At 30.4% G+C, this 115,343-nt stretch carries 88 protein-coding genes, 5 tRNA genes, 9 rRNA genes and 1 pseudogene (2 of these 103 cut by a window edge); 91 read left to right on the top strand and 12 right to left on the bottom strand.

The annotated features are described in order from the left end of the window. The 17 genes from CP523_RS06840 to CP523_RS06770 all read left to right on the top strand — a co-directional run. A 16S ribosomal RNA gene (locus CP523_RS06840) occupies window positions 1-122 on the top strand (it extends 1,393 nt beyond the left edge of the window). Window positions 123-426: 304 nt separating this feature from the next. Continuing rightward, window positions 427-3,330: ribosomal RNA gene (locus CP523_RS06835) — 23S ribosomal RNA — on the top strand. 202 nt (window positions 3,331-3,532) lie between these two features. After that, window positions 3,533-3,649, top strand: a 5S ribosomal RNA gene (gene rrf, locus CP523_RS06830). Together the 16S, 23S and 5S rRNA genes form the textbook arrangement of a ribosomal RNA operon. 375 nt (window positions 3,650-4,024) lie before the next feature. Next, window positions 4,025-6,046, top strand: a complete 2,022-nt coding sequence (glgB, locus tag CP523_RS16225) for a 1,4-alpha-glucan branching protein GlgB (RefSeq protein WP_066678988.1) — start codon at window positions 4,025-4,027, stop codon at window positions 6,044-6,046. Then, on the top strand, window positions 6,047-7,483 hold the full coding sequence (gene glgA / locus CP523_RS16220; RefSeq protein ID WP_205687137.1) for a glycogen synthase GlgA: 1,437 nt from the start codon (window positions 6,047-6,049) through the stop codon (window positions 7,481-7,483). A 25-nt stretch (window positions 7,484-7,508) separates the two neighbouring features. Then, window positions 7,509-9,944 carry a glycogen/starch/alpha-glucan phosphorylase gene (locus CP523_RS06820; protein ID WP_120140727.1) on the top strand — a complete coding sequence of 812 codons (2,436 nt, stop codon included), beginning with the start codon at window positions 7,509-7,511 and terminating at the stop codon, window positions 9,942-9,944. Window positions 9,945-9,959: 15 nt separating this feature from the next. Further along, the gene (locus CP523_RS06815) at window positions 9,960-11,786 is read left to right on the top strand and encodes a glycoside hydrolase family 13 protein (protein WP_120140726.1); all 1,827 of its coding nucleotides are present in this window, start codon (window positions 9,960-9,962) and stop codon (window positions 11,784-11,786) included. 83 nt (window positions 11,787-11,869) lie between these two features. After that, window positions 11,870-13,069, top strand: a complete 1,200-nt coding sequence (locus tag CP523_RS06810; protein ID WP_066678995.1) for a glucose-1-phosphate adenylyltransferase — start codon at window positions 11,870-11,872, stop codon at window positions 13,067-13,069. Window positions 13,070-13,118: 49 nt separating this feature from the next. Next, a complete protein-coding gene (gene glgD, locus CP523_RS06805) occupies window positions 13,119-14,225 on the top strand; it encodes a glucose-1-phosphate adenylyltransferase subunit GlgD (protein WP_120140725.1) in 1,107 nt (368 codons plus the stop codon). 525 nt (window positions 14,226-14,750) lie between these two features. Beyond that, window positions 14,751-16,265: ribosomal RNA gene (locus tag CP523_RS06800) — 16S ribosomal RNA — on the top strand. 304 nt (window positions 16,266-16,569) lie between these two features. Next, window positions 16,570-19,473: ribosomal RNA gene (locus tag CP523_RS06795) — 23S ribosomal RNA — on the top strand. A gap of 147 nt (window positions 19,474-19,620) precedes the next feature. Next, a 5S ribosomal RNA gene (rrf, locus tag CP523_RS06790) occupies window positions 19,621-19,737 on the top strand. 7 nt (window positions 19,738-19,744) lie between these two features. Beyond that, a tRNA-Ile gene (locus tag CP523_RS06785) sits at window positions 19,745-19,821 on the top strand. 5 nt (window positions 19,822-19,826) lie between these two features. Further along, window positions 19,827-19,902: transfer RNA gene (locus tag CP523_RS06780), tRNA-Ala, on the top strand. Window positions 19,903-20,143: 241 nt separating this feature from the next. Next, window positions 20,144-20,296 carry a hypothetical protein gene (locus tag CP523_RS15965; protein WP_162925966.1) on the top strand — a complete coding sequence of 51 codons (153 nt, stop codon included), beginning with the start codon at window positions 20,144-20,146 and terminating at the stop codon, window positions 20,294-20,296. A 156-nt stretch (window positions 20,297-20,452) separates the two neighbouring features. Further along, window positions 20,453-20,896 carry a hypothetical protein gene (locus tag CP523_RS06775; RefSeq protein ID WP_120140724.1) on the top strand — a complete coding sequence of 148 codons (444 nt, stop codon included), beginning with the start codon at window positions 20,453-20,455 and terminating at the stop codon, window positions 20,894-20,896. Window positions 20,897-20,975: 79 nt separating this feature from the next. Next, window positions 20,976-21,422, top strand: coding sequence for a VanZ family protein (locus CP523_RS06770; RefSeq protein ID WP_066679144.1), 447 nt, complete (start codon window positions 20,976-20,978; stop codon window positions 21,420-21,422). Window positions 21,423-21,531: 109 nt separating this feature from the next. Here the strand turns inward: CP523_RS06770 and cls are convergent, their stop codons facing one another. After that, the gene (gene cls, locus CP523_RS06765; RefSeq protein ID WP_391489249.1) at window positions 21,532-22,974 is read right to left on the bottom strand and encodes a cardiolipin synthase; all 1,443 of its coding nucleotides are present in this window, start codon (window positions 22,972-22,974) and stop codon (window positions 21,532-21,534) included. A gap of 306 nt (window positions 22,975-23,280) precedes the next feature. Here cls and CP523_RS06760 point away from each other — a divergent pair, with 306 nt between their 5' ends. From CP523_RS06760 to CP523_RS06725, 8 genes and pseudogenes are all read left to right on the top strand, one after another. Continuing rightward, window positions 23,281-24,828, top strand: a complete 1,548-nt coding sequence (locus CP523_RS06760) for an AbgT family transporter (protein ID WP_066679142.1) — start codon at window positions 23,281-23,283, stop codon at window positions 24,826-24,828. 246 nt (window positions 24,829-25,074) lie between these two features. Continuing rightward, window positions 25,075-26,514, top strand: a complete 1,440-nt coding sequence (locus tag CP523_RS06755; protein ID WP_066679140.1) for a glycosyltransferase family 39 protein — start codon at window positions 25,075-25,077, stop codon at window positions 26,512-26,514. Window positions 26,515-27,080: 566 nt separating this feature from the next. Further along, window positions 27,081-27,446: a GtrA family protein gene (locus CP523_RS06750; RefSeq protein WP_066679138.1), complete on the top strand. Its 366-nt coding sequence runs from the start codon at window positions 27,081-27,083 to the stop codon at window positions 27,444-27,446. Between the two features lie 320 nt (window positions 27,447-27,766). After that, the gene (locus tag CP523_RS06745; protein WP_066679136.1) at window positions 27,767-28,702 is read left to right on the top strand and encodes a glycosyltransferase family 2 protein; all 936 of its coding nucleotides are present in this window, start codon (window positions 27,767-27,769) and stop codon (window positions 28,700-28,702) included. Window positions 28,703-28,853: 151 nt separating this feature from the next. Next, window positions 28,854-30,929, top strand: coding sequence for an elongation factor G (gene fusA / locus CP523_RS06740; RefSeq protein WP_120141055.1), 2,076 nt, complete (start codon window positions 28,854-28,856; stop codon window positions 30,927-30,929). A gap of 92 nt (window positions 30,930-31,021) precedes the next feature. Continuing rightward, on the top strand, window positions 31,022-31,258 hold the full coding sequence (locus CP523_RS06735) for a hypothetical protein (protein WP_066679205.1): 237 nt from the start codon (window positions 31,022-31,024) through the stop codon (window positions 31,256-31,258). 147 nt (window positions 31,259-31,405) lie between these two features. After that, window positions 31,406-31,870: pseudogene (locus CP523_RS06730) on the top strand (nicotinamide-nucleotide amidohydrolase family protein); the annotation flags it as partial. Between the two features lie 189 nt (window positions 31,871-32,059). After that, window positions 32,060-32,995, top strand: a complete 936-nt coding sequence (locus CP523_RS06725; protein WP_066679211.1) for a CPBP family intramembrane glutamic endopeptidase — start codon at window positions 32,060-32,062, stop codon at window positions 32,993-32,995. Between the two features lie 79 nt (window positions 32,996-33,074). Here the strand turns inward: CP523_RS06725 and CP523_RS06720 are convergent, their stop codons facing one another. Beyond that, on the bottom strand, window positions 33,075-33,503 hold the full coding sequence (locus tag CP523_RS06720; RefSeq protein WP_066679212.1) for a hypothetical protein: 429 nt from the start codon (window positions 33,501-33,503) through the stop codon (window positions 33,075-33,077). A gap of 133 nt (window positions 33,504-33,636) precedes the next feature. On the opposite strand from CP523_RS06720, the gene CP523_RS06715 reads away from it, so the two are divergent. The 3 genes from CP523_RS06715 (at window position 33,637) to CP523_RS06705 (ending at window position 34,547) form a co-directional block, all read left to right on the top strand. After that, window positions 33,637-33,846 (top strand): hypothetical protein, encoded by a 210-nt coding sequence (locus CP523_RS06715; protein ID WP_066679214.1) that lies wholly within the window; start codon window positions 33,637-33,639, stop codon window positions 33,844-33,846. A gap of 99 nt (window positions 33,847-33,945) precedes the next feature. Further along, a tRNA-Phe gene (locus tag CP523_RS06710) sits at window positions 33,946-34,021 on the top strand. A gap of 316 nt (window positions 34,022-34,337) precedes the next feature. After that, window positions 34,338-34,547: a hypothetical protein gene (locus CP523_RS06705; protein ID WP_066679218.1), complete on the top strand. Its 210-nt coding sequence runs from the start codon at window positions 34,338-34,340 to the stop codon at window positions 34,545-34,547. 95 nt (window positions 34,548-34,642) lie between these two features. Here CP523_RS06705 and CP523_RS06700 read toward each other — a convergent pair whose 3' ends face one another. Then, on the bottom strand, window positions 34,643-35,320 hold the full coding sequence (locus tag CP523_RS06700) for a uracil-DNA glycosylase (protein ID WP_120140723.1): 678 nt from the start codon (window positions 35,318-35,320) through the stop codon (window positions 34,643-34,645). Between the two features lie 534 nt (window positions 35,321-35,854). On the opposite strand from CP523_RS06700, the gene CP523_RS06695 reads away from it, so the two are divergent. From CP523_RS06695 to CP523_RS06660, 8 genes are all read left to right on the top strand, one after another. Further along, window positions 35,855-37,369: ribosomal RNA gene (locus tag CP523_RS06695) — 16S ribosomal RNA — on the top strand. A gap of 304 nt (window positions 37,370-37,673) precedes the next feature. Continuing rightward, window positions 37,674-40,577, top strand: a 23S ribosomal RNA gene (locus CP523_RS06690). Window positions 40,578-40,779: 202 nt separating this feature from the next. Continuing rightward, window positions 40,780-40,896, top strand: a 5S ribosomal RNA gene (gene rrf, locus CP523_RS06685). 6 nt (window positions 40,897-40,902) lie between these two features. Further along, window positions 40,903-40,978, top strand: a tRNA-Phe gene (locus CP523_RS06680). A 139-nt stretch (window positions 40,979-41,117) separates the two neighbouring features. Continuing rightward, window positions 41,118-42,347: an IS91 family transposase gene (locus tag CP523_RS06675; RefSeq protein ID WP_120140379.1), complete on the top strand. Its 1,230-nt coding sequence runs from the start codon at window positions 41,118-41,120 to the stop codon at window positions 42,345-42,347. Between the two features lie 14 nt (window positions 42,348-42,361). After that, entirely contained in the window at window positions 42,362-42,553 is a 192-nt protein-coding gene (locus tag CP523_RS06670) for a hypothetical protein (RefSeq protein WP_066677279.1), read from the top strand. 207 nt (window positions 42,554-42,760) lie between these two features. Further along, window positions 42,761-43,990, top strand: coding sequence for an IS91 family transposase (locus CP523_RS06665; protein ID WP_120140379.1), 1,230 nt, complete (start codon window positions 42,761-42,763; stop codon window positions 43,988-43,990). Window positions 43,991-44,004: 14 nt separating this feature from the next. Next, the gene (locus CP523_RS06660; RefSeq protein WP_066677279.1) at window positions 44,005-44,196 is read left to right on the top strand and encodes a hypothetical protein; all 192 of its coding nucleotides are present in this window, start codon (window positions 44,005-44,007) and stop codon (window positions 44,194-44,196) included. A gap of 286 nt (window positions 44,197-44,482) precedes the next feature. On the opposite strand, the gene bcp is transcribed toward CP523_RS06660, so the two are convergent. Next, on the bottom strand, window positions 44,483-44,941 hold the full coding sequence (bcp, locus tag CP523_RS06655) for a thioredoxin-dependent thiol peroxidase (protein ID WP_120140722.1): 459 nt from the start codon (window positions 44,939-44,941) through the stop codon (window positions 44,483-44,485). Between the two features lie 167 nt (window positions 44,942-45,108). On the opposite strand from bcp, the gene CP523_RS06650 reads away from it, so the two are divergent. Together CP523_RS06650 and CP523_RS06645 are read left to right on the top strand one after the other, a co-directional pair. Continuing rightward, window positions 45,109-45,855 carry a peptidylprolyl isomerase gene (locus CP523_RS06650; protein WP_120140721.1) on the top strand — a complete coding sequence of 249 codons (747 nt, stop codon included), beginning with the start codon at window positions 45,109-45,111 and terminating at the stop codon, window positions 45,853-45,855. A 166-nt stretch (window positions 45,856-46,021) separates the two neighbouring features. After that, on the top strand, window positions 46,022-47,260 hold the full coding sequence (locus CP523_RS06645) for an IS256 family transposase (RefSeq protein WP_120140720.1): 1,239 nt from the start codon (window positions 46,022-46,024) through the stop codon (window positions 47,258-47,260). Window positions 47,261-47,469: 209 nt separating this feature from the next. Here the strand turns inward: CP523_RS06645 and CP523_RS06640 are convergent, their stop codons facing one another. Next, window positions 47,470-48,111, bottom strand: coding sequence for an HAD family hydrolase (locus tag CP523_RS06640; RefSeq protein WP_066677489.1), 642 nt, complete (start codon window positions 48,109-48,111; stop codon window positions 47,470-47,472). Window positions 48,112-48,242: 131 nt separating this feature from the next. Next, window positions 48,243-49,592: a [Fe-Fe] hydrogenase large subunit C-terminal domain-containing protein gene (locus CP523_RS06635; protein WP_120140719.1), complete on the bottom strand. Its 1,350-nt coding sequence runs from the start codon at window positions 49,590-49,592 to the stop codon at window positions 48,243-48,245. Window positions 49,593-49,705: 113 nt separating this feature from the next. Between CP523_RS06635 and CP523_RS16475 the strand changes: the two genes are divergently transcribed. After that, window positions 49,706-49,834: a hypothetical protein gene (locus CP523_RS16475; protein ID WP_265586018.1), complete on the top strand. Its 129-nt coding sequence runs from the start codon at window positions 49,706-49,708 to the stop codon at window positions 49,832-49,834. A 214-nt stretch (window positions 49,835-50,048) separates the two neighbouring features. On the opposite strand, the gene CP523_RS06630 is transcribed toward CP523_RS16475, so the two are convergent. Then, window positions 50,049-50,124: transfer RNA gene (locus CP523_RS06630), tRNA-Pro, on the bottom strand. Between the two features lie 132 nt (window positions 50,125-50,256). Here CP523_RS06630 and CP523_RS06625 point away from each other — a divergent pair. From CP523_RS06625 to rsmI, 4 genes are all read left to right on the top strand, one after another. Next, window positions 50,257-50,562: a hypothetical protein gene (locus tag CP523_RS06625; protein ID WP_066677483.1), complete on the top strand. Its 306-nt coding sequence runs from the start codon at window positions 50,257-50,259 to the stop codon at window positions 50,560-50,562. Between the two features lie 376 nt (window positions 50,563-50,938). Further along, window positions 50,939-52,195: a C40 family peptidase gene (locus CP523_RS06620; RefSeq protein ID WP_120140718.1), complete on the top strand. Its 1,257-nt coding sequence runs from the start codon at window positions 50,939-50,941 to the stop codon at window positions 52,193-52,195. 122 nt (window positions 52,196-52,317) lie between these two features. Next, a complete protein-coding gene (locus CP523_RS06615) occupies window positions 52,318-53,067 on the top strand; it encodes a tRNA1(Val) (adenine(37)-N6)-methyltransferase (protein WP_066677479.1) in 750 nt (249 codons plus the stop codon). A 2-nt stretch (window positions 53,068-53,069) separates the two neighbouring features. Further along, on the top strand, window positions 53,070-53,915 hold the full coding sequence (gene rsmI / locus CP523_RS06610; protein ID WP_066677475.1) for a 16S rRNA (cytidine(1402)-2'-O)-methyltransferase: 846 nt from the start codon (window positions 53,070-53,072) through the stop codon (window positions 53,913-53,915). Window positions 53,916-53,996: 81 nt separating this feature from the next. On the opposite strand, the gene CP523_RS06605 is transcribed toward rsmI, so the two are convergent. Beyond that, window positions 53,997-54,236 (bottom strand): AbrB/MazE/SpoVT family DNA-binding domain-containing protein, encoded by a 240-nt coding sequence (locus CP523_RS06605; RefSeq protein ID WP_066677473.1) that lies wholly within the window; start codon window positions 54,234-54,236, stop codon window positions 53,997-53,999. A gap of 530 nt (window positions 54,237-54,766) precedes the next feature. Between CP523_RS06605 and CP523_RS06600 the strand changes: the two genes are divergently transcribed. Both CP523_RS06600 and CP523_RS06595 read left to right on the top strand, forming a co-directional pair. Next, window positions 54,767-55,357, top strand: coding sequence for a DUF1836 domain-containing protein (locus tag CP523_RS06600; RefSeq protein ID WP_066677471.1), 591 nt, complete (start codon window positions 54,767-54,769; stop codon window positions 55,355-55,357). A gap of 270 nt (window positions 55,358-55,627) precedes the next feature. Next, a complete protein-coding gene (locus CP523_RS06595; RefSeq protein WP_066677469.1) occupies window positions 55,628-57,922 on the top strand; it encodes an ATP-dependent DNA helicase in 2,295 nt (764 codons plus the stop codon). A gap of 54 nt (window positions 57,923-57,976) precedes the next feature. On the opposite strand, the gene CP523_RS06590 is transcribed toward CP523_RS06595, so the two are convergent. After that, window positions 57,977-58,855, bottom strand: a complete 879-nt coding sequence (locus tag CP523_RS06590; protein WP_120140717.1) for an aldose 1-epimerase family protein — start codon at window positions 58,853-58,855, stop codon at window positions 57,977-57,979. A gap of 236 nt (window positions 58,856-59,091) precedes the next feature. Between CP523_RS06590 and CP523_RS06585 the strand changes: the two genes are divergently transcribed. Beyond that, a complete protein-coding gene (locus tag CP523_RS06585) occupies window positions 59,092-59,943 on the top strand; it encodes a YihY/virulence factor BrkB family protein (RefSeq protein WP_066677467.1) in 852 nt (283 codons plus the stop codon). Window positions 59,944-60,027: 84 nt separating this feature from the next. On the opposite strand, the gene galE is transcribed toward CP523_RS06585, so the two are convergent. After that, the gene (galE, locus tag CP523_RS06580; protein ID WP_066677466.1) at window positions 60,028-61,014 is read right to left on the bottom strand and encodes a UDP-glucose 4-epimerase GalE; all 987 of its coding nucleotides are present in this window, start codon (window positions 61,012-61,014) and stop codon (window positions 60,028-60,030) included. Window positions 61,015-61,130: 116 nt separating this feature from the next. Here galE and CP523_RS06575 point away from each other — a divergent pair, with 116 nt between their 5' ends. Continuing rightward, window positions 61,131-61,490 carry a single-stranded DNA-binding protein gene (locus CP523_RS06575; RefSeq protein WP_066677465.1) on the top strand — a complete coding sequence of 120 codons (360 nt, stop codon included), beginning with the start codon at window positions 61,131-61,133 and terminating at the stop codon, window positions 61,488-61,490. A gap of 128 nt (window positions 61,491-61,618) precedes the next feature. Here CP523_RS06575 and CP523_RS06570 read toward each other — a convergent pair whose 3' ends face one another. Continuing rightward, window positions 61,619-64,261, bottom strand: a complete 2,643-nt coding sequence (locus CP523_RS06570) for an FAD-dependent oxidoreductase (RefSeq protein WP_120140716.1) — start codon at window positions 64,259-64,261, stop codon at window positions 61,619-61,621. Window positions 64,262-64,632: 371 nt separating this feature from the next. Between CP523_RS06570 and CP523_RS06565 the strand changes: the two genes are divergently transcribed. The 32 genes from CP523_RS06565 (at window position 64,633) to CP523_RS06410 (ending at window position 99,782) form a co-directional block, all read left to right on the top strand. Beyond that, window positions 64,633-64,950, top strand: a complete 318-nt coding sequence (locus CP523_RS06565) for a DUF6514 family protein (RefSeq protein ID WP_066677461.1) — start codon at window positions 64,633-64,635, stop codon at window positions 64,948-64,950. Between the two features lie 110 nt (window positions 64,951-65,060). Further along, window positions 65,061-65,432, top strand: a complete 372-nt coding sequence (gene acpS, locus CP523_RS06560; protein WP_066677459.1) for a holo-ACP synthase — start codon at window positions 65,061-65,063, stop codon at window positions 65,430-65,432. After that, window positions 65,433-66,935, top strand: coding sequence for an NAD(P)H-hydrate dehydratase (locus CP523_RS06555; RefSeq protein WP_120140715.1), 1,503 nt, complete (start codon window positions 65,433-65,435; stop codon window positions 66,933-66,935). A gap of 70 nt (window positions 66,936-67,005) precedes the next feature. After that, a complete protein-coding gene (locus CP523_RS06550) occupies window positions 67,006-67,614 on the top strand; it encodes a germination lipoprotein GerS-related protein (RefSeq protein ID WP_120140714.1) in 609 nt (202 codons plus the stop codon). Window positions 67,615-67,944: 330 nt separating this feature from the next. Then, window positions 67,945-68,187, top strand: coding sequence for a hypothetical protein (locus CP523_RS06545; protein WP_066677453.1), 243 nt, complete (start codon window positions 67,945-67,947; stop codon window positions 68,185-68,187). Window positions 68,188-68,196: 9 nt separating this feature from the next. Next, window positions 68,197-68,550, top strand: coding sequence for a type II toxin-antitoxin system PemK/MazF family toxin (locus tag CP523_RS06540; protein ID WP_066677451.1), 354 nt, complete (start codon window positions 68,197-68,199; stop codon window positions 68,548-68,550). A 447-nt stretch (window positions 68,551-68,997) separates the two neighbouring features. Continuing rightward, the gene (locus CP523_RS06535; RefSeq protein ID WP_066677450.1) at window positions 68,998-69,822 is read left to right on the top strand and encodes a transketolase; all 825 of its coding nucleotides are present in this window, start codon (window positions 68,998-69,000) and stop codon (window positions 69,820-69,822) included. Next, window positions 69,822-70,775: a transketolase family protein gene (locus CP523_RS06530; RefSeq protein ID WP_066677449.1), complete on the top strand. Its 954-nt coding sequence runs from the start codon at window positions 69,822-69,824 to the stop codon at window positions 70,773-70,775. The genes CP523_RS06535 and CP523_RS06530 overlap by 1 nt, the downstream gene beginning before the upstream one ends. 223 nt (window positions 70,776-70,998) lie before the next feature. Continuing rightward, window positions 70,999-71,841 carry a YitT family protein gene (locus CP523_RS06525; RefSeq protein WP_066677447.1) on the top strand — a complete coding sequence of 281 codons (843 nt, stop codon included), beginning with the start codon at window positions 70,999-71,001 and terminating at the stop codon, window positions 71,839-71,841. A 30-nt stretch (window positions 71,842-71,871) separates the two neighbouring features. Beyond that, complete coding sequence (locus CP523_RS06520) at window positions 71,872-72,708, top strand: YitT family protein (RefSeq protein ID WP_066677445.1); 837 nt, start codon at window positions 71,872-71,874, stop codon at window positions 72,706-72,708. Between the two features lie 154 nt (window positions 72,709-72,862). Beyond that, window positions 72,863-73,549: a cell division ATP-binding protein FtsE gene (gene ftsE / locus CP523_RS06515; protein ID WP_066677444.1), complete on the top strand. Its 687-nt coding sequence runs from the start codon at window positions 72,863-72,865 to the stop codon at window positions 73,547-73,549. After that, the gene (ftsX, locus tag CP523_RS06510; protein ID WP_066677442.1) at window positions 73,539-74,429 is read left to right on the top strand and encodes a permease-like cell division protein FtsX; all 891 of its coding nucleotides are present in this window, start codon (window positions 73,539-73,541) and stop codon (window positions 74,427-74,429) included. The genes ftsE and ftsX overlap by 11 nt, the downstream gene beginning before the upstream one ends. A 76-nt stretch (window positions 74,430-74,505) precedes the next feature. Further along, entirely contained in the window at window positions 74,506-75,765 is a 1,260-nt protein-coding gene (locus CP523_RS06505; RefSeq protein ID WP_066677440.1) for a S41 family peptidase, read from the top strand. A gap of 10 nt (window positions 75,766-75,775) precedes the next feature. Further along, window positions 75,776-77,047, top strand: a complete 1,272-nt coding sequence (locus CP523_RS06500) for a PDZ domain-containing protein (protein ID WP_066677439.1) — start codon at window positions 75,776-75,778, stop codon at window positions 77,045-77,047. 125 nt (window positions 77,048-77,172) lie between these two features. After that, complete coding sequence (gene uvrB / locus CP523_RS06495) at window positions 77,173-79,140, top strand: excinuclease ABC subunit UvrB (protein ID WP_066677438.1); 1,968 nt, start codon at window positions 77,173-77,175, stop codon at window positions 79,138-79,140. Between the two features lie 138 nt (window positions 79,141-79,278). After that, entirely contained in the window at window positions 79,279-80,034 is a 756-nt protein-coding gene (locus CP523_RS06490; RefSeq protein WP_066677436.1) for a hypothetical protein, read from the top strand. A 165-nt stretch (window positions 80,035-80,199) separates the two neighbouring features. Further along, window positions 80,200-81,267, top strand: coding sequence for an AEC family transporter (locus CP523_RS06485; RefSeq protein ID WP_066677434.1), 1,068 nt, complete (start codon window positions 80,200-80,202; stop codon window positions 81,265-81,267). Between the two features lie 15 nt (window positions 81,268-81,282). After that, the gene (locus tag CP523_RS06480) at window positions 81,283-82,281 is read left to right on the top strand and encodes a 2-hydroxyacid dehydrogenase (RefSeq protein WP_066677431.1); all 999 of its coding nucleotides are present in this window, start codon (window positions 81,283-81,285) and stop codon (window positions 82,279-82,281) included. A 103-nt stretch (window positions 82,282-82,384) separates the two neighbouring features. Continuing rightward, the gene (locus CP523_RS06475; protein WP_066677427.1) at window positions 82,385-83,962 is read left to right on the top strand and encodes an ATP-binding protein; all 1,578 of its coding nucleotides are present in this window, start codon (window positions 82,385-82,387) and stop codon (window positions 83,960-83,962) included. Further along, window positions 83,940-84,614, top strand: a complete 675-nt coding sequence (locus CP523_RS06470; RefSeq protein WP_066677426.1) for a response regulator — start codon at window positions 83,940-83,942, stop codon at window positions 84,612-84,614. Before CP523_RS06475 ends, CP523_RS06470 begins: the two co-directional genes overlap by 23 nt. Before the next feature lie 37 nt (window positions 84,615-84,651). Next, window positions 84,652-84,828, top strand: a complete 177-nt coding sequence (locus CP523_RS06465; protein WP_120140713.1) for a hypothetical protein — start codon at window positions 84,652-84,654, stop codon at window positions 84,826-84,828. A 240-nt stretch (window positions 84,829-85,068) separates the two neighbouring features. Next, window positions 85,069-87,894: an excinuclease ABC subunit UvrA gene (gene uvrA, locus CP523_RS06460; RefSeq protein WP_066677425.1), complete on the top strand. Its 2,826-nt coding sequence runs from the start codon at window positions 85,069-85,071 to the stop codon at window positions 87,892-87,894. Between the two features lie 76 nt (window positions 87,895-87,970). Then, window positions 87,971-88,423, top strand: a complete 453-nt coding sequence (locus CP523_RS06455; RefSeq protein WP_066677424.1) for an FHA domain-containing protein — start codon at window positions 87,971-87,973, stop codon at window positions 88,421-88,423. A gap of 10 nt (window positions 88,424-88,433) precedes the next feature. Beyond that, window positions 88,434-89,657 carry an FtsW/RodA/SpoVE family cell cycle protein gene (locus CP523_RS06450; protein ID WP_066677421.1) on the top strand — a complete coding sequence of 408 codons (1,224 nt, stop codon included), beginning with the start codon at window positions 88,434-88,436 and terminating at the stop codon, window positions 89,655-89,657. Window positions 89,658-89,660: 3 nt separating this feature from the next. Then, window positions 89,661-91,136, top strand: coding sequence for a peptidoglycan D,D-transpeptidase FtsI family protein (locus CP523_RS06445; RefSeq protein WP_120140712.1), 1,476 nt, complete (start codon window positions 89,661-89,663; stop codon window positions 91,134-91,136). Window positions 91,137-91,301: 165 nt separating this feature from the next. Continuing rightward, the gene (locus tag CP523_RS06440) at window positions 91,302-91,847 is read left to right on the top strand and encodes a dTDP-4-dehydrorhamnose 3,5-epimerase family protein (RefSeq protein ID WP_066677418.1); all 546 of its coding nucleotides are present in this window, start codon (window positions 91,302-91,304) and stop codon (window positions 91,845-91,847) included. Between the two features lie 129 nt (window positions 91,848-91,976). Beyond that, the gene (gene uvrC, locus CP523_RS06435; RefSeq protein WP_066677416.1) at window positions 91,977-93,836 is read left to right on the top strand and encodes an excinuclease ABC subunit UvrC; all 1,860 of its coding nucleotides are present in this window, start codon (window positions 91,977-91,979) and stop codon (window positions 93,834-93,836) included. Between the two features lie 107 nt (window positions 93,837-93,943). Continuing rightward, on the top strand, window positions 93,944-94,858 hold the full coding sequence (gene murB / locus CP523_RS06430; RefSeq protein WP_066677414.1) for a UDP-N-acetylmuramate dehydrogenase: 915 nt from the start codon (window positions 93,944-93,946) through the stop codon (window positions 94,856-94,858). Between the two features lie 284 nt (window positions 94,859-95,142). After that, the gene (gene hisC, locus CP523_RS06425) at window positions 95,143-96,249 is read left to right on the top strand and encodes a histidinol-phosphate transaminase (RefSeq protein ID WP_066677796.1); all 1,107 of its coding nucleotides are present in this window, start codon (window positions 95,143-95,145) and stop codon (window positions 96,247-96,249) included. Between the two features lie 44 nt (window positions 96,250-96,293). After that, a complete protein-coding gene (gene rapZ, locus CP523_RS06420) occupies window positions 96,294-97,178 on the top strand; it encodes an RNase adapter RapZ (RefSeq protein ID WP_066677794.1) in 885 nt (294 codons plus the stop codon). Further along, window positions 97,175-98,524 (top strand): gluconeogenesis factor YvcK family protein, encoded by a 1,350-nt coding sequence (locus CP523_RS06415; protein WP_066677792.1) that lies wholly within the window; start codon window positions 97,175-97,177, stop codon window positions 98,522-98,524. The genes rapZ and CP523_RS06415 overlap by 4 nt, the downstream gene beginning before the upstream one ends. A gap of 364 nt (window positions 98,525-98,888) precedes the next feature. Continuing rightward, on the top strand, window positions 98,889-99,782 hold the full coding sequence (locus tag CP523_RS06410; RefSeq protein WP_066677791.1) for a hypothetical protein: 894 nt from the start codon (window positions 98,889-98,891) through the stop codon (window positions 99,780-99,782). A gap of 290 nt (window positions 99,783-100,072) precedes the next feature. Here the strand turns inward: CP523_RS06410 and CP523_RS06405 are convergent, their stop codons facing one another. Next, on the bottom strand, window positions 100,073-100,699 hold the full coding sequence (locus CP523_RS06405) for a VanZ family protein (protein ID WP_066677789.1): 627 nt from the start codon (window positions 100,697-100,699) through the stop codon (window positions 100,073-100,075). Window positions 100,700-101,241: 542 nt separating this feature from the next. Here CP523_RS06405 and CP523_RS06400 point away from each other — a divergent pair. From CP523_RS06400 to rlmD, 12 genes are all read left to right on the top strand, one after another. Beyond that, window positions 101,242-101,961, top strand: coding sequence for a LytR/AlgR family response regulator transcription factor (locus tag CP523_RS06400; protein WP_162925965.1), 720 nt, complete (start codon window positions 101,242-101,244; stop codon window positions 101,959-101,961). A gap of 205 nt (window positions 101,962-102,166) precedes the next feature. Further along, complete coding sequence (locus tag CP523_RS06395) at window positions 102,167-102,889, top strand: sensor histidine kinase (RefSeq protein WP_162925964.1); 723 nt, start codon at window positions 102,167-102,169, stop codon at window positions 102,887-102,889. 127 nt (window positions 102,890-103,016) lie between these two features. Then, window positions 103,017-103,439, top strand: a complete 423-nt coding sequence (locus tag CP523_RS06390) for a hypothetical protein (RefSeq protein ID WP_066677784.1) — start codon at window positions 103,017-103,019, stop codon at window positions 103,437-103,439. 100 nt (window positions 103,440-103,539) lie between these two features. Then, window positions 103,540-104,694 (top strand): efflux RND transporter periplasmic adaptor subunit, encoded by a 1,155-nt coding sequence (locus CP523_RS06385; RefSeq protein WP_120140710.1) that lies wholly within the window; start codon window positions 103,540-103,542, stop codon window positions 104,692-104,694. Between the two features lie 2 nt (window positions 104,695-104,696). Beyond that, a complete protein-coding gene (locus tag CP523_RS06380) occupies window positions 104,697-105,371 on the top strand; it encodes an ABC transporter ATP-binding protein (protein ID WP_120140709.1) in 675 nt (224 codons plus the stop codon). Continuing rightward, the gene (locus CP523_RS06375; RefSeq protein WP_066677778.1) at window positions 105,371-106,579 is read left to right on the top strand and encodes an ABC transporter permease; all 1,209 of its coding nucleotides are present in this window, start codon (window positions 105,371-105,373) and stop codon (window positions 106,577-106,579) included. The genes CP523_RS06380 and CP523_RS06375 overlap by 1 nt, the downstream gene beginning before the upstream one ends. 183 nt (window positions 106,580-106,762) lie before the next feature. Continuing rightward, on the top strand, window positions 106,763-107,713 hold the full coding sequence (gene whiA / locus CP523_RS06370; protein ID WP_066677776.1) for a DNA-binding protein WhiA: 951 nt from the start codon (window positions 106,763-106,765) through the stop codon (window positions 107,711-107,713). Between the two features lie 20 nt (window positions 107,714-107,733). Then, window positions 107,734-111,294 (top strand): DNA polymerase III subunit alpha, encoded by a 3,561-nt coding sequence (locus CP523_RS06365; RefSeq protein ID WP_066677774.1) that lies wholly within the window; start codon window positions 107,734-107,736, stop codon window positions 111,292-111,294. A gap of 454 nt (window positions 111,295-111,748) precedes the next feature. Beyond that, window positions 111,749-112,708, top strand: coding sequence for a 6-phosphofructokinase (gene pfkA, locus CP523_RS06360; protein ID WP_066677772.1), 960 nt, complete (start codon window positions 111,749-111,751; stop codon window positions 112,706-112,708). 101 nt (window positions 112,709-112,809) lie between these two features. Beyond that, complete coding sequence (gene pyk / locus CP523_RS06355) at window positions 112,810-114,228, top strand: pyruvate kinase (protein ID WP_066677770.1); 1,419 nt, start codon at window positions 112,810-112,812, stop codon at window positions 114,226-114,228. Window positions 114,229-114,791: 563 nt separating this feature from the next. Then, window positions 114,792-115,154: a DUF1540 domain-containing protein gene (locus CP523_RS06350; protein ID WP_066677768.1), complete on the top strand. Its 363-nt coding sequence runs from the start codon at window positions 114,792-114,794 to the stop codon at window positions 115,152-115,154. 163 nt (window positions 115,155-115,317) lie between these two features. After that, window positions 115,318-115,343: the 5' end (the start) of a 23S rRNA (uracil(1939)-C(5))-methyltransferase RlmD gene (rlmD, locus tag CP523_RS06345; protein ID WP_066677798.1), read on the top strand. The gene runs 1,336 nt beyond the window's last position; the window shows 26 of its 1,362 coding nt (coding positions 1-26); it begins with the start codon at window positions 115,318-115,320; its stop codon lies beyond the right edge, outside the window.

The following is a 115,343-nucleotide window of genomic DNA, read 5'->3' as shown; positions in this document are numbered from 1 at the left end:
TGGCAATACCCAAAGTTCGTGAGCTAACCGCAAGGAGGCAGCGACCTAAGGTAGGGTCAGCGATTGGGGTGAAGTCGTAACAAGGTAGCCGTAGGAGAACCTGCGGCTGGATCACCTCCTTTCTATGGAGAAATCTAGTTAACAAGATGATTAACTAGTAATAACTCAAAAGATATGGTATCTTAACTTCTGTTCAATTTTGAAGGACCAAAAGCCTTCAAAATTTTTGTTCTTTGAAAATTGCACATGAATTAAAAACAACTTAAGTGAGAATCTAAAATTATAATTTAGTTATTCGAACTTACTCCTGAAAGCGTATGTGAACAGGAGTTTCAGATTAACGAAAGTTAATTGAGAAGTGACAACAAGCCAAGAATAATATTCTTTGTGAAAGTAAATTAACTCTTTGTAAAAGAGAACCGTATAGGTCAAGCTACAAAGGGCGCATGGTGAATGCCTTGGCATCAGGAGCCGATGAAGGACGTGATAAGCTGCGAAAAGCTTCGGGTAGGCGCACATAGCCAGTGATCCGGAGATCTCCGAATGAGGAAACTCACATGGGAAACCCCATGTATCCTGTAATGAATAAATAGTTGCAGGAAGGTAAACCCAGGGAACTGAAACATCTAAGTACCTGGAGGAAGAGAAAGAAAAATCGATTTTCTAAGTAGCGGCGAGCGAAAGGGAAAGAGCCCAAACCAGAGATTTATCTCTGGGGTTGCGGACAGAACATAAAATAAACTAATTTGTAACCGAAAATAACTGGAAAGTTAGGCCATAGAGTGTAATAGCCACGTAGGTAAAACAAAAAGGTTTAGAGTTCTGATCCAGAGTACCACGAGACACGTGAAACCTTGTGGGAAGCAGGGAGGACCACCTCCCAAGGCTAAATACTACCTGATGACCGATAGTGAAGCAGTACCGTGAGGGAAAGGTGAAAAGAACCCCGGGAGGGGAGTGAAATAGAACCTGAAACCGTGTGCCTACAACCGGTCAGAGCACCATATGAGTGTGATGACGTGCTTTTTGTAGAACGAGCCAACGAGTTACGGTATGTAGCAAGGTTAAGTACTTAAGGTACGGAGCCGAAGGGAAACCGAGTCTTAATAGGGCGAGTAGTTGCATGCCGTAGACCCGAAACCGGGTGACCTATCCATGGCCAGGTTGAAGCGGGGGTAAAACCCCGTGGAGGACCGAACCACGTTGCTGTTGAAAAAGCATGGGATGAGCTGTGGATAGCGGAGAAATTCCAATCGAACTCGGAGATAGCTGGTTCTCCTCGAAATAGCTTTAGGGCTAGCGTCGGATATGAGTAATGGAGGTAGAGCACTGAATGGGCTAGGGGGCGTATCGCTTACCGAACCTTATCAAACTCCGAATGCCATATACTATTAGTCCGGCAGTCAGACTACGAATGATAAGATCCGTGGTCAAAAGGGAAAAAGCCCAGATCGTCAGCTAAGGTCCCAAAGTGTAAGTTAAGTGGAAAAGGATGTGGGATTTCTAAGACAACTAGGATGTTGGCTTAGAAGCAGCCACTCATTGAAAGAGTGCGTAATAGCTCACTAGTCGAGAGATCCTGCGCCGAAAATGTCCGGGGCTCAAACTTACCACCGAAGCTACGGGCTCATCGTAAGATGAGCGGTAGAGGAGCGTCGTAATCGGGCTGAAGTCGTACCGTAAGGAGCGGTGGACTGATTACGAGTGAGAATGTTGGCATTAGTAGCGAGATGTGAGTGAGAATCTCACAGGTCGAAAATCTAAGGTTTCCTGGGGAAGGCTCGTCCGCCCAGGGTTAGTCGGGACCTAAGCCGAGGCCGATAGGCGTAGGCGATGGACAATCGGTTGATATTCCGATACCACTACAATCGTTATTATCGATGGTGTGACGGAGAAGGATAGGATGTGCTAGCGATTGGAAATGCTAGTCTAAGCGTTTAGGGAGTTGAAATAGGCAAATCCGTTTCAACAATCCTGAGGCGTGATGGGGAAGGCCATTAGGCTGAAGTATCTGATTCCATGCTTCCAAGAAAAGCATCTAGAGAGAGAAGTAGTGCCCGTACCGCAAACCGACACAGGTAGATGAGGAGAGAATCCTAAGACCAGCGGAAGAATTGCAGTTAAGGAACTAGGCAAATTGACCCCGTAAGTTAGCGAGAAGGGGTGCCTACGAGAGTAGGCCGCAGAGAATAGGCCCAAGCAACTGTTTAGCAAAAACACAGGTCTCTGCTAAAGCGCAAGCTGATGTATAGGGGCTGACGCCTGCCCGGTGCTGGAAGGTTAAGGGGAACACTTAGCGCAAGCGAAGGTGTGAACTTAAGCCCCAGTAAACGGCGGCCGTAACTATAACGGTCCTAAGGTAGCGAAATTCCTTGTCAGGTAAGTTCTGACCCGCACGAATGGCGTAATGACTTGGGCACTGTCTCAACTGCAAATCCGGCGAAGTTGTAGTGCGAGTGAAGATGCTCGCTACCCGCGATTGGACGGAAAGACCCCGTAGAGCTTTACTGTAGCTTAGCATTGAATTCCGATATTGTCTGTACAGGATAGGTGGGAGACTTGGAAACTAGGGCGTCAGCCTTGGTGGAGTCAACCTTGGGATACCACCCTGACAGTATTGGGGTTCTAACCGGACGCCATGAATCTGGTGACGGGACATTGTTAGGTGGGCAGTTTGACTGGGGCGGTCGCCTCCTAAAAAGTAACGGAGGCGCCCAAAGGTTCCCTCAGAACGGTCGGAAATCGTTCGAAGAGTGCAAAGGCAGAAGGGAGCCTGACTGCGACACCCACAAGTGGAGCAGGGACGAAAGTCGGGCTTAGTGATCCGGTGGTACCTCGTGGGAGGGCCATCGCTCAACGGATAAAAGCTACCTCGGGGATAACAGGCTGATCTCCCCCAAGAGTCCACATCGACGGGGAGGTTTGGCACCTCGATGTCGGCTCGTCGCATCCTGGGGCTGTAGTAGGTCCCAAGGGTTGGGCTGTTCGCCCATTAAAGCGGCACGCGAGCTGGGTTCAGAACGTCGTGAGACAGTTCGGTCCCTATCCGTCGCGGGCGTAGGAAATTTGAGAGGAGCTGTCCTTAGTACGAGAGGACCGGGATGGACTGACCTCTGGTGCACCAGTTGTTCCGCCAGGAGCATGGCTGGGTAGCTAAGTCGGGAAGGGATAAACGCTGAAAGCATCTAAGCGTGAAGCCCCCCTCAAGATGAGATTTCCCATAGCATAAGCTAGTAAGACCCCTTGAAGAACACAAGGTTGATAGGTCAGAGGTGTAAGTGTGGTAACATATTTAGCTGACTGATACTAATAGGTCGAGGGCTTGACCAAAACAATAAGATGAAACTCAGCAGAGCTGAGTGAATTCGAGAAACGAAATCAAAGATTTTGGCTCTCATTCATGTGCAATTTTCAGAGAACATTCTCTGAAAAAGTAAAGTAAGAACTAAACTGAGATTTAATTGTTGAAAAGGAAACTCAGCACAGCTGAGTAGGTTTGATATATAAATCAAAGATTTAGGATCTCACATCATCTGGTGATGATGGCGTAGAGGAAACACTCCTTCCCATTCCGAACAGGAAAGTTAAGCTCTACAGCGTCGATGGTACTGCATGGGAGACTGTGTGGGAGAGTAGAACGTTGCCAGGTTAGTAAATAAGAGTCTTAATAGACTCTTATTTTTTTGTTTTTAAGATGGTTTTGATTTGAACCATCTTATTTTTTTGTAGAAAAATTTAAAAGTATATTTTACTAAATTTAACTAAAAAGTATTAATTTATATAAAAAAGAAAAAATAAGGTTTTAAAAGGAAAATTGTTTGAATATTTTTTAAATTATAAAAATATTATGGTTTTATAATTAATTTGTTAAAAGTGCTCTTAAAAAAATGAATACTAATGAATGCTGTAGAGTTAAATAAAAAAATGAGGATAATTGTATTTCAAAAGAAATGGGAAAAGAAAGTTAACTATGATATAATTTCAAATATATGTAAATCGATTATGGGGATAAGGAGGGGGATATATGGTAGCTATAAAAGAAAAAAAAGTAGTAGTTAAAAAGGGAGAAATATATGAAGAAGATAATTATTTATTTCATGAAGGTAAAAACTATAATAGTTACAGATTTATGGGAGCTCATTGTATTGTAGAGAATAGAAAGAGAGGAATAAGATTTACTACATGGGCACCAAATGCGAGTTCCATATATGTTGTTGGAGATTTTAATGATTTCAAACCAACAGATGAGTACAAGCTTAAAAGAGTTACAGGTAAAGGGTTGTGGAGTATTTTTATTCAAGGATTAAAACCTGGATGTAGATATAAGTATTATATAGTTAACAAATGGGGAACTAAAGGAGTTTATAAAGCTGATCCATATGCTTGTTTATCTGAATTAAGACCTAATACGGCATCTATAGTTAAAGAAGATATAAAATTTAAGTGGAATGATAGAAAGTGGATTAATAAAAGAAAAAAGAATAATGTATATGAAAATCCTTTAAATATATACGAAGTTCATCTAGGCTCTTGGAAAACTAGAGATGGTAAATTTTTAAGTTATGATGAATTAGCTATTGAACTACCTAAATATTTAGTTGAAATGGGATATACTCATGTGGAAATAATGCCCTTAGTAGAGCATCCTTTGGATGCATCTTGGGGATATCAAGGAGTAGGATACTATTCTCCAACTAGTAGATATGGTACACCTGAAGGATTAAAAAATTTAATTAATGAATTACACAAAAATGATATTGGAGTTATATTAGATTGGGTACCAAGTCATTTCTGTAAAGATGAGCATGGATTATATATGTTTGATGGAGGCCCAACTTATGAGTACGAAGAAGGATGGAAAGCCGATAACAAAGGGTGGGGAACTTTTAATTTTGATTTAGGTAAACCAGAGGTTAAAAGTTTTTTAATATCTAATGCATTGTATTGGATAAAGGAATTTCATGTAGATGGGCTTAGAGTAGATGCTGTATCAAATATAATATATTTAGACTATGGAAGAAACGAAGGTGAATGGATACCTAATAAATATGGTGATAATGGTTGTCTAGAAGGAATGGAATTTTTAAAAGAATTAAATACTGTGGTTTTTTCTGAATGTGGAAATATGCTTATGATTGCTGAAGAATCAACCTCTTGGCCTAATGTGACAAAGCCAGTTCATGAAGGAGGACTTGGTTTTAATTTTAAATGGAATATGGGATGGATGAATGATTCATTAGAATATGTTGAATTAGATCCTATATATAGAAAGCATCATCATAATAAATTAAATTTCTCTATGATGTACAACTACTCAGAAAATTTTATATTACCTATATCCCATGATGAAGTAGTTCATGGTAAAAAATCTTTAGTTGATAAGATGTGGGGAGATTATTGGAATAAGTTTTCTGGTTTAAGGTTATTTACCTCATATATGATTGGACACCCAGGAAAGAAACTTTTATTTATGGGGTCAGAGTTTGGTCAATTTATTGAATGGAGAGAATATGAGGAGTTAGAATGGAAGTTAATTGATGAGTTTGAAATGCATAAAAAGACCCAAGGATATTTTAAAGAATTAAATAAGTTTTATAAAAATAACAAAGCTTTATGGGAACTTGATTATGATACAAATGGATTTCAATGGATAGATGCAGATAATGATGATCAAAGTATTATAACTTTTATTAGAAAAGGTAAGGAAGATAAGGATACATTAATATTTATATGTAACTTTACTCCTGTAGTTTATTATGATTTTGAAGTTGGAGTACCATATTTAGGAGAGTATAAAGAATTATTTAATACAGATAATGCTGAGTATGGTGGTTCTGGGCAAGTTATTGATGATATTTTAGTAGCGCAGGAGATTGAAAGTCATAGTCAACCATATTCAATAAAGACTAAAATTCCACCAATGGCTACATTAGTATTAGGAGTTAAGGAATTTAATAAAGTCAATAGTAGTAATAAACATAATAGTAGAAATGTTATTAGGAAAAATAAGAAAGAACAAAAGGTAGAAAAGGGAGAGAAAATTTAAATGAAGGTATTGATGGTTGCATCAGAGGCACATCCATTTATAAAAACAGGTGGATTAGGAGATGTTATGGGGGCTTTACCACAAGCATTGAGTAAATTAGACGTAGATATACGTGTTGTAATTCCCCAATATAGAGACATAAATAAAAATTTTAAAAAAAAATTTAAATTTATAAAATGGTTTATGGTTCCTGTAAGTTGGAGAAATCAGTATTGTGGAATATTTGAATATAAATATAGAGGTGTAATTTATTATTTTATAGATAATGAATACTATTTTAAAAGAAATGGATTATATGGATATTATGATGACGGAGAAAAATTTGCATTTTTTAATAGAGCTGTACTTAATTTTATGAAAGAAATAGATTGGAAGCCTGATTTAATACATTGCAATGATTGGCAGACAGGTATGATTCCAGTTCTTCATAAGGTAGAGTATATGAGAGATGATTTTTATAAAGATATAAAAACGGTATTTTCAGTTCATAATTTATTTTTTACAGGAACATTTAGTAAGGAAATTTTACCAGAGTTATTTGGATATGATTATGGATTATTTAACGATGGAAGCATAGAGTTTAATGGTGGAGTTAGTTTTTTAAAAGGAGCAATTAATTATTCAGATAAAATAACTACTGTAAGTAAAAGCTATGCAGAAGAAATAAAGACACCTGAATATGGAGAAGGACTGCATGGATTACTACAGTATAGAGGTGATTACCTACAAGGAATTGTTAATGGAATAGATTATGACGAGTATAACCCTTCTAAGGACAAGCTAATTTATAAAAATTATTCACTGAAAAATATTGAAGATAAGAAGTTTAATAAAAAGCATTTACAAGAACATTTAGGGTTACCTGTGAATAGTGAAGTGCCTATGATAGGGATGGTATCTAGACTAACACATCAAAAAGGCTGTGATTTAATAGTAAATATGCTAGAAGGTCTATTACAGGAAGATGTTCAAGTGGTGATTCTAGGAACGGGGGATTCATGCTACGAAAATAAGTTTAAAGAATTTGAAGCAAGATACCATAAAAAGATTAAGGCTAAGATGCTATTTGATAATTCATTAGCTCATAAAATATATGCTGCTTCAGATATGTTTTTAATGCCATCTTTATTTGAACCTTGTGGACTTGGGCAATTAATAGCTTTAAGATATGGAGCTATTCCTATTGTTAGAGAAACAGGAGGGCTTAAAGATACAATAAAACCGTACAATGAACATACTGATGAGGGAACAGGATTTGGTTTTAAAAATTATAATCATAGTGAATTATATAAAATAACAAAATATGCATTGAAAGTTTATAAAAATAGAAAAAGTTGGCAATTATTAATAATACAGGCTATGAATTCTAATAATAGTTGGAGTAAATCCGCAAAGGAATATAAGAAAATGTACAGTGAATTGATGGCCTGCGAATAATAGTTTATCTATTTTAGGAGGAATAATATTGTCAATTTCTAAGAAAAAAATAATAAGTGACTATAAAGAAAAATTTTTAGAGTTACATGGCAAAGAATTAAATGAGGGAACAAATATTCAGAAATATCAAGCTTTAGGAAGCTTGATAAGAGATTATATAGTAAAGGAATGGATTAATACAAATAAAAAATATTCAGACACAAAGTCAAAACAAGTTTATTATTTATCCATGGAGTTTTTACTCGGAAAATTATTAGGAGATTCATTGATGAATTTAGGAATAAGAGAAACTTGTAAGGAGGCTTTAAAAGAATTAAATATAGACTTAGAAATTTTAGAGGAAATAGAGCAAGATCAAGGTCTAGGAAATGGAGGGTTAGGAAGACTAGCAGCATGTTTTTTAGATTCAATGGCGTCGTTAGATATTCCAGGGCATGGTTGTGGAATAAGGTATAAATATGGTTTTTTTGAACAAAAAATAATTGATGGAAAGCAAGTAGAAGTTCCTGATAATTGGTTAAGTTCAGAAAATGTTTGGGAAATAAAGAAGCCAGATAAATCGGAAATTGTAAAGTTTGGTGGAGAAGTAAAAGTCGAAAATATAAATGGAAAATTGAACTTTATTCATGTAAATTATGAGCCAGTATTAGCTGTGCCTTATGATACACCTATAGTAGGATATGAAAATAATGTTGTAAATACTTTAAGGTTATGGAGTGCAGAACCTGTATCAAATGAATTCGATTTTTCTTCCTTTAGTAGAGGAGAATTTATTAAGGCTATGGAGTATAAAAATTCTGTGGAAGCAATTTCTTTAGTTTTATACCCAGAAGATTCTTTTTATGAAGGGAAGTTATTAAGATTAAAACAACAGTATTTTTTTGTATCAGCAGGAATTCAAAGTATAATAAGACATTTTAAGAAAAATGGTGGAAATATATTAGAATTAGATGAAAAAATAGCAATTCATATAAATGACACACATCCGACATTAGCAATTCCAGAACTTATGAGAATTTTATTAGATGAAGAAGGTTTATCTTGGGAAACTTCATGGAGAATAACAAAAAATATAGTTTCATATACAAATCATACTATATTATCAGAAGCATTAGAGAAATGGCCAGTAGACATGTTCAAATCATTACTTCCTAGAATATATATGATAGTTGAGGAAATTAATGAGAGATATTGCAATGAACTATGCAACAAGTATTCTGGACAATGGGATAAAATATCACGAATGTCTATTATAGGAGATAGCTATGTTAGAATGGCTAATTTAGCTATAGTAGGTAGCCATAGTGTAAATGGAGTAGCTAAGCTTCATACAGAGATATTAAAGAAAAAAGAAATGTCAGATTTCTATTATTTATATCCTAAAAAATTTAATAATAAAACTAATGGAATAACACATAGAAGATGGCTTTTAAAATCAAATCCAGAGTTAACTAAGCTTTTAAAGTCTACAATAGGATCAAGCTTTATTAAACACCCAACAGATTTAGAATTGTTTGAAAAGTATTTAGATGATTCAAATATTATAGACTCTTTAGCCCAAATAAAGGCTAATAATAAAAATAAATTAGCTAAAGAAATATATAAAACAAAAGGAATTATAGTAGATCTAAATTCTATTTTTGATGTTCATGTTAAAAGAATACATGCTTATAAAAGGCAAACGTTAAATTGTTTAAGAATAATGGATTTATATAGTTCAATTTTAGAAGATCCTAACCTGGATATAGTACCAAGAACCTTTATTTTTGCAGGTAAAGCAGCTCCAGGATATTATTTAGCCAAAAATACAATAGAGTTAATAAATTCAATTGCTGATAAAGTTAATAATGATTCTAGAGTAAAAGATAAGATTAAAGTGGTTATGATGGATAACTATAGAGTATCCTTAGCAGAAAAAATAATTCCAGCAACAGATTTAAGTGAGCAAATATCTACAACAACTAAGGAAGCATCAGGTACTTCTAATATGAAATTTATGATGAATGGAGCAGTTACAATAGCTACTTTAGATGGAGCCAATATAGAAATTAAAGATGAAGTAAAAAATGATAATATCGTAATATTTGGGTTAACAGCAGATGAGGTACTAAATTACTATAAAAATGGTGGTTACTCTTCATGGGATATTTATAACAATGATATTAGAATAAAAAAAGTAATGGATGACTTAGTAAATGGTACTTATAGTAGTGATTTAGAAAGATTTAGAGTATTATATGAAAACTTGTTAAATTATAATGATGAATTTTTTGTTTTAAAAGACTTTAATGATTATTTAAAAGCTCAAGATAAGGTAGATAAATTATATAGAGATAAAAATATATGGCAAAAAATATGTGGAACAAATATATCACATTCAGGAATATTTTCTTCAGATAGAACTATAAATGAATATGCAGTAGATATTTGGGGATCTGACGTCATATATAAAAATCTATAAGGAAGGAGAATGCTTATGGAGGATATAGAAATTTTTCATAATTCATGGGATATAAAATACAGAGCTCCATTTGGAGCAGTTGAGGTTGGTAGAAATGTATCACTAAGTATTATTTCAAATAAATATGTAATTTCTTATGTTCATTTAATTTTTTTCAATGGTGAGGAATTAGAGCTTCTGATGAAAAGAATTGATGAAGAGAAATTTGAAAAATACACTTTTAACATTGAAATTGACACAAGCAAGTTAAGAGGATTAGTAAACTACTATTTTAAAATAATATATAACAATGAAGTGTTCTATTATGGGAATAATGAAGAAGGGTTAGGTGGTAAGGGATCATTATATATTATGAATCCCAAGCCGTATCAAATTACAGTTTATAAGAAAAGAATCGTGCCGGAATGGTATAAGGAAGGACTAATATATCAAATATTTGTAGATAGATTTTTTAATGGAAATGATAATGGACTTATTAATAGACCTAAAAAAAATAGTTTTATATATAGTAATTGGTATGATGAACCAATGTATATAAGAGATAAAGATGGAGATATAGCTAGATGGGATTTTTATGGTGGAAATTTAAGGGGCATAATTAAGAAACTCCAATACATTAAATCTTTAGGGGTTTCTATTATATATATGAATCCTATATTTGATTCTGTAAGTAACCACAAGTATGATACTGGAGATTATGAAAATATAGATCAAATGTTTGGAACTAATGAAGATTTTAAGGAGTTATGTGAAGAGGCTAAAAAATTAGGTATTAAAGTAATACTAGATGGAGTTTTTAGTCATACTGGATCAGATAGTAAATATTTTAATAAGTATGGGAATTATGATAGCTTGGGCGCGTATCAGTCTAAGGAATCTAGATATTATAACTGGTATAGATTTTGGGAATATCCAGATAGTTATGAGTGTTGGTGGGGATTTAATAATCAACCCAATGTTGAAGAGTTAAATGAAGATTATACAAATTATGTAATTAAAGATGATAATTCTATAATATCAAAGTGGATGTCTTTAGGGGCAAGTGGATGGAGATTAGATGTAGCAGATGAATTACCAGACGAATTTATAGCTATGATAAAAGAGAAATTATTGTCTATTAACAATAAGAGCGTTCTTATTGGTGAGGTATGGGAAGATGCATCAAACAAAGTTAGCTATTCTAAAAGAAGAAAATATTTTTCAGGAGATGAGCTAGACTCAGTTACTAACTATCCTTTAAGGGATATAATTATAAGCTTTGTAAAGGGTGATATAGGTGCAGAGTATTTCAATAAAAGATTAATAAATTTATATGAGAACTATCCTAGAGAAAATTTTTATAGTTGTATGAATTTATTAGGAAATCATGATACTGAAAGAATTCTTACTATGTTTGATGAGAATATAGATTTATTAAAATTAGCTTTAGTTATGCAAATGACATTGCCAGGAGTTCCTTTAATTTATTATGGTGATGAAGCCGGGTTAAAAGGTGGAAAAGATCCTGAAAATAGGAGAACTTATCCGTGGGGAAAAGTAAATGAAGAAATATTATCTATTTATAAAGCTTTTGGGAAATTAAGAAATAGTGAAGAAATTTTAAAAAAGGGAGAATTTATACCAATAGTAAGCAATAGGGAATTTTTGACTTATGAACGTGCTTATAATGGTAAAAAAATAATAGTAATTATAAATCCAAATAATAAAAACGTAGATTATCTTATAAGGGAATCTCGTATAAAAGAGTATAGTTTAGAAAATAGTAATTGGTTTGAAAGGTTATATGATGAAAAAACTATAAATATAGAAGCATATGGCTTTAGGGTATTGAAATATAATTAATATTTTTAAATATAAATTTGTCTTTTATATATAAGGGAATATAAAGGATTTAGCGTAAACATAGAAGGGGATGGGAGTTTAATATGGGAAGAAAAGAGATTGTTGCTATGATTTTAGCAGGTGGACAAGGGTCAAGATTAGGAGTTCTAACAAAGCAATTAGCAAAGCCAGCAGTACCGTTTGGAGGAAAATATAGAATTATAGATTTTCCATTAAGTAATTGTTCAAATTCAGGGATATATACAGTAGGAGTTCTTACACAATATAGACCATTAGAGTTAAATTCACATATAGGGATAGGAGATCCGTGGGATTTAGACAGAAGGGATGGAGGGGTATCTATATTACCTCCATACCAAGAAGAAAAAGGTGGTATGTGGTATAAAGGCACAGCTAATGCTATTTATCAAAATATAGAATACGTAGATAGATATAATCCGGAATATATATTAATACTTTCAGGTGATCATATTTATAAGATGGATTATGACAAAATGTTAGACTTCCATAAAAAAAATAATGCAGATTCAACTATAGCTGTTATTGATGTTCCTATAAAAGAGGCAAGTAGGTTCGGAATAATGAATACAAGGGAAGATTTCTCAATTTATGAATTTGAAGAAAAACCTAAAAAGCCTAAAAGTACGAATGCTTCTATGGGAATATATATATTTAAGTGGGATGTATTAAAAAAATATTTAATAGAAGATGAGTTAGATAAAGATTCTAGCAATGATTTTGGAAAAAACATAATCCCTAGGATGTTAAATGATGGTAGAAAAATGATGGCATATCCATTTAAAGGGTATTGGAAAGATGTCGGAACTATTGATAGTTTATGGGAAGCTAATATGGATTTGTTAAAGCTTGATAACAGGCTTGGATTATATAACAATGATTGGAAGATATATTCAAGAAATCCAGTTAGCCCAGCACAGTATATAGGAGAAAAGGCCAGAGCAAAGGAATCTTTAATAGCAGAAGGATGTATTTTAAATGGAACAGTTGAAAATTCAATATTATCTCAAGGTGTTCATGTAGGAGAAAATACTATAATTAGAGACTCAGTAATAATGCCAAATGTTAAAATCGGAAATAATGTAATTATAGAAAAAGCAATAATCGGAAATGATGTAATTATAGGTGATGGAAATAAAATTGGTAACGGAAAAGAAATTTCAGTTATTGCGGCAGGTGAAATGATGCCATGTAAAACAGAAGTAGCTATAGATTCATTAGATATAAAAAGTATAGAAGAGAAAGTAAAGGAATATTGTTGTTAAGTATTTAATATGGAAAGATAAAAGGGCTAGAATTTAGGGAGGGAAATTTGTGAATAACTGTTTAGGAATTATAAATTTAGATGAAAACGAAAGTAGAATGGGTGAGTTGGTTAGGTATAGAACTTTAGCATCAGTCCCGATAGCAGCAAGATATAGAGTAATAGATTTTGTATTATCAAATATGGCTAATTCAGGAATAGAGGGAATAGGAATTTTTACTAAAAATAAATCTCGTTCATTAATAAATCATTTAACGAATGGAAGGCCTTGGGACCTTCATAGAAAGAAGGATGGTCTTAGAGTATTTAATTTTGGAGAATATGATCCAGAATATGATGATGTTCATAATTTTGTAGATAATATAGAATTCATAAAGCAAAGTAGAAGAGATTATGTTTTAATTGCTCCATCATATATGATATGTAATATAGATTACTCTGAAGTCATAAAATATCATAAGAATAGTAATAAAGATATAACAATAGTATATAAGAAAGTATTTGATGGGAATGAAAAGTTTATTGACTGTGATGTATTAAATATAAATAAAGATAGTAGAGTAATAAGTATTGGAGAGAATATAGGAAGAGAAAGTAACGCCAATATTAGTATGGAAATGTATATAATGAAAACTGAGGTATTCATTGATATAATTTATGATTCAATAAAGAGTGGAATGTATAGAAAAATAAAAGATTATATAAGTTCTAATTTAGATGAAATAGAAGTTGGTGCATTTGAATTTAAGGGATATTTAGCATGCATAAATTCATTAAAAGCATATTTTGATACTAATATGGATTTATTAACTAAATTAGTTAATAAAGAATTATTTTATGAAAATAAACCTATATATACGAAATCTCAAGATGAGGCACCGGCTCAATATACAAAAAGAAGTGATGTAACTAATTCAATTGTAGCTAATGGTTCATATATAGAAGGAACGGTAAAAAATTGTATAATAGGCAGAAGAGTTCATATATCAGAAGGAACTATTCTTGAAAATTGTGTAATAATGCAAAATACTGTAATAGGACAAAATGTAAAAATGGACAAGGTTATTGCAGACAAAGGAACATTAATAGATGAAAATCAAAATATAATGGGAACAGATAATCATCCTGTTACAATACAAAAATCAAGAGCAATTTAGAAAATGTATAATCTTTAAATAAAAAAGGAATCTTAAGTTTTAAATGAATTATATAAAATTTATTTAAGAAAGATTCCCTTTTTTATTGATAAAATAGAAGTCACAATAAAGTTCTTTAAAAAATTTCTTGTTTTATATTAATAATTAAATGAACACTTCTCCAAGTGTATCAATAGTAGTGAGATGAAGAAAATAAAAGAAAAAGTTATAAATTTAGATATTAATTTGAAAATATGGGTAATGATTTGAAAAACATAATATTTTATAAGTAGTATCATAAGTTTCGTTCCCAAGAGGAACAGATAAATCCACTAAACAAGTCGAGTTAGCTAATTAAACTTATTTTAAAAGTTTTTGAAAAAAATGTTGACAGAGATTTGAATAGATGGTAAGATAAGTGAGTCGCTTGAGGGCGATGAAGAAAATGGTCTTTGAAAATTGAACAGAATAAAAGTTAAGTAATAACCAGCAATTCTTTTGAGAGTCTTAAAAGACTCAAAGTAATTTGAGCAACAGATTAAACTTTTTAGTGAGAGTTTGATCCTGGCTCAGGACGAACGCTGGCGGCGTGCCTAACACATGCAAGTCGAGCGAGGGGAGTTTCTTCGGAAACAAACCTAGCGGCGGACGGGTGAGTAACACGTGGGCAACCTGCCTTGTAGAGGGGAATAGCCTCCCGAAAGGGAGATTAATACCGCATAACATTGCAGCTTCGCATGGAGCAGCAATTAAAGGAGTAATCCGCTACAAGATGGGCCCGCGGCGCATTAGCTAGTTGGTGAGGTAACGGCTCACCAAGGCGACGATGCGTAGCCGACCTGAGAGGGTGATCGGCCACATTGGGACTGAGACACGGCCCAGACTCCTACGGGAGGCAGCAGTGGGGAATATTGCACAATGGGGGAAACCCTGATGCAGCAACGCCGCGTGAGTGATGAAGGTTTTCGGATCGTAAAGCTCTGTCTTCAGGGACGATAATGACGGTACCTGAGGAGGAAGCCACGGCTAACTACGTGCCAGCAGCCGCGGTAATACGTAGGTGGCGAGCGTTGTCCGGATTTACTGGGCGTAAAGGGAGCGTAGGCGGACTTTTAAGTGAGATGTGAAATACCCGGGCTCAACCTGGGGGCTGCATTTCAAACTGGAAGTCTAGAGTGCAGGAGAGGAGAGTGGAATTCCTAGTGTAGCGGTGAAATGCGTAGAGATTAGGAAGAACACCAGTGGCGAAGGCGACTCTCTGGACTGTAACTGACGCTGAGGCTCGAAAGCGTGGGGAGCAAACAGGATTAGATACCCTGGTAGTCCACGCCGTAAACGATGGATACTAGGTGTGGGAGGTATCAACTCCTTCCGTGCCGCCGTTAACACATTAAGTATCCCGCCTGGGGAGTACGGTCGCAAGATTAAAACTCAAAGGAATTGACGGGGGCCCGCACAAGCAGCGGAGCATGTGGTTTAATTCGAAGCAACGCGAAGAACCTTACCTAGACTTGACATCTCCTGCATTACTCTTAATCGAGGAAGTCCCTTCGGGGACAGGATGACAGGTGGTGCATGGTTGTCGTCAGCTCGTGTCGTGAGATGTTGGGTTAAGTCCCGCAACGAGCGCAACCCTTATTGTTAGTTGCTACCATTTAGTTGAGCACTCTAGCGAGACTGCCCGGGTTAACCGGGAGGAAGGTGGGGATGACGTCAAATCATCATGCCCCTTATGTCTAGGGCTACACACGTGCTACAATGGCAAGTACAACGAGATGCAATACCGCGAGGTGGAGCTAAACTATAAAACTTGTCTCAGTTCGGATTGTAGGCTGAAACTCGCCTACATGAAGCTGGAGTTGCTAGTAATCGCGAATCAGCATGTCGCGGTGAATACGTTCCCGGGCCTTGTACACACCGCCCGTCACACCATGAGAGTTGGCAATACCCAAAGTTCGTGAGCTAACCGCAAGGAGGCAGCGACCTAAGGTAGGGTCAGCGATTGGGGTGAAGTCGTAACAAGGTAGCCGTAGGAGAACCTGCGGCTGGATCACCTCCTTTCTATGGAGAAATCTAGTTAACAATATGATTAACTAGTAATAACTCAAAAGATATGGTATCTTAACTTCTGTTCAATTTTGAAGGACCAAAAGCCTTCAAAATTTTTGTTCTTTGAAAATTGCACATGAATTAAAAACAACTTAAGTGAGAATCTAAATTTATAATTTAGTTATTCGAACTTACTCCTGAAAGCATATGTGAACAGGAGTTTCAGATTAACGAAAGTTAATTGAGAAGTGACAACAAGCCAAGAATAATATTCTTTGTGAAAGTAAATTAACTCTTTGTAAAAGAGAACCGTATAGGTCAAGCTACAAAGGGCGCATGGTGAATGCCTTGGCATCAGGAGCCGATGAAGGACGTGATAAGCTGCGAAAAGCTTCGGGTAGGCGCACATAGCCAGTGATCCGGAGATCTCCGAATGAGGAAACTCACATGGGAAACCCCATGTATCCTGTAATGAATAAATAGTTGCAGGAAGGTAAACCCAGGGAACTGAAACATCTAAGTACCTGGAGGAAGAGAAAGAAAAATCGATTTTCTAAGTAGCGGCGAGCGAAAGGGAAAGAGCCCAAACCAGAGATTTATCTCTGGGGTTGCGGACAGAACATAAAATAAACTAATTTGTAACCGAAAATAACTGGAAAGTTAGGCCATAGAGTGTAATAGCCACGTAGGTAAAACAAAAAGGTTTAGAGTTCTGATCCAGAGTACCACGAGACACGTGAAACCTTGTGGGAAGCAGGGAGGACCACCTCCCAAGGCTAAATACTACCTGATGACCGATAGTGAAGCAGTACCGTGAGGGAAAGGTGAAAAGAACCCCGGGAGGGGAGTGAAATAGAACCTGAAACCGTGTGCCTACAACCGGTCAGAGCACCATATGAGTGTGATGACGTGCTTTTTGTAGAACGAGCCAACGAGTTACGGTATGTAGCAAGGTTAAGTACTTAAGGTACGGAGCCGAAGGGAAACCGAGTCTTAATAGGGCGAGTAGTTGCATGCCGTAGACCCGAAACCGGGTGACCTATCCATGGCCAGGTTGAAGCGGGGGTAAAACCCCGTGGAGGACCGAACCACGTTGCTGTTGAAAAAGCATGGGATGAGCTGTGGATAGCGGAGAAATTCCAATCGAACTCGGAGATAGCTGGTTCTCCTCGAAATAGCTTTAGGGCTAGCGTCGGATATGAGTAATGGAGGTAGAGCACTGAATGGGCTAGGGGGCGTATCGCTTACCGAACCTTATCAAACTCCGAATGCCATATACTATTAGTCCGGCAGTCAGACTACGAATGATAAGATCCGTGGTCAAAAGGGAAAAAGCCCAGATCGTCAGCTAAGGTCCCAAAGTGTAAGTTAAGTGGAAAAGGATGTGGGATTTCTAAGACAACTAGGATGTTGGCTTAGAAGCAGCCACTCATTGAAAGAGTGCGTAATAGCTCACTAGTCGAGAGATCCTGCGCCGAAAATGTCCGGGGCTCAAACTTACCACCGAAGCTACGGGCTCATCGTAAGATGAGCGGTAGAGGAGCGTCGTAATCGGGCTGAAGTCGTACCGTAAGGAGCGGTGGACTGATTACGAGTGAGAATGTTGGCATTAGTAGCGAGATGTGAGTGAGAATCTCACAGGTCGAAAATCTAAGGTTTCCTGGGGAAGGCTCGTCCGCCCAGGGTTAGTCGGGACCTAAGCCGAGGCCGATAGGCGTAGGCGATGGACAATCGGTTGATATTCCGATACCACTACAATCGTTATTATCGATGGTGTGACGGAGAAGGATAGGATGTGCTAGCGATTGGAAATGCTAGTCTAAGCGTTTAGGGAGTTGAAATAGGCAAATCCGTTTCAACAATCCTGAGGCGTGATGGGGAAGGCCATTAGGCTGAAGTATCTGATTCCATGCTTCCAAGAAAAGCATCTAGAGAGAGAAGTAGTGCCCGTACCGCAAACCGACACAGGTAGATGAGGAGAGAATCCTAAGACCAGCGGAAGAATTGCAGTTAAGGAACTAGGCAAATTGACCCCGTAAGTTAGCGAGAAGGGGTGCCTACGAGAGTAGGCCGCAGAGAATAGGCCCAAGCAACTGTTTAGCAAAAACACAGGTCTCTGCTAAAGCGCAAGCTGATGTATAGGGGCTGACGCCTGCCCGGTGCTGGAAGGTTAAGGGGAACACTTAGCGCAAGCGAAGGTGTGAACTTAAGCCCCAGTAAACGGCGGCCGTAACTATAACGGTCCTAAGGTAGCGAAATTCCTTGTCAGGTAAGTTCTGACCCGCACGAATGGCGTAATGACTTGGGCACTGTCTCAACTGCAAATCCGGCGAAGTTGTAGTGCGAGTGAAGATGCTCGCTACCCGCGATTGGACGGAAAGACCCCGTAGAGCTTTACTGTAGCTTAGCATTGAATTCCGATATTGTCTGTACAGGATAGGTGGGAGACTTGGAAACTAGGGCGTCAGCCTTGGTGGAGTCAACCTTGGGATACCACCCTGACAGTATTGGGGTTCTAACCGGACGCCATGAATCTGGTGACGGGACATTGTTAGGTGGGCAGTTTGACTGGGGCGGTCGCCTCCTAAAAAGTAACGGAGGCGCCCAAAGGTTCCCTCAGAACGGTCGGAAATCGTTCGAAGAGTGCAAAGGCAGAAGGGAGCCTGACTGCGACACCCACAAGTGGAGCAGGGACGAAAGTCGGGCTTAGTGATCCGGTGGTACCTCGTGGGAGGGCCATCGCTCAACGGATAAAAGCTACCTCGGGGATAACAGGCTGATCTCCCCCAAGAGTCCACATCGACGGGGAGGTTTGGCACCTCGATGTCGGCTCGTCGCATCCTGGGGCTGTAGTAGGTCCCAAGGGTTGGGCTGTTCGCCCATTAAAGCGGCACGCGAGCTGGGTTCAGAACGTCGTGAGACAGTTCGGTCCCTATCCGTCGCGGGCGTAGGAAATTTGAGAGGAGCTGTCCTTAGTACGAGAGGACCGGGATGGACTGACCTCTGGTGCACCAGTTGTTCCGCCAGGAGCATGGCTGGGTAGCTAAGTCGGGAAGGGATAAACGCTGAAAGCATCTAAGCGTGAAGCCCCCCTCAAGATGAGATTTCCCATAGCATAAGCTAGTAAGACCCCTTGAAGAACACAAGGTTGATAGGTCAGAGGTGTAAGTGTGGTAACATATTTAGCTGACTGATACTAATAGGTCGAGGGCTTGACCAAAACAATATGATGAAACTCAGCAGAGCTGAGTGAATTCGAGAAACGAAATCAAAGATTTTGGCTCTTATTCATGTGCAATTTTCAGAGAATATTCTCTGAAAAAAACTGTTGACAAATAGTTTTTGATACATTATAATAATAATGTAATCTGGTGATGATGGCGTAGAGGAAACACTCCTTCCCATTCCGAACAGGAAAGTTAAGCTCTACAGCGTCGATGGTACTGCATGGGAGACTGTGTGGGAGAGTAGAACGTTGCCAGGTAGACTGAGGATCTTTAGCTCAGTTGGTTAGAGCAACCGGCTCATAACCGGTAGGTCCGGGGTTCGAGTCCCTGAAGGTCCACCATATTTGGGGGTATAGCTCAGTTGGGAGAGCACTTGCCTTGCACGCAAGGGGTCAAGAGTTCGAATCTCTTTATCTCCACCAAAAGTTACGAATTAATTCGTAACTTTTTTTTAATTTCATACAATTAAATAGGAATAAACATGTCGAAATTTACTAAAAAATTTCTAAAATTTTAATTAGTTTTTAAGAGCTGTATACTATATAATTATATATGTGGAAGGTTTAATTAATTTAAGGTTAGCATTTTAAATTTAGATACATAAAATAATAAATATAAACAAGATGCTAAGTTAAAATCCTAATAGGGATAGGGAGTGTTTTTGTGGGGAATAAAAATGAGTTAGAACAGAAAATGATAGAATTAAAATTAGAAAAAAGGGAATTATTATTGGCTGGTAAAAATACTGAGAAAATAGATAAGCAAATAAAGGAATTAGAAAAGTCAATAGAAGAATTGAGCAATGTTTATAATTAGCATAGGTTTTATTTAATTTGGATTTAAATACAGGTAAGTATTTAAATCCTTTTGTTTTTATAATTAAATTTAGCATATATTAAATAGAAAATGCATATTAAATTTGTAAGGGATATTTTATATATTTCTTAAATGGATGAGAGGAGTAGGTAGTATATGATAAGAACTATGGTATGCCAAAAAGAGGGGTGCAGTGGAAATAGGTTTCGTATTCAAGCAGATGATGGGAAGATACAATTAACTTGTGATCAATGTAAAAGTAAATACTATATTGAAACAAGTAGTGATGATGTTATAATGTTACCAAATTGTTCAAAATGTAATAATGAGACATTTAAGATATTTAGAGATGTAAATAAAAAGGCTGTCTATGCAAAATGTACAGAATGTGGATCAGAGCCTGAAATGATGTATATTGATTCAGATGGAACTCAGGTATCTTATGAGGCTAAATTATTAAATGACATAAAGGAAGTAATGTCTTTAGTTGAACAAAGAATGTGTAATCTAGAAAGAAATGTCCAAGATCTAGAACAAGGACAGGATATGCTAGAACAATCATTAGCATATATAAACAGATATATAGTGGAAAGAGATTAATTTATAATATAAAAAGATTTTAATATACTGTATAATTTATAGTATATTGTATTTTTATAGAGTACTAAGGAGAAGGTAAATGAAGAATAATAGAAAAGTTATATCTTGGATTATGCTTATAATATGGATGTGCATTATATTTTTTATGTCTAATCAACCAGGAGATGTGTCTAGTAGGCAAAGTGAATTAGTATTAAAAATTTTTGCTTTTATAGGAATAAATCTTAATGAGTATTTAGGAGAATTAGCTACTTTTATTGTAAGAAAGACTGCTCACTTTAGTGAGTATTTAATATTATTTATGCTTGAATATAATGTGCTTAGATTTTATATGGATAGAAGCAAGGCAAGAATGTATTCTGTTTTAGGTGTATTTTTATATGCATGTTCAGATGAAATTCATCAATATTTTATACCAGGAAGAGCTATGGCATTTAAAGATGTACTTATAGATACAAGTGGAGGAATTGTTGGGTTTGTAATAAGATATATACATGATAATAAATATAATATAAAGAAAAAATAATATTAAGATTAACTATTTAAAAATAGATTGCTCAAAATATTTTGAGCAATCTATTTTTTTAGTAAGCAAATTATTAACTATATTATGTATTTGGAATTTAATAATTATACTATAAAATAGAGGAAAAGAGCCTACATAAGCCGTTTAACATTTTATTGAGTATAGTTTGGTTTTCATATTCTCTTAAAGTATATTCTCTACAGTTTTTTAAATCTTTTAAGAATATATTATTAAACTTTTTAGTAATTTCTTTATTGTATATAACGGTATTTATTTCATAATTTAATTCAAAACTTCTAATATCCATATTTGCAGTTCCGATATTGCAAAGTTTACCATCTATTATTATTACCTTAGAGTGAATAAAGCCTTTTTTATTATATAAATAAACTTTAGCACCACAACGGAGCAATTCACTTAGATAAGTTAATGATGCATGGTGCACAGTAAAGTGATCAGCTTGCTCTGGAAAAATTAAGTTTATTTTTACCCCACTTAATGCTGATATTCTTAAAGCATCTATAAGACCTTCACTGGGTATAAAATATGGTGTCATTATATTAATATATTCCTCAGCCATGCTAACCATTTTAATTATGCTTTGCATTATAGAAGGAAATTCTGAATTAGGACCACTTTTTATTACTTGCATAATTACATTCCCTGAAAAGTTACTCTTGGGAAAATAATGCTTTATATCTTTTGATAAGTTCAAATTTTCACTATTACATTTTTTTATGGATGAATAATCATCTAAAAACGTTCCTTGTAGTGCTAATACAGCATCTCCTTTTATCATTATATGGCAATCTCTCCATTCTCCAAGTTTACCTTTATTTAAGTATTCATCACCTATGTTAATTCCTCCAATAAATCCAATAGTGCCATCTATAACTACAATTTTTCTATGATTTCTATAATTAATTTGAGTATTTATCAATCTTAGTAATGGAGCAAATACGTAGCTATAAAAAACCACATCTATTCCAGCATTTCTTAAATCTTTTATATAGGAGGCTTTAAGACGTATAGATCCAACCCTATCTATTATAAATTTTATTTTAACACCTTCATGAGCTTTTTTTATAAGAATATTTTTAATTTCATTACCAATTTTATCGTTTTTAACAATATAATACTCTAAATGAATGTGATCTTTAGCTTTTAGTAGTTCTTTTTTTAAAACTTTAAATTTTTCTATTCCACCATCAAATACTTCTATTTCATTATTTATGAAAAGTGGAGAGTAACTATTTGTAGCTAAAAGTTTTATTAAAGAAGGGTAATCTTTCAGAGTTTCGTTGTTGCTATATATAATAGAAGAAATAAGTTTTTTTAAGTTATCAGGAACACCTTTATTTAAGGTATTTATTTTCCAATTACGTCCTAGAAAAACATATAATATCAGTCCTATAGGTGGAAGAAATAATAAAATTAAAATCCAAGCTATTGTTTTTTCAGGGCGTTTTTTTTCTAAAATTACTATAGTAGAAACTAAAATTAAGTTAATTAAAATAATTGATACTAATATTATTATAAATATAGTTATTATAATCACCTTCTTTGCGTATTATTTTATCCTAAATAATGCAAAAATATTAAAATTTTTCGGAAAAATCAGGCGTAAAATGTTATAAAATTTCAAATAACGTTATCAATTAACTAAAACATATATTAAACCGCGTAAAATTGACAAATAAATAATAAAGAATAAGAATTTTTAATAAAAAAATATAAAGTTCTTGAAAAAAACTAGTTTACAATATATAATTTATATATAATGAGTGAATTATATATAGATATATTTATTAAAATTTATGTATTTGGTATGTAGTTTATTTTGACAAGGGGGATAAGAATGAAGAGCAATGAAAAGAAAGACAGGGCTCAAAGGGGCATTTTAGCTTCTATTGAGAGAGTAGGGAATAAGCTTCCACACCCAGGTACTATATTCGTAATTTTATGTGCAATTATAATGGTTTTATCAGCAATATTTGCAAAAATGGGTGTATCAGTAACATATACGGGCTTAGATAGATCTACTATGGAAATTAAAGAAATGACTGCAAATGTAGTAAGTTTACTTACTCCTGATGGAATAAGATATATGTTTACATCAGCAGTTAAAAACTTTACAAGTTTTGCACCATTAGGAACAGTTTTAGTTGCCTTATTAGGTGTTGGAGTTGCAGAAGGTACAGGCCTTATTGGAACATTATTAACTAAATTAGTAACAAGCACTCCTAAAAGATTAATAACTGTAGTTGTAGTTTTTGCCGGAGTTATGTCAAGTATAGCTTCAGATGCAGGTTATGTTGTTTTAGTTCCGTTAGGGGCTATAATATTCTTAAGTTTTGGACGTCATCCACTAGCAGGTTTAGCAGCAGCATTTGCTGGGGTTTCTGGGGGGTTTAGTGCAAACTTAATAGCAGGACCAACAGATGCTTTATTGGCAGGAATTACATCAGAAGCATCTAAAATACATCCATCACAATTGGCTGTTGGAGTAACAGATAACTGGTATTTTATAATAGCATCAACTATTCTTATTACAATAATAGGAACAATTATAACTGAAAAAGTAGTAGAACCTAAATTAGGAAAATATAAAGGTGATGCAAAAGAAGTATTAACTGAAGTTTCACCAGAAGAAAAAAGAGGGTTAAAATTTGCTGGTATAGCTGCTTTACTTTGTCTTATTACATTAGTAGTATTATTACTTCCAGGTCCAACAGGAATATTAAGAAATCCGGAAACAGGAGAACTATTAAAATCACCATTTATGGATTCAATAGTTCTTGTTATAGCTTTATTCTTCTTTATACCAGGGGTAGCTTATGGTGTAGGATCTAAGAAGGTTAGAAATGATAAAGATGTTATTTCATTAATGAGTAAGAGCATGGCAACAATGGGAGGATATATAGTTTTAGTATTCTTTGCTGCTCAATTTGTTCAATACTTTAATTATACTCATTTAGGAACAGTAATCGCAGTTAAGGGGGCAGACTTCTTACAAGGAGCAGGAATTACAGGAATTCCGCTAATAATAGGATTTATAATTATTACAGCATTTATAAACTTATTTATGGGATCAGCTTCCGCTAAATGGGCTATAATGGCTCCAATATTTGTTCCAATGTTAATGAATATGCAATATTCACCAGCGTTAGTTCAAATGGCTTACAGAATAGGTGATTCAACTACAAATATAATTTCACCACTTATGAGTTATTTTGCATTAATAGTAGCATTTGCAGAAAAATATGATGATGAAGCAGGAGCTGGTACATTGATTACAACTATGTTACCGTACTCATTGGCATTCTTAATAGGATGGACAATATTATTAATAATATGGTTTGTATTCAAAATTCCACTAGGTCCTGGTGCAAATATAATGATGTAATAAAAAGCATATAAATATGGGGTTATGTTAAGATTTTAAATAAGTCTTAACATAATCTTTTTTTATTCTTTAGGAAAGTATATAAATATACATATTTTTAGATTATATTTAATATAATTAATATTTAGAGTTATAATTTATAAAAAAATTTGATAATTATATAATATATGTAATGTATTTATAGCTTTTGTTATGATAAAATAGAAGAAGCTTGTCAAAATTAAAAATAAATTAGAGGAGAGAGTTATGAAAAATTTCAAAAGACTTTTTAGTGGCTTTGTAACAAATGCGCTTAAAGTTATAATGTTAGTAATTGTAATTGGTGCTATATTACTAGCTAAATATCTTAAATTTCCAATTAATATGGCTACGTTAATACAGGTATTATTTTTGGGGATAAGCGGCATTATATTTTACAAACTTATTAAAAGTAAAAAATTTAATAGTAGAAATGTACTTTTGTATGTTTTAGCAATTGGGTTTATATTAAGACTATTATGGTTATTAAATGCAAATACAGTACCTGTATCTGATTTTAAGACTATGTACAACTCTGGAATAGATGTGTTAAATGGTGATTTTAAGTCATTACATGGATCTGGATATATTGCAAGATTTCCTCATTTAACTATGATGGTTTTATATTTTGCATTTATGATAAAGACATTTTCAAATTCAATATTAGTAATTAAAATGATAAATTTAATCCTATCAGTTTTAACAATATACTTAATTTATAAGATATGCAAAGAGGTATTTGAAAAAGAAAAATATGCATTAACAGGAGCTTTTATAGCAGCTATTTTTCCACCAATGATATCATATATAGGGGTATTTTGTACTGAAAATATAGCAATTCCATTTTACTTAGGAAGCATATACTTATTTATTAAGTTTATTAAAAAAGAAAAAGGATTATGGATTTTAGCGTTATCAGGTATTTTATTATCATTGGGTAATTTGTTTAGAATGGTAGCAGCTGTTACACTTGTAGCTTATATAATGTATATATTTATATACTATGGAGATAAAGTTTTAAATAAAATAAAGGCTTCAATAGTTATAATAGCATCTTTTGCAATAATTTTACTTGGAACAAGTTTTAGTTTAAGAGCAACTGGAATAACTGAATTCCAATTATGGAGAGGAAGTGAACCAGCTATAACTAATGTATTGAAAGGTATTAATATAGAACATAATGGAAGATGGAATGAGGAAGATGCTGCTATTCCTGAATTATGTAATTATGATTACGAAAAGATGGAAAAAATGTCAAAAGAAATCATAATGAAGAGATTAACAACAACTCCGCCATTAGATTTGTTTAAATTTTATGTTAAAAAATTTGGAGCTCAATGGAGTAATGGTGATTTAGAAGGAGTTTTCTGGACAATCATAAGTAAAGAAGATAGAAAAATGATAGTAGATTTAGAAAATGGAAATATACCAATTATGCCAACATTCCAATGGATATATGTTGTTATAATGTTATTAGCCTACCTAAGTTTATTTAACAGAAAAAGAATAAAAAATGAAACTATAAATCTATTTTACATTATTTTCTGTGGTTATGGATTATCATATCTAGTAACAGAAAGTCAAGGTAGATATGCATATATAGTAAGTTGGCTATTTATAATATTTGCAGTATCAGGTATAGAAAAAATTAAAACTTTAAAAAGATAGTAAAGTTTAGAAAAGATTAATATCCAAATAATATATGAATATTTTATTTATTAAATTTGAAAATATAAATTACAATCTAATAATATAAAATAAAAAATTTAGCCTTTAATAGTAGGGATATCTCAAAATAAAAAATAATTACAATAATTTGTAGTTATAAAAACTTTAGTACTATATAGTATAGAAGAAGTGTTTTGAGATACTCCTTTTTATTTGAGAACAACTAACTATAGTAAAAAGTAATTAAATTATAATATATTTATTACTTTTAGTATGATAGAATAAAAGAAGCTTGCCTAAAATTAAGGTATCTTATAATAAACATAATAGTTTTTTATAGCATTAACATAAATATTAAAATAAAATTAAAAATAGAAATGAATATTAATTTTAATAAGTATGTATTATTATAATATTGTTGAATTTAATAATAAAGAATCTAATATTTATCAAGTTTATATAACTTCTAAGAAATATGAGTTATATTGTTTGATAGAAGAAGCTTTAGAGGAATAATTATATATATTTATAATATTTCAAGTATAGATATTAGAAGGGAATAACAAATGGAGAAATTTTTAAAATTTGGATTGGTGGGAGTAATTAATACATTAATTACAATGATAGTTTTTAATGGATTAAAATTTATAGGAGTAAATATTTTAGTTGCTAATACAATAGGATATATTTGTGGAATGATAAATAGTTACTTATGGAATAATAGATGGGTATTTAAATCAAATACTAAAGATGTATCAACAATTAGTAAATTTATAATAGTTAATGTTGTAGCAATGCTTATAAATAATGGAATTTTATTTGTTTTTGTAAATGGAGTTGGAATTAATTCAACTATATCTCAAGCGTTAGCAATAGTAATTACGACAGTTATAAATTTTGTGGGAAATAAAATTTGGACATTCAATAAATAGGGGATTCTGTTTATTATAAAGGGGGTATCCCAGTTGTAATAGATAAAGATGGTGGACAAGTAGCCATAATTATTACAGTATTATATTTGTGTAAATAGATTGTAATAAATTAATGGGAAGAAATCTTTTAAATACTAATAGAAATGCTATAGTAATAAATAATGAAAAGCATAATAAAGTTATAAAAGGTGAACCTAATAATAAAGAAGAGTTAGAATAGATTAGAAGAGGCTTATGAAATAGGGGAGATCATAATAAAAGGTAGATATTATGAAAGCAGAGGAGTTTTAGAGCCTTAAAAATAAATGAAGGTGATTAATATGAGTAAGATGATTTCAATAGTAGTACCTATGTACTTTGAAGAAAAAGTAGTAGAAGAATGTTATAGAAGATTAACAGAAGTTATGTCAAATATTAAATATGAACATGAGTTAGTATTTGTTAATGATGGAAGCACAGATGGAACACTTCCTATGTTAAAAGATATTGCAAGTAAAGATTCTTCAGTAAAAATAATAGACTTCGCTAGAAATTTTGGACATCAAATAGCAGTAACCGCAGGAATTAAAGAAGCAAAAGGGGATGCTGTAATTGTTATTGATGCAGATCTTCAAGATCCGCCTGAGCTAATATTAGAAATGGTTGATAAATGGGAAAATGGATATGAGGTAGTTTATGCTAAAAGAAAGAAAAGAAAAGGTGAAACTTTCTTTAAATTAATGACTGCAAAATATTTTTATAAATTCTTACAAATTATGTCTGATGTAGATATTCCAAGAGATACTGGAGACTATAGATTAATGGACAGAAAAGTAGTAGATGTATTTAATAGTATGACTGAAAAAAATAGATTTGTAAGAGGGATGGTTTCTTGGTTAGGATTTAATCAAACATATGTAGAGTTTGTAAGAGCGGAAAGATTTGCAGGAGAAACTAAATATCCATTAAAGAAAATGTTAAAGTTAGCTGAAGATGGAATAGTATCATTTTCTCATAAGCCAATGAAAATAATAGGAGGCTTTGGAGTAATCTTCTTAGTAATTTTCTTTTTACAAATTCTAATTGCTATCTATAATAGTATTTTTAGATTTGGTGTTAGTGATATTTTTTGCTTAGCAACATATGTAAGCCTAGTAGCTGGAATATTACTAATATCACTAGGAGTACTAGGTTCATATATTGCTAGAATATTTGATGAAAGTAATGGAAGACCTTTATATATAATAAGAGAAAAAGTAAATTTTGATGATAAATAAAAGAGAGCGTATATACGCTCTCTTTTTTGTACTAAATTTAACTCATTAGCATAGAAATAAAATATATAGCCTAATTTTAAAGATTTATCTAGATTTTAAATGAAAGGTGGGTGAGTTCATAACATTTAATTAAAAGATGTTATGGTTAAGTATGAAAGATTACACAATTAATAATTTAAGAAATGTTGGATTAATAGGACATAGTGGCTCAGGAAAAACATCATTAGCAGAGGCGTTATTATTTCACTCAGGTAATAGTGATAGGCTAGGTAAGGTTGAAGATGGAAATACAATTATGGATTTTGACCAAGAAGAAAGAAGGAGAAGAATATCTTTATCAGTTTCTTTAGCTTCAATTGAGTTTAAGAATACTAAAATCAACTTAGTTGATATACCAGGATATTTTGATTTTTATGGAGAAGTAATTCAAGGTATGAGAGCAGTAGATGTTGCTACTATAGTTGTATGTGGAGCATCAGGTGTACAAGTTGGAACTGAAAAAGCATGGGATTATTGTGACAAAATTAAATTACCAAGAACTTTTTTTGTAAATAAGTTAGATAGGGAAAATTCAAGCTTTGATAAGGTGTTAGGAGAACTAAAAGAAAAATTTGGTATTAGTGTAGTACCTATACAATATCCAATAGGTAAAGAAGACGACTTTAAAGGTGTAATCAATATTATTTCAAAAAGAGCTAGAATATACAATGAAAAAACTCACAAAGTGGAAATTACAGATATTCCAAAGGATTTACTAGATAAAGTAGAAGAATGTAAGCAAATGATTATGGAGGCAGTAGCTGAAACAGATGAAGAATTATTGGAAAAATATTTTAGTGAAGGAGAACTTAGTGATGAAGAGATATATAAAGGTCTTATAAAAGGATGTGCAGATGGAGATATTGCTCCAGTAATGTGTGGAAGTGCAACAAAAGTAATAGGAATAGATTCAGTATTAGATGATATAGTTGAATGTTTCCCATCACCAGAATATGCAATACCACAAAAGGCTATTAACTTACAAAGTGATGAAGAGGTTTTCATAAGTTTATCAGAAGATAATCCGTTTTCAGCATTAGTTTTTAAAACTATAGCTGATCCTTTTGTAGGAAAAATATCAATATTTAGAGTAATTACAGGAAAGCTTTCTAATGAAGTCTCTGTAATAAATAGTAATAATGATAAGGTAGAAAAATTATCTAATGTATTTTTTTTGAAAGGTAAAAATCAAGTTCAGACAAATAAGGTAATGGCAGGAGATATAGCAGCAGTTGCTAAGCTACAATACACAGGCACAGGTGATACATTGTGTGATTCAAATAACAAAATTATTTATGATAAGATGAATTTTCCTAAGCCTATAATTTCTATGTCTGTAATGCCTAAGTCAAAAGGTGATGAAGATAAAATATCATATTCATTACAGAAGTTGTTAGAGGAAGATCCTAGCTTTACTATGCATAGGGATACGGAAAATGCAGAAACAATAATTTCAGGATTAGGAGAAACACATTTAGAAGTTATAGCTAGCAAACTAAAAAATAAATTTGGTGCAGATGTTATATTAGATACACCTAAAATACCTTATAGAGAAACAATAAAAGGTTTTTCAGAAGTGCAAGGAAAACATAAAAAGCAATCAGGTGGACATGGACAGTATGGTGATGTAAAAATTAGATTTGAACGCAGAGATGATGGAGGAGAAGAATTAGAGTTTATAGATAAAGTTGTAGGAGGAGCAGTTCCAAGAAATTTTATACCAGCTGTAGAAAAAGGTTTAAAAGATTGTATAGAAAAAGGAATTCTAGCTGGATATCCTGTAATTGGATTAAGAGCCACTTTATATGATGGATCATACCATCCAGTGGATTCTTCGGAAATGGCATTTAAAATGGCTACATCAATAGCTTATAAAAAGGGACTGGAGATAGCAAAGCCTATATTATTAGAACCTATAATGCATGTTGAAATACTTGTACCTGACGAATATATGGGTGATGTTATTGGTGATATAAATAAAAAAAGAGGTAGAGTAATTGGTATGGAGTTAGAAGGAAAACTTCAAAAGATAATTGGGGAAATTCCATTAGCGGAAATGTCTAAATATGCTACTGATTTAAGATCAATGACACAAGCTAGAGGTACTTTTACAAGTATTTTACAAAGATATGATGAAGTACCAGAAATTGAATCTAAAAGAATAATTGAAGAAGTTAAAAAAATGTAAAAGAACTGAATAAATAAATATATTATGAGTAAAATATAATTAATTAATTATATTTTAAGCTATAGAAATAACATGAATTTAGGAGGAAGACTATGCCAGATTATAAGATGGATATACAAGGAAATTTAAATCTTAGCGAATATAGTAACATCTTTGATTATATGGGTGTAGTAGATATGAATGACAGTTTTACAATAACTTTAAGTAATACTAGTCAGCAAGATATAAATATAATAACATCCATGTTAAGGGATGGAGATTTCTTAATAAAAGAGCAAGGGGTTAATGGAAATGGAGAATATTATATTAATGCTAATAAATTAAAATAATACTACTTAGCTACTAGCAATAAAAGCTAGTAGCTTTTCAATGTAAAATAAAAACTATAATATTATATAAAATAATATTATAATTAAATAAACAATATTTATAATATGTAAAAGGAGAACTTTATGAGTAATAATGGTAATGATAGATCTATAGAATATATAGTAGGAAAAATTCTATGTAAAAATAAATTAACTATCTCAACAGCAGAATCTTGTACAGGTGGGTTAGTAGCAGGAAAATTAATTTCTTATCCAGGTATATCTGAAGTATTTAAAGAGGGTGTAGTAACATACTCAAATGAATCTAAAATGAAAAGGCTGGGAGTAAAGGAAGAAACTTTAAGAAGTTTTGGTGCTGTTAGTGAAGAAACGGCAAGAGAAATGGCAGAAGGGATTGCAAGAGAGGCTAAAACTGATGTTTCTGTAGTTACTACAGGTATAGCAGGACCAGGAGGAGGAACAAAAGAAAAGCCAGTAGGGTTAGTTTATATAGGAGTATATGTTAAAGGTAAAACCCAAGTAAAAAAGTTTAATTTTAAAGGAGATAGACAACAAGTTAGAGAGGAAGCTGTATTAAGCGCTTTAAATATGTTAAAGCATAATTTAGAATAAAAATAAAAAAGGGAAAAATAATCCCTTTTAAACTAAATAGTATTAAAAGGGATTATCGCTGTATATAAATAAAATGGGGGAGAGGCGATTAACTGTGGAAGCTTATTCGCTTCATTTTTAAGTATGCCCACATTAAAGAAATGATATACATAAAAATCACCTTAAAAATTATTGAAAGGAAGTACTTAAATGAAAAAAGTTTTTAGAGCTAATTTATATTTTCTAATAATAATATTATTGGAAATTTTTATGCCAAAAATTTTAGTGCCTATTTATAAAGAGATAGGAGTTACAGATATAAGAATTGCCTTAGCTATGAATCATATTTTATTATTTTTAGTTCCGGCAACAGTATATATAATATTAACAAAATCATCTGTTAAAAATACTTTGAAGTTAAATAAATTATATTTTAAAGATATTTTATTGATAATACTATTAGCATTTTTATGCCAGCCTATTATGAGTTTTTTCTCTATAATAACAGCATTTTTCTTTAATAATGAAATTGGAGCTTTTATAACACAAATAAACTCAACACCTTATTTAATTTTATTATCTTTAGTAGCTTTATTACCTGCAATTACTGAGGAGTGTACAATAAGGGGTGTAGTTTTATCTGGGTATGAAAATAAAAACATGTATTTAGCAGCAATGGTAACAGGATTATTTTTTGGAATATTTCATTTAGATCCACAACAATTTTTGTATACAACAGTTTTGGGATTTATTTTAGCTTTAGTGGTACGAATAACTAATAGTATATTTGCATCAGCAATTATCCACTTTATAATAAATGGAACTTCAGTAACTGCTTCTAAATTATTAAATAGCATACCCCAGTCAACAACCATACTAGAAGGAAACATGGATTTATCATTAAGAGCATTACCAATTAATGAGAAGATGATTATGTTCGTAGTATATGGAGTTATAGCATTAATATTTGCAACATTTGTATATATGATAATAAAAAAATTAGAAGAACTTAATATTAGAAGAGGTGTGTTAACAGAAGAAAGAAAAGAAATTATAAAAGACAAAGATAGTATAATTAATATACCGTTTATATTAATTATTGTAGTATATATTGCTTTCATGTTTTATAAATATATAAATATATAAATATACAAAGGAACTGAAATAATTAGAGGAGATACTCTTTCTATTTCAGTTCCTTAATTTATAAGTATAAGTAATTAAGTTAAGTAGTTTTTGTAATGTTTGTAGAGTCACTATATAATATAGAAAAGTCAGTAGAGTTAAGCCATCCTCTACAATTAATATTACTATCTATAGGTAAATTAACATAATACCAAGTTTGAGAATTAGTTTCAGCAGCATCTAAAATTTGAACTTCCATTCTAATTTTTATTGTTCTAATTATAGGTGAAGAATTTATTGGTGCTAAATATAAATTGGTATTAATGTTTGTTAGACCTATTTTTGAAGTAGGATTCGAAAAATTGATTTTAATATCAAGATTTTTCTTGGGAGTAGCTCTAGATTTTAATTTATTATTTCTTTTAGAAGCTATCATTAGTTGTTTTCTAGTTAAAGCAAGTTTATGGTCGTAGTAAAAATAAGTTCCTACTAAGCCTGATATTAAAGCTATGAAAAGTAAATATTTCACACAATTACACTCCGTAAAAAGTAATATACTTTATATTATATTATATTGAAGAAGAGAAATTACCTATAATAAGTACTTTTAATTTTATTAAGGCATATAAATGATATTGATAATTTAATTTTAGGGGACTAGTATGATAGATTTATTTAGCTTAAGTTCTGATCAACTTATTGTAGTTGCTGCATTTATAGCAGCAGATATAGCACAAAGCTTGACTAGTGAAGAACAAGAAATAGTAGCTTGGCTATTTGAAGCTATTGGACAAAACTTATCTGTATTTGGAGCAGTTGAGGCATTAAGACAAAAAAACAATAAAAATGATGATAGTGGTATTGTTAAGTAATAGAGTTTTTATATAGCAAAGTTTTTATAATAAATTAAAACTAATTTCAACAAAATGTTTGACATTTTTATAGATTTTAGATAAAATAAATATTGTTAAGGCTCGATAGCTCAGTCGGTAGAGCAGAGGACTGAAAATCCTCGTGTCCCTGGTTCGATTCCTGGTCGAGCCACCAGGAAACCAACTAATTTTAAATTAGTTGGTTTTTTTATTGGGAAAATTAAATATGTAAGAATTTTGTAACTAATAAGTAGGAATATTGTAATAGCATTTTTATAATATTTAAGTATAATATAATTAAGCGAAACGATAGTGAAAATAATATTAAAAAGTATCAAATAACCCTTTACAAGGTTTTTGAAATGGTATAATATGATGTTATAGAGTTGAAAATCAATTTAGGCAATTTTAAGGTTTGCTTAAGGAATAATTAAGATATTTCATTTATTATTAAATTACAAAGTATTAAATTCTTTAGGGGCGTGATTAAAATGTTAGAAAAATTAAGTTTGTCAGATGAAGAGTATGATTATTTAGCAAAATGTATTGCTATTGGAGTAGGCATTGGAACTTTTGTAGGATCATTAATTGGAAATGTTATTTTAGGATTTGCTGCAGGAGGAGTAATTGGAATAGTAGTTTCAGGTATTCGCTTTTTATCTCACAAGCTAAAAGGAATGCATAGGAAGGAAATTATATAGAATTACAAAATAAATAAAAATAAAGGTGAATTATGATTTATTATTTAATATAAAAAGGTATGAAGTTTAGAAGATTTCATACCTTTTTATATTGTTTATATATTTTCTATTTGCCAGTCAATGGGAGATTTTCCAATAAATTTTAAAATTTCATTTGTTTTAGAAAATGGTCTACTTCCAAAAAAACCTCTAGAAGCCGATAGTGGACTTGGATGAGGAGACTTTAGTATAAAATGATTTTTATTTGTTATTAATAAAGATTTTTTTATAGCAGGATTTCCCCAGAGAATAAAAACTATTGGGTCATCTTTTCCATTAAGTAGACTTATGATTTTATCAGTAAATATTTCCCATCCCATATTTTTATGTGAATTTGCTTCATGTGCTCTTACTGTAAGTACAGTATTTATAAGTAAAATACCTTGATCAGCCCATTTTTTCAGATAACCGTTATTAGGTATGTAGCATCCTAAATCAGAATTAAGCTCTTTATAAATATTTAGTAGTGAAGGAGGAGTTTTAATACCTTTATTAACAGAAAAGCTAAGACCATGAGCTTGATTAGGTCCGTGATAAGGATCTTGACCTATAATAACAACTTTAACATCTTTATAGGAAGTAAACTTTAATGCGTTAAATATATCATACATATTAGGATATATGGTTTTTGTTTTATATTCATAAATTAGAAATTTTCTTAAATCTTGATAATATTCTTTTTGAAATTCACTTTCTAATAATTCTTGCCAGTCATTATCTAAAATTTTTTTCATATTATCACCTCGAAATAATTATAACATAAGTATAGATAAAGGATTTTCATTGAATTATATCAATATAATAAGCAGATTTTGAGTTTAATATAAGTTATATTCATAATAATTCACCAAAATTATACAAATTTAGGCACAAACGTTACCTAGAATATCAGTAATAGAAATATCTATATATTTTAAGCAAACAATAGCAAATTTATGTTAATTATGAATAAAAAAGAATTTATTAGGTATAATAATAAAAGAATATGATAATATTTAATACGTTGTCAGCGAAAACAACACGAAAAACAAAGTGTTGACAGTAAATGAAGTTGATGATAAGATAAACGAGTCGCTTTTAGTAGATTTGAAAAATGACTTTAAAAAAGTTGTTGACAAGAATTTTTAAGAGTGATAAGATAAACGAGTCGCTTGAGGGCGATGAGGGAAATGGTCTTTGAAAATTGAACAGAAAAAGTTAAGTAATAACCAGCAATTCTTTTGAGAGTCTTAAAAGACTCAAAGTAATTTGAGCAACAGATTAAACTTTTTAGTGAGAGTTTGATCCTGGCTCAGGACGAACGCTGGCGGCGTGCCTAACACATGCAAGTCGAGCGAGGGGAGTTTCTTCGGAAACAAACCTAGCGGCGGACGGGTGAGTAACACGTGGGCAACCTGCCTTGTAGAGGGGAATAGCCTCCCGAAAGGGAGATTAATACCGCATAACATTGCAGCTTCGCATGGAGCAGCAATTAAAGGAGTAATCCGCTACAAGATGGGCCCGCGGCGCATTAGCTAGTTGGTGAGGTAACGGCTCACCAAGGCGACGATGCGTAGCCGACCTGAGAGGGTGATCGGCCACATTGGGACTGAGACACGGCCCAGACTCCTACGGGAGGCAGCAGTGGGGAATATTGCACAATGGGGGAAACCCTGATGCAGCAACGCCGCGTGAGTGATGAAGGTTTTCGGATCGTAAAGCTCTGTCTTCAGGGACGATAATGACGGTACCTGAGGAGGAAGCCACGGCTAACTACGTGCCAGCAGCCGCGGTAATACGTAGGTGGCGAGCGTTGTCCGGATTTACTGGGCGTAAAGGGAGCGTAGGCGGACTTTTAAGTGAGATGTGAAATACCCGGGCTCAACCTGGGGGCTGCATTTCAAACTGGAAGTCTAGAGTGCAGGAGAGGAGAGTGGAATTCCTAGTGTAGCGGTGAAATGCGTAGAGATTAGGAAGAACACCAGTGGCGAAGGCGACTCTCTGGACTGTAACTGACGCTGAGGCTCGAAAGCGTGGGGAGCAAACAGGATTAGATACCCTGGTAGTCCACGCCGTAAACGATGGATACTAGGTGTGGGAGGTATCAACTCCTTCCGTGCCGCCGTTAACACATTAAGTATCCCGCCTGGGGAGTACGGTCGCAAGATTAAAACTCAAAGGAATTGACGGGGGCCCGCACAAGCAGCGGAGCATGTGGTTTAATTCGAAGCAACGCGAAGAACCTTACCTAGACTTGACATCTCCTGCATTACTCTTAATCGAGGAAGTCCCTTCGGGGACAGGATGACAGGTGGTGCATGGTTGTCGTCAGCTCGTGTCGTGAGATGTTGGGTTAAGTCCCGCAACGAGCGCAACCCTTATTGTTAGTTGCTACCATTTAGTTGAGCACTCTAGCGAGACTGCCCGGGTTAACCGGGAGGAAGGTGGGGATGACGTCAAATCATCATGCCCCTTATGTCTAGGGCTACACACGTGCTACAATGGCAAGTACAACGAGATGCAATACCGCGAGGTGGAGCTAAACTATAAAACTTGTCTCAGTTCGGATTGTAGGCTGAAACTCGCCTACATGAAGCTGGAGTTGCTAGTAATCGCGAATCAGCATGTCGCGGTGAATACGTTCCCGGGCCTTGTACACACCGCCCGTCACACCATGAGAGTTGGCAATACCCAAAGTTCGTGAGCTAACCGCAAGGAGGCAGCGACCTAAGGTAGGGTCAGCGATTGGGGTGAAGTCGTAACAAGGTAGCCGTAGGAGAACCTGCGGCTGGATCACCTCCTTTCTATGGAGAAATCTAGTTAACAAGATGATTAACTAGTAATAACTCAAAAGATATGGTATCTTAACTTCTGTTCAATTTTGAAGGACCAAAAGCCTTCAAAATTTTTGTTCTTTGAAAATTGCACATGAATTAAAAACAACTTAAGTGAGAATCTAAATTTATGATTTAGTTATTCGAACTTACTCCTGAAAGCGTATGTGAACAGGAGTTTCAGATTAACGAAAGTTAATTGAGAAGTGACAACAAGCCAAGAATAATATTCTTTGTGAAAGTAAATTAACTCTTTGTAAAAGAGAACCGTATAGGTCAAGCTACAAAGGGCGCATGGTGAATGCCTTGGCATCAGGAGCCGATGAAGGACGTGATAAGCTGCGAAAAGCTTCGGGTAGGCGCACATAGCCAGTGATCCGGAGATCTCCGAATGAGGAAACTCACATGGGAAACCCCATGTATCCTGTAATGAATAAATAGTTGCAGGAAGGTAAACCCAGGGAACTGAAACATCTAAGTACCTGGAGGAAGAGAAAGAAAAATCGATTTTCTAAGTAGCGGCGAGCGAAAGGGAAAGAGCCCAAACCAGAGATTTATCTCTGGGGTTGCGGACAGAACATAAAATAAACTAATTTGTAACCGAAAATAACTGGAAAGTTAGGCCATAGAGTGTAATAGCCACGTAGGTAAAACAAAAAGGTTTAGAGTTCTGATCCAGAGTACCACGAGACACGTGAAACCTTGTGGGAAGCAGGGAGGACCACCTCCCAAGGCTAAATACTACCTGATGACCGATAGTGAAGCAGTACCGTGAGGGAAAGGTGAAAAGAACCCCGGGAGGGGAGTGAAATAGAACCTGAAACCGTGTGCCTACAACCGGTCAGAGCACCATATGAGTGTGATGACGTGCTTTTTGTAGAACGAGCCAACGAGTTACGGTATGTAGCAAGGTTAAGTACTTAAGGTACGGAGCCGAAGGGAAACCGAGTCTTAATAGGGCGAGTAGTTGCATGCCGTAGACCCGAAACCGGGTGACCTATCCATGGCCAGGTTGAAGCGGGGGTAAAACCCCGTGGAGGACCGAACCACGTTGCTGTTGAAAAAGCATGGGATGAGCTGTGGATAGCGGAGAAATTCCAATCGAACTCGGAGATAGCTGGTTCTCCTCGAAATAGCTTTAGGGCTAGCGTCGGATATGAGTAATGGAGGTAGAGCACTGAATGGGCTAGGGGGCGTATCGCTTACCGAACCTTATCAAACTCCGAATGCCATATACTATTAGTCCGGCAGTCAGACTACGAATGATAAGATCCGTGGTCAAAAGGGAAAAAGCCCAGATCGTCAGCTAAGGTCCCAAAGTGTAAGTTAAGTGGAAAAGGATGTGGGATTTCTAAGACAACTAGGATGTTGGCTTAGAAGCAGCCACTCATTGAAAGAGTGCGTAATAGCTCACTAGTCGAGAGATCCTGCGCCGAAAATGTCCGGGGCTCAAACTTACCACCGAAGCTACGGGCTCATCGTAAGATGAGCGGTAGAGGAGCGTCGTAATCGGGCTGAAGTCGTACCGTAAGGAGCGGTGGACTGATTACGAGTGAGAATGTTGGCATTAGTAGCGAGATGTGAGTGAGAATCTCACAGGTCGAAAATCTAAGGTTTCCTGGGGAAGGCTCGTCCGCCCAGGGTTAGTCGGGACCTAAGCCGAGGCCGATAGGCGTAGGCGATGGACAATCGGTTGATATTCCGATACCACTACAATCGTTATTATCGATGGTGTGACGGAGAAGGATAGGATGTGCTAGCGATTGGAAATGCTAGTCTAAGCGTTTAGGGAGTTGAAATAGGCAAATCCGTTTCAACAATCCTGAGGCGTGATGGGGAAGGCCATTAGGCTGAAGTATCTGATTCCATGCTTCCAAGAAAAGCATCTAGAGAGAGAAGTAGTGCCCGTACCGCAAACCGACACAGGTAGATGAGGAGAGAATCCTAAGACCAGCGGAAGAATTGCAGTTAAGGAACTAGGCAAATTGACCCCGTAAGTTAGCGAGAAGGGGTGCCTACGAGAGTAGGCCGCAGAGAATAGGCCCAAGCAACTGTTTAGCAAAAACACAGGTCTCTGCTAAAGCGCAAGCTGATGTATAGGGGCTGACGCCTGCCCGGTGCTGGAAGGTTAAGGGGAACACTTAGCGCAAGCGAAGGTGTGAACTTAAGCCCCAGTAAACGGCGGCCGTAACTATAACGGTCCTAAGGTAGCGAAATTCCTTGTCAGGTAAGTTCTGACCCGCACGAATGGCGTAATGACTTGGGCACTGTCTCAACTGCAAATCCGGCGAAGTTGTAGTGCGAGTGAAGATGCTCGCTACCCGCGATTGGACGGAAAGACCCCGTAGAGCTTTACTGTAGCTTAGCATTGAATTCCGATATTGTCTGTACAGGATAGGTGGGAGACTTGGAAACTAGGGCGTCAGCCTTGGTGGAGTCAACCTTGGGATACCACCCTGACAGTATTGGGGTTCTAACCGGACGCCATGAATCTGGTGACGGGACATTGTTAGGTGGGCAGTTTGACTGGGGCGGTCGCCTCCTAAAAAGTAACGGAGGCGCCCAAAGGTTCCCTCAGAACGGTCGGAAATCGTTCGAAGAGTGCAAAGGCAGAAGGGAGCCTGACTGCGACACCCACAAGTGGAGCAGGGACGAAAGTCGGGCTTAGTGATCCGGTGGTACCTCGTGGGAGGGCCATCGCTCAACGGATAAAAGCTACCTCGGGGATAACAGGCTGATCTCCCCCAAGAGTCCACATCGACGGGGAGGTTTGGCACCTCGATGTCGGCTCGTCGCATCCTGGGGCTGTAGTAGGTCCCAAGGGTTGGGCTGTTCGCCCATTAAAGCGGCACGCGAGCTGGGTTCAGAACGTCGTGAGACAGTTCGGTCCCTATCCGTCGCGGGCGTAGGAAATTTGAGAGGAGCTGTCCTTAGTACGAGAGGACCGGGATGGACTGACCTCTGGTGCACCAGTTGTTCCGCCAGGAGCATGGCTGGGTAGCTAAGTCGGGAAGGGATAAACGCTGAAAGCATCTAAGCGTGAAGCCCCCCTCAAGATGAGATTTCCCATAGCATAAGCTAGTAAGACCCCTTGAAGAACACAAGGTTGATAGGTCAGAGGTGTAAGTGTGGTAACATATTTAGCTGACTGATACTAATAGGTCGAGGGCTTGACCAAAACAATAAGATGAAACTCAGCAGAGCTGAGTGAATTCGAGAAACGAAATCAAAGATTTTGGCTCTCATTCATGTGCAATTTTCAGAGAACATTCTCTGAAAAAGTGAAGTAAGAACTAAACTGAGATTTAATTGTTGAAAAGGAAGCTCAGCATAGCTGAGTGGGTTCGACATCTAAATTAAAGATTTAGGGTCTCACACCATCTGGTGATGATGGCGTAGAGGAAACACTCCTTCCCATTCCGAACAGGAAAGTTAAGCTCTACAGCGTCGATGGTACTGCACGGGAGACTGTGTGGGAGAGTAGAACATTGCCAGGTTAATATGGCTCGATAGCTCAGTCGGTAGAGCAGAGGACTGAAAATCCTCGTGTCCCTGGTTCGATTCCTGGTCGAGCCACCAGGAAAGCATTAGCATAAGCTAATGCTTTTTTTAATGTACAGGAAAGTATAAAAATTTTGCAGGCTGAAAGTTAGATATTATCTAGCTTTTAGCCTTCAAATATGTTAAATTAATTAATTATAAATTAGAGGTTTAACAGATGAAAAAAGGTAAAATAAAAAGAATATTAGAAGACCATTGGAAAGAGTTTGAAAAGTTATATAAAAATAAGATTAGACCTAATGTTAAAAAGGAAGTAGAAAAAGTTTTAAAGTGTAAAGATACAAAGTATGGATTTATTGAATTGAAGTGTAATAATTGTAATACTACAAAGAGAATCGGATTTACATGTAAAAGTAGATTTTGTACTTCATGTGGAAAGATTTATACGGATAATTGGATTGATAATATGTTGGGAAATTTAATAAATGTTAGGCATAGACATATAGTTTTTACTATACCAAAAGAATTAAGAGAATTTTTTGGACTGGATAGACAAAGACTTAAGATATTGCCGAAGTGCGCAGCGAGAGCTGTTACGAGTTGGATGCATAGTTTAAATAGAAAGGAGGAATTCACACCAGGTATAGTAACTGTAATACATACATTTGGAAGAGATTTGAAGTGGAATCCTCATGTACATATGATGGTTACAGAAGGAGGGAGAGGAAATATAACAGAATGGAGGCATATAAGGCACATATCTTATGAATCATTAAGAAAAAGATGGCAAAAGGTTTTGTTAGATGAAATAACTTATATAAATGGAAATACAAAAGAAATTAAATTACTAAAAAATAAACTATATAAAGAGAAAGATAAAGGTTTTTATGTTCATGCTAAAACTGAGATAAAATCAGCGAAGACAGCAGCAAAATATGTAGGGAGATATGTGGGACGTCCTGCGATAGCGGAATCAAGGATTCTTAAATATGATGGTGAAAATGTGACTTATAAATATACTAGACATGAAGATAATAAGGTCATAGTTGAAACTGTACATGTATATGAGTTCATAAAAAGAATAATAAGACATATTCCAGAGAAAAATTTTAAAATGATAAGATACTTTGGAATTTATTCTAGAAGAAGCAAAGGAAAATTTAATTTTATAAAAATGATAGATGAAAAGATATTAAGTATAAGAAGATCTATAGCAACTTGGGAGAATAGAATACTGGCAATAAGTGGTGTAAATCCGTGTAAATGTCCTAACTGTGGTAATAAAATGAGATTTCATGATATTGTATATCCTAAATATGGGTCCATGAGGGAACGGCTGAGAATTAAGATTATAGAAGAGAATGAAGAAAAATTAGAAAAGGCTATAGAAAATTATGCTATTACTAAACGTATATTAAGTGGTAAAATAATTCCGAAAACAACTTAGTTGGAGGAAGTAAAATGAAAACAGAGGAAATATTATATATTTGTACTATTTGCGGAGCTAAAGAAAATATTCCTAAAGAAGTAGTTGAATATTTTGATGAAATGGATCAAAGCAATGTTGATGAACCACCATGCTTTTCATGTGAAAAGTGCGGAGGAGTAATGAGGCCTAAAGAGTATACTGGAGTATATGGAATAAAGTATTAATTAATAGGAAAAATATAGCATAGAACAGATATCGGTTCTATGCTTTTTAAGGTACTTAAAATTAAATTCCCGAAGGGAGCGTGGCGAAAGCCACTTTTTTAATGTACAGGAAAGTATAAAAATTTTGAAGGCTGAAAGTTAGATATTATCTAGCTTTTAGCCTTCAAATATGTTAGATTAATTAATTATAAATTAGAGGTTTAACAGATGAAAAAAGGTAAGATAAAAAGAATATTAGAAGACCATTGGAAAGAGTTTGAAAAGTTATATAAAAATAAGATTAGACCTAATGTTAAAAAGGAAGTAGAAAAAGTTTTAAAGTGTAAAGATACAAAGTATGGATTTATTGAATTGAAGTGTAATAATTGTAATACTACAAAGAGAATCGGATTTACATGTAAAAGTAGATTTTGTACTTCATGTGGAAAGATTTATACGGATAATTGGATTGATAATATGTTGGGAAATTTAATAAATGTTAGGCATAGACATATAGTTTTTACTATACCAAAAGAATTAAGAGAATTCTTTGGACTGGATAGACAAAGACTTAAGATATTGCCGAAGTGCGCAGCGAGAGCTGTTACGAGTTGGATGCATAGTTTAAATAGAAAGGAGGAATTCACACCAGGTATAGTAACTGTAATACATACATTTGGAAGAGATTTAAAGTGGAATCCTCATGTACATATGATGGTTACAGAAGGAGGGAGAGGAAATATAACAGAATGGAGGCATATAAGGCACATATCTTATGAATCATTAAGAAAAAGATGGCAAAAGGTTTTGTTAGATGAAATAACTTATATAAATGGAAATACAAAAGAAATTAAATTACTAAAAAATAAACTATATAAAGAGAAAGATAAAGGTTTTTATGTTCATGCTAAAACTGAGATAAAATCAGCGAAGACAGCAGCAAAATATGTAGGGAGATATGTGGGACGTCCTGCGATAGCGGAATCAAGGATTCTTAAATATGATGGTGAAAATGTGACTTATAAATATACTAGACATGAAGATAATAAGGTCATAGTTGAAACTGTACATGTATATGAGTTCATAAAAAGAATAATAAGACATATTCCAGAGAAAAATTTTAAAATGATAAGATACTTTGGAATTTATTCTAGAAGAAGCAAAGGAAAATTTAATTTTATAAAAATGATAGATGAAAAGATATTAAGTATAAGAAGATCTATAGCAACTTGGGAGAATAGAATACTGGCAATAAGTGGTGTAAATCCGTGTAAATGTCCTAACTGTGGTAATAAAATGAGATTTCATGATATTGTATATCCTAAATATGGGTCCATGAGGGAACGGCTGAGAATTAAGATTATAGAAGAGAATGAAGAAAAATTAGAAAAGGCTATAGAAAATTATGCTATTACTAAACGTATATTAAGTGGTAAAATAATTCCGAAAACAACTTAGTTGGAGGAAGTAAGATGAAAACAGAGGAAATATTATATATTTGTACTATTTGCGGAGCTAAAGAAAATATTCCTAAAGAAGTAGTTGAATATTTTGATGAAATGGATCAAAGCAATGTTGATGAACCACCATGCTTTTCATGTGAAAAGTGCGGAGGAGTAATGAGGCCTAAAGAGTATACTGGAGTATATGGAATAAAGTATTAATTAATAGGAAAAATATAGCATAGAACAGATATCGGTTCTATGCTTCTTAAGGTACTTAAAATTAAATTCCCGAAGGGAGCGTGGCGAAAGCCACTTTTTTATTCTTTATGAAATTAAATGATGATTTTAAAATTAAGTATATTATCCTAAAGGGTAAAAAATAAAATACTCCTTTCGTAGTTTTCTATTAGGCAAGCTTTTGGGAAATCATATGCATGAAAAAATTAAGATAAAATTAAAAAGAGTATGATAATAATTTAATCATACTCTTTTGTAAAGTTAAACTTTATAAGCGTAATTCTTCTATTACAGCCTCAACATGGCCTTTAACTTTAACTTTTCTAAATTCTTTAATAAGAATTCCTTCTTCATTAATTATAAAAGTACTTCGTTCAATTCCGAGTACTTTTTTACCATACATATTTTTTTCTTTTATTACATCATAAAGGGCACACACAGCCTTTTCTTCATCACTTAATAAAATAAAAGGTAAATGGAACTTTTCTATGAATTTATTATGTGAGGATAGAGAATCCTTACTTATTCCAATTACTATGGCATTAAGATTGTTAATCTCATTGTTATTATCTCTAAAGTCACAAGCTTCTGTAGAGCAACCAGGAGTATTGTCTTTAGGGTAGAAATATAATATTACCTTTTTGCCTCTATAATCACTTAGACTATGTTCATTGCCATCAGAGCCTATAAGAGTAAAATCTGGTGCTAATTTACCTAATTCTATCATTGTAACCTCCTACTAACCTTTTTATTTAATTATAATACTATGGATAATTATTATCAATAATAATTATTAGGAGCAATGTAAAAAATTATGTTAAATATAATATACAATACTTCTAATTCTGATATAATAAGAGATATAACTATAAACAATAAAGGAGATTTTTATAAATGCAAGATAAAATTTTAGCAACAGTAGCAGGCAAAGAAGTTAAGATGTCAGATTTACAAAGTTTAGTTATGAGATATCCAGAGGATAAAAGGGCATATTTTCAAACTGAAGAGGCTATGAAACAATTATTAGAACAAGTTATAGCTTTTGAATTAATGGCTAATCTAGGAGAAGAATTAAATCTTAATACTACTGAAGAATTTAAAGCTAATTTAAAAAATGTTGAAAGAGAATTATTAACTCAAGTAACAATGAATAAAGTGTTATCAGAAATAACAGTTACTGATAAGGAAGCTTTAGATTTTTACAATGAAAATAAAAATATGTTTGTAGAACAACCTACAGTATCAGCTAAGCATATATTAGTTGATTCAAAGGAAACTTGCGAAAATGTAAGAAAAGAAATTGAATCAGGAGAAGTTACTTTTGAAGAAGCTGCTAGCAAATATTCAAGTTGTCCATCAAAAGAACAAGGTGGTAGCTTAGGAGCGTTTGGTAGAGGAATGATGGTGCCAGAATTTGAAGATGCTGCATTCAAATTAGAAATAGGAGTTGTAAGTGAACCAGTACAAACTCAATTTGGATATCATTTAATAAAGGTTGAAGATAGATCAGAAGAAAAAACTGTAGATTTTGAAAATGTAAAATCACAAATAGTAAATAAATTAATTCAAGAAAGACAACAAAGAAAGTATTTAGACGTTGTTAAAGAGTTAGAAGCAAAGTATGGAGTTACTAGAAATTAATTTTATCTATATAAGGAATTTAATTATTTAATATAAATTAATTAAAATAAAAGCATCTTGGGAGACAGTAGATAGTTTTGTGTAAAAACAAAACTATCTACTGTTTTTTTGTATTAACAGTTGGAAGTTTTGGAATAATATACTATATAAATTAGGAGGAATTATTATGACAAGAAAAATTGATACCAACTTTGATTACAACGAGGAAATTAAAAGATGTAAAACAATCGATGATGTGATGGGTAAAAACGGATTAATACAAAGATTAGTTAAAGATGTTCTTGAAAATATATTAGAAGGTGAAATGGAAGAACATCTAGGAAGAAATAAATATGAACGTGTAGAAGTAGTTGATCAAACTAAGAAGAACTACAGGAATGGTTATAGTCGCAAAAATTTAAGAAGTTCCTTCGGTGACGTCGACCTAGACGTACCCCGTGATAGAAATGCTGAATTTGAGCCACAAATTATAAAAAAATATGAAACTGTGTGTACTGAGTTATATAAAAAGATTATATCTTTATATGCTAAAGGTATGTCAACATCTGATATTCAGGCTGAAATTGAAGACTTATATGGAATAACTATATCACCATCGATGGTATCTAAAATAACTGATAAAGTGCTTGCTAGCGCCGCCGAATGGCAAAATAGAGCATTAGATAAAATATATCCAATAGTTTATTTAGATGCTATGTACTTTAAAGTTAGAAGTAATGGAAAGATAGTTAACAAGGCTGTCTATATATGCTTAGGATACACTATGGAAGGATATAAAGATATTTTAGGTATATGGGTTGATGAAGCTGAAGGTGCTAAATTCTGGTTAGGAATTTGCAATGATTTAAAAAATAGAGGTGTAAAAGAAATTTTAATTGCTTGTATGGATGGATTAAAAGGGCTTCCACAAGCTATAAAAACAGTATTTCCATCAGTAAATATTCAAACATGTATTGTTCATCAAATAAGAAATTCAATAAAATACATAGCTTCAAAAGATAAAAAAGCATTTATGAAAGATTTGAAGGAGGTTTATAAGGCTACAACAGAGGAACTTGCGTTAGCACAGCTAGATAATTTAAAGGAGAGATGGGGAGATAAATATGGAATAGTAATAGATTCCTGGTATAATAATTGGAGTAACCTTTCAACATTTTTCGACTTCTCTCCAACTATAAGAAAGATGATTTATACTACAAATATCTTAGAAGGTTTTAATCGTCAAATACGTAAATTCACTAAAGTTAGAGTCATATTCCCAACTGATGAATCTTTAAATAAGTGTGTTTACTTAGCAACGATGGAGATACTAGAAAAATGGACTCAGCCTATACATAATTGGGGTGCTACGTTAGCAGAGCTATCAATAATATTTGAAGATCAATTAAAAGATGAATTAGCTTAAAAGCTTGTACTTTTTATAAATTATATGCATACTATTAGATTTTTTTGAAATACTAAAAAAGGTAATAAGAAACATTATTAGTATTTCTTAAATATAAAAAAATATTACTGGAAATGAAAATTTCCAGTAATATTAAAATAATAAAAATGATAATTACACAGAATTATCTATTCTCTCCATCTTGGAGGAAAATCCAAGATGCTTTTATTTTATATAAGTTCAGTATAATCATTTATATATTTATCAGAAAGTTTCATAAGTTCTTCTTTTTGATTTTCTGAACTTTTATCATATACTGCTATAACTTTCATTCCAGCAAGTTTTGCGCCGTTAATTGCTTGGACAATATCCTCAAAGACAACACAATCTTTTGGAGATATATTGAGTTTATTTGCGGAAAGAAGATATACATCGGGATAGGCTTTATTTCTTTTTACTTCATCGGTAGTTGTTATGGCATCGAAATAGTGATATATACCATTATTTCTTAATGTGGCCTCTAGTAAGGGGGTGGAATTACTTGTAGCAAGTGCTATTTTTATATTATTATCCTTTAGTTTATTTAAATATTCAGATACACCTTTTTTTAGTTTGATTTTATTTGAATAATAATCTAATGCCATTGTATTCCAAGAATTAATTATTTCTTCAACTGAATTTTCTAGTTTAAATCTATTTTTAAAATATAAGGCTGTTTCATTAAAACTTAAGTGTGTTATTTCATCTTTAAGGTTATTAGGAACTTTATGGCCTATAGCTGATAAATAGTCTATATCTATTTGTTCCCATACCCACATAGAATCTACAAGAGTTCCATCTAAATCAAAAATTGCTGCTTTTATGTTCTGCATTAATTTAATCACTCCTAGTATATACTTTAATTTTATATTATAACAAATTTAAAAAAATAATCAACGAAATAGCATTTTATAATAGTATGATAGTATAAGAAAAAACCGCTGCTAAAGGCAACGGATATTATTTAGAAATCACGTTCTAAAATATGAATTTTTTCAGGACTTTTGAAATCATCTAAAGATGTTATATTTAAATCATTTAAAATATTATCTAATATATTACTATGAGTTGCAATTTTTATAGATGAATTATATGCAAAATCATCTACAGCTTTTTTTCCATCTTCTTTAGATACTAATATCTTAGGACCACCTACACATCCGCCAATGCAACCCATACCTTCGATGAAGTTAGCATCTAAACTACCTTCTTGAGCTTTAGCGAGAACCTCTTTGCAGTTTTTAACGCCTTCTGCTTGAACGGCTTTAAATAACTTATGCTTTTCAGGATATAGCTCTTCTACAGCTTCAGAAATTGCAATTGAAACACCTCCTGTGCGTGCGTATAATCTTCCTCCACGAGAAGCGTATTCAATTGAAGGGACTCCTTGTAGGGATGATGGGCAAATATCTAAAGCATTAAAAATTTCTTTTAATTCTTGAAATGTAAGAACAAAATCAATTGCATCAGATAAATCTTTTTCTTTAGCTTCTGCTTTTTTAGCTATACAAGGCCCTATAAAAACTACTTTAGCATCTTTATTTAGTTTTTTAATAACTCTTCCAGCAGCAACCATTGGAGAAACTGAAGGAGAAAGGTCTTTAACTAATGATTTATACACTTTTTTTAGTATACCTACCCACATAGGACAACAGCATGAGGTAATCATTAAATCAGAAGAACTTTTAACATGTTTATTAAATTCAACAGCTTCTTTTATTGTTAGCATATCGGCAGCAAAAGCTACTTCAATCATATCAGTAAAGCCAAGGTTTATAAGAGCAGCTCTCATTTGATCCATTGTTGTATTGGGACCCCATTGCCCACTTATAGCAGGAGCAACTGCTGCAATTACTTTAGTATTATTTTTTATTAATTCCATTATAGGTAAAAATTCTACTTTATCAATAAAATTACCATTATCACAAGCATCTATACATAGACCACAATCTATACAGCGCTCATTGTCTATTACTTTAGTATTATTCTCTTTATTATCAATTATTGCATCAAATGGACATGCTAGTTGACATTTAGGAATTTCATCTATGTTTTCAGAGCATTTTCCAAAGCAATTTTGTAATTTCTCAACAATCTTTTGATGAACATTATAGTTGGTAATAGCTTTTTTTAAATTGTAGATATAGTTTTCATCATATTTAATGTTGCAACCACATAAGGATGAAATAACAGAAAACGTTTCCTCAGGACTTTTATTAGAATTGGATAATATCTTTTTTATAGTTTCATCGAAATTACCATCATAATATGACTTAACAAGTTCATTAAACCAATCAGTATATTCTTTATTCATTTTATACCTCCAAGAAAAAGTTACAAATAAAAGTGAATTTTAATATATAATTAGTATCTTTAATTTTTATAAATAATATTACTTAAATTTATAATTTAAAAGGAGAGATAGTTATGCCAGTATTAATATTATGTATTTATATTGCTATTATTCCTATTGTATTATCTTTTTGTAAAGCTGCTGGGATTGATGAAAGATTTAGAGAAGGTGAAGAGTATATAGAAAATGATTCAAACAAATAAGAAAATATCTAACATTATTTTGGAGATATGAGTTTTTTCAATTAGGTGATTCCTATGAAGTTTATGGAAGGAGAATTTGTATAGCAGTTACTATTATTTTTATTCTTTAGGAGAATATATTTAGTTTTAAGAATAGGATTAATTTAGTCACAATTTAGATATTTATATAATTTCCTAAAGAATAAAAAAGCTAGGTATCTAATACCTAGCTTTTTGGTCGGGGTGACAGGGATTGAACCTGCGACCTCATGGTCCCAAACCACGCGCGCTCCCATCTGCGCCACACCCCGAAGTACATTATTTATTATAGTTACTTACATCATTTATGTCAATACATTTTTTATATAAATATTGAAAATATGAATCTTTTAATTTAGTATATATTAGTATTAAGGTAAAATTACATAGAGGAGGTACTAAAGTTGAGAGGAAGTACTATTGTAATGATAATGGCAAGTATAGGTTTTATACTTATTGGTTTAGTAATTTTAAGTAGTAAAAAGATTAAAAGCCTAATGTCAGATGTGAAAATTTATACAGATACTAAAAAATTTATCAGTTTTAATGGAATGTTTAATATAGGTATAGGAGTAATTGGATTATTACTAGGTAGTTTAGATTATTTTTATGCAGAACTATCTAAGTATATAGTGATAGTTTTCATAATAATAATGGTAACAGCATCTTTAATTCAAAATAAGCTAAGTAAAAAATATAAAAAGTTTTAATTATAAAAGGAGATATTTTATTTAAAAATGTCTCCTTTTATATGGTTAAAATAGATGAAAATAGGTGTATTTTAGAAGATAGGTAAAAATAAGAATTTATTAAGAAAAAATTAAGAATTTTTAAATGAAAATTAACATTATATTATAATAATATTAAGATTAAATCCCTGCTGAAGCAAGGATTTAATTAGCGTTAAGGAGGTTTTAATATTAAAAAATATTGGTTTAGAAGATAGAGGTTAAATCTCATGTATACATTTACACCCTCTGAGTGTCAGCTTTTTAAAAAAAATTACCATTGTCCAAAGTTTCCATAAGTGTTATAATGGTAACATATCACGTAGGAGAGGGGGATGGTCTGAGGACCAGGATACGTATGAGAAAGAAAATATTATCAGCGGTTATCGCAGGAGTTTTAGTATTAACTTCAGGTGTGCCTGCCTTTGCGACACCAAACCAAGAAGTTACGGAAAATCAAAAAAAGTATGAAGAAATAACTAATAAGATTAATGGCATTCAAGGCGAAATATACAAATTGAATATGGAAATAGATCCACTTGCAGAAAAAGTAGAAAATAATAAAAAAGAAATGCAAATTATAAAAGAAGAAATTCAAAACACTACTAAAGAAATTGAAACATCAAAAATTGAAATGAAGGAAAAGGAAGAAGTCCTAGGTAAGAGGTTAAGAGAGTTATATAAGTCAGGTGGACAAAGTAGCTACTTATCAATATTATTTAGCGCAGAAAGCTTTAGTGATTTCATATCTAAATTAGATTCTACAACTAGATTAGTTAACATAGACAAGAAGGTTGTAAAAGATATATTAGATAAGCAAGAAAAGATGAATGCTAAAGTTGCTTCATTAGAAGAAAAGAATAGCGAAATAGTTAAAGTTAATGAAGAAACTGAAAAAGCTTTAGTTGAATTTGAAAGTAAGAGAAAAGAGCAAGAAGTTTTAATTAATTCAGCAAAAGAAGAGCAATCTAAGTTTGATGAAGAATTCTTATCAGTTGCTGAAAGAAAATTAGTTGAACCACAATTAGCAGTTTTAAATTCATCAAGTTCAGTAGATGAAATACAAAGTGCTATTGAGCAATTAAGAAGTATTAGAGATAATCAACTTAAGAGTCCAATAGTAGTTGAAGAAATTGATGAGGCTATTGAAGCTGCAAAAATAAAGGTTGATGATTTAAAAGCACAAGCTGAAGCACAAGCTCAAGCTCAAGCACAAATTCAAGCTAGTAAACCAAGTACACCAAATAGAGGGGACAACCCTACTGTAAGCGGATCAGCTTCAGGTATAGTAGGTTATGCTTATGGATTATTAGGTAGACCATATGTATGGGGAGCAACAGGTCCTGATTCATTTGACTGTTCAGGATTTACAAGTTATGTTTATAGAAATGCAGCAGGAATAGAAATAACAAGAACTACTTATAGTCAATTAGGACAAGGTAGAGCAGTATCTCAAGGTGAATTAGAACCAGGTGATTTAGTATTTACGTATGGCGGTGACCATGTAGGTATTTATGTAGGTGGAGGAAGTTATATTCATGCACCTCAACCAGGGGATACCGTTAAAGTATCTCCAATTACTTCATTCCATGCAGCTAGAAGAATAATAGAATAATTAAATTGATTTTAAAACTCCGGTCTTTTAAATGGCCGGAGTTTATTTAAGTTAAAAGCTATTAATTGTAAATTAATATTTGTTAGGGTATAATTAGAAAAAAGAAAATAAAGGATGATAACATGGAAGAAAGAGTACAATTGCTAGAGGATGAATCAATAGATGATTTACAACTGAAAAATCTTTATTTAATCCAAAAGAAGAATGCGTTTAGATTTGGAGTAGATGCAGTTCTTTTATCTGATTTTGCAAATGTTAAGACAAAACATAGAGTTATAGATATATGTACTGGAACTGGAATTGTACCATTTTTGATTTATGGTAAGTATTCACCAAAGTCTATAGTTGGATTAGAAATTCAAGAAGAAATGGTTGAAATGGCAAAGAGAAGTGCAAAATATAATAACTTAGAAGAAATAATTACTTTTAATCAAGGGGATTTAAAAAATAAAAAATTACTTGATTCTTTAGGAAAGTTTGATGTGCTTACTGTAAATCCACCATATAAGTTAAATAATGCAGGAATTTTAAATCCTAATGATAAACTAGCAATAGCTAGACATGAAATCATGTGTACATTAGAAGATGTAATAATAGCCTCTAGAAGGCTTTTAAAGGATAATGGACGTATGTATATAGTACATAGACCGGAAAGATTAATAGATATATTTGAGCTTATGAGAAAGCATAAAATTGAACCAAAGAGAGTTAAAATGGTTCAACCTAATGCTAAAAAGGCTCCAAATATCGTTTTAGTAGAAGGGCAAAGGGATGGAGGAGCATTTTTAAAATGGGAAGCTCCTTTATGTGTATATAATGAAGATGGAACTTATACGAAAGAATTAAATGAGATATATGGAAGAGAGGGATAGTAGTGGCACAAGGAAAACTATATTTAGTACCTACACCTATAGGTAATTTAAAAGATATAACCCTTAGAGCTTTAGAGGTTTTAGAGAATGCAGATATAATAGCAGCAGAGGATACTAGACAGAGTTTAAAACTTTTAAACCACTTTAACATTAAAAAAAGTTTATTTAGTTACCATCAGCATAATGAACAAGGAAAAAGTGAAGATATAATAGCTAAACTAGAAGATGGTTTAAATGTTGCATTAGTAACTGATGCTGGTACACCGGGAATTTCTGATCCGGGAAGTGTTATTGTTACTAAATGTATTGAAAGAGGAATAGAATTTGAAGTCTTGCCAGGAGCTACAGCAATAACTACGGCTTTAGTATATTCAGGAATAGATACAACTAAGTTTGTTTTTAGAGGTTTTTTACCTAGAGAAAATAAAGAGAGGAAACCAGTAATAGAAGAACTTTTGAATGTTAAAGATACACTTATATTTTATGAAGCTCCACATAGGCTTTTAGATACTTTAGGATATTTAAAAGAAAACTTAGGAGATAGGAAGATAGCTATATGTAGAGAGTTAACAAAATTACATGAAGAAATATATAGAGGAACAATATCAGAAGGTATAAAGTATTTTGTAGAAAATAGACCTAGAGGAGAGTTTGTTTTAGTTTTAGAAGGAAAATCAGAGGAAGAAATAAAAGCTGAGAAAGAGGCTTTATGGAGTGATTTAACTATAGAAGAACATATTTTGAAGTTTATGGAACTTGGAATAGATAAAAAAGAAGCTATTAAGAAAGTAGCAAAGGAAAGAGGAGTACCTAAAAAAGAAATATATAAATATTCTACTAATATGTAGTAAATGCCCCCGTTAGAATTTAAACTAACGGGGGCATTTACATAAGAACTAAGTTAAAGAGTTATGTATTAAAAAAATAAATTATTTTTTTAATTCAGTTAAACACTTTTCGCAGATGTTCTTACCTTTGTAGTTAACCACGTCTCTAGCATCGCCACAGAAAATACAAGCTGGTTCATATTTCTTTAATATGATTTGTTCACCATCTACATATATTTCTAAAGCATCCTTTTCAGCGATATCTAATGTTCTTCTTAATTCTATAGGAATAACTATTCTTCCTAATTCATCTACTCTTCTTACAACTCCAGTTGATTTCATTATATTTCCTCCTTAAAACAAGTTTCGACATCTTGTAACTTAATATTACTAAATATGTAATTAAAAGTCAATATTAAAATGATAAGTTTATTTAAAATTTACAAATTTTTTATATATGCAAACTTCATAAATAAAATATACTACCATATATTAGAAATGTCAATAGGGTTTAAAAAAATTTCCAAAAAATACATAGTCCTATAAATGGCTTGTACTCTAGGATTGTTTAATGATTTATAAATAAAACAGCTAAAAAATTGAAAATTTAACTTACATAACAAGAAAAAAATGTAAAAAAATAAATTGTTGTAATAAAATATTTTATGTCGAATAAAAGATGATTAAATTTTAGCAGAGTGGTATAATAAGTATAAGGAAGTAGAATTAGTAAATGAATATATGGGTAAAATATTTTTAGAAAGAGGTATTTATTGAAAATAAAACAGACCAAATTAACTTGTAATAAGTTTATATTTACTATATAATATATTTTAAGAATATTTAATGCCAAAGCGAGAGGTGGATAAGTAATGGTAAAAAAAATTGATACTAGTTATATAACAGACATGGCAGAAGAAATGTCAACTAATAATATGGTTTCTTATGATGATCTACCAAAGTATGACCTCTTTCTATCCCAAGTTATAGATTTTTTAAATGATAAATTTACAGAGGATAAATATACAAACAATATAGTGCAAAATTACATAAAAAGTGAAGTTATAACTAAACCAGAAGATGGTAAAAAAAGAGGATATACAAAAATTCATTTAGTACAATTAGTTCTTTTAAGCTATATGAGACCTGTATTAACTACTGAAGAAATAAAAAAAGTATTTAGTCTTGCATTTAATGAGATAAATGATAGGTCTGATGACATAATATCATGGGAACGAGCTTATAAAATTTTTGCAGAAACGCAAAGTGAAAGTTTTAAGGAGTTTTTAGCTACATCAGCTATAGATGAAGAAAAGCTAAATGAAATAATTTCAGAATTAGATCTAAATGAAAAAGATGAAAATAGCATAAGAACCTTTGTAATAGTAATGTCATTAATAGCACAAGCAAGTGCAATTAAAAAACTAGTTCAAAAAATAGTAAATGAATATCATTCAGAATAATTTTTTAGATGACACAGAGGATTCTGTGTTATTTTTTTTATTCTTTAGTAACTAATATGGATATATAAATTCTTTGTAATTTAATAATAAATTTAAAGTTAAGTATTTTAGTTTAAGGAATAAAACTAAAGTTCTAATGCAATAGCTTCTACTTGCAGAGAAAATGTGTAAGAAATAAATGAACTTTAGGTAGACTTTGTAGATTTTATAGTTTTGTATTTAGGTATTGGTTATAATATTAATATATGATGAGAAAGATAAGGTTTAGCTATGGAAGATAAGATAGTAATTAGGGAATCGGTTAGAGGAATAATAGAATATATATTAAGAAAAGGACACTTAGATGATAGATATACAGGAAAAAGTAGAGCTTTAGAAGGAACATTAGCCCATCAAAAATTACAGTTAAGTAATGAAAAGATATATTCAAATTATAAAAAGGAAGTAAGGCTAGAATATACTTTTAATATAGAAGATGCTTTATTAAAAGTAGAAGGTAGAGCAGATGGAATAATAATAGAAGATAATAAAGTTATAATAGAAGAAATTAAATCAACAATGAAAAATTTAACTTTTATAGATGAAGATTATAATGAATTACATTGGGCACAAGCTAAGTTTTATTCATATATATATTTAATGCAAAATAATTTAAGTAAAATATCAATAAGGCTTAGTTATTATAATATAGAGACAAATGAAGTTAAGAGTTTTGATAAGAAATTTATTTTAGAGGAGCTAATAGAGTTTGTAGATTATATTGTAAACGAATATAGTAGATGGATTAAAATTAAAGGTAACCTTCAATTAGAACGAGATAAATCTATTTATAAGTTAGACTTTCCATTTCAGTTTTATAGAAAAGGTCAAAGGGAATTAGCGGTTAACTGCTATAATACTATAAAAGAAAAAGGTGTTCTTTATGCACAAGCACCAACTGGAATAGGGAAGACTATGTCAACGATATTTCCTGCTGTAAAAGCTCTAGGAAATGGGATGGGAAGTAGGATAATATATTTAACAGCAAAGACAATTACAAGGACTGTAGCAGAAGAAGCTTTTAATAAATTAAAAGGCAAGGGTTTAAACTTTAGAAGTATAACTTTAACTTCAAAGGAGAAAATTTGTTTCCAAGAAAAAGTATCATGTAATCCTGATGAATGTAAATATGCAGTTAATTATTTTAGCAAAGTAAATGATATTATATATGAGATGCTTTCAAATGAAAATAAATTTACAAGGGATGTAGTAGAAAGGTATGCAAGAAAATACGATATTTGTCCTTTTGAATTATCGTTAGATTTAAGTTCTTGGTGTGATGGAGTAATTTGTGATTATAATTATGCCTTTGATCCAAGAGTACGATTAAAAAGATTTTTCGAAGATGATATTAAGAATAATATTATATTAGTTGATGAAGGTCATAACTTAGTTGATAGAGCTAGAGAAATGTTTAGTGCTGAATTATATAAAAGTAGGATTTTGGAAGTAAGTAAATTAATAAAGGGTACTTCTCCTAAGTTCTATAAGGCTTTGTCTTCTGTAAATAAGGAATTTATAAAGATAAGAAAGCAAGTACAAGAGTTAGAAGAAAATAGTATGTATCAAAAAGAAGAGTTTAGAGATTTATATAAACTTTTAAGAATAGTTTTAAAGGAAGGTGACGAATATCTAATTACATCTATAGGTACAGCTAATTATAATGAAGTATTAGATTTATATTTTGATATTAGAAGCTTTGTTTCTATTTCAGAACTATATTCAAATGAGTATGTTACAATAGTTGAATTAGATAAGAGTGAAGTTAAGGTAAAATTATTTTGTGTAAATCCTTCTAAAAACTTATCTATGATAGTAAGACAAAGCTATTCTACAATAATATTTTCAGCAACTTTAACGCCATTAACTTATTATATAGACTTGCTTGGTGGAAATGAAGATAGTTATAGAATGAAGTTACCATCACCTTTTGATTCTGAAAAATTTAAAACTTATGCATATCCATTAAATATGAGATATAGTATGAGAGAAAAGAATATAGATAATGTCTGTAGACTTATTAGAGATTTTATTAATAAAATACAGGGTAATTATATGGCTTTTTTACCATCATACTCATATTTAAATAAAGTATATAATAGATATGTAGAGCTTTATGGAGAGGAAGGTACAGTTTGTCAGGGGGATACCTTATCGGAAGAAGATAGAGAGAAATTTATTAATAACTTTAGAGAAAAGAATAAAATAATAGCATTTTGTGTTGTAGGTGGAATATTTTCAGAAGGAATTGACTTGCCAGGAGATATGCTTATAGGAAGTATAGTAGTTGGTGTAGGTTTTCCTAAAATATCTAAAGAAGGAGATATAATAAAGGATTACTATGAAGAAAACGGGTTTGATTATGCCTATGTTTATCCAGGGATAAATAAGGTGCTCCAAGCAGCAGGTAGAGTAATTAGAACAGAAGAGGATGAAGGTAGTCTTTTATTAATAGATGATAGGTATTTTACAAATAAATATAGAGCTTTATTACCAAGTGAATGGGATGTTAAAAAGATAAATTAGAAAGAAGGAGATTGCTTATAGAATATTAGTAATCTCCTTTATATGTTGTATATTTTATTTTATATAAATTGTGTAGTTTGAATTAAATATTTCATTAATATTTAACTTTTCTATTCCTGGTTTATCTTTTAATTCCCCATTAAAATCATTAAAATCAGAGTGTCCATACCAAGGTTCTATACAAACAAATGGTGCTCCTGTTGATTTAGTCCATAATGCCATATATGGGAACCCTGTAAAATCCATAGATAAAGTTTTGTTGTGATTTTTAGATTTTAATGTTATTATATTCGATTTTAAATCATCGAATATTAACGCATCCTTTTTAAATATTTCAAAACTTAAAGGTATTACATTAGTATCCTTTAAATATTCCTTTTTATCATGTATAAGATAACCTGTTAAAGGATCTAATTGCATTGTTGATGAAGTTTCTTTTTTATTAAATTCAAAATAATAGTCATCAAATTTTTCATTAGAATCTATTGGACACATAAAGGCTGGATGTGCACCAATAGAGAAGTAAATTGTTTTATTATCTATGTTATTAACTGTATAAGTAGTTACAACACCGTTATCTACAAGTGTATAAGTTATTTTTAATGAGAATTTATATGGATAAACTTTTAATGTATCTTCAGACCAAGTAAGTTCAAAGATTATATGATTTTCATCTTTTTCTATCATATTAAATTCACGAGTTCTTGCAAGACCATGTTGAGGTAGCTCGAAGGTTTCTCCATCAACTTTATATTTTCCATCTTTAACCTTACCTACTATTGGAAATAAGATTGGAGCGTGATATTTCCAATACTTAGCATCTCCATTCCATAGAAATTCAGTATTATCTTTTTTACTTGTAATAGAGTTTAATTCTCCACCAAATGTACTAGCTGTAATTTTTATGGAGTCGTTTTCTAAAGTATAAATCATATTTAAACACCCTTTCATAGAAAAATAATTCTAAATAATATAAATTATACTATAGGGTATATATTAAATAAAGGTAAAGTAGTTTAAGACGAAATAATTTAATAAAAATGGATAAAAAGTTGGAAAAGGATTAAAATAGAATTTGGTAGTAGAAATTTTAATGAATAATAATTATAATATAATAAATTTGTTATATAATAGTATAGAATATAAATTAAATAAAGATAGGTGATTTAATGAAAAACGAAGAACCTGGGAAAAAGAGATCTACATTAGATTTTTTAATATATTTTATTGTTAAAGTTAAAAATGATGATATTTTTGCCTTAGCATCGCAATTAGCATATTACTTAATCTTATCATTTTTCCCGTTTTTAATCTTTTTAATGACTTTAATAGGGTTTAGTAATTTGAACTCCATGGAGGTTTTAGATGGATTAAGAAGTATTTTACCTTCTAGTGTTTTTGAACTTGTATCAAAAATAGTAATTGAAGTGGTAGATACTCAATATACAGGTTTATTAGGGGCATCTATAGCTATTACAATATGGTCAGCTTCATCAGGGTTTAGAGCTGTAATTAAGGGGATAAATAAAGCTTACAACATGGAAGAAGATAGATCGTTTTTTAAAAGAGTTATCGTAGCAATATTTTTTACATTTACATTAGCACTTATAATAATTTTAACATTAGCAATGTTAGTATTTGGAGATGTAATAGGAGACTATTTAATATCAGTACTACCATTTAAGGATATCATAGAAACGCTATGGAATTTAACTCGTTATGTAATAATAGTATTTATAATGACCTGGATATTTGCATGTATATATAGATATACACCTGCTACTAAAAGAAAGTGGAGAGAAGTTTTTCCAGGAGCTATAATAAGCACATTAGGATGGATTGGAGTTTCTCTAGGATTTTCATACTATATAAATAATATAGCAAATTATTCGAGGTTTTATGGAAGCTTAGGAGCTGTATTTGTCTTAATGACATGGTTGTACATTACTTCTATGATATTAATACTTGGAGCTGAAATAAATTCTGTATTAGCATTAAGGAAAAAACAAAGTGAAGAATAAAATAAGGATAGAAGTTTAACTTCTATCCTTATTTATTGTTAGAAAATTTTGTGGAGTTTTATATAATAAAATAATTATTATATATTATTTAATATATCCATTTTTATGATTTTTATGCCAATTCCATGCAGTTTCTATTATATTTTCAAGTGAATTATATTTTGGTTTCCAATTTAATTCTTTAACAGCTTTTTCAGAAGAAGCTATTAAAACTGCAGGATCTCCAGCTCTTCTAGGAGCAACTTCAGCAGGGATTGGATGTCCAGTTACTTTTCTAGCTATTTCAACAACCTCTTTTACAGAGAATCCAGCTCCATTACCAAGATTATAAATTGCACTATCTCCACCGTTCATTAATCTCCTTAATGCTAATGAATGAGCTGAAGCTAGGTCAGAAACATGAATATAATCTCTTACACATGTTCCATCAGCAGTTGGATAATCATCACCATACATCATAATTTTATCTCTGTTACCAAGAGCCACGCTTAATATTATTGGAATAAGGTGTGATTCAGGAGAGTGATCTTCTCCTATTTTGCCACTAATATGTGCGCCAGCTGCGTTAAAATATCTTAAAGCTGTATATTTAATACCATAAGCATGGTCTGCCCATCTAAGAATCTTTTCTACCAATAATTTAGATTCTCCATAAGGATTTGTAGGAATAGTTTTACTGTTTTCTAAAATAGGAATTTCATCAGGTTCTCCATAAGTAGCTGCTGTTGAAGAGAATACTATGTATTTAACATTATAATCTCTCATAGCTTCCAATAAGGATATTGTACCGTACACATTATTATTAAAATATTTCAAAGGCTCAGTCATACTTTCTCCAACTAAAGAATCAGCTGCAAAATCTATAACTGCATCGATTTTATTTTCTGTAAATACCTTATCTAATATTTTTCTGTCTCTTAAGTCACCTACGTATAATTTTCCGCCTAATAAAGCGTCTTTATGACCTTTGGCAAGATTATCTAAAACTACAACTTCTTGACCATTTTCTAAAAGTTCAGCAACCATATGACTACCTATATAACCAGCACCACCACAAACTAATATTGCCATTCTCATACCTCCTAAGTTTTATATTTACAACTTAATTATAATACACTTTATATTATTTGAATAGAAAAATACTAATTGGATATAATCAAAGATAAAATATTCAGGAGGTAGAAAAAATGAATAAAATTGTATTACTAGGAAAATTAATAAGAGACCCTGAACTTAAGACATTAGAAAATAACGAAAAGCTATTTACTAGATTTATAATTGCAGTAGATAGAAACTTTAAATCACAAGATGGAACAAGAAAGGCAGATTTAATTCCAGTTACATTATGGGGAAGGAAGGCTGAAGTTGTATGTAAATATATGAAAAAAGGAAGTTATATAAGCTTAAGTGGAAGATTAAGAACAGGAAGTTATGAAGATAAGGATGGAAATAAAAAATATATAGCAGAAGTAGTAGGAGAAGATTTTAAATTTGTTGGTGGTAGGAAATGGGAAAAGGAAGAGGATTCAACAGAAGAAATTCTTTAATTATGTAATATAATAAACAAATTGAAATCTTTAAAATAAGAAAATATATACAATAAAAATAGTTAAGGATTATTTATAACTTTATATAATATAAAGGAGCTGTTTTCAAACAGCTCCTTTATGCTATATCAATTAATTATTCCTTTGGAAAGAACACTAATTTTAGATTCACCATTTTGGATTCCAAGTATTATTTTTACTGAAGATGATATATCACCTATAAGAATACCACCAACAAGTTTGTTATCCTTGAAGAATAAGCTTACATAGTTATTTTTATTTTTGTTAACAGAACTAATTTTTTCTAAAGTTTCATCATTAAAATCTATAGTTCCAGCAGAAAATACTTCAGTTTCCATTGCAACAAACACTGTTGAAGAAACAAATTTTTGGAATTCTATAGAATCAGAGGCAGCATTAGCACCAGCAACCTTACCCATTTCTATAGCGGCTGGCCAATTAGCATAATAATGTCCTTCGTATTCAGCAACATCTCCACAAGCAAATATATCAGGTATATTTGTTTCCATATTACTATTTACTAGCACTCCTTTATTACACTCAATTCCTATAGATTTAGCTAAAGCTGTATTTGCTCTAACTCCTACTGAGTAGATAATCATATCACAACTTAGTGTTTTACCGCTCTTTAATATTATAGATTTTATTCCTTCTTCATTAGCTTCTATATAATCTATAGATTCTCCAAGTAAAACTTCAACAGAAGTATTATTAACTATAGTATTAAATATCTTAGAACCTTCATTATCTAATTGACGTGGAAGAATTCTATGGGATAATTCCACTACTTTAACATTTATGTTACGTTTTTGAATTTCCCATGCAGCTTCTAAACCTAAAAGTCCGCCACCAATAATTATAACGTTTTTAGTATTCGATAATTCACTCTTTATAATTTCAACATCTTTTAGTGTCTTAATAGTATGAATTCCCTTTATTTTATTAAAGTTAAAAGAGTCGATTTCTAATTGGGATGAATCTTCTAATTTAACTTTTGTATTAGGAATAAAGTTATAACTACCATTAGCTAAAACGAGTTTATCGTAAGAAATTTCCTTATTATTATCTAATATAATAGTCTTATTTTTATTATCTATACTAGCAACATTTACTCCAAGAAGTTCTGTTATATTATTTTCCTTGTACCAATTTGAAGCGACAATATAGAATTGATCATCACTATCTTCTGAGATTAAATCTGAAAGCTGGGTTCTTATATATGAATGTTCACTTTCATTAGATATAAGAGTTATATTTCCTTTAGCATTTCTTTCTCTAATAGCCTTTGCAGCGTAGAAACCGGCAGCACCATTTCCTATAATTACATAATTTTCATCTTTATCTATAGAAACCATAGGTTCTTGTCTTTCTACTTCTATAAATTGATCACTTCCAGCACCACAAACAGGACAAAGTTCAGGAACAACTTCAGCTTCAAATATTTCACCACAAATTACACATTTCCAAAGTTTAGGTTTTCCATCTCCACAAGAAACACAATTTATATTTTGATTTTCATTAGATAAAGGAACGAATTCCTTCTTGCCTAAAAGAGTTTCTCCAAAGCTTAATCCAAAATTATAAGCTTTTTCAAGTTCAGATTCGCTAGCTTTAAAATTAATTTTAAGACTAGGTCCATAGATTTTCATATTTAGCTCTTTAAGTCTAGTTTCAATTCTAGGAATGGCTTCACCACTCCAACCATATGAACCAAATGCAGCTGCAAGTTTTCCACAATGAACTACAGGGTTTAATTTTGAAAGTATATCACGAATAGGTTCTAATAATTCACCAACTATTGTAGGAGAACCAAATAATAAACCATCGGATTCACCTATACTTCCTAGAATGTCACCTAGTTCACTATAAGTAACATTAAATAATCTAACCTCAATATCTCCAGCAGCTTCAATACCTTTAGCTATTTGTTTAGCTAATTCCTCAGTATAGCCATAAGCTGACACGTAAGGAATAGTAACTAATTTCTTTCCATCAGCTCTTTCTGGTGCAGGAGTACTCCACTCTTTGTAAAGTTCCACTATTTTCATAGGATTTTCTACAAGGACAGGGCCATGGCCAGGACAGATTGTTTCTATATTTAAATCTTTAATTTTATCTATTGCTTTTAAAACATAAGGTTTATATGGTCCAAAAATACAATCATAATAATATTTTAAAGCATCCATATAATGTTCTTCATTCTCTACTTTGCTATTAATTATAGAAGGAGAAGAATAGTGAGAACCGAAAGAATCACATGTGATTAAAATCTCATCTTCAGGGATATAAGTGTACATTGAATCTGGCCAATGTAAAAATGGAGCAGAAATAAATTGTAAAGTCTTATTTCCTAAGCTTAAAGTATCTCCATCTCCAACAGTAATATATTCAAATTCAGTATTAGCGATTTTCTTCATAAATCTAATTGCTACACTTGAACCAACAACTTTAGCATTTGGTGATAATTCTAATAGTTTAGCAACAGAACCGGCATGATCTGGCTCAGTATGATCTACAACTATATAGTCTATTTTCTTAGTATCAATACCAAGATCTTTTAATCTAGAAATGTATTCCTCAAAGAATTCTACCTTAACAGTTTCAAAAACTGCTGTTTTTTCACTACCTTTAACTACATATGAATTATAAGTTGTTCCATAAGGAGTATACATAATAATATCAAATATTCTTAAATTTGGATCTAAAGCTCCAACCCAGTGGATATCTTTTTTTATTTCTAAGGATTTCATTTAATGCACCTTCCTCTTGTAATTAGTATTAATTAATATCGATTATTTATAAATTAATTATATGACTAATTATTAACAATATCAATAAATACTAAAAAGTTTTTTTGTGTCTATTAATATTAGAGTATGTGCAATTTATCGACTTTTATTTACTATTCGACAAGTAATGATATAAATTCTAGTAAAAATATTACAAATATGTGATATTATGTCAAATAAAAGTTGAAAGAGAAAAAAATATGTAGGAAAATAGAAAAATATTTTAGCTGAATTAGAAACAATGTTTGACATAGTTTTAAGCTTAGGTATGATATTGTTTTATTGAGGCAATTATTAATTTTTAAAAATAGGGTTATTAAGGAGGAGAGGATATGAATATTGTTAATAGCTTATTTAGTATTAGGACAGAAGATAACAAAGAACATAAATATTTCTATAGGTTGTTAAGAAGTCAGTTTAGAGGCTGTCAAGCTTTTGGAATTGAAGTTGAAAGACAAGATATCAAAGATGGACAAGTAGTCAATATCGAAAGAGATGATATTAGACTTATATCAAATGATGAGAATAAAGTTAATCTACTATTAAACTTATTATATGAAAATCAAGTTTCACCAGTACATTTAGTAGATGTATTGGGAGAATATGTAGATGAGTATATTTATGATTTTGATAGAGTGTTAGTACATTAATTTACAGTATAATTAAAAAGTTTATAATCCTTATAATGGCATATGATTAAATTAGCCTGTTTAATGGAAAATATAGTTTATTAATAGTAAAATAAATAAGAGGTGATTGTATGATTATAGGGATAGGTACTGATATTATTGAAATAGAGAGAATTGAAAGGGCTGTAAATAAAACTAAAAATTTTTTAGAAAAAATATTTACAGAGAAAGAAATTAAACTTTTTCAAAGTAAAAATATGAGAGCAGAAGTTATGGCTGGAAATTTTGCAGCTAAAGAAGCAATAAGTAAGGCGATCGGAACAGGAATAAGGGGTTTTTCACTTAAGGATATTGAAATTTTGAGAGACGAGCTTGGAAAACCAATAGCTACTTTAAATGAAAATATAGTAAAAATACTAGGAGTGAACTCTTTTAGACTAAATATAACAATATCTCATAATAATACCTCAGCTATTGCTTTTGCTATATTGGAGGAAATATAGATGTATATATTATCTGTTGATAAATGTAAAAAATTAGATGGATATACTATAAGTAATATTGGAATTCCAAGTATAGTACTGATGGAGAATGCAGCTGAGAAAATTATAAATAAAATTAAAGGGAAGGCAGATAAATTTCTTGTTATTTGTGGGGTAGGAAATAATGGTGGTGACGGATTAGCAATAGCAAGAAAGTTAATTTTACAAGATAAGTGTGTAGAAATTATTATAGTTAATGAAAAAAGTAAATATACAAATGATTTTAACATTAATCTAAATATATTAAAAAATATGGAATGTTCAATAAAGTATATAAAAACTAATAAAGATATTAACATTTTAGATGATATGTTAAATAAATTTGATATTATTGTAGATTGTATTTTTGGTGTGGGCCTTAATAGAAATCTTAATGATTTTTATATTAATATAATTAAAGCAATAAATAATTGTAAAGCTTTTAAAGTATCTGTAGATGTTCCTTCAGGGCTAAATGGAGATACTGGCAAAGAGATGGGTGAAGCCATAAGAGCTGATATTACATATACATTCGAAGCTATTAAAAAGGGATTTATTGAGTATAATGCTTTAGAATATTTGGGGGATTTAGAGGTGATTTCTATAGAAATACCAAAAGTTGTTAAAGATATGCATAATGAAAAGATAGTAACCCTAAGTAAAAGTGAGTATTCAAATAGATTAAATAAACGAAGCTTATATGGGCATAAAGGCACTTATGGAAAAGTTGCCATATTTGCAGGAGAAAGGGGATATACAGGAGCGGCTTATATAACAACAGAATCTTGTGTAAAGACTGGGACTGGTTTAACAACTCTAATTTCTTCAAAATATGTCCAAGATATTTTAAGTACTAAGTTAGTAGAAGCTATGACATTGGATATTAGTGATGAAGTTGAAGTAAAAAATATTTTAAATGATTTAGATGCAATTGCATTTGGACCAGGTCTCAAAGGATCAAAAGAAGCTTTGAAATCTCTAGAAAATATTATTTATAATACAAAAATACCAATAGTTATAGATGCAGAAGGAATAAATATATTATCTGAAAATAGAGAGTTATTAAATGATTTAAATGGAAGAGCAGTTATTACTCCCCATCCTGGTGAAATGGCAAGACTTATAGGAAAGTCTATTAAAGAAGTTGAAAGTAATAGAATAGAAATAGCAAAGAGGTATGCCAAGAAAAATAATGTGGTCTTATTATTAAAAGGGTATAATACTGTAATTACAGATGGTAATTTTGTTTATATTAATAAGACTGGGAATAGTAAAATGGCTTCTGGAGGAATGGGGGATTGCTTAACTGGTATAATAACTTCATTAATAGCACAAAAGCATTCTATATTTGATTCTGCAATATTAGGAGCATATATTCATGGCTTAGCTGGAGAAAGAGCAGGAGAACATGAATACTCAACAGTAGCAACTAAAGTTATAGATGAAATTCCAAAAGTTATGGAAAGTATTTTAAAAATAGATTAGTAAAATTAGAATAAAATCTTTTTAGAGTTAATATTAGTAATAAAGAAGACTGATAGCTTTAGGAGGATTTATGAAAAAAAAGATATTACTAGTACTTTTATTATGCATACCATTTATATCTATTATTTTAGTTGTAATATTTAGATTAACGGCTGAACCAACAAATGAGGAAATAATTGGAAAACTGCGAGATACTCCGTATTATTCTGTAAATGTAGAATATACAGTTAAAAATACTCGAGGTGAAGAATCAGAAGATACTATATTGTATTATAGTAAAGATAAAGGATCAAGAATAGATTTTGGTCAAGATAGAGTAAAAATATATAGAGATGGAAGTATTACAATAAAAGATAATATAGCAAATAAAGAATATACAATGGAAGAAGATATGGATAAACTTCATACCATTGCTCTAATGAGTAATCTATTATCTTTTCCTATAGAAGAGGGAAGTATTGAAGAAGGACAAGAAGAGTGGGGAGAAACTCAATATATTACTTTTACATCAGAGTTATTTTTTGAAAACGATCATTTGAACAAAATTAGAATATATATAGATAAAAATGAGAGAATTCCACTTGGTGCTGTAATTTACGATAAAGATGGAAAAGATAGAGTTAGAATAATTTATAGAGACTTTAAAAAATTAAAAGAGATTGATGGATCTGTTTTATAGCTTGGAAATTTTGAATTTATAATATTTTGTTAGAAAAAGATAAACCTAAGACAAGTTATGCGAGTAAATTTAAAAAAGATAAAATTAATTTAAAGCCAACTTCGAAAGTTAAGAGTAATTAGCACTATTTTAAGAAAGTTACTATACGTTTAAGTACATAGGTTACTATAAAAAAATAACAATTTTTAAAGGGTTTGTTATTTAAAAAGATAAGAAAATATAGAGTTTAGTATATATTTGTAAAAATAGGAAAATATATATTTTGACATTATGACATAATTTGTAATATAATTTATTTATACATAGATTTTTACTACCTGGAGGCGGATTATGTCAAAAAATGTTAAAAGTCTAAATTTTATAAAAAATATTAGAAAAACTAAAAAAAATAGGAAATATATTAGATCAAGAGTAATAGAATATAATAAAAAACAATATGAAGTGGAATTTCTACAATTAATGAAAAATGGCTATGAAGAAATGGCCCAGATTAATTTAGAGCTTTCACAACTTCCTTTCGAGTGCGAAATTGCAAATATTAATGAGTACGAGAAGTGGCTTTGTGGAGTGTGATATTTTCTAATGACGACTATGGTAGTAAAAAGAGGGGATATTTTTTATGCGGATTTAAGTCCAGTTATTGGTTCAGAACAAGGGGGAATCAGGCCGGTTATAATAGTTCAAAATGATATTGGTAATAAATATAGTCCTACAGTTATAGTAGCAGCTATAACTTCACAGATTAATAAGGCTAAATTACCAACACATGTTGAGATTTCATCAGAAGAGTATGGATTAAACAGGGATTCCGTTGTTCTTTTAGAACAAATTAGAACTTTAGATAAAAGAAGACTTAAAGAAAAAATAGGTCATATGACTGATGTAGATATGAAGAAAGTAAACAAATCATTACTTATTAGTTTAAGTCTGACATAGATAAAAAAGAATATTTATATGTAAAAAAGAGACTTTTAAAAATAAAGTCTCTTTTATTTTTGATATTTATTAGATATTAAAAATTAATTAAATAAAGTGTATTGATTATTTGTAGTATTTAGGTTTATTTACAATTATATTAGTTATCTATATATTTTTGTAGTTTCGTGTGTGGAGAAAATATTATTTTAATACAATATTAAATAGAATTTTACAATGAATTTTATATAAGCAGAACTTAATAATATACACTATATTAAATTAAAATATTTTTTTAGTTAAAAAATGTTCTCAATAAACAAAAAAAGAGTATACTATATTTAAATAAGTGATATAAGACATATTAAATAGTATATACAAAATAAAAAACCTATGATAAAATAATTTTATAAAAAAGAGGACAATATATACTTAAATAAATATGATAAATATCTCAGGAGGATAAATATGAAAAATAATATTTCAGAATTGAAGTCAATAGCTCAATTAATACGTGGAGATATAGTAACAATGTTAACAGAGTCATGCTCAGGTCATCCAGGTGGATCATTATCATCTGCAGATATAGTAACAGCATTGTTTTTTGGGGAAATGAACATAGACGCAAAGAATCCGAATGATGAAAATAGAGATAGATTTGTATTATCAAAAGGACATGCGGCACCAGTTTTATATAGCGCTTTAGCAAGAAGGGGTTATTTTGAAGTAGAAGAGCTTAAGACATTGAGAAAATTTGGATCAAGGCTTCAAGGGCATCCAAGTATGAAATGTTTACCAGGAGTAGATATGTCCACTGGGTCATTAGGTCAAGGTATATCAGCAGCAATAGGTATGGCTTTGGCTGGTAAAATTGATAATAAATCATATAGAGTATATACTCTTTTAGGCGATGGGGAATTAGAAGAAGGGCAAGTTTGGGAGGCTTCTATGGCAGCAGCTCATTATAAATTAGATAATTTAACTGCATTTATAGATTTTAATGGGTTACAGATTGATGGAAATGTTGAAGAAGTTATGAATCCATCTCCAATAGATAAAAAATTTGAGGCATTTGGTTGGAATACTATTGTAATTGATGGACATAGTATGGAAGAAATATTAAAAGCTATAGAAAGTGCAAAGCAGTGCAAGGAAATGCCAACAGCAGTAATTTGTAAAACAATTAAAGGCAAAGGCGTTTCATTTATGGAAAATGAAGCATCATGGCATGGAACAACTCCAAACAAGGAACAATGTAATCAGGCATTAGCAGAAATCGGAGGTGTTAGATAATGAGTAAAAAGATTGCAACAAGAGAAGCTTATGGAAAGGCTTTAGCTAAATTAGCTAATACTAACAAAAATGTAGTAGTTTTAGATGCAGATCTTTCAAAATCTACAAAGACTGCAGATTTTAAGGCTACTTGTCCTGAAAGATTTTTTAATATGGGAATTGCTGAGGCTAATATGATGGGAGTTGCTGCAGGTCTTTCAACTTGTGGAAAAATACCATTTGTAAGTACTTTTGCAATGTTTGCATCAGGAAGAGCTTTTGAGCAAATAAGAAACTCTATTTGCTATCCAAAATTAAATGTTAAAATTTGTGCTACACATGCAGGGTTAACAGTGGGAGAAGATGGAGCATCTCATCAAGCCATAGAAGATTTAGCTATAATGAGAAGTATTCCTAATATGACAGTAATATGTCCAGCAGATGCTGTAGAAACAGAGGCAGCAATTAAAGCTATAGCTGAATATAATGGACCTTGCTATGTAAGATTAGGAAGAGCTCCAGTTAATGTTATAAATAATCCGGAAACATATGAATTTAAAATAGGAAAAGGTGTAAGATTATCAGATGGTAATGATGTAACTATAGTTGCAACAGGAATAATGGTGGATTTGGCATTAGAAGCAAAAGAAGAGCTTTTGAAAGAAAATATAAATGCTAGAGTAATTAATATTCATACTTTAAAACCTATAGATAAAGAAATTTTAATAAATGCAGCAAAAGAAACTGGAGCAATAGTTACAGTAGAGGAGCATAACATAGTTGCAGGGCTAGGTTCAGCAGTTTTAGAAGCAATATCAGAAGAATGTCCAGTTTCAGTATTTAGAATAGGGGTTAAAGATGTATTTGGAGAAAGTGGTAAACCAGATGAATTACTAAAAGCTTATGGTTTAACTACTACTAATATAGTTGATAAAGTAAAAAAAGCAGTAAAAATAAAAAATTGTTATAATTAATTATTAATGAAAATTAATAATATTTAAAATAGCTATATTTACCATCATGGCCGCAGTATAAAAGCTGCGGCTTTAATATTTATTTAGTAATAGAATACTATAGGTATTTTATGGTATTATTAACATTATTAAATATATTCTGAAAAATAGTTGGATAAAAAGCAACTATATGAGGGAAGATAAAACAAAAACTTCCTTTAAATTATAAAATGGAGGGATTTCTATGAAAATGAAGTTAAAAGAATTCTCAATAATTACATTGGGAGTATTATTAGTAGCTGTTGCTTTAGAGTACTTTTTTATACCAAATAAAATAGCCGCAGGTGGATTAACAGGTTTAGCTATTGTTATTAATCATTATATTCCCTTTATATCTACAGGACCATTAGTATTAATAATGGATTTAATATTATATGCAGTAGGGTTTATGTTTTTAGGAAGAAATTTTGGAGTTAAAACTATATATGCAAGTTTAAGCTTGTCTATTATTATGTCATTTATAGAAACATTTTTAAATCCACAAGCAATTACTAATGACTTAATAATAGCCACTATTTTTGGAACTATTATAACTGCTTTAGGTATGTCATTAGTTTTTCATATGGATTCAGGAACAGGAGGAACAGATACTATTGCTAAAATACTAAATAAGTTTTTTCATATCGATATAGGCAAATCATTACTTATAGTAGATTTTATAGTTACTTCATTAGGAGCAATAACATTTGGTATTAATATAGGGTTATATGCATTGCTTGCAGTAATTATTAATGGAATTGCTATAGATAATGTAATAGCAGGATTCCACCTATGTAAAGAAGTGACAATTATAAGTACAGAAAATCAAAAAATAAGTAGGTTTATTATGGAAGAACTTGAAAGAGGATGTACTTTTCTTAAAGGTGTAGGTGGATTTACTGGTAAGGATACTGAGGTTCTTTATGCAGTTTTAGAAAGAAAAGAGTTTATAAAACTAAAACAGTATATAACAGAGGTAGATAAAAAAGCTTTTATTAGTGTAGGAGAAGTTCATGAAGTAATGGGAGAAGGATTTAAAGAAATATAGAAATATTAAGATAAAAAGGGGGGCAATTAAATGGAAAAAGTAAAGGAATATTTATTATCAACTTTAGGAGTAGGAATAGTAGCATTTAGCTTAGAGTATTTCTTCTTTCCTAATGGAGTTGCAGCAGGAGGAATTTCAGGGTTAGCATTAGCTTTAAATTTTATTATAAAAATTGAGCCTAGTATATTAACATTTATATTTAATATTATATTATTTGCAATGGCTTTCTTTTTAATAGACAGATCATTTGGTACAAAAAGTATATATGCAACTGTTATGTTATCAGTATTTATGTGGTTAGCTGAAAGATTTTTACATCCAGTAGCTATAACTGATAATTTGATTTTATCAAGTATATTTGGATCAGCGTGTATAGCTATGGGAACTGCCATAGTATTTCATCAAGGGGCATCAACAGGTGGAACAAGCATTATTGCCAAAATAATAAATAAGTATTTAGGAGTGCCTATAGGACAAGGGTTGCTTTTATCAGATTGTACAGTAACACTTTTAGCTATATATGTATTTGGCATTGAAAAAGGTTTATTTGGATTATTAAGTGCAATATTAATAGGAAACTTAGTAGATAAATTTATAGATGGATTTAATCCTGTTAAGCAAGTTTTTGTAGTAACTCGTAAAGAAAAATTAGTAGTTGATTTTATAACAAATGAAATTGATAGAGGCTGCACTATTTTAACAGGAAAAGGTGGGTATACTAAAGTTGATACAACTATTATCTATACAGTATTAACAACAAAGCAATTCATAACACTAAAAAAATTTATAAAAGAAAATAACCCAGAAGCTTTTGTAACAGTAAACGAATCAACAGAGGCTTTAGGTAAAGGATTCGCAGATTATTAAATTTTTCTTAAGAAATTTGGTAAGAAATGTAGTAAAATAGCGATATAAGTAACATAAAACAACAAAAAACATTTTTTATACATAATTGTTATGCTATAATAACTCTATAGGTTTTTACAAAAAAAGAAAAAATGCGCTGATGAGAGGTGTTAGTATGATAGAATTTAAAAATGTGTCAAAGCTATATGATAATAATGTTAAGGCATTATCGGATGTAAATATAAATATAGGAACTGGAGAATTTGTTTTTTTAGTTGGACCTTCAGGAGCTGGTAAATCAACATTTATAAAAATGTTGCTTAAAGAAGTTGATCCTACTATGGGAGAGATAACAGTTGCAGGAAAAGAACTTGCAAGTATAACCAGAAGACAAACTCCATATTATAGAAGAAAGATAGGAATGGTTTTCCAAGACTTTAGACTTATACCAACTTTAAACGTATATGAAAATGTTGCTTTCGCAATGAGAGTTGTAGAAGCTACTCCAAAGGAAATTAGAAAAAGAGTTCCAATGGTGTTATCATTAGTAGGTCTTTCACATAAATATAAAATGTTCCCTAATGAGCTGTCAGGTGGAGAGCAACAAAGAGTTTCTTTAGCAAGAGCTATTGTTAATAATCCATCAGTGCTTATTTGTGATGAACCAACAGGAAATTTGGATCCAGAAACAGCTAAAGAAATTATGGAATTGTTAGATGATATAAATAGAGCTGGTACAACTATATTAATGGCAACTCATGCAAAAGATATAGTAGATAGCATGAAGAAGAGAGTTATCGCTATAGAAAAAGGCTGTATAACAAGAGACGAAAAGAGGGGGATGTACGAAGATGAAAATTAATACTATAAAATATTTCATAATAGATGCACTTAAAAGCCTTAAAAGAAACAGAGGAATAAGTGTAGCAGCTATGATTACAGTGCTAATAACATTTTTCGTATTTGGTACATTTACATTATTAGCATTAAATTTCAATAAGGCAATTGAAGATGTAGCATCAAAAGTAGAAATAAAAGTATTTTTAAAAGATGATATTAAACTAGTAGATCAAAGAGAAATAGAAGTTAAGTTAAATGAACAACAAGGAATAAAAGATGTAATTTATGAATCAAAAGATGAAGCTTTCTTAAATTTTAAGGAAAGCCTATCAAATAATGAAGGGTTATTACAAGGATATGATTTACAAAACAATCCGTTACCTAGTTCTTTTATAGTTAAATTGCAAGATCCAGATTATGCTGAATCTGTAGGGGATGCAGTTAAAAGTATGACAGGAGTAGAAAGTATAGAAAACCAACGAGATTTAATTAATAAGATTAGTTCAGTGGTTAAAGGCTTCCAAGCAATAGGGTTAGTTTTATTTGGAATTTTTGCTGGTGTTTCAGTATTCTTAATAACAAATACTATAAAAATAGCAGTTTACTCAAGAAGAAGAGAAGTTGGAATAATGAAATTTGTAGGAGCTACAGATTGGTTTATTAGATGGCCATTTATAATAGAGGGTATAATAATAGGGTCTATAGGTTCATTGCTTTCAAGTGTAGTACTATTCTTTGGATATAAGTTTACATATGGATATATAGTATCTAATATGTTCTTAGTAACTTTAGTACCACCAACATTCGTGTTTACAACACTTATATGGTTATTCTTAGGTGGTGGTATAGTAGTAGGTGCAATTGGTAGTTTTGTAGCTTTAAGAAAGTTCTTAGACGTATAATAACAAAGGTTAATAATGGGAAATAAAGGGTATAGAAAAGGGGTATAAAAGAAGTTTAGAAAGGAAGTAGTCAATAATGGAGGATTTTAATAAAAGAGATGAAAAGAAAAAAGGTGGCAAGAGAGTAATTGTTATAATTAGTTTGGTAATTGCTTTTATTGCTTCGAATCTTGGATTTTTTTACTTAGGAAACAGATTTGCATTTAATGGATTTACTTTAAGAGGAATAAACAGTGAGGTAACAGAAGATTTAAAGGATATTCAAGATATTAGTAAGTATAATCTGCTTTTTCAGGTTAGAAATGCTCTTTTATCAAAATACGATGGAGAAATAGATGATAATAAACTATTAGAAGCTGCAATTAAGGGAATGACAATATCTTTAAAAGATCCTTATACGGTATTTATGAATTCAGATGAATATAAATCATTTATGGAACAAAGTGAAGGTCATTTTGTTGGAATTGGTGCTCAATTAGGAGTTAAGGATGGAAAAGTAACTGTTGTAGCACCTATAGAAGGTTCACCAGCAGAAAAGGCTGGGTTAAAAACTGGAGATGTAATACTTAAAGTAGATGATAAAGATGTTAGTGAATCAAATGTTGAAAAAACAATTGCAATGATTAAAGGTGAAGAAGGAAAAGCTGTTAAATTGACATTATCCAGAGAAAGTGGAGAGCCTTTTGATGTAAATATAGTAAGAGAAGTAGTTAAAACAATTGCAGTTAAAGGTGAAATGATTGATGATTCAGTAGGTTATATTCAAATAGTTTCTTTTGATGAAGATGTTTCAGAAGCTTTTAAAAAGAAACTTGTTGAATTAAAAGAAAAAGGTATGAAGGGATTAATTCTAGATTTAAGAGGTAATCCAGGTGGATTTTTAGGTGAATCAGTTAAGATTGCATCACAATTTATACCAAAAGGAGAAACAGTAACTTATACTATAGATAAATATGATAATAAAAGTGAATCTAAGTCTATAGGAGGAGAAGCAGAAGGAATGCCATTAGTAGTATTAATAAATGGTGGAAGTGCTTCGGCTTCTGAAGTAGTTACAGGTGCATTAAGAGATTATGGAGTTGCTACTACTGTTGGAGAAAATAGTTTTGGAAAAGGTGTAGTACAGCAACTTGTAGAATTTAAAAACGGAAAAGGTGGATTAAAGGTTACAACTTCTAAGTATTATACTCCTAATGGAGAGAATATACACAAGGTTGGAATAAAACCAGATATTGAGGTTAAAATATCAGAAGAGTTATTAAAACAGCCTTATGATAGAAATAATGATCCACAATTTGATAAGGCATTAGAGGTAATAAAAGAAAAGATAAAGTAGGAGGCTCAAAATGGAATTACTATTATATACATTAAGAACAGTATCATATGCGATAGTTGAGCCATCACATTTACTTATACTAGTAGTATTAGGATTAGTTTTTTATACAAAAAATAAAAGAATATCAATGATGCAAAAAATGACAATAGGGGAGAGTTTAAACTCTCCCCTAGAACTTACACTTTCGCAAATAGTATTAGGAATTATTGCTGGAGCTGTAGGAAGTGTTATACTAAGTACATTAGGGATAGTATTCAACAAAAATTCAGGAATTGAATTAATATTTATGTTTTCATTATTATTACTTTTTGTAAAAAAGAGATTTGTTTGTTTTTCATATTCAGGAGCTATATTAGGGCTTTTAAGTATAATTTTTACTTTAGTATCAACAAAATTAAACATGCAATCATATATAAATGTAAATATAGTTTCATTAATGAGTTTTGTAGGAGTTTTACATATTGTAGAAGGATTTCTAGTAATATTTGATGGAGGAAGAGGAGCATTACCGGTATTTTCCAATAGAAATGGGAAAATAGTAGGTGGTTTTGCTTTTAATAGATATTGGGCATTGCCAGTAGCTATTTTTATAGCGCTTTCAGGAACAGTACCAAGCGAGACAATAACAAGTACAATTCAAACGCCGGGATGGTGGCCTATAATTAATAAGTTAGAAACATCTAAGCTATTATTAACAATGGTTGTTTCAGCAATTCCTCTATATGGAGTTATAGGATATAATTCAGTTACTTTCACTAAAGAAAAAAAGAAAAAAACTTTATATTCAGGTATTGGAATATTAATTTATGGTATTTCATTAGTTATAATATCTCAAATTGCTAATTTAGGTGTAATAGGGCAGATAATAGTTGTTATATATGCTCCTTTAGGTCACGAATTTATGATTAAAACATTAAATAAACTTGAAGAAAAAGGATCTTACATTTATGTAAGTGATGAAGAGGGAATAGCTATTTTAGAAGTATCACCTACATCACCAGCATATGAAGCTGGTATAAGAAGAGGGGATAAAATTATTAAGATAAATGATAATAAAGTTTTTTCAGAGGTAGAAATATTTGAGACAGTAAGAGATAGTATTTATGATATCAGTTTAGTGGTGAAAAGTACTTCCGGGGAAATATTAGAGCGAAAGATAAAACCTAGAAACAAGAAAATTGGAATACTTCTAGTTCCTAAAATGGTGAAAAGAGAAGATGCATTAGATATTAATAATGATGATTTTAAAAAAATATTAGATGATTTAAAGAGAAAGCATTAGTGTTTTCTCTTTTTTATATATAATAGCTTAGATTAAATTAAGTTGAAGAAGGTAAAAATAACATATAAAATATAATTAAATAATTTTAGTAGTAAACTTAAATATTAGACAATGGAGGTGATAATATGCCAGAATTTAAGATAGAATCAAAATTTAAACCAATGGGAGATCAACCAAAAGCAATTGAAAAGTTAGTTGAATCTATTAATGATGGAAATAGAGGTCAAACTTTACTTGGAGTAACAGGGTCAGGAAAAACATATACTATGGCAAATATAATAGAAAAGGTACAAAAACCTACATTAATATTAGCACATAATAAAACCCTTGCAGCTCAGTTATGTTCTGAATTTAAAGAATTTTTTCCTAATAATATAGTAGAATATTTTGTATCATATTATGATTATTATCAACCAGAAGCATATGTACCGCAAACAGATACATTTATAGAGAAAGATGCTTCAATTAATGATGAAATAGATAAACTTAGGCATTCAGCTACATCAGCATTACTAGAAAGAAGAGACGTTATTATAGTAGCATCCGTATCATGCATTTATGGATTAGGTAACCCTGATGAATATAAAAAACTAACTATATCTTTAAGGGTTGGAATGGAAAAAGAAAGAGATGAAATAATAAAGAAACTTATAGAAATTCAATATGAAAGAAACGATATAGATTTTGCAAGAGGGACCTTTAGAGTAAGAGGTGATTCTTTAGATATTATTCCAGCATCATCTTCTAATAAAGGTATTAGAATTGAATTTTTTGGAGATGAGATAGAGAGAATCAGAGAGTTTGATGTATTAACAGGTAAGATATTAGGAGAAAGAAAGCATGTTTCTATTTCACCAGCTTCTCACTTTGCTACTTCTCAAGAAGTTTTAGAAAAAGCTATAAATAAGATAGAAGATGAACTAGAAGAAAGGCTTAAGGAGCTTAATGGACAGGAAAAATTATTAGAAGCTCAAAGATTAAGACAAAGAACTAATTATGATATAGAAATGATACGAGAAATGGGATATTGTAGTGGTATAGAAAACTATTCTAGAATACTTGATGGTAGAGCACCAGGAACTCCACCTCAAACACTTTTAGATTATTTTCCAGAAGATTTCTTAATGTTTATAGACGAAAGCCATGTTACATTACCACAGTGTAGAGCAATGTATGCAGGTGACAGGTCAAGAAAAAATACATTAGTTGATTTTGGTTTTAGATTGCCTTGTGCCTATGATAATAGGCCGTTGAAATTTGAAGAATTTGAAAATAAAATAAATCAAATTGTATTTGTAAGTGCAACACCATCACAATATGAATTAGATAATTCAACTACTATTGCAGAACAAATAATAAGACCAACAGGTCTTTTAGATCCAGTTATAGAAATAAGACCTGTTGAAGGACAAATAGATAATTTATATTCAGAAATAATAAAAAATACTGAAAGAGGGTTTAGAACATTAATAACAACTCTTACAAAAAGAATGGCAGAGGACTTAACTAAGTATTTAACAGAATTAGGTGTTAAGACAACTTATATGCATTCTGATATAGATACTATAGAAAGAATGAAAATTATTAGGAGCTTAAGATTAGGGGAATTTGATGTATTAGTTGGTATAAATCTATTAAGAGAAGGATTAGATATTCCAGAAGTGGCATTAGTGGCAATATTAGATGCTGACAAAGAAGGTTTCTTACGTTCAGAAACATCATTAATACAAACTATTGGTAGAGCAGCGAGAAATTCAGAAAGTAAAGTTATCATGTATGCAGATAATATAACTAAATCTATGAATAAAGCTATTAAAGAAACTAACAGAAGAAGAAAGGTACAAATGGAATACAATGATAAACATGGAATTGTACCAAAGACTATTATAAAAGAGGTTAGAGATGTGATAGAAGCTACAACAGTAGCTGAAACTCAAGAAAGTTACGAAATTGAAAGTGTAGAAAATACAAACCCTAAAGATAAAAAGAAATTAATTAAGAAATATACAGAAGAAATGATGGAAGCTGCAAAAAATCTTCAATTTGAAAGAGCAGCAGAACTTAGAGATATAATTGAAAAACTAAAAAAGTAATTTAATATATGGTATCTATTTAAAGTTGAATTTAATTTATTAAATTCAACTTTTTCTAAATAAATAAAGAATAAAATTGATAAATTTAAAAAATCAAATTACTATAGTTATATAATATAGAATTTTAGGAGTTACTGTATGAGTATAGATGCTAAGATTATAGTTATTTTATTAGGGGACATAGAAAATGATTTATTAGATAAGGGTGAAATTAAAGAGTTATACCCAATAGTATTAAAATCAAATGATGTGGTTAGTTATATAAAAAGAAAAGAAATATATATAAATAATTTAAATATTCAAGTGTTAAATATGTTTGATTTTAATTTAGAAAAGTTAAAATTTTGTAGTGAATATATAAGAGGATATGATTTAGTTGTAGTATTATCAAATATAAAAACAAAAGATCATGAAGAAATACTTTTAAATGGAATAAAAGAGATAAAAGGAAAAGGTAAAAAGCTAATTTCTATTGTAAATAATAGAAATGAAAATTTTATCAAAAATTTAAGTAAGATTTGTGCAGTGGCTAATGTAAAGAGTTCCTCTAATGATTTTAGTTTTTTGAGTTATGTACTGTCTAAAACTATAATTCATAGTTATTCTAATATAAATACTGAAGGAATAATAGATTATTATATAACTAAAACGGGAAAAGAAGAGGGGCTTGGAAGAGGAATAGTGAATATTTTAACAGAATATAAGAATCTACAGTATTATAAGAGAATTTCATTTTCAATAATGAGCGGAAATAATATAACTATAGAAGATGAGTATCAGGTTTTTGATGTAATAAAAGAATATTCAAGAGATGATGCTTATATAAACAAATATATATATCAAGATAATTACTTTGAAGATAATTGGATAATATCAATAATATCGATAAACTAAATAATTCCTAATTTTTTTTGTTTAATATTACTTAAATAAGTTAAATAACTCTTTATAAACTTTAAAAAGATTGTTGTTTTTTTAACAATGTTGTAAAGTAATGTTGAAAAAACTCGAACTTATTTTATTTAGTAACTTAAAGAAAAAAATTAGGAGGAAAGTAAAATGAACTTTTTAGAAATTATTAAGAAAACATTAACTGATAATGCCATTATGGGAGCTATATTCTCATCAATATCAATAATATTATTAGGCTTTTATTTAAGAAAAAAAGATATAATGAATAATGCAGCATCTAAAATACTTACCAAAGTAGTTTTAACAGTTGCAATTCCAGCTTTAGCATTTACATCATTTATGAAAGATATAAATGAAAAAGAATTAAATGAAGGTTTAAATATAATGATATGGGGATTTGCTGTTTATATTTTACTTATAGTATTAACTAAGTTAATATACTCAAGAGTAAAAGGGGACAAGCAAGACGTATTAAGAGTTCTTACAATATTTGGTTCAACAACTTTCTTTGGAGTTCCAATAGTTAAGGCTGTTTACGGAGCTACTGGAGCTATGTATTCATCAATATTTAATATAGCATATAGAGTATTCTTATATTCATATGGATACATAAAAATGTCAGGTATGAAAATAGAAAAAGAAACATTTAAAAAGAACTTAAAAGAAATGTTCTTAAACCCAGTTATAATAGCTACGTTTTTAGGTTTATTTATTTGGATATTCCAAAAATCATTACCTCAAGTAGGAATTGCTACAAAAGATGGTATAGTAAACTATGCATTTTTAAGAATAGATCAAACTTTACCATGGTTATATAAGCCATTAACTTATTTAGATAAATTATGTTCACCTTTAGCATGGTTATCAATAGGGGCTACTCTAGCAGAAGTACCAGTTAAAAAAGCTGTAGGACAAAAAGATACTTGGATATACAGCGTTATAAAGATAATGTTAGTACCAGTTATAAATTTAGTATTACTAGTTGTATTAAGCAAAACAGGAATATTACCAGTTTCATTTGAAGGTGCAGCTACTACTGTGATAATGTTAGCAACACCAACAGCTACTGTTGCAGCAGCTTATGCAATAAGCTTTGATAAAGAAGCCATATTATCATCAAACTGTTCATTATTATCCACATTATTTGCAGTTGTATGTATGCCATTGTGGATAGTTGTGTTAGAAATAGTTAAAAATATTGGATTATTTGCTTAGTAGGAGGTCCTTAATATGTCAATTAAATTAGTTTGTTATGGAGTTAGAGATACTGAAGTACCATTTTTTCATAAATTAAATAAATATGGATATCAGTTAGTATTAGTTAATAAAAATTTAGATCATGAAAATGTTAAGGAAGCTTTAGGTGCCGAAGCAATAATGGTTAGAGGTAATTGTAAAGCTGATAGACAAAACTTAGAACTATTAAAGTTACATGGATTAAAAACAGTTTTAACAAGAACTGTTGGATTTGATCATGTGGATTTAGAAGCAACAAAAGATTTAGATTTAAAAGTTGCTAGAGTCCCAGGGTATTCACCAAATGCTATATCAGAATTAGCAGTAACATTAGCAATGATGCTAGTAAGAAATACAGCTTATACAACTAATAGAACAAAAGATAAGAACTTTGTAGTTGATTCACAAATGTTTAGTAAAGAAATAAGAAATTGTACTGTTGGGGTTCTTGCATTAGGTAGAATTGGATTAACAACAGCTAAATTATTTAAGGGATTAGGCGCAAATGTTATTGGATATGATGTATTTCAAAGTGATGTAGCTAAAGAAGTTGTTGAGTTTAAGAGTTTAGATGAAGTGTTAGCAGAATCAGATGTAATAGCAGTTCATACACCATATATAAAAGGTCAAAATTATCATATGATAGATGATGAATTTATAGCTAAAATGAAAGATGGGGCTATATTAATAAATACAGCAAGAGGAGAAGTTCAAGATTTAGATGCTATAACAAGAGCATTAGAATCAGGAAAACTAGGCGGTTTTGGAACGGATGTTATAGAAGGTGAATCAGGTATATTCTTTAATAATTTAACTGGACAAACTATAAATAACGCTTCAGTTGAAAAATTAATAGGAATGTACCCTAAAGCTTTAGTAACTCCACACATGGGTTCATATACAGATGAAGCTTTAAGAAATATGATTAGTATATCTTATGATAATTTAAATGATATAATAGAGACGGGAAATTCAAAAAACGAAATAGCATAATAAAAAATTCCTAGAATTTTAATATAATTCTAGGAATTTTCTTTAATTATAAAATGTGATATATTTTATTTTTAAAGAAAGTTAAAATTTGTGAGGAGAGAGTATGAAGTTTAAACTAAGTTTCAAACAACAAAATATGATCTTAGCAACAATTATAGCATTAATTCAAGTAATGATTTTACAAACGTTATTTATAGATGATAAAATAAAGACTTTAAATAAAAATATAAAAAGTGACTTGTACACATCAGCTATTTATATAAGTAAAACACCGTTTATAAAAGAAAAACTTAAGAATAGGGAAAATGACTATGCTATTCAACGATTTACAAAAGAGTTAATAGAAGTAAATGGGAATATAGACATAATAGTAGTAGCAGATATAACTGGGGAAAAATATTCTCATTTAGATGAAAGACAAATAGGAGAGATATTTAAAAATCCAGATAAAAAGGATGTTTTAGAAAAAGGGATTGGTTATTATTCAAGTATGACTGGATCTATGGGTAAAACCTTAAGATATTTTGAACCAATATTTTATGATGGCCAGCAAGTTGGATTTGTAATGGTAGGAAAATATGAAACGGAAATAAAAGGATTAATGAAAAATATTATAGTAGTATTTATTGTTTTATTTGTAATTTCATTAATAGTTAACTTGCTTTTAGCAAATTGGTTTGCTAAAAAGATAAAAAATAAAATATTTGGAATGGAACCAGAAGAAATAGCTAGACTATATACCCAAAAGGAAATCATATTAAATAATATAAAAGAAGGAATAATAGCATTAGATAATAGGGATAAAATAATAGAAGTGAATAATGCATGTTATTATTTATTAAAAGATTTTGATGAAGAAAAAATTTTTGGGAAAATATTACCTTATATAAAAAAAAGAGAAGTTATAGAGATGAAGGAATTTATAATAGGTGGAGAAAAAGTATTTTTATCAATTTATCCTATGATTGGAGTACAAGGATATTTAGGTTCAATAATTACTATTATAGATAGAAATGAAATAAATAAAATAGCTAAGGAAATAACAGGGGTAGATGAAATTATTCGGAATTTAAGAGCTACTGTGCATGAATTTAAAAATAAATTACATGTAATTTTAGGTCTTATAAAAATAGAGGAATACGATGAAGCAAGAAAATATATTATAAATACTCAGGAATCTCAAGAATCAGTTGATGGGAAATTTATAAATATAGAAGATAATTATATAAAAGGTTTATTAGTTAGTAGGCAATTAGTAGCAAATGAAAGAAATATAAACTTTGAAATAGATAATGAATCTAATTTATATGAAAAACATAAACAAATTGAATCCTATGATTTAATAACAATAATAGGAAATTTATTAGAAAATGCTTTTGAAGCTTGTCTTTCAAGTAAAAGAGAAGATATGAAAGTAGATATTTCCATAAAGGAGAATAATGAAAAAATATTTATTAAAGTAAAAGATAATGGAGTTCCAATTAATGAAGATATAAAAAATAGTTTATTCATGCAAGGAGTATCATCTAAGGGAAAAGGACGTGGTTTTGGTTTATCATTAATAAAGAGTAGGGTGGAACTATATAGTGGTAATATCAAAATAGATGAAATTAAAGATACTAAAATATTTATTATTGAAATTAACAAAGGAGAGGGTTATGAAAAAAGTAATGATAATTGAAGATGATCCTATGGTAGCTCTAATAAATAGAAAGTATGTTGAATCTATAAAGGGCTTTTTAGTAGAAGATGTAGTATCAGAAAAGGATAAGGCTATTAAAATATTAAAAAGCAAATCCATAGATCTTATTTTATTAGATGTGTATTTACCAAAGGAAAATGGAATTGAAATATTAAAAGCAATTAGAGCTGAAGGAATATTAGTAGATGTAATAATGATAACAGCTACTAATAAGGTGGAAAAAATAAAATGTGCCTTTGCTTATGGTGTAGTTGATTACTTAATAAAACCATTTGAATTTGATAGATTTCAGGAAGCTATTAATAAGTTTTTAGCAAAAGATAATTTATTAAAAGAATGTACTGGTATAAAACAAAAGCAAATTGATAATTTATCAAAAGTTGAGATTACTTTAGATTTACCAAAAGGATTAAATGAAAAGACGCTTAAAAAATTAACTGACTTTTTAGAGGAAAACATAGGTACTATATGGACAATAAGGGAAATTGCTAGTGAATTAGGTATAAGTAATGTAACTATAAAAAAATATATGGAGTATTTGGAGGAAGTAGGAAAGGTATCTTCTACCATAACTTATGGTAATATTGGAAGACCTGAATATAAATACGAATATAAAAATAGTATGGTATAATATAGGTAAATATGGTAATGAGAGGGGATGCTAAATTATGGACTATAACAAATACAAATATGTAGGATTACTCGGATTATTTTCTTTAATTGGGTTAAGAGCATTTTGGTCACATGAATATATGTATTTATTAGCCATGATTAATTTGGTTTGGTTTACATTTTTTTATGAAAATAGCTTAGTCTATAAGAAGACATTAAAGGTTTCAAAATAGAATCTTTAGATTATAAATTAATATTAATAGTTTTTGTAGATAAAAAGATAATTTATTTTATAAATATAAATTATCTTTTTTTATTCTTATAATATTTTAAGTAATAATTTTTATTAACAAGGTATAATTGACAATAAATATAAAGAAATTTACAATGTAATAAAGAATGTTTGTTCGAGATTATTTTGAAATGAATAAGTAAAAACTAAGATTATAAATGAGAAAAGGGGCATTAACATAATGAAAGATAAAATTATTATAAAAGGAGCTAAGGTTCATAACTTAAAAAATGTTTCTCTAGAGATACCAAGAGATAAATTAATAGTATTTACTGGGCTATCTGGCTCAGGAAAGTCTTCTTTAGCTTTTGATACTCTTTACGCAGAAGGTCAAAGAAGATATGTAGAGTCTTTATCTTCCTATGCAAGACAATTCTTAGGTCAAATGGATAAACCAGATGTTGAATATATAGAGGGTTTATCACCAGCTATATCAATAGATCAAAAAACTACAAGTAAAAATCCACGTTCAACAGTTGGAACAGTAACAGAAATATATGATTATTTAAGATTACTATATGCAAGAGTGGGAGTGCCGTATTGTCCAAAATGTAATATAGAAATTTCTAAACAATCTGTTGATCAAATTGTGGATGGAGTAGTTACTCTTGGAGATAAAACTAAGATTCAAGTTTTAGCTCCAATAATTAGGGGGAAAAAAGGGACTCATGAGAAAGTTTTAGAAAATATAAAGAAAAATGGTTTTGTAAGAGCTAGAGTAGATGGGGAAATATATGATCTAACAGAAGAGGAAATTTCCTTAGATAAAAATAAAAAACACAATATTGAAGCCGTAGTAGACAGAATAATTCTTAAAGAAGGTATAGAAGGAAGATTAAGTGACTCTATAGAGACAGCGCTTAAACTTGCAGAAGGATTAGTAGTTATAAATGTAATAGGTGGAGAAGATATTTTATTTAGTGAAAAGTTTGCTTGTCCAGAATGCGGATTAAGTATAGATGAAATAGAGCCAAGATTATTTTCATTTAACTCACCTTTTGGAAAATGTGATTATTGTGATGGTCTTGGAAGTTTAATAGAATTAGATGAAAATTTAATAATACCAAATAAAGAATTAAGTATTTTAGAAGGTGCAATAGCTACTTGGGGAGACGGAAGATTAAAAGATGATTCTTGGACATTTGCTATATTAAAAGCTTTAAGTGAAGAATATGATATAGATTTAAGTAGACCAGTAAAAGAAATGCCAAAAGAACATATTGACTTAATTCTTTATGGAACAAAAGGAAAAAAATTAAATGTTATTTATACTAAAGAAGGAGTAAAAGCTCAATATTCCTATGCTTATGAAGGTGAAATTAACTCTTTAAAGCGAAGATATAGAGAAACAAATTCAGATATAATTAAAGCTGACATAGAGCAATATATGAGTAATAGTTATTGTCCTAAATGTAAAGGAGCAAGATTAAGAAAAGAAGCTTTAGCAATAAAGGTTGGAAGTAAAAATATTTATGAATTTGTTAAAATGCCTATTAGAGAAGAGCTTGAGTACTTAGATTCTCTTGAGTTTTCAGAAAAAGATAAAATTATAAGTGATCAAATAATTAAGGAAATAAGTAGCAGGTTAAACTTTTTAATAGATGTAGGATTAGATTATTTAAATTTATCAAGAAATTCGGGAACATTATCTGGAGGAGAGTCACAAAGAATAAGACTTGCAACTCAAATTGGATCAGCTCTTATGGGAGTGTTATATATACTTGATGAACCTAGTATAGGATTGCATCAAAGGGATAATGATAGATTAATTAAAACTTTAAAAAACCTAAGAGATGTAGGAAATACTGTTATTGTTGTTGAACATGATGATGATACTATAAAGGAAGCAGATTATATAGTAGATATAGGGCCAAGAGCTGGTGAGCATGGTGGTGAAATAGTTGCTGCTGGACCAATAGATGTAATTAAAAATTGTGATGATTCTATAACTGGTCAATATTTAACGGGAAAAAAAGAGGTTAAGATTCCAGAGAAAAGAAGAAAAGGAAATGGTAATAAGATAAGTATAAAAGGTGCTAAAGAAAATAATTTAAAAAATGTAAATGTAGATATACCACTTGGAACTTTAACTATGATTACTGGAGTTTCTGGTTCAGGAAAAAGTACTTTAGTAAATGAAATACTTTATAAAGGATTAAATAGAATTGTAAATAGAAGCAAAAATCCAGTAGGAGCACATAAAGAGATTAAAGGTGCAGAATTTATAGATAAAATCATAGATATAGATCAAAGTCCTATAGGAAGAACTCCAAGATCAAATCCAGCAACTTATACAGGAACTTTTGACATAATAAGAGAATTATTTTCAACGACACCTGAAGCTAAAATGAGAGGTTATAAACCAGGTAGATTTAGCTTTAATGTTAAAGGCGGAAGATGTGAGGCTTGTTCAGGTGATGGAATAATTAAAATAGAAATGCAGTTTTTATCAGATGTATATGTACCTTGTGAGGTATGTAAAGGAAAGAGATACAATAGAGAAACTTTAGAAGTTAAATATAAAGGAAAATCTATAGATGATGTTTTAAATATGACAGTAGAAGAAGCATTAAAATTCTTTGAAAATATTCCAAGAATAAAAAATAAGCTTGAGACATTAAATGATGTAGGACTTGGATATATAAGATTAGGTCAACCATCAACACAGTTATCTGGTGGTGAAGCACAAAGAATTAAACTAGCATTCGAATTATCAAAAAGAAGTACAGGAAAGACATTATATATTCTAGATGAACCAACAACAGGATTGCATATAGATGATGTAAATAGATTAGTAGAAATTCTTCAAAGATTAGTTGAAGGAGGAAATACTGTAGTAGTTATTGAACATAATTTAGATATGATAAAGTGCGCTGATTATATTATAGATCTTGGTCCGGAAGGTGGAGATAAGGGAGGAACTATAGTAGGAGTTGGAACTCCAGAAAAAATAAGCACTTTAGAAAATTCATATACAGGCAAATATCTTAAGAAGATGTTAAGATAATTACTTAATACTTGTTATTTTATTCTAGAAGTTTTAATATATAATGGTAATAATATATTAATTTAGAGGTGAAGAGATGAGTTTTTCAAGACTGATGACTTTTGTCTTTGGTATAGTATTTATTATTATATTATATTTTATAATTTACTATGCATTAAAGATCATGTACAAAGACGTTAAAAGTGGTGGAAAAAGGAAACAAGCTTCAGGTAAGAAAAATTATGGTATAGAGGTCTTGAGATCAGGAGATAATCCAAATCTCGAAGAAGGAACCTTATTGCTATTAAGAGCTCCACTAACTATAGGAAGAAGAGAAGATAACACTATACAATTGTCAGAACCTTATGTTTCTGGAAATCATGCTAAACTTATAGTTAAAAATAATGAAGTATTTATTGAAGATTTAAATAGTACAAATGGAGTTTTTGTAAATGAGGAGAAAATAAATGGAAGCTTTAAATTAAAGCCAAATGACAAAATAAAAATAGGAAGTGCAATTTTTAAGGTTATAAGATCAGATAAAAAATAGAGGTGAAGTTATGAAAAGTACTTTAAAGTTAGAAAAGAGAGTTCTTAAGCTAATCTATCTACTATGTTTACTTCTTTTTACTAATCTTGCCTTGTTAAAGAAACCATTTGATTACAAAGCACTTGGAATGGGAGTTATATTATGTTTAATAATAGGATACTCCCATTATGTAATAAGAAAGTTTTATCCTGATGGAGATAAATTTATGTTGATTTTCTCAAGTATTTTAGCTGTAGTTGGGATAGCAGTAATATATAGAATAAATCCATCAGAAGCAATGAAACAACTTATATGGGTTGTTTTAGGAATAATTTCATATATTGCAATAGTAGTTATATTACCAGACTTAAAGAGTTTTGCAAAATATAAAAGAATATATATGATATTAACCTTAGTATTAATGCCTATGGCTCTAATATTAGGAAAAGAAATATATGGAGCTAAAAACTGGGTGTATGTTGCTGGCTTTGGATTCCAACCATCTGAATTTGGGAAGATAGCATTAGTATTATATTTGGCAGCGGCATTAATGAAGTATGAAAGCAAGAAAAATTTAAAAGAAGAGTTTAAACAATTAATAGAACCAGCATTAATAGCTATGTACTCATTAGCTTGTATGGTACTTCAAACAGATTTAGGATCAGCATTAATTTTCTTTGGTATCTCAGTGACTATGTTATATATAGCAACATCAAAGAAAAAATATGTATTTACTTGTTTAGGGTTATCAGCAATAGGTGCAGTTGGAGCTTATAAAATGTTTGGACACGTAAGAAACAGAGTAATGATTTGGTTAGATCCTTGGAAATATGCTAATGATCAAGGTATGCAAATAGTACAAGGATTATATGCTATATCATCAGGCGGACTATTTGGTGTAGGGCTTGGTAAGGGATATCCAGAATTTATACCTGTAAATACAAGTGATTTTATATTTGCAGTTGTTTGTGAAGAACTTGGTATGATATTTGCAGTTGGAATTATGATAATATATTTCTTATTATTCTATAGAGGTATAAGAGCTGCATTTGTTACAAATGAGAAATTTAGTCAATTATCAGCAGTAGGGTTTAGTACAATGATAGCATGTCAAACATTAGTTATTATTGGTGGAATTTTTAAAGTAATTCCTCTTACAGGAATAACATTACCACTTATTAGTTATGGTGGTAGTTCAATGATAACAATATTCTTTACTCTAGGTATATTGCAAAAGATTTCTGAGGAGGCATAATATATGAATGATTTAGCAAAAAGTGTTAGAAATGTTATGGTGGTGTTCCTTTTTTGCTTTATAGGATTAATATCATATATGGCCTACTTTCAATTATTCAAAGGTCCTGATATTGCGGAAGATCCTAAAAATGTAAGATTATGGGCAAAAAGAAATGAAGTTTTAAGAGGAACTATCTATGATAGGCAAGGAAATCCCTTAACAAAAAGTGAGCGTCAAGATACTTTAACGCAAAAGAGAGAGTATTTGCAGGGTGATCTTTATGTTCATGCTTTAGGATATGTTGATGAAAGATATGGACTTACAGGGTTAGAAGAAGAATTTGATAGTGAACTTTCAACATATAATACTTTTACAACTGGATTTAGAAACTTATTTAAGGATTTTGACTTGAAGAAAGCCTTTTCTGAAAGGGATAAAGAAGAAGATAAGAAGGTAGGAAATGGATTAGTAACTACATTAGATTATAACATTCAAAAAGTAGCATACGATGCATTAGGAGATATGAAAGGGTCAGTTGTAGCTTTAAACCCTAAAACAGGAGAAATATTAGCTATGGTTTCAAAACCAACATATGATCCAGCAAATTTAGAGCAAGTAATAAATGATGCTAATTCAGGAGCAAATACAGATAATAAACTTATAAATAGAGCTGTAAATGGTGTTTATCCACCAGGATCAGTTTTTAAAACAATAACATTATCAAGTGCAATAGAAAATAATCCTTCTGTAACAGGAAGAATTTTTAATGATACTGGTAAAATAACATTTGCAGATGGTTCAACATTAAATAACTATATGTATCAAGCTCATGGAAATATTGATTTAAGAACAGCCTATAGAGTTTCAAGTAATGTTGTTTTTGGGACATTAGCAATGGAGCTAGGAAATGATAAATTAAAAGCTACTGCAGAAAAATTTGGATTTAATTCAAGAATACCAGCAGAAGGTGTTTCAATATCAGTAAGTGAGTTCCCTACTTTAGAATCTTATGAAGAAGGGAATATAGCACAAAGTGGTATTGGTCAAGGAAGTGTTGTAGTAACACCTATGCAAATGGCTATAATGGCGGCAACAGTAGCTAATGATGGAGTATTGATGCAACCTAAGTTAGTTAATAAAATAGTTGATAAAGATGGTAATTTAATTAGAGAAATTTCAAATAAAGTTTTAAAAGATAATGTAATATCAAAAGATACAGCAGAAACAGTTAAATCATATATGGGATATCTAGTATCAAATAATATATATAGATGGCCAGCTTTTGATGGAACAAATGCTGGAGCTAAAACGGGTACAGCAGATTATAAATTACCAGATGGTACAGATGCAGTTCCACATGGATGGTTCATAACAGCAGCACCATTAGATGATCCTAAAATTGCAGTAGCAGTAATAGTTGAAAATGGGGAAAATGGTGCAGGAACAGCAGCAGAAATAGCATCTAAGGTAGTTAGAATGGCTGTTTTAGGTGAATAATTATTAAAGAATATATTTATGGAGTGTTAAGTTTTCTTAGCACTCTATTTTTAAAAGTTAAACACTTTTATTTTACAAAATCATATATTAAGAGTAGGAATTTCTTTTGAATTTTCAGGGAAAAATTATAAATAGTAAACTTTTGAGGATAAGAGGGGAAAGAGAATGTTTAGAGTAAAGCCATTAGAAGTTGAGGGATGTTTTGTAATTACACCATCTATATCAATGAATAATACATGTGACCTTATAAAAGTGTTTAATGATATTCAATTTAACATTTATGGATTAAGTACGGAATTCAAGGAAGAATATTATGCCATTGCAAAACCTGGTGCTGTAAGAGGGATGCACTTTCAAAGTCCTCCTGAAGCACATGATAAGCTGGTAACATGTATAAAAGGAGAAATACAAGATGTAATAGTAGACTTAAGAAAGCACTCAAAAACTTTTGGTAAATATGCTATGGTAAACTTAAATGAGAGCAATAAAGAACTTGTGTATATTCCAAAAGGATGTGCTCATGGATACTATATTAAAGGTGAAAAGGAAGCGTTAATTTTTTATAAAGTAACAAAACCATTTATACCTGAATATAGAGGGGGAATCCATTGGAGTTCATTGAATATACCATGGGATTTTAAGGGTGAAATAAAAGTTGAAGAAGAGGATGAAAAATTTCCAAAGTTTGAAGATTTTGATTCTCCATTTTAAAAAATAGGAAATTAAATTGTTAATACAATAAGGGCTTTGTAAATTTGCAAAGCCCTTATTGTATTAATCCACAAATATGATAAAATGTACTTTATAAACTGTGGATAAACCTAAGGGATTGGTGATAAAATGTTTGATTTTGAGTACCATTTAAAAAATTTACCAGAAAAACCTGGTGTATATATAATGAAAAATAATTTAGGTGAAATTATTTATGTAGGTAAGGCAAAAATATTAAAGAATAGAGTAAAAAGCTATTTTCAAAACTCTAAAAACCATTCTGAAAAGGTTAGAGTTATGGTAAAGAATATAGCTGAGTTTGAATATATAATTACAGATACTGAAATGGAAGCATTAATTTTAGAATGTAATTTAATTAAAAAATATAGTCCTAAATACAATATTGTATTAAAGGATGATAAATTCTATCCATTTATAAAAATAACTATAAATGATGACTATCCTAGAGTATTTGTAACAAGAAAATATGCAAAGGATGGAAGTAAGTATTTTGGTCCATATACTAATGGAACTGCAGTGTATGAAACTATAAATTTAATAAATAAATTATTTCCACTTAGAACATGTAAACTTTCAATCAAAGAAGATGGAGAAAAGGTTAGACCATGTCTCAATTATCACATAAAAAAATGCTTAGGACCATGCGCAGGACATGTAAGTAAAGAAAAATATCTAGAAATGATTAATGATATTATGGATATACTTAAAGGTAAAGATAAAACCATAGTATCTAATTTAAAATCTAGCATGGAAAAAGCATCTATGAATTTAGAATTTGAAAAAGCAGCAGAATTTAGAGATAAAATTTCAGCTATAGAGGCCATTGCAGAAAAGCAAAAGATATTTAAAACAATGGAAGGGGATGAAGATTTTATCAATATTTTCCAAGATGAAAAAGATAGTTGTATACAAGTTTTCTTTTCTAGAGACGGTAAGATTACTGGTAGAGAGCATTTTATATTTGAAAATACATCAAATGATAATATGGGAGAAATTTTAGGTGAATTTATAACTTCTTTTTATGGAGGTACTGCCAAAATTCCTAAAACAATATTTGTTCCACAAATAGAAGATTTAGATTTAATAGAAGAGTTTTTAACTATAAAGAGAGGGTCAAAAGTATGGATTAAGATACCTCAAAAGGGACAAAAGAAAGATATGCTTGAGATGGTTAAAAATAATGGTAAAGTAACTTTAGAGAAATTTAAAGATAAGTTTTTACAAGAGAAAGAAATAAATAGGATTTCATTATTAGAATTACAAGAATCTTTATCCTTAGATGAAGCACCTTTTAGGATAGAAGCATATGATATATCGAATATACAAGGTGTTGATTCCGTTGGTACTATGGTTGTTTTTGAAGAAGGAAGAGCGAAAAATAGTGATTATAGAAGATTTAGGATAAAATCTGTAAAAGGTGCTAATGATTATGATAGTATGAGAGAAATCCTGGAAAGAAGATTTACTCATGGACTTGAAGAAATTAAAAAAATTCAAGAGAGGAGTTTGAACTTTTCAGCAGGTAAGTTTTCAAGCTTTCCAGACCTTATAATGATGGATGGTGGTAAAGGTCAGGTAAATGTAGCTTTAGATGTATTAAAAAAACTAAACATAAATATACCTGTATGTGGACTTGTTAAGGATAATAAACATCAAACTAGAGGAATTATTTTTAATAATAATGAAATTATTATTAATAGACATTCAAATTTAATGCAAATGATAAGAAGAATCCAAGATGAGGTACATAGATTTGCTATTACTTATCATAGAAGTCTTAGAGATAAAAGAACATTACATTCTATATTAGAAGATATTCCTAATGTGGGAGAGAAAAGAAGAAGAAATTTACTTATGAAATTTGGTAGTGTTGAAAATATAAAAAATGCTACATTAGAAGAATTGTTAGAAACTGAAAGTATAGATAAAAAATCAGCTCAAAGTATAATCGATTATTTTGGAAAATAGCTGTTACAAAATTGTAATAGCTAATAAATTATATAAATGGGTTGTTTATTACAAATTTTTAATTTATACTATGAAAAGATATTACTACGTTTTTTAAGGAGTTTGTTATGAATCAATATAAGGATTTTAAGGATTTATTTAAAGATTTTTACAGTGAAGACAGTATAAAAATAGATGCCCCTATGAAAGAATATGTTCATTTTAGAGTAGGTGGACCGGCTGATATACTATTAATACCTAATAATAAAGAACAAGTAATAAAAACAATTAAGGTTTGCAGAAAAAACAATATACCTTTTTACGTAGTGGGAAATGGTTCTAATTTATTAGTTAGAGATGGCGGAATAAGAGGCGTTGTTATAAAACTTGGAAATGTTAAGCATATAAAAGTTAATGAAAATAGAGTTAAAGCAGAGTGTGGAGCTATGTTAAAAGATGTTTCAGATGCCGCATTAAAGAATTCTTTAACTGGATTTGAATTTGCTTGTGGAATTCCAGGGACTGTGGGTGGAGCTGTCTTTATGAATGCAGGTGCATATAATGGAGAAATATCTCATGTTATAGAGTCAGCAGAGGCTATAGACTCGGAAGGAAATCTATTAACTCTTACTCATGATGAATTAGATTTAGGATATAGATCATCAGTAATTATGAAAAAAGGATATATAGTTTTATCAGCCACATTTAAACTAGAAAAAGGTAATGGAAATAATATAAAAGAAAAAGTTGATGATTTAACTTTTAAGAGAGAATCTAAGCAACCATTAGAATATCCGTCAGCAGGAAGTACATTTAAAAGACCTGAAGGATATTTTGCAGGGAAATTAATTGAAGATGCAGGTTTAAAAGGTTTTTCTTTAGGTGGGGCAGCTGTTTCTCAAAAACATTCAGGATTTGTAATAAATAAAGGCGGAGCAACTGCTAAAGATATATTAGATTTAATACATCATGTTCAAAATGAAGTAAAAAGACAATTTGGTGTAGAATTACATCCTGAAGTTAGAATAATCGGTGAAGATTAATAATATTGTAGTATAGAAATGGGATTTAGTTTAACTAAATCCTATTTTTTATTTTTTAGAATTGTTTTTTAAAGTTAAATTACTTGTTCTAAATGTTAATTATTTAATTGTAAATTGTAAATTAAAGTAAGTTAATATATAATTGTAGTATTAATAAATCTATGGGGAAGAGCTAATTATAGTAGGTTTATTTGGGGGTATTGGGCTATATTTTTGGTGTTATAATTTAATAAATAATTACTTTACATTAAGGGGGTGAGCCTAAGAGAATTGGGCAATTTATTATGAAATATAGAGTAAGAAACGAAGTTAAATCACTTGCAAAATATGTGGCTGGAAAGCCTATTGAAGAGGTTAAAAGAGAACTTGGAATAAGTAAGGTTGTTAAACTTGCATCTAATGAAAATCCTTTAGGTTGTTCACCTAAAGTAATTGAAACTATAAAAAGTACATTAACAGATGTTAATATGTATCCAGATGCATCTTCTTATGAATTTAAAAAGCTTTTAAGTGAAAAATTAAATGTAAATAAGGATATGATTTTCTGTGGGGCAGGATCAGATTCGTTAATTAATGTATTATGTACAACTATATTGGATAAAGACGATGAAAGTATAATGCCTGAGTTAACATTTCCAAGATATGAAAGTAATACTTTGCTTATGGGTGCAAAACCAGTTAAAATTCCAATGAAAAATAATTATTTAGATTTAGAAGCTATGGTAAATGCTATAACAGATAAAACTAAAATAATTTGGTTTTGTAATCCTAATAATCCTACAGGAAGTATGTTTACAGCAAAAGAATTTAATAATATTGTAGATAAAATACCAGAAGATATTTTAATTATTATGGATGAAGCTTATTGTGAATATGTAATTTCTTCAGAGTATCCTAATTCTATAGAACTTTTAAAAAAGTATCCTAATATTATTATTTTAAGGACTTTTTCAAAGGCATATGGTTTAGCATCTTTACGATTTGGATATGGGATAGCAAGGGAAGAGATTGTAGATTATTTAAATAGAGTAATAAATGCATTTGATACAAATTTATTTGCTCAAAAATCAGCGGTTGCAGCTTTAAATGATGAGGGTTTCCTTGAGAAGGTAAAACAATATAACTATAATCAAAGAGAATATTTAAGTATTCAATTTGAAAAAATGGGACTTGAGTATGTAAAGTCAGAAGCTAACTTCATATTAGTTAATGTAAAAGGTGATGATAAGCCAATTCATGAATATTTATTAAAGCATGGATATATTATAAGACCAGGATTTCTTTTAGGTATTCCAGGATTTATAAGAGTAAGTATTGGAACAGAAGAAGAAAATAAGGAGTTTTGTAAATTATTATTTTTAGCAATACAAGAACGAGATTTAAAAGTGTGATATAATTTAGCTATAGATTATATACAAACAAGGGAGGGCAACATATGAGATTTATAATAGTTACAGGATTATCAGGAGCAGGTAAAACAGAAGCTACAAGAAGTTTAGAAGATATGGGATATTTCTGTGTAGATAACCTTCCACCAAAATTGATACCAAAATTTGCTGAAGCGTGTGTGCAAAGTCAGGGTAAAATAGATAAAGTGGCATTAGTAATAGATATTAGAGGTGGAATATTCTTTGATGATTTATTTGAAAGTCTAAATTACCTAAAAGATCAAGAGTTTAAATATGAAATATTATTTTTAGATGCATCGGATGAAGTGTTAGTTAAAAGATTTAAAGAAAGTAGAAGAAGTCATCCATTATCTCCAGGAAGTAGAGTTATTACAGGTATAACAGAAGAAAGAAAAAAATTAAGAGAAGTTAAAGATAGAGCAGATATAATAATAGATACATCTAAATATGCTATAAGAGATTTAAGAGAAGAAATGAATAAGAATTATGGGGATGCAAAGCAGCCAGAAAAGCAACTTTCTGTTACAGTATTAAGTTTTGGGTTTAAGTATGGAATCCCTGTAGATTCAGACTTAGTATTTGATGTTAGATTTATACCAAATCCATTTTATATTCCAGAGTTAAAGCCATATTCAGGAAATGATAAACCTGTTAAAGATTATGTGTTAAAGCAAGAGGAAACTGTCAATTTTGTTAAAAAAGCAACGGATATGTTAGATTTCTTAATTCCAAATTATAAAAAGGAAGGAAAGAGACAGCTTATAATATCAATAGGTTGTACAGGTGGAAGACATAGATCAGTTGCTATTGCAAATGCAATATATGAAAACTTAATTGAAAAAAATTATAATGCATCTGTAGAACATAGAGATATTAGAGAAGATGTTCACAAGGGAGCCAAGAAGCTGTGAATATAAAAGATTGGTTGAAACCTGGAGTAAGAGTTAAACGATGGTTTTTCTTTGGAATCTTTGGAATACTGTTAATTGCATTTGGATTTACAGAGCTAGTAAACCATAGAATATATGATACTTATTATAAACTATTTTATATTTTCTTAAATGTTACAGGTATATTTGTTATTTATATTTCTGTAGTAGAGGGAATGAAGTCTATAATTGCACTTAGCAATAAGGGATATATAAAGCTATCCTTAGATAGTAAGAAGATGGAAAGTCTTATTTATGAAAAAAGACTTCTAGTTAAGGGACCTAAAATAGTTGTTATAGGTGGTGGAACCGGACTTTCCACAATGCTTAGAGGACTTAAATATTATACTTCTAATATTACAGCAATAGTAACAGTAGCAGATGATGGAGGTGGCTCAGGTGTTTTAAGAGAAGACCTTGGGATGTTACCACCAGGAGATATAAGAAACTGTATTTTAGCATTAGCTGATACAGAACCATTAATGGAAGAATTATTGCAATATAGATTTCCAGATGGGAGACTTAAGAATCAAAGTTTTGGAAATTTATTTTTAGCAGCAATGGATGGAGTAAGCGATAATTTTGAAGCTGCCATACAAAAAATGAGTTCAGTATTAGCTGTTACAGGAAAAGTTTTACCTGTAACATTAGATGATATGAAACTTATAGCAAAATTAGAAAATGGAAATGAGGTAGACGGAGAATCTCAAATACCTCAAGAAGTAATAAAACAAAATTCTAGAATAGATAAGTTAATGATTAATCCAAAAGACGCTAGGCCATTAGAAGATGCATTAAAAGCAATAAGAGATGCTGATGCTATAGTTTTAGGGCCAGGAAGTCTTTATACTAGTGTAATTCCTAATCTTTTAGTAAAGGATATTGCAGATACAATTAAGAAAAGTAGTGCATTAAAAATATATATATCTAATATAATGACTCAACCTGGAGAAACAGATGGTTTTAAGGTTTCGGATCATATAAAAGTATTAAAAAAGCATGCAGGAAAAAATATAGTTGATTATGTTATAGCTAATAGAGAAAGCATTCCTGAAGATGTAAAGGACAAGTATTTAGAAGATAAATCAGAATTGGTAGAATTAGATAGAAAAGAATTAAAAGCTTTAGGAGTAGAGGTAGTAGAGGCATCTTTAGTTAAAATAGAAAAAAAATATGTAAAGCATGATTCAGAGCATTTAGCAGAAGTTTTAGTTGATACTATAATGGAAAAGAAACTTTTATATGATAGAAAGAAGATTATTGAATATATGTATTTATCTCAAAGGATAAAGGAAAAAGAAGAAAAGAATAAGCAAAATATAAAGTAAATAGACAAAATTTTAAAAGAGTACGTAGTGTTATAACTATATACTCTTTATTTTTAAGAGAAAACAATTAAACACTATCTAACGGCACTATCCTTGGTGGTAAGCTGAGTAGTTTTAAAAACATAGAAATTTCAATCATTTTTTCTATCCGTTGTTAATCACAATCAATGATGCTGATGTACCTATAATAATAACTTAAGATGACAACGAAGACATCTTTTTTTATTACTTATCCTTAAGATAATTTATCTTCAATCCTTCTAGATAAACTAATTTTTATAGCTTTTTTCAAAATATTGTTTTAATATAAATATATTGGGTATTTTTAATAGAATTAAAATATATATTTTTGAGGAGATATGAGATGAATAAAAAGTTATTTTTAAAATTATTATTACTATTATTATTATCTATGTCACTTGTGGCATGCAGACAGAAAAATAATTCAGCAGGAGAAGATACTTCTTCTAAATCAAGTACAAGCAATGTTCAAAGTTCGGTAAAAGAAAGTGTAAAAACTGCATCTTCCTCTGCTGAAAATACAGTAGAAAGCAAACAAGAGGATAAGGACACTTCCTCAGATGTAAAAAAGAATAGTAACGCAAGCAAAGCCAATGACGCTCCTGAGCAGTTTATTATGGCTGGAGGAGCTAATAAAGTCCCTGGACTTTGTGAATATATTGTATCCCCAGAAATAAATCCTTCAATTATTACTCAAAACCCATTATTTAATGATTCAGTAAATAATGATATTAATTATATTGATGTAGTTCTTAATATATTTAATACGAGTAATGAAGCTAAAATGTCAAAGGATGCAATAACCGCAAAAATAAAAATTAAAGATAAAGAATATTCTAGTTTTTCTCTTATAGAGAATATCGATGGCTCTAATTTTGATGAAGCTACTTCAGTAAATCCACAAGAAACAAGAATGATTCACTATATAGCCAAAGTTCCTAAATTTGAAGCTGGTTTAACTAATTATGAGATTATCCTAACTATAAAAGGAAAAGATTATAGTAATAAATTTATCCATGAACAAGGTTTAACTGAAGAAGAATACTATAAGTTAATAAAAGAAGCTAAACAACTTCAGCAAGATTATATTGATTCTATTTCTGATCCACACGTAAAGCAATCAGTTCAAAGCCCATTAGGTGCTGCTGTTGCAGAATCATCATCCTTGTATCTACAATATCCAAAAGATATTGATACTATAGATGCAGCTCTAAAGAGAGTTCTTAATGGTGAATAATCTTAATCCTAGAAAATCTAATTGATACTAACTTAAATATTATTTTATTAATTAAATTATGTATTTTAAAAATTGTTATTCATAATTTAAACACGTAAAAAAACTTCGCTAAATTTAACTTTAGTGCAAAAAAATAAAGTCAAGGCTATAGAGCCTTGGCTTTTTTGCAATAATTTAAAATTGTTCATCAAATCTTATTGATAACATTGTAACGTATTAACTATAAAATAACAATTTTATTAAACCTCATCTAATAACAAAATTGGAATGTGTTTATCAGCTTAATAATATTACTCCATATTAAGATATACTCTTAATTTGCTTTTGTATATGAATTTAAAGAAATAGTATGCTAATATTCCTCCAAGCGTATTTAAAATCAAATCATCAATATTTACTGTCCTTACTGACATGCCACTTAAATATGTGATATTCTCTATTAGTTGTAAAATTTCTATAGAAAATGAAATTAAAAAGGATGTAACAATTACATTTTTTGCAGTTCTAAGTTTCTTCTTATACATTAATAGATATCCAATAAACGGTACTAATAAAATTATATTTCCTACTATACTCCTAATAAAGAAAAAATATCCTATATCGCTATCACGCAACCTAATAATTCCATAAATATAGTCTCTTAATGGAATTATATTGATTCCTAAGCGTTGTTTAAATGTGTATATTGACCTTAATTCACTAAGCCCATCTCCAAACATTATTTCAATTGGAAACAATGTAACACCTATTAATAATAAACAATAGATTACAAATATATTAGTAATAATCTCTTTACCAACAGAAATTTTTTCACCTGATTTCTTTTTTACAATTAATGTAGCTATTCGTATAATAATCCATATAGGTAACCCTAACATTAATACAGTCCTCAAATCATAAATACAACCTTGTACCAAATTAACTCCTCCCTAATTTTTATATTATAAAACATTTAATCCAGTATTAAACCAATTGTCAAAGCCCTATTTATTGACTAGTTTAAAATCAAACTAGCTCATAATAAAAAATTGTTCTTCAAATTAAAAAATAAACTAATTTATATTATACCATATTTTTTTATTTATGATTAGTTATTATGCTAAAAGTAATTTTCACGAAGAAATTAAAATTAACGATTTTAAGCCATTTATAAGGTATTAAAATTTGAAAAATTATAATTTTTCAGCTTCTTCTCTAGTTTTAAAACTTTTATATATGAAATTATATCCAAGAACTAATTTAGAACATTTACCCTAAGTATTAATTATTAAATGACAAACTCCATTACCTTCTTTTATGGCATAGAACTTACTTTTAACTTTTTTCTTAGACATAAATAAGATCTATCTTTTAATAAGTAATAAAAATATATATCTTAATAACATATAGAAAAATTATGAAAATATATGATATATTTAATATATGAGAGGGGTAATACAATTTAAAAATGGGGTGTAATATGAATATATTAATAGTAGAAGACATGAAGGATCAAAGAGAAGCATTAAAAAAAATAATAGAGGAAGAATTTAAAAGTATTACAATCTATTTAGCTCCATCTTTAGAAACTGCATTAGAAATTACTAATATAGAAAATATAGATTTATTTATGTTTGACGTCAACTTACAGGGAAGAACAGGAATAGAGTTAGCCGAGAAAATAAGGTGTAATAATAAATATAAGTTAACTCCTATAGTATTTATCACTATAGAATCAGGCAAGATGATAGATGCATTTAAGAATATTCATTGTTACGATTTTATTATTAAGCCTTATAGGAAAGAAGAAATTAAGAAGATAATAAATACTTTTTTAGAGGCACAAAGTGTAAGTGAAAAAATGCATAATAAATATACTTTTTTTAATATATCTCCATTAATATCGGTAAAAATATATCATAAAGATATAATATTTATAGAATATTACTTAAGAAAATGTACAATATATACAATTAAAGATAAATATGATGTAAAGGTAAGAGGGTTAAACAATTTGATTAAAGAAATAGATTCTGAATATATAGTACAGTCACATAAATCATATGCTATAAACTTAAACTACATAGAAAAGATAGAGAAAGTTTATCCAAAGCTTTGGAACATATATTTTACTAATTGTAGTGAGATAGCAAAATTAGGTTATAAATATAAGAATAATATATATGAAAAGGTAAAATAAATATATGAATATAGTAGTAATTTTTTTAGAGATACTAATTTCACTACTTCTATATAATAATTTAATTAATAAAAATATTTTTAATAATATATTAAAGAATGTTATTTTAGCACTTTTAAGTTGTGTTCTTTTTAAAATAATGTATGTGTTTTTATACTTTATTATATTTAAAATATTTAATAGCTCTAGCTTAAAAATTAACCATATGATTATAGAGTTCAGCATTATAACTAGTATTTTACTTATAATAAGTATTCATTATTATAAGGCGTCATATTTGCTATTAACTGAAAAAAAGAATGTTGAAATTAATTCTTACTCTAATTTGGTGTTAGAAGAACTTATAGAAAATATAAGGTTAAATGAGCATGAATATAAAAATCATTTGAACACTTTATATTCAATTATTGAGGTTGAAGATAATAAAGATATTATTAAAGATAAAGTAGAAAAGTATATTGGTAAAATAAGAGCTGGAAATGAGATAACAGGAATTTTATACATAAAAAATATTATTGTGAAGGCAATTATATATAATAAATTATTAGAATGTAATAGTTTAGGCATAAAGCTAGATTATAAGATAAATAGAGATTTTAATATATTATTAGAAGACTGGGAATTAAATATTGTTTTAAGTAATTTATTAAATAACTCTATTGAAGCTGTTAAAGCCTTAGAAAATAAGTATATAGAAGTTAAGTTAGATAAAAGTGAAGATAATTTAAAAAGCATTATTGAAATTAAAAACCCAATTGAAGATGTGAATATTACAGAAATAGAACAGTTTTTTAAAAAGGGCTTTTCTAGAAAAGGTAAAGGTAGAGGCTATGGGTTGTTTAATGTAAAAAAAATAGTTAAAAGAAATAAAGGAGACATAACATTAACTTTGCAGGACGAATGTATAATACTAAAAATAGTATTATAGTTGAATATTCTTTTCATGTATAATTATATCCTTTTCGTGTACAAGCTATTGATATTTTTATGTTAAAAAATTATCATTAAACCTGATTAATTCAAAGAGAGTGATTAAGGGGAAGGAGTAATATTTTATGGAGAATGAAAAAAATAATAAAGTTGGGGCTGGTATATTAACAGTTGCTATTATACAATTTGTACTTTCTGGATTTGGAATTTTATTTTTAGGTTTAGGGCTTTTATTTAAAGATGCAATTAATGCACAATTAAAATCTATGGGAAATGATCCTATTCCAGATGGTGGACAAATATCAATTATAATTAGTTTTATATTTATGGTATTAGCAATAATAGGATTGATTTTAATATTAAGAAAAAAAGCTATAGGAATATATCTGTATTTTGCAGTTCAAGTATTAGATAAAATTTTTGGAGCTATAACTCAAGGTGTTAATATTATAGGTTTAATAGTTGGATTAATTTTACCAGTATTAATGGCTATATTTGTTTATAAGAAAAGAGCTTTATACGGATTTGAAAATAATTTAGCTGAATAAGAGAAAAAGTATAGTCTATATTTATTTGTTTAGTAGTTTATTAATTACTAAATCTTATAAATATAGGCTTTTTAAAAATATAGTTAAAAGAGGTGCACAAGTGAAAGGAAGTAAGATAAAGTCAAAAAAGAGGTTAATACTTATTAGTATTGGATCTATCGTTATTATAGCTATTGTTGTAGCCTTAGGATTTTGGGTAAAGGCACAAAACCAAAGTAATGGTAGTTCAGTAGAAGAAAATACTACAGAGCAATTTGAAATTACAGGCAATGAAGGATTAAGTTTTAAAGGTGTTAGTGTTATAAGTAAGGAACAAAAAATAATGGCTGATAGAACTTTAGGAGATATAGAGGGTTTAAACGTTTCTGATAAGCAAGAAATTTCAGAAGGTGATTTACTTTTTACATATTCTAATCAGGCTATTTTAGAAGAAGTAAAAGGAGTAGATAGGCAAATTGCTTCAGCTAATGAAAAAATAAATAGAAGTAAAAGCAAAAAGGCTGAAATTTCAAATGAAATAGCAAAATATGAAAACGAATTAAAGGGTATAAAATCAAAAGAAATGACACCTGAATTAGAAGTAAAAGCTACAGAACTTACTCAAAGTATTCAAGCTGCTCAAGCTAAATTAGAGGCTGAAGAGGCTACAATAGCAACTTTAAAGGATTCTTCTGGGGATTTAAAATTACAAAAGGAATCATTAGCATCAAAGCAAAATAAAGAAGTTAAAGCTGATATAAATGGTATTGTATATATAAACGAAAAAGGTTTAACAGATCCAACCGTTGAATATATAAGAATAGTATCTAAAGAACCATTAATTAAAGCAGAAGTTTCTGAGTTTGATGTAGAAAGTTTAAAAGTTGATAATGAAGTTCAAATTAAAGTTGTAAGTAATGGAGATATAGTAAAAGGAAAGATTATATCTATAGATGAACTTCCAACAGTATCAGCAGATGGAAAAGGTACATCCTATAATTTTTATGTTAAGCCAGAAAAGGCAATAAGAATTGGATTTAGTGTTGAAATAAAACTTAATGGAGAAAAAATACAAATTCCAAAAGAATATGTTTATGAAGAGGATTCTAAACTTTATATAGCTAAATTAAAATTAGATGACAAGGAAGAACCATTTGAAAAAGTAGAAATAAAAGCTGAATTAAAAGGCAACAATTATAGTTTAATTGATGGCAATGTTGTTGCAGGAGACAAGCTAATGAAAAATCCTTCAGAGCTTTTTAAGGAGGATAAATAATTATGATACAACTGAAGGGAATAAATAAGTATTATATCTCAGGTGAGGAAAAGTTACATGCTCTAAAGGATATAAATCTTAAAGTTGAAAAGGGTGAATTTTTAGCTATAATGGGACCTTCAGGATCAGGTAAATCTACTATGATAAAAATCTTAGGATTATTAGATAATAGCTTTGAAGGTAATTACTTATTAAATAATAGGGATGTAAGGTCATTATCAGACGATAAATTAACATCTTTTAGGAATGAAAAAATAGGATTTGTATTTCAAGATTTTAACCTTATAAAAAGGTTAACTATAAAAGAAAACATAGAACTTCCAATGCTTTATAAAGGATGTACATTAAGAGAAACAGGTAAAAGAGTTAGAGCGTTATTAGAAAAGGTAAAGCTTGAAGATAAAATAAATAAGTATCCAACTCAGTTATCTGGTGGTCAGCAACAGAGAATATCAATTGCAAGATCATTAGTAAACAATCCAGAGATTATAATAGCAGATGAACCAACTGGAGCTTTAGATAGTCATACTTCAGAAGAGATTATGAACATATTTAAAGATCTAAATAAAAGTGGTATCACAATTATTTTAATTACCCACGATATAAATGTAGCTAAAAAAGCAGATAGAATGGTTAGAATATTTGACGGAGAACTTAAGGAGGGAGAGGATATATAATGAAATTTAGAGTATTAATATTTTCAGCCTTAAGAAATCTAAATAGAAATAAGAAGCGTTCCTTTCTAACTATGCTTGGTATCATTATAGGTATTGCGGCAGTTATAGCTATAGTAGCTTTAGGAGAAGGATATAAAACTAAGACTATAAAAGAGTTTACAGGAGAAGATGAAGGAAAAGTTGTATTAGAAGCATCTTTAACAAATGAAGATCCTAGTAATGCTATGAAAATAAGTGGAAATATATTTACTAATTCAGATAAAACTTCTGTAGCTCAACTTGAAGGAATAGAAAAAGTAGATTTTAATTATGATGATAATAAGTTTGGAGAGTTTATTTCTGTAGATGTAAGAAATAAAGAATTTCAAGGATTAGCTAAAAAAGTTAAAGACGGAGACTTTAAAGATATATTAGGACGAAACTTAACTAAAAGTGATAGTGAATCTAAGAAAAGAGTTATAGTTATTTCTGAAAGTTTAATAACAGATAAAGTTGGTAAAATTGAAGATCTTTTAGGTGGAGTAGCTACAGTTAAAGGTCTTACATTTGAAATTGTAGGTATAATGAAAAAGGCGCCAGATGAAGAATTTAGTTTCTTCAATTCATCAGGAGATATACAAATTCCTGAGGGAACTTATGATAAGTATTTTGGTAAAAGCAAAACAATAGTAGGACTGAAAATTACTTTAAATAAAGATGCTGATGTAAAGAAGAGCATAAAAAGCATTGAAAATACTTTAAATCAAGTTGGTACTAATAGAAGTAAGGGGAAATATACCGTTATGGATACTAGTGGAATAATAAAATTGATGGGTGGAGTATTAAATACAATAACTTTATTTATAGCAGCAGTGGCTGGGATATCTTTATTTATAGCAGGTATAGGTGTAATGAATATGATATATACATCTGTATCTGAAAGAACAATAGAGATAGGAATAAAGAGAGCTTTAGGAGCCAAAAAGAAAGATATAAGAAGAGAGTTTTTAATAGAAGGTGTAGTAATAACATTAACAGGTGGATTAATAGGATATATATTAGGGATTATAATTGCAAATATTATATCAGCATTTATGAAGCTCGTGATTACGCCTAGTTTATATACAGCTTCAATTGCAATAGCGATTTCTATTTTAGTTGGAACAGCATCAAGTATACTGCCAGCTAAAAAAGCAGCATCATCAAATACTGTAGATATACTTAAATAGTTATTAATTTGTAAGCAAGAACTGGTTTTATTTTTAAAATCAGTTCTTTTTTTATATCTATATTTTACAGATAAAAATTTATATTTTTTATGATATAATAAGTTGATAAAGAATAGATACAGATAATAACAAATCTTCTACGGAACATGTGGAAGAGTTTACTATAATAAGGAGAAGAAGTTTATGTCATTTTCATCAAAAGTTAAAGGAGAAATTTGCAGATACTCGGAGTTAACAAAAGAGACTGCTTTAGCAGAGATATCGGCAATAATGAAGGTAAGTGGAACTATATCCTTTAGTGGATTAGGTTTAGCTTTTAGAATAACAACTGAAAATCCAGCATCAGCAAGACATATTTTTAGCCTATTAAAGGAGCATTTTGATATACATTCGAAGTTAATGGTTAAAAAGAGTAATTCTCTTAAAAAGAATAATATCTACATGGTATTAATAGAGGAAGCTATGGGTGTTAGAGATTTACTTAGAGATACTGGAATACTTAAAGAAGTAGATGGAGTTTTAACTTTAGATTATAGAATTGATGAAGAAATGGTTAAAACTGATGAGCTAAAAAGAGCATATGTAAGAGGAGCATTTATAGGTGGAGGAAGTATTAGTAATCCAGAAAAAACATATCACTTAGAATTTGTTACTCATAGTGAGGAATATGCTAATGACTTGTGTAAGTTAATAAATACTTTTGGATTAAAGTCAAAAGTTATACAAAGAAAAAATAGTCATATAATTTACATTAAAGAAGGAGAGCAAATATCAAATCTTTTAAGTATATTAGGAGCTCATACATCTTTATTAGAACTTGAAAATATCAGAATAATGAAGGAAATGAGAAATAATGTTAATAGACTTGTAAATTGTGAGACAGCCAATCTAAGCAAGACAGTAAATGCAGCAGTTAGGCAAGTTGAAAGTATAAAACTTATACAAAAGGAAATAGGTCTTCAAAGGTTACCTAAAAATTTAAGAGAAATAGCAGAGCTTAGACTTAGCTATCCAGATGAGTCCTTAAAAGAATTAGGAGAAATGTTAGATCCTCCAGTAGGTAAATCTGGAGTAAATCACAGATTAAGAAAAATAGAAAAAATAGCCGAAGAGGTTAGATCAGGAACTTATTAATTAATAAATGAGGTGATAGAATGGAAAAAAATTTTACCCATCTTCATCTCCATTCAGAGTATAGTTTATTAGATAGTTCAGGAAAAATAAAAAAGATAATAAGTAAGGCTAAAGAGCTAGGGATGGATAGTATAGCCATAACAGATCATGGAGTTATGTATGGGTGTGTTGCTTTTTATAAAGAAGCAAGGGAACAAGGAATAAAACCTATATTAGGATGTGAAGTTTATGTTGCAGCTAAGTCAATGGATATTAAAATCAATGACAAGGAAAATAGTACACATCACCTAGTTCTTTTAGTAAAAAATGAAAAAGGATACGAAAACCTTATGGAGATAGTATCTGAAGCTTCAATTAGAGGGTTTTACTATAAACCTAGGGTAGATCATGAGTTTTTAAGAAATCATAGTGAGGGATTAATTGCTTTAAGTGCATGTTTAGGTGGAGAAGTTCAATCATGGCACTTAAAAGACAATTACGAGAAGGCAAAGGAAGTAGCTCTTTTATATAAAGATATATTTAAAGAGGGATTTTATTTAGAAATTCAAAATCATGGTATGGAAGAGCAAAAAAAGGTTATGGAGGAAAATATAAGATTAGCAAAAGAACTTGATATTCCTCTTGTAGCCACTAATGATGTTCATTACATAAATAAAGAAGATTCAGAAGCTCATGATATATTAATGTGTATTCAAACTGGAAAAACAGTAGATGATCCAAATAGAAGAAAGTATCCATCAAATCAGTTTTACTTAAAGTCTAAAGAGGAAATGTGGGATATGTTCTCTCACGTTAAGGAGGCACTTGAAAATACAACTAAAATTGCAGAAGAGTGTAATTTTGATTATGAATTTCATGTTTCAAAGCTTCCTAAGTTTCCAGTACCAGAAGACAGGGAACCTTATGAATATTTAAGAGAAACTTGTTACTTAGGTCTTATTGAAAGGTATGATGTATTTAAGCATTTCTTAAATAAACCACTGAATGTTGAAGAAATTGTGGATTTTTCTAAAAATAATGAGGAAGCTTGTGGATATATTGAAAGATTAGAGTATGAACTATCAGTAATACATCAAATGGGGTATGTAGATTATTTTTTAATTACATGGGATTTTATAAAGTATTCAAACGATAATGGAATTCCAACAGGACCAGGAAGAGGATCAGCAGCAGGCTCAATTGTAGCATTTACTTTAGGAATAACAAAGATAGATCCTATAAAATATAGTTTACTTTTTGAACGTTTTTTAAATCCAGAAAGAGTAAGTATGCCAGATATAGATTCAGATTTCTGTTATGAGAGAAGACAGGAAGTTATAGATTATGTTGTAGGAAAATATGGAGTAAACAATGTATCTCAAATAATAACCTTTGGAACTATGGCACCAAGGGCTTGCATAAGAGATGTAGGTAGAGCCATGAACTATGCATATTCAGAAGTTGATAGAATAGCTAAAATGATTCCTACTATGATAGGAATAACTATAGAAAAGGCACTTGAGTTAAATCCAGAATTAAAAGAAGCTTATAATAATGAAGAAAGAGTTAAAACTTTAATAGATGTAAGTAAAAAGTTAGAAGGATTGCCTAGACATTCATCAACCCATGCTGCAGGAGTTGTTATAGCATCTAAACCACTAGTAGAGTATGTTCCACTACAAAAAAATGATGAATCAATAGTAGCTCAATTTGATATGACAACATTAGAAGAACTTGGATTACTAAAAATGGACTTTTTAGGGTTAAGGACTTTAACAGTAATGAGTGATGCTGTTAAAATGATAAAGTATAATAGAGGAATAGATATAGACCTAGATAAAATAGATTTTGAAGATAAAGAAGTTTATAAAATGTTAGGTGAAGGCAAAACGGCAGGAGTATTCCAATTAGAATCAGCAGGAATGACTTCATTTATGAAGGAACTAAAGCCAGATTCTTTAGAAGATATAATAGCCGGTATATCATTATATAGACCAGGTCCTATGGCAGAAATACCAAAATATGTAGAGTGCAAAAAAAATCCAGAAAAGGTTCAATATGAAGTTCCACAGTTAGAAGAGATATTAAATGTTACTTATGGAGTAATGGTTTATCAAGAACAGGTAATGGAGATTGTTAGAAAACTTGCAGGTTATTCTATGGGAAGAAGTGACCTTGTAAGAAGAGCAATGTCAAAGAAAAAGCATAAAGTTATGGAAGAAGAAAGAAAGAACTTTATTTATGGAATTACTGATGAAAATGGGAATTTAGAAGTTCCTGGATGTTTAAGAAACGGTATATCAGAAGAATCTGCAAATAAAATTTTTGATTCTATGATGGATTTTGCTAGTTATGCATTTAATAAGAGTCATGCGGCGGCTTATGCAGTAATAGGATACCAAACAGCTTATTTGATGAAGTATTATCCTGTAGAAACAATAGCTGCAATGCTTAATTCAGTAATGGGAACAAGCGAAAAAGTAGCTCATTATATAAATTTTGCAGAGAGTTTAGGAATTCAGGTACTTCCTCCTAATATAAATGAAAGTTATTCTAAATTTACCGTTAAAGGGGATAAGATAAGATTCGGATTAGCAGCTATAAGAAATGTAGGTTTAAATGTTGTTGAAAATGTTGTCTATTCAAGAGATAAAAAAGGAAATTTTGAGTCACTAGTTGATTTTATAAATAAAATAGATTTATCAGCAATAAATAAAAGGGCTGTAGAAAGCTTAATTAAAGCTGGAGCATTTGATGAATTTAAAATATTTAGATCAAAGCTGTTAGCAGTTTATGAAAAAATAATGGATAGTGTTTCAAATGAAAAAAAGAGAAATATTGATGGACAAATGAGTTTATTTGGATTATCAGAAGAAACATTAAAATCACCAGAAATAAATTATCCAAATATAAAAGAATTTGCAAAAAAGCATATGCTAGCAATGGAAAAAGAAATGACAGGTCTTTATTTATCAGGTCATCCATTAGATGAATATTTTCAAAGTTTAAAAATGCAAACAAGTACAAGTATAGAAAAAATATTTAAATCTTATGAAATAATGCAAGAAACCTATAATAATGAAGAAATTATAGAAGATATTATTCATGATGAAGAAAGAGTAATTCTTGGTGGTATTATCTCAGAAGTAAATCAAAAAATTACTAGAAATAATACTATGATGGCATTTTTAAAATTAGAAGATTTATCTGGAATGATTGAAGTAATAGTATTTCCTAAGACTTTAGATAAAGTAAGAGAATTAATAAAACCAGATAGTTTAGTGGCAATTAAGGGAAGAGTAAGCATAAAAGAAGATGAACTTCCAAAGCTTATATGTGAATCAATAAATCCTTTAGAAAAAGTAAATTCAGAAAAAATTTATATAAGGACTGAGAATATTAATACAGGGAAAGAATTAATAAAAACATTAAAAGAAATGATGCCCAAAGAATATAAAGGTGATACTGCTGTATTTATTTTTACGTCTAATGATAGAAAAAAGTATAGAATGTCTAGAAATTTATGGATTAATATGGAATCCGATGCAACTGATTATTTAAGGAAATTAATTGGTGAAGAAAACGTAAAAATAATAGAATAAATATAATAATAGATTTAAAGTAAGATGGGTAATATAAAAATAATATATCCATCTTATTTTTATATTCTAATTAGATAAAAAACCATTATTTAACTTATAGTACTATAAAAAATATACAATAAAGGGGATTTTTCAACAAAATAATTAACAAATAAGTAAATGAAAAATTTTACAACAATTAATTTCTGAAAAATTTATATTTAAGATATAAATTAATAATAAGTAGGTTATAATATCTATAGAAAAGAATTAGAGATAGAGAAAAATTCGTCAATAATTAATTTATTTTAGTTGCATTAAATTCCTATAGCAAGTAAAATAATATATGGTGGTAAGAGAAAAAAATAAAAACTTTAACAGCATACTAGAGTTACAAGAACATTAGAATAAAAAATGGATTATTTCATAGAAAGTGGGACAACCTTTGTCCCGGTGGTGTTAAGGAGGAGTTTACATGAAAAAGATAGCTATTTTAACTAGCGGTGGGGATGCCCCTGGCATGAACGCTGCAATAAGAGCAGTTGTAAGATCAGCATTACACAATGGTTTAGAGGTAATGGGTGTTCAAAGAGGTTACAGTGGATTAATTAATGGTGAATTATTCAATATGGATAGATCATCAGTTTCAGATATTATCCACAGAGGTGGTACTATATTAAGAACTGCAAGATGTTTAGAATTTAAACAAGAGGAAGTAAGAGTTAAAGCTACTAAGATATTACAAGCTTATGGCGTAGATGCTTTAGTTGTAATAGGTGGAGATGGATCTTTCATGGGAGCTAAGCTTTTATCAAAGCTAGGCATTAAGACTATAGGATTACCAGGAACTATAGATAATGATTTAACTTATACAGATTATACAATAGGATTTGATACTGCATTAAATACAGTTATTGATGCTATAGATAAAATTAGAGATACTTCAACTTCTCACGAAAGAGTTTCAATAGTTGAAGTTATGGGAAGAGATTGTGGAGATTTAGCTTTATATGCTGGTCTTGCAGGTGGAGCTGAATACATAATTACTCCTGAAAAAGGATATACAAAAGAAGAATTATGTAAGGTAATTCTAGAAGGAAAACAAAAAGGAAAAATACATAGCTTAGTATTATTAGCTGAAGGTGTAGGCGGAGCACAAGAATTAGCTGAATACGTAGAAGGTGTTACAGGAATTGAAACAAGAGCTACAGTATTAGGTCATATTCAAAGAGGTGGAAGCCCAAGCGCTGCAGATAGAGTTTTAGCATCAAGAATGGGTGCAAAAGCTATAGAAGTACTTTTAAATGGTGGAACTTCAAGAGTTATAGGTATTAGAAATAACGAAATAATAGATCAAGATATAGATGAAGCTTTAGCTTTAGACAGAACATTTGATGAAAAGCTATTTAAAACAGCTGAAGAAATCAATCAATAAAAGTTATAATGGTGCTGCTATTTACTAATTAGTAGCAATTTTATACAGCAAGTAATAAAATTTTTATAAATTATATTTAAACAACCAAAGGAGTGTATTACATGAGAAAAACTAAAATGATCTGTACAATAGGTCCAGCTAGTGAAAAACCAGAAATATTATCAAAGATAATTGAAGCAGGAATGAACGCTTCAAGACATAACTTTTCACATGGAGATCATGAAGAACATAAGGCAAGAATTCTTTTAGTAAAAGAATTAGCTAAGAAATATAACAGAGAAATAGCTGTAATGCTAGATACTAAAGGACCAGAAATAAGAACTGGAAAATTCGAACCTAAAAAAATAGAATTACAAGCAGGTGCAGAATTTACAGTTTATGCTGGTGGAGATGTTATAGGAGATGCAACTAAATGTTCAGTAACATATGAAGGATTAGCTAACGATGTTAAACCAGGAAATGTAATCTTAATAGATGATGGTTTAGTAGGATTAGAAGTTAAGTCAATAGAAGGAAATAAAATCCACTGTGTTGTTAAAAACACTGGATTTGTAGGAACTCATAAGGGAGTTAATGTACCAGGAGTTTCAATAAAATTACCAGCTTTAACTGAAAAAGATATAGCAGATCTTAAATTTGGTTGTGAAATTGGTGTTAACTTAGTTGCTGCATCATTCATAAGAAAAGCTTCAGACGTTGAAACTATAAGAAAGATATTAGCAGAAAACGGTGGAGAACACATTCAAATATTATCAAAGATAGAAAACCAAGAAGGTGTTGATAATATAGATTCAATAATTGAAGCTTCAGATGGAATAATGGTAGCTAGAGGAGATCTAGGTGTTGAAATTCCAATGGAAAAATTACCAGCTGTTCAAAAGATGATAATTGAAAAATGTAACATAGCAGGAAAGCCAGTTGTAACTGCAACTCAAATGTTAGATTCAATGATTAGAAATCCAAGACCAACAAGAGCAGAAGTTTCAGACGTAGCTAACGCTATCTATGATGGTACAGATGCAATAATGTTATCAGGAGAATCAGCAAACGGAGATTGGCCAGTAGAAGCTGTAGAAACTATGGCTAAGATTGCTGCAGAAGCAGAAAAGCAATTAAGCTACAAAGTTGCAGTTTCAAATGCTAAGTCTCATATACCAGCTATCGGTGGAGTTATTTCAAGAGCTGCTGCAAACGCTGCTAGCGAATTAAAAGCTTCAGCTATAATTTCATCAACTCAAAGTGGAGCAACTGCAAAGAGATTATCTCAATGTAGACCAGATTGTCCAATAGTTGCTGTAACTCCAGATGAAAAAGTTGCTAAGAAATTAGCTATCTGTTTCGGAGTTAACCCAATAGTTGGAGAAAAAATGCAATCAACAGATCACATGATGGAAAGATCAGTTGAAATAGCTAAGGAAAACGGATATGTTGCTGCTGGAGATACTGTAGTAGTAGCTGCTGGAGTTCCAGTTCACACTGTAGGATCTACTAACCTATTAAAGATAAGCATAGTAGAATAATATGTTATTAATAAAGAAGCCCTAGGGCTTCTTTTTTTACGTAAAAAAAGTATAAAAAATAAAATTAAGAAATTATATTTTTTAACTTTGTAGATAAATTTAATACCTTGTAAAATACAAAATTTACGAGTTAGGATTTATTTACAAAGCTTAAGGTTTATAATATTTAAACGATAAAGTGTTAGTTATTACTAATTATTAAATTTTCTAAATTAAGGGTTAAATTTTAATTGATAAATATTATCAATTAAAATGAAAAAAGTATAAAAAGGATATAAAAATAGTATAAAAATAGTATAAAAATCGTAAAAATAAGAAAAGTTAACAAAAAATTAACATTTATATTTCTTATTTTTAGGATATAATGTATAGTATCGAAAGAAATAGATATACTATTAATATGGAATTAAATGGCAATCAATTCTGTATGTGCACCTTAGGGTGCTTTTTTTTTACCTAAAATCAAATTTATCTTATATAATAAGAAAACTTTGATATATTTGTATAAATTGTGGCAATTAAGAAAATAATACTTAGAAAAGGATAAAGGATGGTGAATTGCTATGTCAAATTTGAATTGTAAATCATCAAAGTGTAAATATAACCATTCAGGAATCTGTAATGCTGATTATATAAATGTATCAGGAAAATATGCTCATAGTAGTAATGAAACTTGTTGTAATACTTTTAAAGAAGGAAGTATTAAAAATACTTTTAATACTTTAAATAATATAGGTATATTTAATGGGGTAAAACAAATTTTTTCCGATAATACTCAAGGATTAAGAAAAGAGATATATTGTGATGCTTCAAATTGTTATCATAATACTAATGGATTATGTAAGGCTGAGAATGTCTTGGTATCTGGCTCTAGAGCTAGAACTTTAGATGAAACTAATTGTGAGACATTTATAGAAGGATATTAAGTCATTTAGAGTTTATAAATATTAACAGGATTTAAAATAGTAATATTAATATATTACCATAGGTGTTGAATTATACTAAAATTTCTTTCGAATTTATTTAGTGTTATGTTATAATCGTAATTACGAATTACGGTAAATAATAAGGAAGAGTTAGGTGATTATTTTGCTAGAGAAAAATAAAGAATATAC

This window comes from Clostridium septicum, assembly GCF_003606265.1.
Taxonomy (GTDB): Bacteria; Bacillota; Clostridia; order Clostridiales; family Clostridiaceae; genus Clostridium; species Clostridium septicum.
The sequence above is the reverse complement of the archived record's forward strand: the minus strand, read 5'-3'. Positions and strand labels throughout refer to the sequence as shown.

Bases quoted from the DNA above. Each gene is read 5' to 3' on its own strand.
- CP523_RS06535 (WP_066677450.1), top strand. From the start codon at position 68,998: ATGAAAAATAATATTTCAGAATTGAAGTCAATAGCTCAATTAATACGT.
- CP523_RS06500 (WP_066677439.1), top strand. From the start codon at position 75,776: ATGGAATTACTATTATATACATTAAGAACAGTATCATATGCGATAGTT.
- CP523_RS06700 (WP_120140723.1), bottom strand. From the start codon at position 35,320: ATGAAAAAAATTTTAGATAATGACTGGCAAGAATTATTAGAAAGTGAA.
- CP523_RS06445 (WP_120140712.1), top strand. From the start codon at position 89,661: ATGAATGATTTAGCAAAAAGTGTTAGAAATGTTATGGTGGTGTTCCTT.
- CP523_RS06815 (WP_120140726.1), top strand. From the start codon at position 9,960: ATGGAGGATATAGAAATTTTTCATAATTCATGGGATATAAAATACAGA.
- CP523_RS06450 (WP_066677421.1), top strand. From the start codon at position 88,434: ATGAAAAGTACTTTAAAGTTAGAAAAGAGAGTTCTTAAGCTAATCTAT.
- CP523_RS06400 (WP_162925965.1), top strand. From the start codon at position 101,242: ATGAATATATTAATAGTAGAAGACATGAAGGATCAAAGAGAAGCATTA.
- CP523_RS06590 (WP_120140717.1), bottom strand. From the start codon at position 58,855: ATGATTTATACTTTAGAAAACGACTCCATAAAAATTACAGCTAGTACA.
- CP523_RS06470 (WP_066677426.1), top strand. From the start codon at position 83,940: ATGAAAAAAGTAATGATAATTGAAGATGATCCTATGGTAGCTCTAATA.
- CP523_RS06725 (WP_066679211.1), top strand. From the start codon at position 32,060: ATGAAAAAAGTTTTTAGAGCTAATTTATATTTTCTAATAATAATATTA.
- CP523_RS06485 (WP_066677434.1), top strand. From the start codon at position 80,200: ATGAACTTTTTAGAAATTATTAAGAAAACATTAACTGATAATGCCATT.
- glgB (WP_066678988.1), top strand. From the start codon at position 4,025: ATGGTAGCTATAAAAGAAAAAAAAGTAGTAGTTAAAAAGGGAGAAATA.
- CP523_RS06745 (WP_066679136.1), top strand. From the start codon at position 27,767: ATGAGTAAGATGATTTCAATAGTAGTACCTATGTACTTTGAAGAAAAA.
- CP523_RS06475 (WP_066677427.1), top strand. From the start codon at position 82,385: ATGAAGTTTAAACTAAGTTTCAAACAACAAAATATGATCTTAGCAACA.
- glgA (WP_205687137.1), top strand. From the start codon at position 6,047: ATGAAGGTATTGATGGTTGCATCAGAGGCACATCCATTTATAAAAACA.
- CP523_RS06410 (WP_066677791.1), top strand. From the start codon at position 98,889: ATGAATAAAAAGTTATTTTTAAAATTATTATTACTATTATTATTATCT.
- acpS (WP_066677459.1), top strand. From the start codon at position 65,061: ATGATTATAGGGATAGGTACTGATATTATTGAAATAGAGAGAATTGAA.
- CP523_RS06600 (WP_066677471.1), top strand. From the start codon at position 54,767: ATGGTAAAAAAAATTGATACTAGTTATATAACAGACATGGCAGAAGAA.
- CP523_RS06490 (WP_066677436.1), top strand. From the start codon at position 79,279: ATGAGTATAGATGCTAAGATTATAGTTATTTTATTAGGGGACATAGAA.
- CP523_RS06395 (WP_162925964.1), top strand. From the start codon at position 102,167: ATGATTATAGAGTTCAGCATTATAACTAGTATTTTACTTATAATAAGT.
- CP523_RS06530 (WP_066677449.1), top strand. From the start codon at position 69,822: ATGAGTAAAAAGATTGCAACAAGAGAAGCTTATGGAAAGGCTTTAGCT.
- CP523_RS06390 (WP_066677784.1), top strand. From the start codon at position 103,017: ATGGAGAATGAAAAAAATAATAAAGTTGGGGCTGGTATATTAACAGTT.
- rapZ (WP_066677794.1), top strand. From the start codon at position 96,294: ATGAGATTTATAATAGTTACAGGATTATCAGGAGCAGGTAAAACAGAA.
- ftsX (WP_066677442.1), top strand. From the start codon at position 73,539: ATGAAAATTAATACTATAAAATATTTCATAATAGATGCACTTAAAAGC.
- pfkA (WP_066677772.1), top strand. From the start codon at position 111,749: ATGAAAAAGATAGCTATTTTAACTAGCGGTGGGGATGCCCCTGGCATG.
- CP523_RS06540 (WP_066677451.1), top strand. From the start codon at position 68,197: ATGACGACTATGGTAGTAAAAAGAGGGGATATTTTTTATGCGGATTTA.
- CP523_RS06545 (WP_066677453.1), top strand. From the start codon at position 67,945: ATGTCAAAAAATGTTAAAAGTCTAAATTTTATAAAAAATATTAGAAAA.
- CP523_RS06670 (WP_066677279.1), top strand. From the start codon at position 42,362: ATGAAAACAGAGGAAATATTATATATTTGTACTATTTGCGGAGCTAAA.
- CP523_RS06570 (WP_120140716.1), bottom strand. From the start codon at position 64,261: ATGAAATCCTTAGAAATAAAAAAAGATATCCACTGGGTTGGAGCTTTA.
- CP523_RS06550 (WP_120140714.1), top strand. From the start codon at position 67,006: ATGAAAAAAAAGATATTACTAGTACTTTTATTATGCATACCATTTATA.
- CP523_RS06615 (WP_066677479.1), top strand. From the start codon at position 52,318: ATGGAAGAAAGAGTACAATTGCTAGAGGATGAATCAATAGATGATTTA.
- CP523_RS06675 (WP_120140379.1), top strand. From the start codon at position 41,118: ATGAAAAAAGGTAAAATAAAAAGAATATTAGAAGACCATTGGAAAGAG.
- CP523_RS06810 (WP_066678995.1), top strand. From the start codon at position 11,870: ATGGGAAGAAAAGAGATTGTTGCTATGATTTTAGCAGGTGGACAAGGG.
- CP523_RS06375 (WP_066677778.1), top strand. From the start codon at position 105,371: ATGAAATTTAGAGTATTAATATTTTCAGCCTTAAGAAATCTAAATAGA.
- CP523_RS06640 (WP_066677489.1), bottom strand. From the start codon at position 48,111: ATGCAGAACATAAAAGCAGCAATTTTTGATTTAGATGGAACTCTTGTA.
- uvrC (WP_066677416.1), top strand. From the start codon at position 91,977: ATGTTTGATTTTGAGTACCATTTAAAAAATTTACCAGAAAAACCTGGT.
- CP523_RS06480 (WP_066677431.1), top strand. From the start codon at position 81,283: ATGTCAATTAAATTAGTTTGTTATGGAGTTAGAGATACTGAAGTACCA.
- CP523_RS06350 (WP_066677768.1), top strand. From the start codon at position 114,792: ATGTCAAATTTGAATTGTAAATCATCAAAGTGTAAATATAACCATTCA.
- CP523_RS06505 (WP_066677440.1), top strand. From the start codon at position 74,506: ATGGAGGATTTTAATAAAAGAGATGAAAAGAAAAAAGGTGGCAAGAGA.
- CP523_RS06595 (WP_066677469.1), top strand. From the start codon at position 55,628: ATGGAAGATAAGATAGTAATTAGGGAATCGGTTAGAGGAATAATAGAA.
- CP523_RS06525 (WP_066677447.1), top strand. From the start codon at position 70,999: ATGAAAATGAAGTTAAAAGAATTCTCAATAATTACATTGGGAGTATTA.
- CP523_RS06565 (WP_066677461.1), top strand. From the start codon at position 64,633: ATGAATATTGTTAATAGCTTATTTAGTATTAGGACAGAAGATAACAAA.
- uvrA (WP_066677425.1), top strand. From the start codon at position 85,069: ATGAAAGATAAAATTATTATAAAAGGAGCTAAGGTTCATAACTTAAAA.
- CP523_RS06665 (WP_120140379.1), top strand. From the start codon at position 42,761: ATGAAAAAAGGTAAGATAAAAAGAATATTAGAAGACCATTGGAAAGAG.
- CP523_RS06620 (WP_120140718.1), top strand. From the start codon at position 50,939: ATGAGAAAGAAAATATTATCAGCGGTTATCGCAGGAGTTTTAGTATTA.
- CP523_RS06605 (WP_066677473.1), bottom strand. From the start codon at position 54,236: ATGAAATCAACTGGAGTTGTAAGAAGAGTAGATGAATTAGGAAGAATA.
- CP523_RS06735 (WP_066679205.1), top strand. From the start codon at position 31,022: ATGCCAGATTATAAGATGGATATACAAGGAAATTTAAATCTTAGCGAA.
- uvrB (WP_066677438.1), top strand. From the start codon at position 77,173: ATGCCAGAATTTAAGATAGAATCAAAATTTAAACCAATGGGAGATCAA.
- CP523_RS06775 (WP_120140724.1), top strand. From the start codon at position 20,453: ATGATAAGAACTATGGTATGCCAAAAAGAGGGGTGCAGTGGAAATAGG.
- whiA (WP_066677776.1), top strand. From the start codon at position 106,763: ATGTCATTTTCATCAAAAGTTAAAGGAGAAATTTGCAGATACTCGGAG.
- pyk (WP_066677770.1), top strand. From the start codon at position 112,810: ATGAGAAAAACTAAAATGATCTGTACAATAGGTCCAGCTAGTGAAAAA.
- CP523_RS06365 (WP_066677774.1), top strand. From the start codon at position 107,734: ATGGAAAAAAATTTTACCCATCTTCATCTCCATTCAGAGTATAGTTTA.
- CP523_RS06770 (WP_066679144.1), top strand. From the start codon at position 20,976: ATGAAGAATAATAGAAAAGTTATATCTTGGATTATGCTTATAATATGG.
- fusA (WP_120141055.1), top strand. From the start codon at position 28,854: ATGAAAGATTACACAATTAATAATTTAAGAAATGTTGGATTAATAGGA.
- murB (WP_066677414.1), top strand. From the start codon at position 93,944: ATGAATCAATATAAGGATTTTAAGGATTTATTTAAAGATTTTTACAGT.
- CP523_RS06705 (WP_066679218.1), top strand. From the start codon at position 34,338: ATGTTAGAAAAATTAAGTTTGTCAGATGAAGAGTATGATTATTTAGCA.
- bcp (WP_120140722.1), bottom strand. From the start codon at position 44,941: ATGATAGAATTAGGTAAATTAGCACCAGATTTTACTCTTATAGGCTCT.
- CP523_RS06455 (WP_066677424.1), top strand. From the start codon at position 87,971: ATGAGTTTTTCAAGACTGATGACTTTTGTCTTTGGTATAGTATTTATT.
- CP523_RS06755 (WP_066679140.1), top strand. From the start codon at position 25,075: ATGAAAAATTTCAAAAGACTTTTTAGTGGCTTTGTAACAAATGCGCTT.
- CP523_RS06750 (WP_066679138.1), top strand. From the start codon at position 27,081: ATGGAGAAATTTTTAAAATTTGGATTGGTGGGAGTAATTAATACATTA.
- CP523_RS06575 (WP_066677465.1), top strand. From the start codon at position 61,131: ATGAATAAAATTGTATTACTAGGAAAATTAATAAGAGACCCTGAACTT.
- CP523_RS06660 (WP_066677279.1), top strand. From the start codon at position 44,005: ATGAAAACAGAGGAAATATTATATATTTGTACTATTTGCGGAGCTAAA.
- CP523_RS06715 (WP_066679214.1), top strand. From the start codon at position 33,637: ATGATAGATTTATTTAGCTTAAGTTCTGATCAACTTATTGTAGTTGCT.
- CP523_RS06380 (WP_120140709.1), top strand. From the start codon at position 104,697: ATGATACAACTGAAGGGAATAAATAAGTATTATATCTCAGGTGAGGAA.
- CP523_RS06440 (WP_066677418.1), top strand. From the start codon at position 91,302: ATGTTTAGAGTAAAGCCATTAGAAGTTGAGGGATGTTTTGTAATTACA.
- CP523_RS06650 (WP_120140721.1), top strand. From the start codon at position 45,109: ATGCAAGATAAAATTTTAGCAACAGTAGCAGGCAAAGAAGTTAAGATG.
- CP523_RS06465 (WP_120140713.1), top strand. From the start codon at position 84,652: ATGGACTATAACAAATACAAATATGTAGGATTACTCGGATTATTTTCT.
- CP523_RS06555 (WP_120140715.1), top strand. From the start codon at position 65,433: ATGTATATATTATCTGTTGATAAATGTAAAAAATTAGATGGATATACT.
- galE (WP_066677466.1), bottom strand. From the start codon at position 61,014: ATGGCAATATTAGTTTGTGGTGGTGCTGGTTATATAGGTAGTCATATG.
- CP523_RS06585 (WP_066677467.1), top strand. From the start codon at position 59,092: ATGAAAAACGAAGAACCTGGGAAAAAGAGATCTACATTAGATTTTTTA.
- CP523_RS16475 (WP_265586018.1), top strand. From the start codon at position 49,706: ATGCCAGTATTAATATTATGTATTTATATTGCTATTATTCCTATTGTA.
- ftsE (WP_066677444.1), top strand. From the start codon at position 72,863: ATGATAGAATTTAAAAATGTGTCAAAGCTATATGATAATAATGTTAAG.
- CP523_RS06760 (WP_066679142.1), top strand. From the start codon at position 23,281: ATGAAGAGCAATGAAAAGAAAGACAGGGCTCAAAGGGGCATTTTAGCT.
- CP523_RS06645 (WP_120140720.1), top strand. From the start codon at position 46,022: ATGACAAGAAAAATTGATACCAACTTTGATTACAACGAGGAAATTAAA.
- CP523_RS06635 (WP_120140719.1), bottom strand. From the start codon at position 49,592: ATGAATAAAGAATATACTGATTGGTTTAATGAACTTGTTAAGTCATAT.
- hisC (WP_066677796.1), top strand. From the start codon at position 95,143: ATGAAATATAGAGTAAGAAACGAAGTTAAATCACTTGCAAAATATGTG.
- CP523_RS06520 (WP_066677445.1), top strand. From the start codon at position 71,872: ATGGAAAAAGTAAAGGAATATTTATTATCAACTTTAGGAGTAGGAATA.